The sequence below is a fragment of the Bacillus sp. COPE52 genome, from assembly GCF_003355115.1.
Classification (GTDB): Bacteria; Bacillota; Bacilli; order Bacillales; family Bacillaceae_G; genus Bacillus_A; species Bacillus_A toyonensis.
In genome coordinates this window covers 696,401-790,115 of the sequence record NZ_CP031292.1, presented here as the reverse complement: position 1 = coordinate 790,115, position 93,715 = coordinate 696,401, and the positions used below count along the sequence as shown (strand labels likewise).

Genomic DNA, 93,715 nt, shown 5'->3' with positions numbered 1-93,715 from the left:
GGATCAAACTCTCCAATAAAGTTAGTTTGTCTAGCATCTAAAAATAAAAATTGACGTTTCACGTTGTTTGTTTCGTTCAGTTTTCAAAGAACTTGTCCGCCGCTTCATAAGCGACTTCATCATATTAACATCTTCATTTTTCGATGTCAACAATGTTTCTTAATTTCTTTTTGTCGTTTTCTGCGTTTCCGCATCAGCGACGTTTATTAATATACCATCGTGATTTCGAAATAACAAGTACTTTTTATAAAAAAAATAAAAAAATCACCTATCCTACTTTCTTCTATGTAAGGACTCCTTATCCTCTCTACTGAAAACAGGTATTTTGATTGTATACCAATACACTCCGAGCAACCAAACTGTAGGTCACAATAACTTCTCAGATTTTCATTCTCTTCTATATTAAAGTTCATAATCATTTACTCCCTATAGAATAACGATATAAATTAGCCGTAAGAAACGAATCAATCCACATTAAAAAGCAATTCGAACGAACAATTTCCTCCCCCATCAAAAATTGCACTTTATACAAATAATACAATCTCACCAAAAACATTATCTTAAGATTGTTGTTAGAATTTTTTTACATTTAATTAATGAAAAATATCCATTTTTTGTTATATAGTAAGAAAGTGCCCACAAAACTATAAATACTAATGGAGGAATTATCTTATGGATAGGTTAACAAAATTTTCATTAAAAAACCGAGCTGCTATTATTATCATGGTTTTTCTCATTTCCATACTCGGTGTTTATTCCGGCTCTAAATTACCTATGGAATTTTTACCAAGCATCGATAACCCTGCAATAACTGTCACAACATTATCTCAAGGGCTCGATGCTGAAACGATGACTAAAGACGTAACTGATCCCCTTGAAAAACAGTTTCGTAATTTAGAACATATTGATGGCATCATTTCCTCCACACACGAAGGATTATCACGCATCGACATTGCATATACATCCAAGGCAAATATGAAAGATGCAGCACGCGAAGTCGAAAAAGCAATTAATACGATTAAATTACCTAAAGATGTAACTAAACCTGTAGTTAGCCAATTAAATACTTCTATGATTCCACTCGCTCAAATTACCATTCAGAAGCAAAATGGATTTTCAAAAGCTGACGAAAAACAAATCGAGAAAGAAATCGTACCACAACTCGAAAGCATTGATGGTGTTGCCAATGTCATGTTTTTCGGAAAATCAACTTCCGAATTATCCATCGTTCTTGATCCTAACAAACTAAAAGATAAAAACGTAACGTCAGAGCAAGTATTAAAAGTTGTACAGGGAAAAGAAACTTCCACTCCCACTGGAGCAATTACTGTTAATAAAGAAGAATACAATCTTCGTGTCATCGGGGAAGTAAAAAATATAAATGAGATTAAAAACATCACCGTAGCACCTCAAGTGAAATTGCAAGATATTGCTCAAATTGAACTGAAACAAAACTACGATACAATATCACACATAAACGGAGAAGAAGGAACTGGATTAATCATCATGAAAGAGCCGAGTAAAAACGCGGTTGCAATTGGAAAAGAGATTGATAAAAAAATTAAAGACATAAGTAAGCAATATAAAGATCAGTTTTCCATTAAACTTTTAGCCTCAACTCATGAACAAGTCGAAAATGCTGTTACTAGTATGGGAAAAGAAGTAATCCTTGGCGCAATCGCCGCTACTCTAATTATCTTAATCTTTTTGCGTAACTTCCGAACGACACTCATCGCTGTTGTCAGTATTCCATTATCTATTTTATTAACACTCTTATTACTACACCAATCTAACATCACACTTAACATTTTAACTCTCGGTGGCTTAGCAGTTGCAGTTGGACGTCTCGTCGATGATAGTATCGTTGTCATCGAAAATATTTTTCGCCGTTTACAAAAAGAACCTTTCTCTAAAGATATTATTATCGATGCAACGAAAGAGGTTGCCGTCGCAATCACTTCTTCTACTTTAACAACGGTCGCTGTTTTTTTACCTATCGGCCTCGTATCAGGAGTAATCGGAAAATTAATGTTACCTATGGTATTAGCAGTTGTATATTCTATCCTTTCTTCTTTAATCGTCGCATTAACAGTTGTTCCACTTATGGCTTTTTTACTACTCAAAAAAACAAAGCATCGCAAGCCGAGCTCTTCACCACGATATGTAGCTACATTAAAGTGGGCTCTTTCTCATAAATTTATTATTCTACTAACTTCATTTTTATTATTTGCGGGATCAATCGCTGCATATATATTACTACCAAAATCGAACATAAAGTCCGAAGATGATACAATGTTATCCGTTAATATGACGTTTCCAGCTGATTATAATTCTGAATCTCAAAAGCAAAAAGCCTTTGACTTCGAAAAGAAACTACTCTCTAATTCTGATGTAACAGATGTTATTTTACGAATGGGATCTAGCGCAGAAGATGCACAATGGGGGCAAACGACTAAAAATAATCTTGCCAGTATATTTGTAGTCTTCAAAAAGGGGTCTAATATCGACCAATATATTAAAGACTTAAAGAAAGATCATAAATCTTTTGAACCTGCCGAACTTGATTATATAAAAACGAGTTATTCAAGCTCTGGTGGGGGTAACAATTTACAATTTAACGTAACTGCTACTAACGAAACGAATCTAAAAAAAGCCGCTAACATCGTCGAAACAAAACTAAAGAGTATGGATGCTCTCTCTAAAGTAAAAACGAATTTAGAAGACTCTAAGAAAGAATGGCAAATTCATATTGATCAAACAAAAGCCGAACAATTAGGTTTAACCCCAGAATTAGCAGCACAACAAGTAGCATTCCTTATGAAGAAATCGCCTATTGGTGAAATTTCAATTAACAATGAAAAAACTACTATTATGATAGATCACAAAAAAGAAAATATTAATAAACAAACAGATATTTTAAACGCAAACATACTGTCACCTATTAACGGACCAATTCCTTTAAAGGACATTGCAACTATTTCAGAAAAACAACTTCAAACAGAAATTTTCCATAAAGACGGAAAAGAAACAATTCAAATTACTGCTGAAGCCTCAAGTGAAGATTTAAGTAAAGTAAGCGCAGAAGTAAACAATGCGATAACCAACTTAGATTTACCTAGTGGAGCAAAAGTAAATATCGCCGGCGCCACTGAATCTATGCAAGAGAACTTCACAGATTTATTCAAAATCATGGGGATTGCAATTGGGATTGTATATTTAATTATGGTTATCACCTTTGGGCAAGCGCGTGCTCCTTTTGCAATTTTATTCTCCTTACCATTAGCTGCTGTCGGTGGTATTTTAGGATTAATCATTTCAAGAACACCTGTCGATATAAATTCTTTAATTGGCGCATTAATGTTAATTGGGATTGTCGTCACAAATGCAATTGTATTAATAGAAAGAGTGCAACAAAATCGAGAAAATGGCATGGAAACAAGGGACGCCTTACTAGAAGCTGGGTCCACGAGACTTCGTCCAATTATTATGACAGCTGTAACAACAATCGTTGCTATGCTCCCTCTCCTATTCGGTCAATCTCAAGCAGGGAGTATGGTATCAAAAAGTTTGGCAGTTGTTGTAATCGGCGGTTTGGCAGTCTCAACTGTTCTTACATTAGTAGTCGTTCCTGTTATGTACGAATTACTGGATAAAATCGGTAGAAAAAGACGTTCACGCAGAAAAATCAGTACATCTACAGAAACACCTGATATTTAAAGTAAAAAGGCGTTATCTTCACGAATGAAGATAACGCCTTTTCTTTACCTACCCATATAATCCATCCTTCTTTTGCGCATATCGCTCTATAGGTTGACCAAAGTCTACAATAAGATATTCGTTATTTGAAGGTCTTTTACTCCCCCCCCTTTATATCCATTTCTTCTATATTAAAATACAAAAAGAACCCCCTACTTATAAATAGAGAGTTCTTCTTTATAACTTATGCCGCTTTTACCTTCTTCGTCGTTTTACTTTTTCTTTTCGTTCCTGTAAAACGCTTATGCAATAAAGATGCTATCAAGCGTGAAATAACATTGAATAGTAATACCATAATAATTAATACAGCTGCAGATTTTGTCGCAATCAACTTCGCATCCGGGATAATCCCTTCAGAATTCAACTTCCAAATATGAACCGCTAACGTTTCAGCTGGTCTAAATGGATTTAAAGGATGCGCAGGACTTGAGAAGTCCGCTGCTGAATTTAAAATTGGAGATGTTAAACCCGCTGTGTAAATTAATGCCGCTGCTTCACCAAATATACGGCCAGCCGCTAAAATAACACCTGTAATAATTTGCGGTAATGACGACGGGATAATAATACGCGCGATCGTTTGCCACTTTGTCGCACCTAATCCAAGACTCGCCTCTTTTACATTATGAGGAACTTCTGAAATCGCATTTTCACACACACGCGTTAAACCTGGTAAGTTTAAAATAGTTAAAGCTAAAGCACCACCCATTACCGTGTATCCCCAGCCTGTCATTGTAACGAACACTAACAAACCGAATAAACCAACAACAATAGAAGGTAAAGACGCCATTGTTTCAATACATAAACGAACAAAACTTAAAAATCGACCTTGTTTTGCATACTCCGCTAAATATATTCCAGCACCTAATCCAAGAGGAATAGATATAATAAGCGTTATAACAAGCATATAGAAGGAATTGAATAACTGCGGACCAATCCCACCACCAGCTCTTGTATTGCTTGGTTCTCCAAACAAGAAATTAGGATCCCAAAATCCCCATCCCTTTTGTAAAATTTCAAACACTAAGAACACTAGCAAAGCTACAACTAAAGCCGCAACCGCATAAAAGATACCTGTCCAAACTTTATTTACCGTTCTTGCATTCATTATTATCGCTCACCTCTTTGACCAATCGCTCGAATTACTAAAATAAACAGGAATGAAATAACAAGCAAAATCATCGCTAATGTCCATAGCGCATTGTTCCAAGCTGTTCCGTTCAATGTATTCGTCATATCCATTGTCAGAATACCCGTTAACGTTGCTGTTGGACTATATATTCCTTCTGGTAATTTAATCGTGTTCCCGATTACCATTTGAACCGCTAACGCTTCACCAAAAGCACGCGCTAACCCTAAAACTATACCTGTTAAAATCCCCTGTTTTGCAGCAGGAACAATCACTCGACTAATCGCTTGCCATTTCGTTGATCCTAGACCATAAGAAGCTTCTAAATAATCAAATGGAACAGAGCGTATTGCATCAGAAGCGATACTAGCAATAGTAGGTAATATCATAATACTTAGGACAATAATACCCGCAATTAAACTAAAGCCCACTCCTCCAAACGAATCACGTAATAGTGGCACTAAAATCGTAACCCCTAATAATCCGTATACAACTGAAGGAATACCAACTAATAGTTCTAAAACAGGCTTCAATACTTTATTTCCGAACTTCGGCGAAATTAAATTCATGAATATAGCAAGAGCTATAGCAATTGGCGCACTAATAATAACTGCACCTATCGAAACCAATGTTGAACCTATAATAAAAATTACAGCTCCGAAGGTTCCTTCGTCAGCGTTCGGATTCCATTTTGTCGATGTTAATACCTCAGTAAATGAGATACCACTTTGCGTAAAAGATTGAATTCCTTTACCACAAATAAACGCAATAATAGCTAATGTAACTAAAACAATAAAAATACCACAAAACGTAACGAGTGATCTTCCTATATATTCACTCTTTACGTAATTTATTTGTTTTTTCCCCTTCATCACAGGACAGACCCCACTTCATAAATTGAAATGAACAGGACTGACCTTGCAGCCAGCCCCATAAATTTTATTACTTATTTAATTTAGACATCGGAATGTAACCCATATCTTCTACTTGCTTTTCGAAATCTTTACCTTTTACATAGTCAATGTAAGCTTTTGTTGCTTCTTTTGCCTCACCTTTTGTTACCATGTACTCGTAAGACCAGAATGGATATTTACCAGCAGCGATGTTCTCAACTTTTGGTTCAGATCCATCAATTTTAACCGTTTGTAGCGCACCTTTTTTCTCACCAACCATGTAAGACATTGCTAAGTAACTCACTGAACCTGGAGTAGAGTTAATCGCTTGCTCTACAGCACCATTAGAATCTTGTGTCGTACCAGTTCCATCATTAATTTTCGCGTCTTTCATCACTGTCTTTTCAAAAGTAGCACGTGTACCAGATGAAGCTGGACGGTTAATTACGTTGATTTTTTCGTCTTTCCCGCCAACCTCTTTCCAATTCGTTACTTTTCCAGTGAAGATATCTTGTACTTGTTGTACTGTTAAGTTATCAACTTTTACATCTTTATTTACGACAAGCGCGAATGCGATACCCGCAACTTTGTTATCTACTAATTCTTTTGCTTTATCAGCATCTTTTATTTTATCTCCAGATGGAACATCCGAATTACCAATTTGTACTGCACCAGATGCTACTTGGTTAATCCCTGTTCCACTACCGCCACCTTGAACTTGAATAGAAACTTTTGAATTTTTCTCCATGAATTTCTTTCCAGCTTCCTCTGCAAGAGGTTGAAGCGCTGTAGAACCTGCAGCTGCAATCGTACCTGACAATTCTTGTTTTGCATTATCGCTTCCTTTAGCATTATCTTTACTAGCTGTATCTTCTGCTTTCCCACATCCAACTAATGCTCCTGCTACCACTAAAGCTGCTAAAGAAAATTTAATACCCTTTTTCATAACCATGTCTTGTACCCCCATTTGGATTATCACTTTTCACATTCGTCTACTTTTTTCGAACACAAATTCATTGTAGGACAACAATATTATGTGAGTGTTAAGCAATTTTTAATTTTAAGTAAATGGCGATAATAATCCTAAAAAGCTAGGAATCCCAACATTTGTAGTTAAAGAACCCAACAAAATCCACACTAAACGAGCTGTAATGTAAATTTATTCTTAATAATGTAAACTCAATGTAAATGTTTTTCTTTCTTTTCACCTTTTAGTTAAAAATATATTTACAAATCCACTATATTTTTAACTTTTACAATCTCATTTTATTTACATTAAACAGAATTTCAGTATTTTTTTTTAGTACAACTAAATAAATTGGAACAATTCTAAAAATAATTGAATATTTTTAAAGTACTAATTGACAGCATCATTCAATGTAGTCTACTATATTAGTAGCAAAAAGTTTACCTAAGGAAACTTTTTAAACTTAAACTAACAATATAGAGATGAGGTAACTTTTATGGTATCGGCTAATACAAGACCACTTTCTGCATTTAAAACAGGAGAGTTTGTACAAATTGAGAAGATACAATTAGAAGGAACTATGAAACGACGTTTATTAGATCTAGGGTTTATCCCTGGGGCAACGATTAAAGTATTACAGCGCAGTCCACTTGGAGATCCGGTCGCTTATCAAGTAAGCAATACAACTATTGCACTGCGGAAAGAAGAAAGCTCCCTTATTTTCGGGGTATTAATAGGAGATGATTTCAGATGAGCAACCACCGTATTGCTTTAGCTGGCAACCCGAATACCGGGAAAAGTACATTATTTAATACTTTAACAGGCTTAAAACAACATACTGGAAACTGGACGGGAAAAACTGTTTTAAAGGCCGAAGGGGAATATGAACATAACGGAAATAAATATACATTAATAGATTTACCTGGAACTTACTCACTATATTCAAACTCTGCGGATGAAGAAGTGGCGAGAGATTATATTATCTTTGAAAAGCCAGAAGTCACTGTAGTTGTTATAGACGCAACTGCTATGGAGAGAAATTTAAATTTAGCACTCCAAGTGATGGAAATGACGAGCAACGTAGTTATTTGTATTAACTTAATTGATGAAGCTGAGAAAAAAGGCATCGTTATTGATGAAAAGAAATTAGCAACATCACTCGGTGTACCGGTAGTAAAGATTTCAGCTCGAAACCGAATTGGTATCGGGCATTTACTAAATGTCATCGCTAAAGTAGCAAATAAAAAAATAATTCCAGCACCAATTAAAATTACTTACAGCGAAAAAATCGAAAATATGATTCAGGAATTAGAACCACAAATTTATAAAGTGTTCGGTGATGCGTATCCAGCACGCTGGATTGCGTTACGTATATTAGATGGGGATAAAAATTTCTTAACTACACTTCAAAAACACCATAATGAACCACTTGTAAGGGAGGTCGTAATAAATGGAATCTCACTCAGCCAGTAAAGCTCTTCCATTGGACTATATTATTCAACATGCACAAACACTATCAAAAGAAGATATACGAGATGATATTGTCGGAGATATTTACCGAACATCTGCAAGCATATGTAAAGAATCTGTTCAATATACAAATACTGATAAATTGTATCGTTCCGAAAAACTAGATAAAATTTTCACATCTCCCATCTGGGGATTTCCAATTATGCTCGGTATTTTATCTATCATTTTTTATCTTACAATTGCAGGCGCTAACGTACCATCTGATATGATTGCTGAGTTCTTTGGATGGGTAGAAGGATATTTAACATCTTGGTTCCAAGCAATGCATTCACCTGAATGGTTACATGGTATTTTAATACTTGGTTTATTCCGTGGTATCGGTGCTGTTATTAGCGTTATGTTACCACCTATGGCAATCTTTTTCCCTATGTTCGCACTATTAGAAAACTACGGATACTTACCACGTGTTGCGTTTAATATGGATCGTTTATTTAAGCGATCTGGTGCTCATGGTAAACAATCTTTAACAATGGCAATGGGATTCGGTTGTAATGCAGCTGCTATTATGTCAACGCGTATTATCGAATCGCCACGTGAACGTATGCTTGCTATCTTAACAAACAACTTCGTTCCATGTAACGGTCGCTGGCCTACGTTAATTTTAATGGCTTCACTATTTATGGCTGCTGGTTATACAGGTAGTATGCAAACATTTGTTACCGCTGGCGTTGTAGTTGGAATGGTTGTAATTGGTGTTATTATGACGTTAACCGTTTCTTGGGTACTATCGAAAACAGCTTTAAAAGGTGTTCCAACTCACTACACACTTGAGTTACCACCGTACCGTAAGCCAAAAATTTGGAATACAATTGTACGTGCAACACTCGATAAATCCATCTATGTTTTAAAACGAGCTATAGTTGTAGCTGCTCCTGCCGCTGCATTAACTTGGTTACTCGCTAATATTTTCATCGGTGACACAAGCCTGCTTATGTATTTTGTAAACTTCCTAGATCCATTCGCTAAAATGTTAGGACTTGACGGCTTTATTCTAGCTGCATTCATTCTTGGACTACCAGCTAACGAAATTGTTATTCCGATTTTATTAATGTCTTACTTATCAACTGGATCTTTAACTGAAATAGATGATTTTAATCAGATTAAAAATCTATTCTTAGAAAACGGTTGGACTTGGTTAACAGCGTTAAACACAATGTTGTTCTCCCTTCTTCATTTCCCGTGCGGAACAACACTAGTTAACATATATAAAGAAACAAAAAGTGCAAAATGGACATTCTTATCGTTTGCAATCCCTACCGTTATCGCCATTGTTGTTACATTCCTCTCTACACAATTGGTACATTGGTTAGGGCTTGTATAAAGTGAAACTTTACTCAGTAGGGGCCTGTACACGCCCTCACTAATCAGGCGTGCACGGGTAGTTGACTTCCTATCTAACATCTTGTTCCCACCGAATTTTTTAGGTAAAAGTCTTACTGCCCATTAACGCGGGAGAAAAACAAAGCATGTATAGAAGGTATCCCCCTCCACATATGCTTTGCGCGAAAGAAACCTGAAAATCATTCAGGTTTCTTTTTTTCTTTCCACGGCTGCGCCCCATACGTTGTGAGTTTTTTATGGATGAAGTATATGGTTCCCGGAAGAACCGCCATTAATATCGTGCAACTAATTCCTAATCCAGTAAACAACTTTCATCACCTTATTTCACTCTCTTCGGTAAAGCTGAGCCTGAATGTTCAATTATCGGATGAACATGAACAGTAATTTCAGCATCACTAAAATAATTCTGACCTTGATCCCAATTCTTACTTATTTTTTTCCACTCTTTATAATTATGTCTCTTATACACTTCCCCTAATTCTAATACATCTACCTTATATTTTTTTTGAACAAGCTTAATCGATTTTTGGATGCGTTTCTCCATTTCCTCCGAAATATCCTTCTCTAAACGCTTTTCATTCAAAACTTTTTTATGATCACTAAAGTGCAACTCCGCCAATGTGCCTTCCAGATATATGTGAATATCAAACTTTGGTTTTGTAGCATTCGTTGTAGATACTTTAATTTTCCGACGCAGCTTATGAATTTCATATGTAATAAGTTGATCCTTTTTACGAATGGTAAAAAAGCCTCCAATTTTTTTACCTATTATATAATTCATTCCTAATGTTTCTTCCCCACCCAAAATACCTACACACTTATTATCCTTCCCGCGAAACAACGCTGCCCCGTTCATTTGTACCCCTTGTTTTGTTAGTTCGAGAATAGGTAATACAAAACTCCGATTGGAAATCATCTTTTCCTGGACTTCACCAATTCTTGCAGCCTCAATCATTTGGGCATTTTTCGGAGGATGTTCAGCTAACATATCGATATACTGCGCTGGCAAATTTTCAGGCTTGGCACTCTGCTTTAAAATAGCTTCTGCATTTTTCTTAGAAACGAACAAACGAATATTCCTTCTCATTTCATGATCGCGAATATATACATCTAACGTATTTTGCAAAACATATGGATTCGCTAGTAAATCTTTAGAAAAAATAATCACTTGTATATGCGGAAAGAATAATGAACGACTAATTTTTTTGGCGATAATTCGGATTTGCTCAAAGACACTATCTGCTTTCGCACTAACATTAATATAATTTTCGCCATCTCCATCACCTTGTCCACCTTGTTGCGACAATTTACTGGGGAGTACCATCTGATACGTCCCTTTCATAATTGGATTTGCTTTCTTTGCCTTTACAATATCGTAAGCTGCACCTACTACAAATCCTCTTTCTTCTATTTCTTCTAACTCAGAGCACCCACTTATAGATCCAGCTAAAACCATAACCATTATTATTTTAAGAAGGTGTTTCATTTTTACCATTCCTTCTTTTTATTTTATATACAATAAAAACTAACAAAGGCGCTAACACGACAAACCCCATATCTATCCAAGCTAGATAAGTCCCATAACTTGACAATTCCTTCAAATTACTAGGTATCATATTCACCATAAAAATAATCGGGGCACTTACAAAAATGAAAATATGCTTCTTCACTTTCGGAAACATAGCACAAAATAATAAAGATGCGACGTCATAATACATTGCTGTAGTATTATAAATAGTAATAATCCAAGTAGTAAAAAAAATTGCATCAAATCTTTCTAAAAACCCTCCGCCAATTTCAATTTCTTTTCCTAGTTCAATTGTTGGATATGTCAATCCACGTGTTGTCATATATGTAAAAACACTAATACAAGTTACATAAATTAAAATGTATGACAATACGTTCACCATCACCGCTTTTGCAACTGCCATTGGCGCTTTTTTCGCTGTTTTATCGTTCAACAACACAGCATAAAACAGAGCTACCTCAAACCCGATGAATGTAAAAATAGAATTTTTAACTCCTACAGCATATTGACTGACATTCGTTTGAAAAGCCGGTAGTAAATTATCTATTTCCATTAAGTTCACATTCAATAAAGAAAGAAGCACTATCGCAATTAAAACAATTGGCAAGAATAGAACATTTAACCTTAATAAAGCCGCTCTCGATCCAGCTACTCCATAAATAACAACTAATAAGAAGAAGAAAGACAATAGCTGTATTGGTGTATCACTAAATAAATATGTTTGTGAAATAACCGCAATCATTCGCGATTCATATGCTGTCAAAGCTGCAAATGTTAATACTAAGATGCTACTAATTGTGTATGCAACAGGTTTCGTCAAATGCGCACTCGTATATTGAACAAAGTTTTGTTTTGGGAATAAAATAGCTACCCTCGTTACAAACCAACCTAAAACCGCACATATCAATCCACCCAAAAGTAAAATAATCCAACCGTCCGAAAATAAAGTTTGATCAGCAATATCTCTCGGCATAGACAATGCCCCTATACCAATAATGGTTGACGATACCGCAAACCCAATTTCCCGAGATCCAATCTCTTCATCGCCATACTCAAATGGTTTCAATTATTTTCGCTCCTTTGGACGTATTGTAGAATCTTTTGTTTGCAAATATTCCGGTCTCTCTTTCAACATCGATTTTGGCATACGAATAAGTTCTTCTTTCCAATCTTTATAAAATGCAGGAGCAATAGGCGTTGTATAAGGAATACCAACACTCTTTAAATTCGTAATATGAATCGCAAGTGAAATAAGAGCTAAAATGATTCCGTACAATCCAAAAGCAGTTGCTGCTAATACAAAAACAAAAAGTAAAATGCGAAACGTAATTGTAATGCTATATACAGGCAGTGAAAATGTAGCAATTGCAGTAACTGCAATAATAATAACTAAGAACGGGTTTACAATTCCTGCATTCACCGCCGCTTCCCCAATTACAAGACCGCCTACAATCCCAATTGTTTGTCCCATCGGTTTTGGCAATCTAATTCCCGCTTCTCGTATTAACTCCATCGTTAATGCCATCATTAATGTTTCAATATATGCCGGAAATGGTACCCCTTCTCTGGCTCCCGCAATAGAATAAGCTAGTTTAGATGGGATAAGCCCTTGATGATATGATACAAGTGCTACATACATAGCTGGTAGCAAAACTGCCATTATACCAGAAACCATCCGTAAAACTCTCAATAACGTTCCAATCACCCAGCGCTCATAATGATCTTCGACAGATTGAAAAATATCAACAAATACAAGTGGAGCTATAAGAGCAAACGGTGATCCATCCACCAAAATAGCCGCCTTTCCTTTCGCTAATGAAGCCACAATATTATCAGGCCTTTCCGTATTTAAAAACTGCGGAAAGGGTGACAAATTATTATCTTGAATTAATTGCTCAATCGTTCCCGTCTCAAAAATGACATCTGTCACTATGGATTGAAGACGCCGATCTAGTTCTTTTACAATATACGGGTTAATAATATCTTCTATATATACTAAGGTTACTTCTTTCTGCGATCGTTTCCCCATAATATAAGATTGAAACCGTAACTTCGGATCACGTAAACCACGGCGAATTAACATTTTATTTACATTAATATCTTCATTTAACCCAACTCTTGGTCCACGTATTAAATCTTCTGTCACTGGAGGCTCTAGACTTCTTTTCTCCCAAGCTCTACTGTTAACAACAATAGCCGTTTGAATATTATCAATTAATATAACTGTATCTCCCGCTAAAATCGCATTTATAATATCCGGAAATGTTGTTTTCATACCGACTTCTGCGATAGAAATAAAGCGATCCAATAACGTTTGAACAATAGCTGCTTCTTTTTGTATTTCTTCATATTGAAGCGTACGAACTACATATTTATAAACATTATCCTTATCTGTTAACCCACATAAAAAAATAACAGCGCAGCGCGTTAAACTGCCAGCAAGAGCAACTTCTCTAATTGTTAAATCATTAGGTGAACCTAACTCATCTCTTATTTTCTCCATAACTTCAAACAAGTTACCTTCTAACTCTAACAATTCCCCCACCTAACTTCCTTTTCAACAAGTTTTTAGTTAGATTCCGCTAATAGAAGAAAATATATACAAAAAAGAGCTATCTCTTTTCAAAGATAGCTCTCGTGCACAGGTTATTTTTCTACTATTATATTGTCTGTTTTTATAGATACTCTTTTCGTAATCCCACTCACTACAAACATCACAATCATATTCATTAATAATGCGATTATACCTACGTTTAAATCTTTTATATACTGCGGGAAACTCGGAAACATGGTAGCTATAGTAGAACCAGATAAAGTAATATATGCAACAACTAACAGACCAATCGCCATTCCTGCAATCGCCCCTTGCTTCGTAATAATTTGACGTGGAAACAAACTACATACAAGTGCAGGGAAAAGTTGCGTTACAATACTGTATCCCATTAAAAGGAGAGCTCCTATTGTTTCTCCTCCTTTAAATGTAAATAAAACTGCTATAAACGTTACTACAGGCACAAATAATTTTGCTACTTTAGCCACTTGTCTATCTGAAGCAGATGGGATCATCGTTCGGTAAATATTTTTCGCTAACAATGTAGACGCGGCCATAACAAGCATGGATGCTGGAACTAATGCCGTTAATACTCCAGCACTACCAATAATTCCAATAAACCAAGGATCAAAAGTTTGTAAAGCAAGACGGAATAATGAAAGATCTACATCTCCTCCCTTTAGTCCAGGAACTTGCAGGATAGCAGCAAACCCTGCAAAAAATACGAAAAGTAAAACTAAAGAGTACAATGGCATAATTGCCGCATTTTTACGAAATACTTTTTCATTTTTAGCAGAGAAAGCAGAAGCAAATGTATGAGGCCACATATAAAAACCTAGGGCCGTTAATATAATAGTAGAAACAAACCAAGAAATACTCATCCCTTCTTCAGGTAAAGATAAAAATCCTGGTTTCGCAGCTTCTACAGCTTCGAACATCGGCTGAAACCCTCCGTAATAATGATACGGTAAATATATACCTAAAAACATAACAATAAACAGGATCATAATGTCCTTCAAAGCGGCTGTCCAAGCTGATCCATGTATACCTGAAACCATTACATATATAGTTATAACAATAGCGCCAATCCATACTGCAACAACAGGTGATACCCTTCCATAAGAAGCTTCTGAAACGATAATACCCAATCCCTTCAACTGTAAAACAAGATATGGGATGATGGAAACAACACCAACAATTGAAACAATCAATCCAAGCGCTTTACTTCTATATTTCTTCGCAAAAAAATCTGGCTGTGAAACAAGGTTATGTTCTTTCGCATATTTCCAAATTGGCGGTAATAAGAAATACGATAAAATATAAGCTAGTGCGCCATAACCTAAAATATAAAAAGTAGGCGCTCCTTTACTATACGCCCATCCACTTCCTCCTAAAAATGTGAATGTCGTATAAATTTCGCCTGCCATAAGGAGAAATACGAAAATCGTTCCAAATCCTCTTCCTCCAACTGACCATTGCTCTAAATTCATATCTTTTCCACGCTGCGCCCGAATACCTAAAAATAGCGCTAGAAATAAGAATAAAATAATGATAAATAATGCTGTCATTCCATATCCCCCTTATTAGCAGGATCGAATACGTACACAATCCCCATACAAAGAGAGGTAATAAGCACCGATAATAATACCCAAAATAATAAAAATGGCATCCCTAGTACGTAAGGAGTGACCGAATTTGCAAATACTGGTCCAACTACTAAACAAAGAACGGGAATAAGTGCTAGCACGTGTATTTTCTTCATCTCATTCTCCTTTATTTATGAAATTCATAATGGATGATACAAACACTTCCACGCCAATCGGCAGTGCATCTTCGTCAATCGTAAAACGAGGATGGTGATGAGGATAAATAATTCCCTTCTCTTTATTTCCTGCTCCGATAAAAAAGAACGTCCCTGGTGCCTTTTGTAAAAATGCTGAAAAATCTTCTCCAGCCATCGTTGGTTGTAAACGAACAACCCTGTCTCGTCCATAAAGTTGCAATGCCGTGCGTTCAATAAGCTCTGTAACTTCATAATTATTTACAACTGGTCGGTATCCATATTCATAAGAAAATGTATATTTCGCTCCGTAAGATTCTGTAATATACTTTACAATCCGTTCAATCTTCCCCTCTGTTTCTTCTCTCAACTCATGTCTTAAACTCCGCACTGTTCCTTCAATTTCCGCTTGTTCTGGAATCACATTATGGGTTGTTCCGGCATGAAATTGCGTAACAGATACTACGAGAGAATCTAACGGATTCGTGAGGCGAGATACAATTTGCTGAAGTTGTGAAACAACTTGTGTACCGATTGCAATACTATCAATAGTTTCATGAGGGATTCCAGCATGCCCACCCTTGCCCTCAATCGTAATTTTAAAAACATCCGGCGCAGCCATTGCCGCACCATAAATTACACCTATTTTACCAACCTCTAACGACGCCCACAGGTGAGCACCAATAATATAATCCACACCTTCCATTACCCCTGCTGCAACCATTTCCTCTGCGCCACCAGGAAAATTTTCTTCTGCATGTTGGAATAGAAAACGAATCTCCCCTTTAACCTTCTCTCTTTCCTCTACTAACTTATGTACCACACCAAGTAATATCGCCATATGTCCATCATGACCACATGCATGCATCACACCTTGATATGTCGAAATAAAATCAAAATCATTTTCTTCATGAATAGGAAGAGCATCCATATCAGCCCGGACCGCAATTGTTTTACCGGGCTGTTTACCTACTAACTTTGCCATCACACTATATTGAGTCGGTCGTGACACTTCTAAATATGGGATTTTTTGAAGTATGTCGAACACAAACTGCGATGTTTTCTCTTCTTGAAAAGATAACTCTGGATACTTATGAAAATGCCTTCTCCACTCAACCAACTGATTTTTTGACAAAACAAGTTCCTTTGCAACATCCATTACTCTTCTCTCCTTCTTCACCAAGTTAAATGTTATTATAACGCGAATTATTAACTTTTAAAAGAATATTCCGAATTTTCCGTGTTATAGACTTAAAAATAAAAAGCCATCTAAAAGATGACTTTTTCCTTATTACAAAATAGTAATTGCTTGTTTTCCCATTTGCTCCCAAGCTTTCTCAAATTCCGCTCGTGGAACAGCCAAACGTGGATTGTTTTTAAGAGGATCATTTACATATACAAAGTTTTGATCATATCCAATTACTACTGCACTATGCTCATAATATGTAATTTTTACTTCACCTGAACTCGTATTCCATGTTTCAAAACTACTTTCAGCTAGTGGCTTAAACGTTGTATTAATAATGACCCATACTGGAGATCCAGAACTAATTACTTTATATATATCTTGCATGTCTCTACCTGTTAAATTAATTACTTTTTCAGGAACATATTTTTCTGCTAAATTAAAGATTGGTTGATTATATACACCATATCCAGGTTCAGCCTTCGTATAAATGTTTCCAACGAACCCCTCATAAGGATTTCCACGCAAACCATTTTGTTCAAATGGAACACGATGGATTTCGCTAGCAAGCTGCATCTTATCTACTTGTACACCTTTATATTGCAGTAACATAGCCAAACTTGTCACTTCACATCCACGAGGTAATTCTGGTAATTGTTTTATAAATGGAACATCTTCAATCATAGCTGATTCTTTCATTTCAGATAGAAAATCTAAGCGTAGCACTTGCGCCTTTTGTATAATTTTATCTTTCCCTATAAAAAACGCGGCCGCAAGTATAATCCCAAAAACAAAAAGATATTTTAACTTTTTCATTATAAACAAAACTCCATTAATTATTATTTTACAGACACAACTCTTATCATTGTACCCTTCTTCTAACTAGTTTGCTAGAAAGATTCTGTGAATTATTATTCACATTTATATCGTTATAAAATTCTAATTATTTTTAATAAAAAGAAAAAACAATATACTTTTTCGGAACATTTTGCTAAAATCGAAATTATTAACATAGTGAAGATATCACCTTGTTAATAAACATTCTTAGAGTATTTAGTCATAGTTCGTTTTTTACATACTCCATTCATTTCATAACAAATAAATTGAGCATGTGTCACATCCCCCGCTAATGATTAAACACTCAGAATGAAAACCAGTTAATACATACAAGAAAATAACGGGGTGAGGGGCATATGAATCAACAAGTAGAACAAACAAATTTAAAACGTACAATGAAAAGTAGACACTTATTTATGATCGCACTTGGTGGCGTTATTGGAACTGGACTATTTATGGGATCTGGTCAAATCGTCCATAACGCTGGACCTGGTGGTGCAATTCTTGCATTTTTAGTCGGTGGATTTGTTATGTATTTAACGATGTTATGTCTTGGTGAATTATCCGTTGCTATGCCAGAAGCAGGTTCGTTCCAAAGCTATGCAAGCAAATTTATTTCACCTGGTTTTGGATTTGTTGTCGGTTGGATGTATTGGTTAAATTGGGCTGTTACAGTTGGAGTAGAGTTAACAACTGTAAGTATTTTAATGAAACGATGGTTTCCAGACGTTTCTTCGTGGATTTGGTGCGTTACATTTGCAGCAGCACTTTTTCTTGTGAACGCTCTATCAGCAAAGGCATATGCAGAAACAGAATTTTGGTTCGCAAGTGTAAAAGTTGCAACAATTGTTATTTTTGTCGTACTTGGTGGTGCAGTTATGTTTGGTCTACTAGACTTTAACGGAAAACCCGCTCCAATGCTTCACAATTTCACTGAAAATGGCGGGCTATTTCCAAATGGTGCATTAGCTGTTCTTCTTACGATGATTACAGTAAATTACTCCTTCCAAGGAACAGAATTAATCGGAATTGCTTCAGGAGAAAGTGAAAATCCTGAAAAAACAATTCCAAAAGCAATTAAAAACACAATTTGGCGAACTCTATTCTTCTTCGTCCTAGCAATATCAGTTGTTGTAGGGTTACTCCCATGGCAAGAGGCTAATCTAGTCGAAAGTCCATTTGTACTTGTATTTGATGTAGCTGGTGTTCCATATGCAGCAGACATTATGAACTTTGTTATTATTACAGCCGTATTATCCGTAGCTAATTCTGGTTTATACGCAAATTCTCGTATGCTTTGGGCGATGGCAAAACAAGGAATGGCAAGTCCAGCTTTTACGAAGTTAACTAAAAAAGGGGTACCACTGAATGCACTCATTTTCAGTCTTATTTTTGCAAGCCTTTCTTTATTAACAAGCGTGTTTGCGGCAGATACTGTCTTTCTAGTTTTAACATCTATTGCAGCAATGGCGGCCGTTGTCGTTTGGATGTCAATCGCGGCTTCACAGTTTTTCTTCCGTAGAAATTTCTTGAAAAATGGCGGCGACATAAATGACTTAAAATATCGTACACCGCTCTATCCAGTAGTTCCAATCGTAGCGTTCTCACTCAACTTTATTACATTTGTTAGTTTAGCTTTCATTCCAGATCAGAGAATTGCTCTTTATTGCGGAATTCCATTTATGATTATTTGCTACATTTTATATCAAGTTAAATATAAAAAAGTTGTCACATTTGAACAGAAAAAAAGTATAACTCAGGAAATAAACTAAATATACAAAATATTCAGCTATCTTTCTTATAATAAGATAGCTTTTTTCTATTTATTGGATATCTTGGTATAACTTTATTTATCTTAAAATTTTCACAATCACGTTTTTCTCTGGAAAATAGTTTACAATATAATCAAGTTACAAATGATATTCACCTTAAAAAGTGTGCATTTGTGTCTATTTTTTAACAATATCTCAAAAACTATTGCCTTCTATAAATTAATAGGTTTATATTGTTTTATTGGCATAGTTTCAATCCAAGGAGAAAGGAGATTTTCAATCGTGCAACTAAAGAAAGCATTTTGGAAGTTGGCTTCGCTTCTTCCGTTATCATTACTTCTGTTCCTCGGTGGCTGTGATAAGAAACTCGCAGTATTAAATCCGCAAGGACCTGTTGCAAAAGCACAGTATGATTTAATTGTTTGGTCATTCTTGCTTATGTCATTAATTATCGCAATTGTATTCATCCTGTTTACAGTCATCTTGATTCGTTATCGTGAAAAACCAGAGAATATGGACTACGAGCCACCTGAACAACACGGTAACACATTATTAGAAATTATTTGGACGCTTGTTCCTGTTATTATCGTTATCGCATTATCGATCCCAACAGTAAAAGCAACTTATGCTTCGGAAGAGGTTCCGGAAGAGTCCAAACATATTAAACCAGTTGAAATTTATGTTACATCTGCAAACTGGAAATGGTTATTCAGTTACCCAGAGGAAAAAATTGAAACCGTTAACTATTTAAACATCCCAGCTGGTGTACCAATTCAATTCAAACTGACTTCTGTCGGCCCAATGAATGCTTTCTGGGTACCAGAACTTGGTGGTATGAAGTACACAATGGATGGCATGATTATGGATCTTTATTTACAAGCTGATAAGCCAGGTTCTTACCTAGGCCGTAGCGCGAACTTCTCTGGTGAAGGATTCACTCACATGGAGTTCGAAGTTGAAGCAAAAACAAAAGAAAAGTATGACAAGTGGGTAAAAGAAGTACAACAAACTGCTCCTAAACTAACAGAAGATAAGTACAACGAAATTGTTAAACCTGGTGTAGTTGGTCGTATGACATTCTCTAGTCATCACTTAAGTTATGTAGATCCAAAATCACTTGAATATTGTGATTACAACTACTACAAAAACAAAAAATAATAGCTATTATTCCAACAGATTGGAGTGAACACAGTGAAGCTTGATGAATTCTTTGTCACAGGTGACCCGATTATTTACGGTGCAGACGCTTCTATCGTTCTTGTGACATTAGCAATCATTTTCGTACTAACAAAGTATAAAAAATGGAAGTGGCTTTGGGATGAATGGTTGACAACTGTTGACCATAAAAAAATCGGAGCCATGTATATTATTTCTGCGGTTATCATGTTATTCCGTGGTGGTATGGATGGTTTAATGATCCGTGCACAATTAACATTCCCAGAAACAACTTATTTAAACGCTGAACACTATAACGGAATCTTTACAACACACGGTACAGTTATGATTCTTTTCATGGCGATGCCATTCGTTATGGGATTAATGAACCTTGTAGTACCATTACAAATTGGTGCTCGTGACGTTGCATATCCGTTCTTAAATGCTTTAAGTTTCTGGTTATTCTTTGTCGGAGCAATGTTATTTAACATCGCTTTCGTAATCGGTGGTTCTCCAGACGCTGGGTGGACTTCTTACTTCCCAATGGCAGGTACAGAGTTTACTTCTGGTGTAGGAAATAACTACTACGCAATTGCATTACAGATTTCAGGTCTCGGTACGCTAATGACCGGTATTAACTTCCTTGTTACTATCTTAAAAATGCGTACACCTGGTATGTCTTTAATGAGAATGCCAATGTTTACTTGGTCAATCTTAATTACAACAATTATCATTATTTTCGCTTTCCCAGTATTAACAGTTGCTCTTGCATTAATGACATTTGACCGTCTATTCGATGCTCACTTCTTTACGATGGCGAGCGGCGGTATGCCGATGTTATGGGCCAACCTGTTCTGGGTATGGGGTCACCCTGAAGTATATATCGTTATTTTACCGGCATTCGGTATTTTCTCTGAAATCATTAGTACATTCTCACGTAAACGTCTATTCGGTTACAGTGCGATGGTATACTCAATGGTTGCAATTTCTTTACTAAGTTTCGTCGTATGGCTTCATCACTTCTTCACGATGGGTGCAGGTCCAGCGGTTAACTCATTCTTCTCGATTTCGACAATGGCGATTTCGATTCCAACCGGGGTTAAGATCTTTAACTGGTTGTTTACACTGTATAAAGGACGTATTCGTTTTACAGTTCCAATGCTTTGGTCATTGGCATTTATTCCAAACTTCGTAGTCGGTGGGGTTACAGGGGTTATGCTTGGAATGGCAGCAGCTGATTATCAATACCATAACAGCTACTTCCTAATTGCTCACTTCCACTACGTATTAATCGCAGGTACAGTATTCGCTATGCTTGCTGGATTCACATTCTGGTATCCAAAAATGACTGGTCATATGTTAAATGAACGCCTAGGTAAATGGACATTCTGGATCTTTATGAGCGGATTCAACATCTGTTTCTTCCCAATGTACTTCTTAGGTTTAGACGGTATGACTCGTCGTATGTACACTTACTCTGAAAGTCTTGGATGGGGATGGCTAAACCAAATCGCATCTGTTGGTGCGGTAATGATGGGTATCGGCTTCCTACTTCTTTGCTACAACGTAATTTGGAGTGCACGTCACGGTGAACGTGACACAACTGGAGATCCATGGGATGGTCGTACACTTGAATGGGCAACTCAATCTCCTGTACAACATTACAACTTCGCGAAGCTTCCTGAAATTAAAGAAGCTGATGCTTTCTGGTACATGAAAAAACGCGGAGAAACAGTTACACCAGCAGCAGAAGATTTAAAACCAATTCACATGCCAAGTAACTCTGGTGTGCCTATTATTGCGTCTTTATTCTTCGGTCTTGCAGGTTTCGCATTAGTATTTAGCTGGTTCTGGCTTGCAGCAATCGGCGGCGTTGGTATTTTAGCTTGCTTAATCTATCGTTCATTCGATTACGACGATGGTTACTACGTAAGTGTTGATGAAATTAAAGAAACAGAACATATAGCATGAGAGGTGAAATGACATGGCGGCTTTAGATAAAAGCTTACCTTTGGAATATCAATCCGAACAAAGCAGATTGAATATCCTAGGATTCTGGATTTTTCTTGGGGCTGAAATTATGCTGTTCGCAACACTTTTCGCCTCTTATCTAGTCCTTGCTGGTCGTACGGCAGATGGCCCAACTCCAGCACAACTGTTTGAACTTAAAACGCTTTTAATTCAAACATTACTACTTTTAACAAGTAGTTTCACATGTGGTATCGTAATTCACGAAATGCGTAAGCACAACCAAAAAGCAATGCTTGGATGGTTCATCCTTACATTACTTTTAGGTGCAGGCTTCCTATTCTTCGAGATTGAAGAATTCATTTTATACGTTGGTGAAGGCGCAACAATTCAAACAAGTGCTTTCCTATCTGCATTCTTCGTTCTTCTTGGAACGCATGGTGCCCACGTAACAGGCGGTATCATTTGGGCAATTTGTGTTATTATCCAAATTTTAAAACGAGGTTTAACACCAGTTACAGCTCGTAAAGTATTCATTATCAGCTTATACTGGCATTTCCTTGATCTTGTTTGGGTCTTTATTTACACACTAGTTTACTTGAACGGGATGGTGGCGTAAATGGGTCAAAATAACAACCAAGCAAACGGGCATGCGCATAGCGGATTCCCTTGGTCACACGTTTTCGGATTTATTTTATCGCTTGCACTAACGTTTCTAGCGTTATACGTGGCACTTTACACAACATTACCACTTTCAACAGTCTTAACAACTATTATCATAATGGCTGTTGCGCAAGCTTTATTACAATTAATTATGTTCATGCATTTAAAAGAAGGAGAAGGAAGAGTTCAAATTCTTACAATGATATACAGTTTCTTCGTTGCAACTGCAACAGTTGGTTTAACTGTATGGATCTTCTTCTCAATGTAATGTACATGAAAAAGACTGCTGAGATTCCTCAGCAGTCTTTTTTTATTCCCCTCCTCTATTACATCCACATTACAGCATTAACAGCAGAATCATGAAAAATATACTTATTATGACAAATGTTAAGAAAACTCTTTCTTTATGAAATCGAATCCATATGCGTTGATTTTCTACCTATTATATGGCTAAATAGGTACTATATTTATTTGAAGGGAGAGAACGCAATGGAACATCATACTTCTGTTCTATCACTTATGGTTGTAGTTGCAATCGCGTTTTTCGTTCCCCTTTTGTTACAACGCTTTAAATTAAAAGCACTTCCTGTCGTTGTTGCAGAGATCATCGCGGGAATCTTTGTAGGTAAAAGTGGGTTTAATATTATTGAGCCAGATATGTGGCTCCAAGTTTTATCAACACTAGGATTTATCTTCCTCATGTTTTTAAGCGGGTTAGAAATTGACTTTTCTATTTTTAAACAAAAAGGGAAAAAAAGTACGAAAAACGAACCGAACACATTCCAAGCAGCAAGCATTATTTTCTTGTTTATTTTCATCTTATCTTATGCCTTATCATTACTATTCGTATGGCTAGGATTTGTAGATAATGCAATGTTCATGACTTTAATTATTTCAACTATTTCTTTAGGTGTTGTCGTACCAACATTAAAAGAGAATAACTTAGGAAAAACCGCAATCGGACAAATCATTTTATTAGTCGCTGTTATTGCAGACTTAGTTACAATGATTTTACTCGCTGTATTTGTCGGATTAAATTCTGAAAGCGGCCAAAGCATGTGGCTCCTACTCCTTCTATTCGGAGCAGGTATTATCATTTACTTTATTGCAAAACGCTTCAAAAACATCCCATACTTAGATAGCTTAAAAGCTGGTAGTGTACAAATTGATACTCGAGCTGTTTTTGCACTTATCTTAATTTTAGTAGGGTTATCTGAATCTGTTGGTGCAGAAAATATTTTAGGTGCCTTCTTAGCAGGTGTACTCGTATCGTTATTATCACCAAATGAAGATATGGTTGAAAAACTTGATTCCATCGGATACGGTTTCTTTATTCCTATTTTCTTCGTAATGGTTGGTGTAAATCTAGAAGTCTGGTCTATTTTTAAAGAACCTTCTAGTATGCTAATGATCCCAATTTTAATTGTAGGACTCTTTATTTCAAAACTTTTACCATCACTCGTCCTACGTAAATGGTATCCGCGTAATATCGTACTCGGAAGTGCCATCTTATTAACATCAACACTTTCCTTAGTTATTGCGGCGGCACAAATTGGTGAAAAACTAGGAATCATCAGCCCAAGTTTATCCGCTTCTCTTATTTTAAGTGCAGTTATTACTTGCATTTTTGCACCTATATTATTTAAAAAGATGTTCCCAAAAGTGGAAACACCAAAACCGAAAGTATCTATTATTGGCGCGAGCAGAATTACTCTTCCATTATCACTTGATTTAAAACGAGAAGACTATGATGTAACGCTATATATGATGCACCAAAATAAAATAAATGATGAGGAAGCGAAATCACATGACTTCCCTATCGTGAAATTAGATGATATTACAATTGAATCATTAACTGAACGAACAGCATTTGATGCAGATCGCGTTGTCGTTGCAACAAGCGATGATGAACAAAACTTATTATTAGCAGAACATGCGAAAGAACTAGGTGTTGAACATGTCATTGCAAGTGTAGAAGATCCACTTCTACAAGAAAAAGCAACACAAGAACATATCGCTGTATTCTCGACTATTAACTCTACACGTATTTTATTACGTGCTCTTATCGATAAACCGAGTCTCGTTCGTTTAATTACAACAGCGAACGAAACAGTACGTGAAGTTGAACTACGTAGCAATAAATATAACGGCATCGAGCTTCGCCGCCTTCCATTTTTAGGTGATGTACTTGTCATCCAAATTTACCGAGGTAATAAAGCATTAATACCGCATGGTGATACGAGGTTACAACATGGTGACACACTGCTTGTAACAGGTTCAAAAGAACATATTAATACACTAAAAAACATATTAGAATAGAAAATGCCCCTCACATAATTGAGGGGCATTTTTTTCCATTCTATATGGTAAAATGTTACTATCACATATTATGGGGATGGATCACATTATGTCTATTGTAACTTTAGCTCTATTATTATTAGCGGAAGTACTCGTTGCTATTATTCTCATCGGTGTTAGCATTGAAATTTGTAGTTACGGCTGGAAAAAATCAACTGGCGTCAAATATACTTGTCTCTTGCTTTCGCTCCTTCTCGGAACCGCTAGCATACTCGGACTTTTCGCTGCACCTGCCTATTTCTTTATACAACTAACAGAAAAAGGCTTATAAGGAAGGATGTTAATATAATTACCGTGAAATGTATTGATGCATCTGAAACTTGCGTATTACGTCAAAAATTTTTACACCCGAATCAAACAGTAACAGATTGTAAATACTCTTCCGACTACGAAGCAGATACCTTTCACTTAGGTGCTTTTCTAAGCGATGAACCGATTAGTATCGCTTCCTTCTCAAAAAAATATACCTTGACTTACCAACAGGTATTCATTATCGACTACGTGGAATGGCAACATTACCTAACTTTCGAAACAAACACGCTGGAAGCTCTTTAATTCAAAAAGCGTAACAAGTCTTGCAAGAGCGTAAAGCAAATATTTTATGGTGTAATGGCCGAATTACTGTAACTGACTATTACAAGCGCTTAGGCTTCTAGGAACATGGTGTAATCTTTGAAATTGAACCGATTGGCCTTCATAAAGTATTGTATATAAAAAGATATAAGAAAAGTTTTCCGCAATACGGGAAAGCTTTTCTTATATTTCAATCTTCACTTTTTATTTTTTTCATATATATGTATACAAACAAACTAGGAACTAAAAAACAAGCAAACATAATAAGTCCTGTCATACTAATTTCCTTTATCGAAATATCTGGTGTTACAATGATACAAATAGCTAAAATCCCAATAATAATACCTACCGGAATGAATAATAGTTTCATAAAATAGCTGCGTGATACTCCGCCCGTATGCTCATACACTTGCACCGAATTTTTTAAATTTAAAAAGTTAATACCTATTATCCCACACATAAATACCATTAATAAATCCGAAATACTTTCATATCCTGCACCTTGCAAAACATAGCGATAAAAAACAATACCTAGTATGACGATATTTTGTAAGATGAAAACGAGTCTAATATGTTTTAGCCCCTCAATCATTAAACGTTCATCTTTCACGATTCTCATCCCCTCACTCCTCTTCCTCCCAAAATAAATCATTTAATGTTTTATCTACCGCATAACAAATTTTCAAACATAAATCTAAAGACGGGTTGTATTTCCCCTTTTCAATTAAACTAATCGTTTGCCTTGTAACGCCTACTTTTTCTGCTAATTTTTGCTGTGTTAAATCTAACTGAACACGCGCGACTTTTATTTTACTTACAGCCATTCATGTTCCTCCTCTACCTTAATTGTAACATATATATTCCATTAAGTAATTTATATTTTGCGTAATTAATTTAATTTTCACTTTCCCCCACTATTTGCGGGTAATAAACCCCTCACTAATTATAGTTTCACTTTATTATACACAAAAAAGGAGCCTCTCATAAGAAGCCCCTCTTCTATATCTATATTATAAGAATAAATGACATCCAAATAAAATTGTAAATAAGTATAGTAACGGATGTACTTCCATCCCTTTCCCTTTCACAATCTTTAAGACCGGATACACTAAAAATCCGATTGCAATTCCATTCGCAATACTAGACGTTAACGGAATACCTACGAAAATTAAAAATGCTGGTAATGCATCTTCAAACTCATTCCAATTAATATCACGAATACTTTGTGCCATTAAACTACCGACAATAATTAATGAAGGAGCTGTAATAGCAGCTACACTTGATAAAGATGCAATTACAGGACTGAAAAATGCCGTTATAATTGTTAGTCCAACAACTACAATACCTGTTAATCCCGTTTTACCACCCGCAGCAATACCAGCTGACGATTCAATTGTCGCTGCTGTTGGGCTTGTACCAAAGATAGAACCTGTCGTTCCGCCAATCGCATCTGCAATAAACGCTTTACCAAAACGTTTCTCTGTATTATCTGTAATTAAACCTGCTTGTTTAATTAAACCGAGTAATGCACCTGTCGTATCAAATAAAAGTACAAGTAAAAATGAAAATACAACACCATATAATCCATACTGAATTACATCTGAAAAGGCATTGATTGGATTTGAAACGATAATACCCTCTGGTAAATGAGGCATCGCTACAATTTTATCCTCAAACTTCAGTTGCCCCGTAAAGAAGGCGATAATTCCTGTCACAATCATACTAATAAATAATGCACCACTCACACGTAATACCATTAATACCGCAGCTAAAATTAAACCAATTAAAGTTAAAATAACGGCTGGAGAATGAAAATCACCAATCGTAACTAAATTAGATGGATGATCCACGATAATTCCAGATAGACGTAATCCAATAAAAGCAATAAATAGTCCAATTCCACCTGCAATTGCATGCTTTAAACTATCAGGAATTGCGACAATTAACTTTTGCCTAAATGAAGTGAAAGATAATAAAAGAAAAATAATACCTGTTACAAATACTGCCGAAAACGCAATGACATATGTAATCCCCTCGGCCTGTTGAACAACAGAATAAGCAAAATATGCATTCATCCCCATAGCTGGAGCAATAACAATTGGATAGTTAGCTAAAAACGCCATACATAGCGTCCCAATAACTGTCGCAATAATAGTTGCTGTAAAAGCTTGATCAAATGGTACACCTGCATCAGATAATATTTTCGGATTGATGACAAGAATATACGCAAATGTAAAAAAAGTTGTGATGCCAGCTAAAAGCTCTTGCTTCACAGAAGTGTTATATTTTTGTAATTGAAACATGCTTATGTACCCTTCCTACATCTGAATTATTATCACACATTCTTTTCTTACTAGTATGTGAGAAAATATAATACTTAATCTTAACAATCAATAAAAAGAAGAGTCAATATATTCTCTAATAGTGAGAATTTTAAGTTTAAGTCTGACAACTTCAGATGTAGTACAGTTCTTTTCTGATTATTTTTGTAGCATAACAGATAGAAATGTTTTATAATTTGAAATAGTTAAATATTTAGGTAGCTCATTCTACAAGGGGGATTCTTCTTATGCAGCACACAAACAAATCTGGAACTTTAAATCGAGGTTTAAAAGAACGACATATTACTTTAATGTCACTCGGTTCAGCTATTGGAGTTGGGCTATTTTTAGGATCTGCTTCTGCTATTAAACTAGCTGGTCCTTCCATCTTACTAGGTTATATGATCGCTGGACTCGTTATTTTTTTCATTATGCGAGCGCTCGGAGAAATGGCAATTGAACAACCGGTTGCCGGTTCTTTTAGTAAATACGCTAATGATTATATCGGCCCACTTGCTGGCTATATTACTGGTTGGAACTACTGGTTCTTATGGGTTGTTACTTGTATGGCTGAAATTACGGCGGCTGGAATTTACATGCAGTACTGGTTCCCAGATATCCCGCGCTGGACTTGGGCACTACTCGCTCTATTATTAATGAGCGCTTTCAACTTCTTATCAGTAAAAGTATTTGGAGAACTTGAGTTTTGGTTTGCCCTCATTAAAATTGTCACAATTATCTGTATGATAGTAGTTGGAGCTGGCATTATTTTATTCGGATTCGGAAATGGTGGTATCGCTACTGGTATTTCAAATCTTTGGTCACATGGTGGCTGGTTCCCAAATGGATTTTCCGGATTACTACTTTCCTTACAAATGGTATTATTCGCTTATTTAGGCGTTGAACTAATTGGTGTTACAGCTGGTGAAGCTCAAAATCCGAAAAAAACACTCGCAAAAGCTATCGATAACGTATTTTGGAGAATCCTAATCTTTTACGTCGGGGCATTATTCGTTATGATGGCAATTTATCCATGGAACGAACTTGGTGAGAAAGGAAGTCCATTCGTATTAACATTCCAACAAATCGGCATTGCAAAAGCAGCAGGTATTATTAACTTTGTTGTATTAACAGCTGCACTTTCTTCTTGTAACGGTGGTTTATTTAGTACAGGGCGTATGCTATTTACATTGGCACAACAAAAGAAAGCTCCTGAAAGATTCGGTCGTTTAAATAAAAATGGGATTCCAAGTCAAGGAATTGTAGCAACGGCTATCGTTTTACTTGTTGGTGTTATATTAAACTACCTTGTGCCTGCAAAGGTGTTTACATGGTTAACTAGTATTTCAACTTTCGGGGCAATTTGGACCTGGGGAATTATATTAGTCGCTCAAATTAAATTCCGTAAAGGATTATCAACTGAGAAAAAAGACAAGCTAACGTATAAAATGCCTTTACATCCATTAAGCTCTTACTTCTCACTTGGCTTCCTTGCACTTGTACTATGTATAATGGCGTATTCAGAAGATACACGAATTGCATTAATCGTTGGCCCAATTTGGCTTATTGGCTTAGCTATCGTGTATTACATGAAAGGGTTTCATAAGATTGATGAAACACCTAATTCAAAGATTAGTTAAACAAGTTATCCCTTCCTTATTAATTGGAAGGGATTTTTTATTGTGTACATAAATATTTCTCAACAAAATTCACGGTATTTTTACAATTTTTTAATATTTTTTACGTTTTCTGTCTTTATTTTTTCAGAAAAATAAATTACATTATTAAAGCACATATATTTATTATTAGGGGGATTCTTCTATGAAGAATAAAAAATGGATTACATTTTCTTTAGCAACAGCAATTACACTTAGTATGGGGAGTTCGTTCATACCGTCTACTTATGCCGAAAGCTCTGTAGACCCAGCTCCTGAAATCGCTGCAAAGGTTGTAAATCAAAACAATGGGAAGAAAGTATTATTTGATAATACGCACGGTCAAACTGCAGGGACAGCTGACTGGGTTATTGATGGCGGCTTTTCTGATTTCGGAAACGGCATTGCCCAAAATGGATATCATGTAAAAGAACTTCGTAAATCAACACCTATTACATACGAAGACTTAAAAAATTACAACGTGTTTATCGTTCCAGAGGCAAATATTCCTTACAAAAAATCTGAACAAGATGCAATGTTACAATATGTAAAAAATGGCGGCAGTATCTTCTTCATTGCCGATCATTATAATGCAGATCGTAATAAAAATCGCTGGGACTCTTCTGAAGTATTTAATGGATATAGACGCGGTGCTTGGGAAAATCCCGCAAAAGGAATGTCTAACGAAGAAGCAAACTCACAAGCTATGCAAGGAGTAGAAAGTTCTGATTGGCTATCTAATAATTTTGGTATTCGCTTCCGTTACAATGCACTTGGTGATGTTTCAGCTAAAAACATTGTTTCGCCTGAACAATCATTCGGAATTACACAAGGTGTTTCATCGGTAGCAATGCATGCTGGTTCTACTCTAGCAATTACAAATCCAAAACTAGCAAAAGGACTTATTTATCTTCCAGAAAACCCATCAAAATGGAATAACGCTGTTGATAGTGGTGTTTATAACGGCGGTGGCGTTGCAGAGGGTCCATATGCTGCAATCGCAAAAGTAGGACTTGGAAAAGCTGCCTTTATCGGTGACTCTTCTCCTGTTGAAGATGCTACGCCAAAATACGTTCGTGAAGATTCTGGCCAAACAAAGAAAACTTACGATGGTTATAAAGAAGAAAACGATGCTGTTTTACTAGAAAATATCGTAAATTGGCTATCGAAACAAGAGACATTTACAAGCTTAGATCAAGTAAACGGTTTACAACTTGATTCACCTACTGCTTTACAAACATTTGAACAACCAAGCTTATCAACAGAGCCACAACCAGAACCTTGGAGTGCACCAAACGCTGGTTACCAATGGTTTAATACAAATACATTTAAACCTGGTTCATACGGATATAACGGCGCCGTAACAGCAAACGATTATGTGATTACACGCCCTAGCATTCTACCAAACAATGAAGTGTTCCAAATAAAGATTCAGGTAAACAACTTATTACCTAATACAACTTATAATAACTATTCTTTAGGTATCTTCACGACTGGCGGAACACAAGTAGCAAAAGTCCAAAATACAAACGGCACTTGGCCATCTACTTTCGGATATAGTAGCGCCTTCTCATTCACAACAAACAGCTTTGGTTCTGCTGAAAAAATTGTGAACGTACAACTTGATTCAAATACAACTGGACAAGCAACACTTCGTCTACGCCAAAATACAACTGCTAAATATAATGAAGCTGTAACGATTAATAAGAAGTAAAAGAAAAGGCAATCCACATGCGGATTGCCTTCTTCTCATTTCTCTTCTTTTGAGAAAAACATTCTGGAAATGACGATACCTATACTACCTACAATTAAGAATAACACTGCCCTGATCATCATTGAAACTTCTGGTAAGTCTAGAAGGAATAACTTTCCTATCGTTACTACTAAAACAACTAAGCCAGCATACAATATTTCATTCATATTTTTATTCCGTCCAAGCCAAACTGCAAATAATGCATATACCATCCATAATAACGATACTGATACGCTTATTATACTTCCATCTGTAGAAAGAACTTCGCCAACACTAGTAATTGTAATAAATACAATGACCATGAACCAATAGAGAGCTATAGAATAAACATATTTTCCAAAACTCGTTAATACATCTTTCGCTCGTTTCATGCAGTAATAAAATGTACCTATTAAAATAATATGAGCAACAAACCCAGCTGAAACAAAATGATCAAACGGGCTAAAAATCGTCTGTACCATTCCAATCGCATAAATAGTGGCACTTACATACAGTTTAATTTGTTGTTTTGCTTTAATAGAAGTAACCATACCGAGAAAACCTTGTAACAATAATACAATTGCTGCATTCACTAAACTGTACTCGTATAAAATCGCTAAACTAAATGACCCCATTGCAAAACCAAATAAGAGATTTGCAAATATAGACTGTTTATTCTTCCTATATTCAAGTACAAACATAACAGTATGCACGAGTGCACTTATGACCAATCCCCACGTAGTAAAATCAGGTATTTTTGCAATAGATAAAATAAAGAAAACGGCATTTGTACTAAATATCGCTACTCTTGCTTCTTGTATAAACTCTCTCTCTGAAAACATATGCCAAAATAACAGCAAATGAATTACACCATATACAATCGTTAACTGTATTTGCAAATTCTCTACTAATATCGACATAACAGCAAAGAAGACAAACAGGACAATGGCAGCAACAACATAAGAAATCATATATAAGTACTTATAACGATTTTTCAACGCATACCATAATAAACTAAGTGTTAATATCGTCTCATATCCAAAGAAAATATAAGGATTCGGAGTCGTACTATTTAACAAGAACGGAACGAAGAAAGCTCCGACCGCTACGAAGATAGTAAGGTATTCCGATTGATACTTTTTCGCTAAATAAATCCCTAAAATAACCCATACAATATTACAGATAAACGCAATACTTGCTGGAATAAATCCATATAAATAATGTGCCGCAAACGTCGTTAAAACAATACCTGTAATACTTCCTCCAGCTAATACTAACCCTAACGCTTGCCGCTCTCGTTTAATTTGAATATCCCCTATATAATACAAACCGATAGATAAGGCGATACCAAACACAATTCGTATCGCTGGTGTTAATAAACCAGCATCTACCCCTGCTTTAAATAACCAAATAACCCCAAGTAGCATAATACCGACAAATATACGTGGCAACCATGTTTGGCAAAACTTAATAATATTGAATGGTTCCGGTTTAAAAGCAGATATATTTACTTGTTTTTCCTCAAATTTTTGCACGGGCTCTTTGATCTTTACTACATCTTCTTGTAATTTTTCATCTATTATCGTTTCGATATATACTTTCTTTTCCTTACTAACACGTTGCTGAGCGTTTTCTACTTCTATTTCCCTTTGTTTTGCTTTCAACTCAAAAAGTGCCTCTTGCATCGTTTCAATTGCAGTTTCGAGTGCTTCTATTTTCTTATTCAAATCTTCCTTCATATACTCCCCCCTCACCATTCATTCGAAACCTATATATTACCAATTATCTTTATCATACTCTTAGTCTATTCATTTTTAAAACTATTTTTCCAAAAAAAGAAAGGTGTTTTCCCATTATGGAAAACACCCTTTCACTTATTTGTCCTTATTTATCATGATACTAACGATTACACCAATACACACACCTACAAGAGCTGGAATGATCCATCCTACACCTTCTGTATAAAACGGAATATACTTCAATATTGGCGTCCACTGATTCGTCATCACATTTTTATTTAAAATATCGATTGCACTAAATACCGCTACAATCAAAATTGTAACAGGATATATGCACACATACTTCCCAATATATTTATGGAATAACCCTAAAATAATAAGCGTTAATGCAATTGGATAAATAAATCCAAGAATCGGTACTGAAACTTTTAAAATTTGTGTTAACCCTAAATTAGCTAAAACCATACTAATAAAGCTCAATATAAACGCCCAAACTTTATACGATACTTTCGGAAATACACTTGTAAAAAACTGACTACAAGATGTAACAAGTCCAATTGAAACACATAAACACGCAATAGTAAAAATAAGGCCTAACAAAACTACTCCGCCTTGTCCAAATAACGTCGTCATCACTTGTGCTAACACATTCGCCCCATTATTAAACGTACCTAACGAACCGCTAATTGAACCCACATATCCGAGGATGACATAAATAATAGATAATAAAAGACCTGCTTCAATACCAGCAATACTCATATATTTCGCTAAGCCTTGATCATCTTCAATACCTTTTGCACGTAAAGCATTTGCAATAACAATACCAAAGATTAAAGCCGCTAGCGCATCCATCGTTAAATATCCATCTAAAAATCCTTGGAACATAGGAGCTTGTCCGTAATTTCCAGTAACCTCTTTCACACTACCAACTGGTGTAAACATAGTTTTTATAAAAATAAGTGCAATCATACATAATAATAAAGGCGTTAAAACCTTCCCAAATAAGCCCATTAATTTAGATGGCGATAAACTTAACCAGTAAACAAAGCTAAAGAAAGCAATCGTATAAACTAGTAAAACTACACTACCTGATTCTGGGAATAACTGACCTGGTCCCATTTCAAATGCTAAACTTCCTGCACGTGGTATACCAAGACCAGGTCCAATAAATAAGTACACAATACACGGAAAAATAATTGCAAATGAAGAATGTACTCTACCCGCTAACGTTTGAAAGCTGCCTGCTTTTGCAACAGCAATAACACCTAATATCGGAAGACCTGTTGCTGATATAATAAAACCTAACAGCGCAATCCACACGTGTTCTCCTGCTTCATATCCAAGGAAAGGTGGAAAGATAAGATTCCCCGCTCCAAAAAACATAGAGAATAGCATAAGACTAATAAGTAAAATTTCTTTTTTCTGTAACAATTTCATTTCTTTCTCCTTCTTCAATTTCATCTCTTGTGAAATCAATTCCATACATGAAAAAACGCGGTAATCCGCTTCCTTACAAAGAAAACATAGTCCATAGTCTATCACAAAAGAAATGCCCATTCTATAGCTATTTCCCTTTTCCAATTTCTTCTGAAAAATCAACCTTTCCCCGCATTAACGGGCAGTAAGACTCCCCCCTAATAATTAAGCTAATAACCGGATATCCAGTGGGAATCAAACTGTCCATAAAGGCCCGATTCGTTCAACTAATAATCATATTGGAATAAAATCTTCCAATATGATTAAAGTTACACTTCATTGACTTATAATAGTTAATAAAGTAAAATATTAAATATACAAAATTATTAACCTTGTTTTTGTTTGTGTCAGGAGGAAAATAACATGGAATCAGCGATACAACTAGAAAAAAAACAGCAAAGAAAAAAGAAACATCCTCCAGGTTTATACTTACTCTTCTTTACAGAAATGTGGGAAAGATTTAGTTACTATGGATTACGAGGATTATTAACATTATATTTAACGACAGCTTTAGTAAGCGGTGGTCTTGGGTTTAGTCCCGCATGGGCACTCTCCATTTACGGATTTTATACTGGAGCCTGTTATTTCACACCAATGATTGGTGGATACTTAACAGACCGTTTTCTAGGTAGAAGAAAAGCCATCACAATTGGTGGTATAACGATGGCAATCGGTAACCTTACACTATTTGCCTTGCAAAACCAATTAGGCCTATACCTCGGATTAGCGCTTATTATTATCGGTAATGGATTCTTCAAACCGAATATCTCTACACTGGTTGGAGAATTATACGAAGAGAATGATCCAAAACGTGATAGTGCATTTACCATTTTCTACATGGGTATTAACGTCGGGTCATTTTTAGCTCCACTCGTTTGCGGATTTTTATCAGAAAATTTATTCAAAACAACAGTGGATGGCGTTGTTCATTTCGGATTCCGTTACGGTTTCTTAGCCGCTTCAATCGGAATGATCATTGGACAAATTTTATTTACAACACTATCAAATCGCTTCCTTGGTGATATCGGTAAAAAACCAACTCGCGATTTGCAAACAGCTGCTGGACAACCATCAGTAGGAGATACACCGTTAACAAAAAAAGAAAAACAACGTACCGCAGTTATCGTCATTTTAACGTGCTTCGTTGTCTTCTTCTGGGCTGGTTTTGAACAAGCTGGTAGTTCATTAACATTATATACAAACAAATTTGTAGACCGCTCTGTGTTCGGATGGGAAGTTCCAACATCTTGGTTCCAATCGGTCAATCCATTATTTATTATTTTACTTGCTCCAGTCATTTCAGCATTATGGGCAAAACTTGCAACTCGCAAGCGCGGGGATTTAAAAATCCCAACCAAAATGGGACTTGGTATGATCTTACTCGGTATCGGTTATATCATACTTGTTATCGCTACATTAAAAACAGGTAGTGACGAACATAACATTACGGAAAAAGCAAACTTACTATTTATCGTCTTTACGTATCTTTTCCATACGTTAGGTGAGCTATTCTTATCACCTGTCGGACTATCAATGGTTAGTTCTCTCGCTCCAGTAAAACTTGCTTCTTTACTAATGGGTGTATGGCTAGCAAGTTCAGGTATCGCCAACATTTTAGGCGGACAACTTGCAAGCTTCACAACTTCACTTGGATATGCTGAAGTGTTTACTGTTATCGGCGCTGTAGCCATTGTTTTAGGTTGTGTTTTATTATTAATCTCTAAAAAACTAGTAAAATGGATGGATTAAAAAAAGATGAGGAATTTCTCCTCATCTTTTTTATGCCTTCTTACCTTTTTCTATTGCTTGCTCATACAACTCTTTATGTTCTTTATATTCACTTGGTACGAAACTCTTATAGAAGAATGAGAACCAGCTGTCTCCCTTTTTAAATCCTTCTTCTCGAATTTCCGTTGCTTTTTTATTCGATTTAAATCCTTCAGTAAACCATTTTTTTAATGAGTCATTCTTTTCATACTTGGCAGGAATCTTCAAATCATAGTTTTCAAACGCATACTTATATCCAGCCTTTTCTACTGCCTTTTTTGTAGACTTATAGCCTTTTTCATACGCTGTTTCATATGACTTCACGTATACATCTTTCTCACTATTTCCAGGATTCTTTTCAGCTAGTTCCTTACCAGCCTTTTCCCCTAGTTCAGCTTGCTCTTTTTCAATTTTTTCTGTTCTCTCTTTATTTCCCACTTGGAAACCTTCTGCAAAGATTGGCTTAAACTCTGGAGTAATTTGACTATCGTCCACCGTCTCTTGTGCTAAGCCCTGTTCTTTTCCTTTTTCAAAATGCGTTTTCTTCTGCTCTTCTAAAGACCAAGTAGTAGTATAAGCAGTTGTAAATGCTTGTTTATATGTATCTGATTTTCCAGCTAAATGTACTTGAACATCATTTTTCCCTGCTTTAAAATCAGTCTCTCCATTTTTTTCACCTTCAAGTTGACCTTTCTCCATATCAACTTGGCGCTTTGCTTCCTCTTGCTTACGTGCCTCTTCTGCTTTTCTTTGTTCCTCAGCTACACGTTGTCTCTCTTCTTCAGCTTTACGCTGTGCTTCTACAGCACGTTGTGTTTCAGCTTCAGCATTGCGCTGTGCTTCTGCTTGTCTTTCAGCTTCTACAGCACCATTATTATTTGGGCTAGGAGCTGGACTCGTTACACCACTACTAGAAGCTGGTTTATTGTGATAATGATATTCCCCGTACTGTAATCCCCATTTTTCACAGTTTGTACGACACGTATGTCCACCATTCGCATCTGTACGTCCTGGATGCGCATAAGCTGAAATTGGAGCTACCAATAACGCTACACTTGTTGTTAAAAGAAGTTTCTTCACCTGTTGTCTCACTCTTGTTCCTCCCAAAATCTAGAATTCTAACTTTATTATACATAAATAGAAGGATTTTTAAATGCAAACTAAAATATTCTATTATTTCTCAACAATAGTAAAAAAGAAGGTCAACCCTTTAAAGAGTTGACCTTCTTTTTTATTTCTTCGCCTTTGTTCCTACTAAATCACCAGCTACAACATAACGCTTAGAATTATCTTTTACAGATACACATGTAATAAGCGTTATCTCATCTTTCCCATGATCTTCTACAACTTCCCATTTATCCGGAGTTACTTCAGATACACCAGTAACAGCGTACTCATATTCATTTTCATTATCATATAAATAAATTTTATCGCCTTTTTTCAAAGATGCTATATCACTAAATAAAACACCTTTTTTAGACATGTTATGCCCTGCTAGTGCGTAATTCCCTTTTCCCATTACTTGATTTTCTTTTACTGTCGCTGCACCTGATAACAGGTTTTTCTCAGTAGAAGATTTTAAAACAGGAATTTCTAATGAAACACTTGGAATCGAAATACGACCGATTACTTGTTTTTTATCTAACGATGCATTCGCTACTTCTGCCAAGTCTGGTTGATTAATTTTTGACGCATCTACAAATTCTGTCTCATGCTTTTCATAATCCATCTTTTGAACAGCTTGCACATTTTCAGTCTGTTTCTTTTCAGCCTTATATCCATCATAAAATGGCTTTCCAATTAAAAACCCACCTACAACAAATAGAAGGATTGCTACTATACTATAAATTCTTTGCTTATTCATATACAATTCCTTTCCCTTACAAAATCTTACTCTATATAAAATGATAAAATAATATTGCTATATGTACAAGTATAAGCTGAAAAGAAACCTTCTTGCCGATGCAAGAAGGTTTCTTTTTAAGCAATTTTATTTCGATATAAAGACACGTGAAAAATCGTCATCTGAATAAAGAAGATACTAAATGCAATATATATCGGATATGCAGGAACATATAGAATAATAATTGGAGAAAGAGTTAAAAGCCCAACCGCACAAGGCAACACATACCATAATGACATAAATGTAGTACGACAAGCCTTTTCTGTAATTGCCTTTTCACGCTCATCTTCTTGAGGAAATAATAGTGGAAACATCCAATACGAGAGCTCTTTATATTTTTTCTTTTGAATTTTATAAATAACCGTCGATACAATACCAAATGTTAAAAGTAATCCGAGCGGTATTAAACTTATTGAAACTTCAAATGGTACTCTCTTCGTTTGAATAAAATTAGCGACTTCAATAGTAAAATAATACAACTCAATAAAAGCCCAACCTGCTAATACCATTAAAAGTACATTTAGCATATAAGAAAATACAAGTCTATTCATTCTCTTTCCCCTCCTTATTTAAAACAAACACATCTTCCATCTTTAACTGGAACACATCACAAATCGTAAGTGCCAATAACAACGAAGGAACGTAATCCCCTTTTTCAATTGCAGCAATTGTTTGTCTCGTCACTCCAACCTTTTCTGCTAATACACTTTGCGAAAAATTGAAGCGAGCCCTTAATTCTTTCACTCTATTTAAAATGGTCAATTTTACCACCTCTCACCATTATTGTATGCTATCCTTAACAAAATGTAAACTCAACTTAACATTATTTTTACAAAAAAATCCAACTTTACGTATTGTAAAGTTGGATTACGTGTTAGTTTAAAATTGTAACTTTAACATTTTTTCTGCCCCAATTACTAGATGAAGCTTTATCAGGCATTAAAACATCGATTTTGTGACCTTTAATTGCGCCACCAGTGTCTGCTGCAATTGCTTGTCCATAACCTTCAACATATACAGTAGAACCTAATGGAATAACACTTGGATCTACAGCAATTAATTTCATTCCTGGGTTTGCAGTTAGATTATAGCCTCCCCATGCAGAATAAACTTGTTGTCCTGGCGCATAGCCATTTTCAGCTGGATCTGCTGTATAAGCTGTTGCATGTACATATATTTCTCTTCCACCAGCAGTTGGCTTCGAAGGTTGTGCAGGTTCTACCTTCGAATTATTATTCGCAACAGGTTCAGCTGGTTTATTAGCTTTCTCTTGCTTTTGTTTTTCAGCAATTTCTGCTTGTGCTTTCACTAAAGCTTCTTGCTCAGCCTTTGCAGCCGCTTCTGCTTTCGCACGCTCTTCTGCTGCAATTCTTGCTGCTTCTTGCTCACGGGCAATCGTTTCTTGTACTGCCTTCATATTTGACTCAATTTTAGCTTTTTCTTCTGCTGCTAAATTAAGTTGGCTTGCAATCTGGTTATATTTAGCTTGAACTGCTTGTAAGTTATCTTGACGCTTTTTCAAGTTATCTTGCAAATCAGCTTGCGCTTTTGCTAATTTTTGTTTGTCTACTACTAAAGATGCTTCTTTTTCGTCAATTGTTTTCTTATCTTCTTCAATTTGACGAAGATCTTGTTCTTGTAGACGTAAAATTTCTTTATCAGCTTCTAAAATAGTAGAAACTGCATTCATACGTTGTAAGAAATCTGCAAAGTTTTTTGACTCTACAACAACTTCTACTACTAAACTTGTATTTGAACTGTTTTGAACAGAAACCATACGTTTTCTCATAATATCCTTACGAGCAAGGACTTTATCCTCTAAAACGACAATTTCATTCTTTTTTTGCTCAATCTGCTTATGCGTTTCATCGATTTTACGTTGAATAGCAGCTTGATCCTCTTTATTTTTTGCAATTGTATTATTTAAGTTATGTAGTTCGTTTTCAATACCTTGAATCTCTTTACTAACAGCTTGCTTCTCTTGCTCTTTCTTCTGCATATCTGCATCGTTTTGCTGCAATTGCTGTTGCATGTTGTTAAGTTTCTCGTCGTTTGACTCTGCTTTTACAGCGACTGTACTAGAAAGAACGATAATTCCTGCTAATACTAGACTACTGATTCGCTTAAAATAGTTCATAATCCGACTCCCTTCTTATACAGTTATACATGATTTATTTTACAGTTTGTTTACAATACTATTAAATACAGTTTATTTTTCATGACAAAAAATAGGGAATTATAAATAAAATGTAATAGATTCTTAAATATTTAACAATTCCTATATTTAAAAATTATAAAAGATGCTAAAATCCAAATATAGAGAAAATATAACTTCCAAAGGCGGTTGAAACAAATACATGTTTACTCAAAAGAAATCACTCCAACATAAAATTGATCAATTAGAAGATCGTATAAAAGAATTAGAGGCTGAATTAAAACAAAAAGACATTGAAAAACAAAATATGATTTCTTCTATCCATGACCGTGTGCAAAACGTCATTCAAGAGCATCAACTTGTAAATAACCAGCACCATACACTCCAAAATTTAATTCAGCAATTAAACTCGTGTTTTGAAAATGTTTCAACACGTACAACAAATTCTAATGAATTAAATAGTGAAATGTTACAAAAAGAACAAAGCTTAATTCAGTCTATTGAAGAGATTATTGACTGCTCTAATGAAGGAAAAGAATCTGTTCACCGTTTACTTATTGTAATTAATAAATTAGGTGAACAATCTCAGCGCACATCTAACAGTATGAATCATTTAAGTGAACGCTCAAAAGAAATCGAGCAAATTGTAGAAGTCATTCAAAACATTGCAGCACAAACAAATTTACTTGCGCTAAACGCAAGTATTGAAGCTGCGCGTGCTGGAGAGCACGGTAAAGGTTTCGCAGTTGTTGCCAATGAAGTAAGAAAACTAGCAGAAAGTACGGCAGAGAGTACAAAAAATATCGGCAACTTAACGAAAAAAATTCAAGAAGAAATTGAAAAAGCATACGAAAATACAAAAGATAATTTACATTTAGTTGATGAAGGTGTAGAAATGAGTGCCGATACAAACGCTAGAATCGAAAATATTTTAATTATGATTCAAACGTTACAAAATGGTGCTACAAACGTTATTCAAGCAATTGAAAACCAAAAATCTTGTAATGATGATATATTAAGAGAATTTGCAAACACACAACAAATGTTCCAAAAATTAAATACTACTATTATGAACCATATTCATGATGCTGAAAAAGTCGATGTTCAATTGACTAATGGTCTTCAAGAAACAGTATCTTCTCATTAACAATAAGAACCCCTTATATCGCTATAAGGGGTTTTTATTATATTTCGAATATTTATTTCTTCTCAATCTTCATCTATATCTTTGTTATAATGGAAAAGTTGTTTCTTTAAATTAATTTACAAGGAGGATGTTATGGAACAATTTTACTACATTTTAAAATACTTAATTCTTGGTCTGTTCCAAGGACTAACAGAACCAATTCCGATTTCTTCAAGTGGTCACCTCGTTTTAGCACAACATTTGCTAGGACTAAAAATAGAAGGATTTAGCTTTGAACTACTTGTTAATTCAGCTTCATTACTAGCTGTATTACTTATTTATAGAAATGATTTAATTCGTCTAACAAAGAATGGTCTATCTTATATATTTACAAGAGCAGAAGATGCAAAATCAGATTTCTTCTTCATTATTTACCTTGTAATTGCAACTATTCCAGCAGGTGTAATTGGCGTTTTATTTAAAGATTATATCGACCAGTACTTAAAAGGCGTGAAAATGGTTGGGATTTCCCTTCTTATTACCGCTGTCGGTCTTTGGATTATTAGAAACTTACGCGGGCGTAAAAATGATGGTGACCTTTCTATGAAAGATGCAATCATTATCGGATTAGCTCAAGCTTGTGCACTTATCCCTGGAATTAGCCGATCTGGCGCTACAATTGTAGCAGCGATGTTACTCGGTATGAAGCAAGAGACCGCTCTTCGCTTCTCATTCTTACTATATATTCCTGTTAGCTTAGGTGGGTTATTGCTAAGTATTACAGATATTGCTAAAGATCCTAATTTAGACACATTATTCGTACCATATATCGTTGCGTTTATAGCAACATTTATCATGACATATATTTCATTAAAATGGTTTATGAACATTATGGCAAAAGGAAATTTAAAATATTTCTCTTTCTATTGTATTATCGTAGGGGTACTTACTATCATTTTCTTATAAAGTAAACTTACAAATTTAAAGCGAGTCATTCTACTACACTAAGATGGCTCGCTTTTTTATACTTCTATTAAGTTGAAGTGCCTTATTTACTTTAAATTTTCAGAATAGTATATTATTAATTATGTTCCTACTAATAAAAATCCGTCTTCTTTACTACTATTATAAAAGAGGTGTTCCTATGTTTATTGTTACTAAACTAATTCATATTAAATATGGCTATGAGAATGATTTACTATATTCACTTAAACAATATTATCCATCAACTGGAACAAATGGTTTTATTAACATAGAATTTTCACATATGCATCGTACAGATGATGGAGCAAAATATATGGTCCGTATGTTATGGAAAACACAACAAGATTACCATGCGTGGCTTTCTCAAAGAAACGAAAATGAAACTTGGAAGCACAAAATGCAAAACTATATCCTTTCTTCCACATCCAATGCTACTTATATGCATTAAACTTCACTCGATATTCCTAAGGAGCTTTTCCTAATATAAAATGATAAAACCCTCTTACCTTTTCTCATCCAGTAAGAGGGCTTCCCTTATTTATAAACTTTCTTTTCTTGACAATACAAACGAATAACATGTTTATTTTGTTGAAATACATCATGCGTTAGGCGGATAATAATAAAATTTCGTTTTGTTTGATCATCATGAACAAAAACCTGTTCTCCCTCTTGAAAACGCCACACACTTTCAAAAGTTGTAATATGATCCCCACTTACAGAAAAAAGCTCATATCGCATATCTTGTACCCTCTCTCAACTTATAATAATCACAATATCCTTATATTAAATTTAGTATAACTTAATTCCATTAAAATTTATAATTTTTTCTATTTCAAAATATTTTAATTTTGTTTTAAGGTTCTTTTAACGTTATAATGATAAACGAATTTTCATTGAAAGGAGCCTCATTTTGACTGCATATTTATTTCCAGTAAAAACAGCATTTATTTTATTTCCTTTTTTAGCAATGTTTCTCTTAATACCTTTTTTAATATTTAACTACCGAAAGTATGGTTATTTAAATAAATGGCGTTCATTTATTTTGTACTCATTATTACTTTACTTATTAAATGCCTATTTTCTTGTGATTTTGCCGTTACCACAAACATATGATACTTGTAGCCTACAACCGGCTAATACACAGCACATGCAACTATCACCATTTTATTTCATACAAGAAATTAGTAATCATACTTCGGCAATTTTAACGAAACCAGCTACTTATTTCTATCTATTAAAAGAATCTGCGTTCTTACAAGTAGCATTTAACGTTCTATTAACCGTTCCATTCGGTGTTTATTTACGTTATTATTTCCGACGTAGTTTCTTACAAACAGTTTGTATTTCTTTTTGTCTTTCACTATTTTTCGAACTGACACAGGTAACTGGACTATACGGTATATACAATTGTGCATATCGCTTATTCGATATCGATGATCTATTTTTAAACACATTAGGCGGCGTAATTGGTTTTATCATTGCACCAATATTTACGTACTTCCTTCCGAAAACAAGCGAATTAGATAGTCATATTGATTTAGAAACGAAACCAGTTGGATTCGTTCGTCGTCTTATCGCTATGCAAATTGATTGGCTGTTCTTATCTATCGTCGTTCCTGTCATTAAAAATAAAGGAAACTCTCTATTTATTTCTAATATCCAATCTTACACAAATGTATACGAACTCCTTTTCATTACATGTTCAATCTTTATTTACTTTATTATCATTCCATACTTTACAAATGGAAGAACGATAGGAAAAGCGTTGCTTCGTATTTACATTAAAGGAAAATCAGATCGTATTACGATGAAGGAACTATTCATCCGTTACGGTATATTCTATTTCGTTTTAGGTGGAATCAACTATATTCTTTCTAGTAGCTCTATCTTAAATTTTACAGAGCCTTTAGTATTACTAGTTATACTGTTATTCCAATTCGTAATTAACGGCATATTTATTATTCATGTTTTCTTACATGTATTTAGCCGTGATAAGTTACTATTCTACGAGCATATTAGTCAAACAAGAAATGCGATTATACTAAAAAAAGCTGACAAGTAATATTTTGTCAGCTTTTTTTCATAATCGTAAATAACTTTTCTGTATAAGGGTTTAAAAACATTCCTGTTTCATCTAGCGACTTCCTCATTTTTAGAAACGAATGCAATTCTGGATATATGTTTTGTAACTTTTCGTATGTTAACGTATGCATTTTCCCCCAATGTGGACGACCTTCATATTTCAGAAAAATTTTCTCCACTTCACCAAAATAAGCGGCATACTTCATGCCTTTATACATATGAACGGCGATATATGCCGAGTCCCTTCCATACGCTGGACTAAGCCATATATCATCACCTTTCACGTAGCGACATTCAATCGGGAAGTGCACCTTATACTTTTTCTTTTCAATAAGACTTGAAATTTCTTCTACAACAGCTCTCATATGCTTTGAAGGGACACTGTACTCCATTTCATAAAATGGAACCGTACGTGATGTAGCGAACACTTCATAGCTTGGGCCAATTATTTTTGTGTTTGGTGCAGCCTTAGCTGATAATCGACTTACTCCTTTACTTATGGAAGGAAACCATTTGCACCCTTTAGATAACAAAGAGAACATCCTATTTTCAAGTAACTCCACCTTTAGTTTATGCCATTTTAAATCAGTTCCTTTACTCGTTGTTTCATTTGTAAACTTCACCTGTACTTCATTTGAATAAGGAAAAACAAAAAACTCAAAATGACGATTCTTCTTATATTCTTCTAGCTTGTTCATTACAGTAGATAGTGACTGTTTTTCGCTTTCATAAACGAGCGAATATGATGGGATAATCTTTAATTTTATCTTTACGATGATACCTAGCATTCCAAGCGATAACTGAAATGCTTTCCAATATTCGACGTTCTCGGTTTCTGAACAAACTATACTCTCACCTGTTGATAAAACTGTCGTAATCTCTATAACTTGTGTTGATAAACTCCCAAAGTTAACACCCGTCCCATGCGTCCCCGTACTAATTGCTCCTGCAATAGATTGTGAATCAATATCCCCTAAATTTTCTTGTGCATAACCTTTTTCTTCAAGTAACTTCCCTAGGTCATGTAGCTTTGTTCCTGCCCATACTTCGGCAACCATCTTCTCCGCATCAATATTCACAATGCCCTTCAATTCATCTAAAGAAACTAAAATTTCTTCTGTTTGCACGAGAGGCGTAAACGAATGCCCTGAACCGACAACACGAATTTTCTTCCCTTTTTTTTGTGCAAGTTCTACAACTTCTACTACATCTTGTATAGTTTCTGGATACATCGTATAATGCGGCGTTCCTTCTACATTCCCTGTCCAATTTCTCCATTTTTTCCCCTCTATAGAAAGCATTGGCCATCCCCCCGATATGTTGAATACTCCCCAATAATCTTCCCTTGTTTCACACGATACAGAATTGGAAAACGCTCACATAATTCTCCAGCTTTACTATGACGAAACAATATAGAATCTCCTATATTCACTCGCTCCTCACCGTTATAATGAACGGGAGTTTGTACTTCACCAGCACCTTCTAAATCTAATAGTTTTGCACCATCTGGTCTCCAAACCTCAGGCTCTTTATCTTTACCAACTGCGCCTGAAGCAATATATCCACCACCTAGGCAAGTATAGATAAACGGAGCTGGTTTACGTACAACTGGTAAAGCAAATCCGACAGCTGGATGAAATTGTACTTCTTTATAATAGTCAAACAGTCTAGGGGCATAAAAAGCAGAACCTACTGTAATCTCTGAAACTGAGTTATCTTGCTCAGTTGTTTTTATACTTCCTGTTCCACCCCCATTTACAAACCTAAGTTCAATACCAAGGTTTTGTATTTCTTTCACGATACGTCCTCTTCTTTCTTTAACTTCTAACACTGATTTCTTCTTTAAATAAGAAATTACTTTACTTTTTATCCATTGATTCGGTATATAATCTCCGACCCCAGCAATTTGAGCTTCATATCCCATTACACCATCTAGTATTAAAAATGATGAGTCCTTCACTTTTTCTACTATTTCCAGAGCGCTCCGCACATCTTTTACCGGGGATCTTTTTACACCAAAATGAAATTGAAAAAAACGGTTACTCATATCAATATCCAAACAAACACGAAAACACCCTTTAGACTTCTCAGCAATTTTTTCTAAATAAACAATATGGTCTTCACAGTCCACCATACAAGTTATAATAAGCCCTTTCTTTGTTAGCAAACTAATTTCATATAAAGCCCTGTCATCATAAGCTGGATATCCTAATAATAAATCATTAAATCCTTGTTCAATTAAAAACAAAGCCTCTCTAGGTGAAAAACACATAATACCTTGAAATCGGTTGTTTGCAGCTAAAATCCGTTTCATAATTGGAACGGATCGTAATGATTTACTCGCTATTCGAATCTTTTTATCGCCACTTAGTTCAATAACCGATTGAATATTTCTTTCTAAAGCTACTTCATCTAAAAATGCACACGGTAATGGAACTTCTTTAAAAATTCCTCGATCCACATTTTTCGCTCCTCTTCTATATATGTCTTATACATATTGGAAAGAAAGAGTGATTTTCCTGTTTGCAAATAAAAAAAGTTTCTTCTTTACGAAGAAACTTTTTTGACTACTTCATAGAAATAGTAGCCTCTACTGGATAATGATCAGAGTAATCATTATACGTATATTTTTTAAACCATGATGTAACAGTCCATTGTGGAGATTTCGGCTGTAACACTTTATTTTCTATATGCGATGGGTTTGCATGATCTTTACTTGCAATAATATAATCTAAATACTCGGCAGGGCTATCGGGGAAATTGTATTTCGCAATACTGTTTGTCGTCGCATCCCAAGTCGCTGTATGTCCAGTATAAGATGGAATAGAAGCATGTAATGTTTTAAACATAGATGCATACTCTGAATTACTATTATTCTCAGCGTTTATTTTATTTACGTTCATATCTCCACCAATTAACACATACTCGTTATTTGGTATATTTTTATTTTTAATAAAATCTTGAATTTCTTGTAGCTGTTTTGTACGTACAGATGCAGGTGAAGTTTTTCCACACATACTATCTTCAGCTTGTAAATGAGTCCCAATTACATGAACAAAACTATCATTTTTCTTAATTTTCGTGTATACAAATCCTTTATTTGATAAATTATCTGGTCCGCAGCCTTTTTCGAATACATATTGAATTTTTTCAACGATTGGCCATTTACTCACAATCGCAACGCCCCCATCTTCAGGAGTCGAAGATGAATAGTTCCCTAATGTTTTATCCCATTCGTTTCCACTACTACGACCTAATACCGCCGTTTGATTTGGATATTCTCTCTTCAAATTTCCTAACAAACGATCTGAGGCGCTATTATCAAACACTTCATTTAATATAACAACGTCCTGATTCTTTATATAATCTGCCGCTCCAATTAAATCAGCACGCTCACTTTGTCCCCAATTCGGATATAAGTTTGTTGATAGCATGTACACGTTATGCGTCATTACTTTTAATGTATTATTTTGATTTGTAGGCGTTTCTGCTTGAGCTGAAGATCCGCTATATAAAGCTCCTAAACCAATTCCAAAGCTAAGTACACCTTTTAGCAATTTACTTTTCATGTTTCATACCTCCATGTGTGTAGTGATAAAAAGGCCAAATACTCTATTCTGAGATTTGACCTTTTTTAAATACTTAACGATTTCCGTACGTATCAAACCAAAGCTGGATGTATCCAGCAGTAACACGTTGTGCATCCATTAAACGCTTACCTGTCATTGGTGTAACTTCAGCGCGCCATTTATCTGCATAATCTTGCGATACAGCAGCTCTCACGAACCAATCTTTCGTATTATCATTTACAATGCCAGCGTAATCCTGTTTCGCAACTACTGCCGCTCCATGAATCCAATCTTCTGGATTTGTACCTTTCCAGTTCCAATATCCATTTCCATCCGTTACTTTGTAATTATCTTTTATCGTATCTACAAAGTTTTCATATTTAGAATGGAACCCTTGTGGATACGAAAGATTTGTAAAGTTTGCCGCATGCATCGGTTGGTTTACATCCCCTAAATAATGAAGTGATAATCCTAAATAGAAGAATGCTTGTTTCATATCTTTATTTTTGTATGACTCACCAGCTAATTTAAAATATTTAGCTCCAGTTTCCTTCGCCTGCTTTGCATATGGAATATACGTTTTCCCGTTATCAGGGTCATAGAAGTGTGAAGCAAATGTGCTATTATCATAATAAGGATTTTCATAGTCAGCAGCATAGATACCATTCTCTAACTCCGTACGCCATTCATTTAATAGTGCAACTCGCTCTTGTTTTACAAGTGTTGTATTACGAGACATAATATCCATTGCACGGTTTACAATCCATAAATGAGAGTTTACGCCTTCTTTATGTTTATCTTCAGCAGACCAGCGCGGAATAACGCCTACTCTCTGTCCTCCATCGTTTTCATGAGCAAACGCAACACTTTGTAACGGTGCTACTAACGTAATAGCTGCTGCTAAAGCAAGAACTTTCTTTTTCATCTGAAATCCTCCATTTTATAATTGAATTATTGTAAACATTTTGCTAGGATCCTATGATGTCGTCTGGTTAACCTATGACTAGAATATCCCACCTTTCATAAAATTTCTATCAATAAATTAAAATATGCAAATGTTCATATCATTATAACTTTATACATAGTGAATATAATGAATGAATGCACTTACATTGTAATAAAGTATTGTTAAGCTACTGCAAATACTTGTCTAAACTAATGTAAAAAAAGAGTAAAGCAATTACATGCTTTACTCTTTTTTTCTATTCGATAATATACTTGGTAGTTGCACATTAACCGCCAACTTATGAATAAATCCAAACACTAATCCAATCCCGATAAATATGTATAGTATCGTAAATATCTTTCCAAAATCAGTTTGAGGACTAAAATCTTTATCGCCTACAGTTGTCAGTGTCACAACACTAAAATATAAAGCATCAAGGATACGTAATCCCTCCACTGTGCTATAAAAGATTGTACCCGATATTAAAGTCAAAATTGTTAATACGAATAAAACTTGAAATTCTTTATCCTTCCACGCTCGCAAACAGGCTCTTAGCATACGTTTCAATGTTAAAAAAAATGAAAGCATTCAACTTTCCCTCCCAACCAAAAGTACATTTAGTCAAAGGAAAGTCTATCACCTTTCCGTATAGAAAAAAAGTAGCCCTCTTCTATTTCTAGAAAAGGACTACTTTTTTCAATTCTTTATTATTTGGGTGAAACAAGAATTTTCACTTGTGTTTTATCTTTTACAAGTGCTTCAAATCCTTCTTCAACAACTTGATCCACTGTAATTTTTTTCGTAATTAATTTCTCTGCTTGAATTTGACCAGAGCTAATTAATTTAATAACAGATGGGAAGATGTGACGGTATCCAAGAATACCGATAACTTCTTTTTCTTTTAATACAAGGTTGTTCGGAGTAATTGTTGCATCTTTTTCCCATACGCTAACAATTACCGTTTGTCCTTCGAAACTTGTACTTTCAATTGCTTGACGTAGTACAACTTCAACACCTGTTACTTCGAAGCTAACATTTACACCTAAACCGTTTGTTAAGTTACGAATTTCTGCTAATACATCTTGAGTTGCTGGATTTAATACGTAATCCGCACCTGCTAATTTTGCTAACTCTTGACGTTCTTTAGAAAGTTCAACTGCGATAACAGGAGTTGCTCCTGCTGCTTTAGCTGCCTGGATAACAAGAAGTCCAATTGGACCACAACCAAATACTGCTACAGCTTCCCCTTCTTTTAATTTACTTTGACGTACTGCATGAACTGCTACTGCTGCTGGTTCTACAAGTGCACCTTGTTCATACGTCATTTCATCTGGAATATGATGAACCATATCTTCTGGTACTACTGTATATTCAGAGAAACCACCACCGTCTCCACCAAGACCGTGGAAAACAAGCTGTTCACAAACATTGTAATGTCCATGTTTACAAGCTTCACATTTACCACAAGAATAAATTGGTTCTACAACAACGCGGTCTCCCACTTTATGAGATGTAACACCTTCACCAATTTCAACTACCTCACCACTAAATTCATGACCTAAAATAACCGGTGCTTTTGCATGTGTTAATGGGTGCTCTTCTGTCGGAATAAAAATTGGCCCTGCTAAATATTCATGCAAGTCTGTCCCGCAAATACCACACCATTTAACTTTAATTTTTACTGCTCCTGGTCGTACAGTTGGTTCTGGTACTTCTTCTACTCTTACATCACGTTGATTATGCCAAAGTAATGCTTTCATTTTAAACATCCCTCTCTATGTATATACTTAACCTGGTGAAGTTTACAAATCTATTATAATACTTCTATCCATATATTTCAAAAAAACAATCTCATTTCCACTAAATTTTAACAAATAACGTTCAATATTTTGTCACTTTGTACTTTTTTCCACATCTGTTAATTCAATTTCATTGCAGTTGAAATTAGCAGTATGCCATAATAGCATAGGAGAGGTGAATATCGCTTGAAATATTTTATTTACTTTATTGTTATCGTAGCTTTTTTAGATACATTTTCACAATTACCTATTATGAGTACGTTCGCTCAAAGCCTTGGAGGAACTCCTCTTATTATTGGGCTAGTTGTCGGTATGTATTCATTTGCTAATATGATTGGTAATATTATTGCTGGAGCTGCTGTCGATAAATTTGGTGCAAAAAAAATACTTTATATAAGCATGGGATTTACGAGTTTCATAGTCTTGTTATATACCGTTGTTCAAAGTGGTGAACAACTATTAGTTGTGCGCTTTATGCACGGTTTTAGTGACGGATTTTTAATTCCTGCTGCCTTTACATTTTTATCAAAACAAACAAATTCAGCAAAGCAAGGTAAGGCAATGGCTCTATCTGGTGCTGCTGTTGGAACAGCGGCAATCGTAGGACCTGCTTTCAGCGGTATTATGAAAGCGACAGCTGGAATAGAATGGGTTTTCATTACTATTTCTATTTTAATGGTTCTTGGTACAATCGTATCTCTATTCTTCTTACCAAATAACGTGTCAAGAAAAGATACATCAAGAACACAAATGATGTACAAAGAAGACATGTTTGAACTATTGAAATCAGAACCGTTATTACAGGCATATATTGGTGCTTTCACTCTAATGTTTTCACAAGGAATTGTCACATATATGTTACCAGTAAAAGTTGAGGCATTAGCGCTTAAAGCATCTACAACAGGCATGATGTTAAGTGTATTTGGTATTACTGCTATCCTCTTCTTCTTGCTTCCAACAAATCGTATTTTCGATCGATTTAATCGTTCGAAACTAATGCTAATCGGAATTGCAGTTATGGCATTCGCATTATCTTTACTCGGATTATTTGCTACAAAAGGTATGCTCTTTATCGTAATGATGATTTATGGAATTGGATTCGCAATCCTCTTTCCGTCTATTAACGCTTTACTCGTTGAAAATACTACAGACGATAATCGCGGAAAGGCATTCGGATTATTTTATGCCTTCTTCTCATTAGGAGTTGTTGCTGGTTCCTTTACAGTTGGAGCAATCGGGGCATCACCTAGTGTCAGCTTCGTTATCGGAACTGCATTCTTATTAACGTTTGCCGGTATGATTTACGTAAGAAGCAAAGTAAAAAAGACAATGATGGGTTAATTCCATCATTGTCTTTTTTTAAAATGCATATTGATATAACCCATAATATAACGGCAAAGTTGGAATCACACCAATTAATTTGAATATAAAAGGTAGCGGTTCATCCTTCTCTTCATATAAACGTAAAACAAAAACGGCACTCAAAGTCCAAATAATGCTAAACACGAAGATGCATTTCCAAACGATTGAGGTTAATATTTCTACATCGAAGACAAAACCAAATAGCCCTATCCACGTAATAATGGATACTACAAAATCAAACTTTTGAATTGGTGTTTGAAACATCCCTCTTATTAATGAAGTAATAGCTAATATCACTACAATTATTAAATAAATTTTCCACAACATAATGATAAGCTCCTGTTCAATTTTTCACTTTCAATAAACCATACTTAATAAATAAGCTGGCATTATATTTTTCATAGAAATAATACAACGGATAACAAAATAAGAAGAAAATAAGTACGGTTGGTACATTGTCTATAATAGAAAAATATTTTCCTAGCAATTCTTTAGTGCTCTCACCAATCATAATAAACAGTGGGATTATACAAATTGCCGCTAATATTAAACATGGCGTTATCCTTATTTCTTTCAGCTTCACCTTACAATGTGGACACCTTAATGAAAAAAGATGTGGGATGTCGATAATATGTTGTGCAGTAATATTTCCTTCACACTGTGGGCATACAATTGTTTCTTTCATTTATAACTTCTCCTTTCTACTCACAAAAAAAAGCTCTATCGAATAGAGCTCTTTTTTCGCCTAATATACATTACTTTTGCTTATAACCAAGTAATACTGTAAATAAACTTATGTATAAAAGCAATACTACATTCTCCCTAAAAAAAAGAAACTGAATAAATACCGACGATACTTCGACAATTTCCTCGGAAATATTTCCTTTCCCCATATAATTTGATACACTACATATGAACAGACACTTGTATTACATAAACTAAAATAATAACTTACTGTACAAATTAAAAAGCACATTCTTCATATGAAGAATGTGCTTTTATTTTATTAACGCTTAATCCAAACCGCACCTGCAGACTTATCCTCTGCTTGTCCAACAACTTGGAATTTAAGACCAAGATTTGGCACTTTTCGTCCTGCATCAGCAATTTGCTTGTTACTGTATACTTTTGAATCATCAAATGTTGTAACACCTTGTAATCCAGCATAATTAAACTGTCCACGTGTTAATGAATTTACACTCCATGCTGGTGTTTGATCAAATGAAAATGCAGCGTCTGCAATTTGCATGCCTGTATTACCGTACGCTGATTTCCCGTTCAAATTACCAACAAACGCTTCTGGATGAGAGTCTACAACCCCAAGGAAGCCTTCACCTGGATGCACCCCAACCCAGTTATCTTTGAAACTATCATCTGCATACCAAACGACAAGACCTGTATTGTATACCGGACCTCTTCCTGCTTTTAATCCATTATCTGATCCAGCGTAGTTTCTCCACTCTAAATAATAATAATGAGCTTTCTTCTCTGTCCCATCAGAAACAACGAATCCATTTAACTGCATTTTTGACTGTCCTTCTGCATCATCAGAGAATACACCTTGTCCGTCAACAGTTACACTTACATTATCCATCGCGAAACCTTTATATGTTACAGCTGGATCTGTAATGTAGTCGAATTGTAGTTTCACTTTCTTCCCTTTAAATTGACTTAAATCGTATGATTTATCAATCCATTTCCCATCTGTTGTATCTTTATCTCCTTGTACTACTTTTTCTCCAAGTCTATCAATTAATGTTTTTGTTCCATCTTCTGTTACTGCATGTACTTCAACAAAATCGCACTCTGCTTCTAACTCATAATTTGCTTTATAATCGAATTTTGCATGTGTTCCTTTTGTTAAATCAAAGAATGGTGTCTCTAGTGTTGTGTGCATATCATCTCCTCTTGTACTATAATATGCATGCTTTCCAAACTCAGGTTTAATCGTTTCAACACTCTTACCTGGCAAATTAACACGTACAACACCTGGACGATTTGATTTCGTAACACTTTGATCAATATATGTAGGAATTCCTACACCGCGCTTAATTTTATCGTAATCTACTTCTAAAATTTTTGCCCAGTTGCCACCCATATTCTTTTGTAAGAAGTCTTTATTTTGTGGTGAAAAACTAGTCGGCTCTGTTCCTGCAATTTTTCCTGTCCAACTGCCTCCACTCATTAATGACCAAGCTTCAACAGGTGACCCAGCTCCAGTATATTTCGTATCATATTCATCCGGTAAACCAAGGTCATGTCCAAATTCATGTGCAAACACACCTACAGCGCCATCTTCTGGTTCAATTGTGTAATCATGCGCTGCTACTTTTCCACCAAAGTAATCTACCTTTGATTTTGTCCCTTCAATCGCTACTGGATCTGTAGCTAATTTTGAACGATGTGACCAAATTGCATCATCACCTAATTTACCGCCACCAGCTTCTTGACCAACACCAGAATGAATTACCATTAAATGATCAATTACACCATCAGGTTCATTTTGATTCCCATCGCCATTTGTATCATATCTATCGAATTGATCAAACTGAGATAAGTCTAACCCTTTCTCAGCAGCTGCATGTAAAGCTTCCTTCACTAAATCACGTGCACCTTTTGGACCTTTATTATCGTGACCACTACTACCATCAGCTCCATAATCAGATGCTTTTCCTGGAACAGTTAGCCACTCCGTTACATATCCGTCTGTCGTATAGCTACCGCCAGACTGCTCTTCATAATATTGTTTAAATGTTTTTACTTTCGAACCATCAAATAATGTATAAGGCTCATTACCAAACAACATCTTTTGATAATGTTCTCTACTAAAGTCTTTCGAATACATATAACCTGGTGTTTGATCAATATTATTATGTTTATAATCACTAAATTCAACGAGTAGCACTAATACTTTATCAGATCGAACAGATCCCTTATATGGAGCTTGCTTTGCCTTGGAAGTTGGAACTTGTCCATTCAATTGCTTTTTATTTGGTTCCGGCTTTTGCTCAGGGCTAACATTTTTTTCAGCCTTCTTTACGTTCTCCTTTTCTTCCATCTTTTTCTCTTTTACCTTTTTCACGAAATCAGATGCTTCTTTTGCCGTATCCTCTGGAAGAATTTCTTTATTCGCTTGATCTCCTTGCTTCTTTTCAATATACTGCTCGACAGCTTTTTTCGTTTCTTCTTTAGAAGATGCTGGATTAATTGTTCCTCTTTCTTTCAGCGCTTCCGCTAAACGATCTTCTTGAATTAAATTGTAATCAATTGGTGTTGTAGACACATTATCTTTTTCTTTCGCTGGCGTTTCTGCGTATGCTAACGGAGCACTCATTACAGATGTACATCCGATAATTGCCGCAATTGCTAACGTTGATAGTACTTTAAATGGAGCTTTTCTTTTCATCCTCTGTCTCTCCTTTTATAAAACTTAAAATTCAGATAAATAAGTGCGTTTAAATCGAAATCCCGGCTTTCTGCCCTCCCTATATAAAAAGGCATAATTCTATAAACGTTAAGCTTTCTGTTATAGAATCATGCCCTCCAGTTTTCTGGTCAGACCCTCTATCTTTTTATCCCACTATTTGCTAGGCAGTAAGACTCCCACCTCAAAATTCAGCGAACCCGAGGAAGTTAATTGGGAGCTAACTGCCCGTAAAAGCCCAATTGGCGAGGGCTAATAATCCGGTGGGGGATGAACAACCCCCATCACTGATTAAAGTGTTACTTTATATCGAAATATAAAAAATAAAGAGTGATTTGTATATATTAAATAGCTTATATTAAAAATTTAAAAGACAATATGCAAAATTGCATGAAAATTCCTTCAAATAAAAAAGAACCCTAGTCAATTAAACTAGGATTCTCGATTTCATATTATTTCTCTTGTGTTTTTTCCCAATCAGCTAGGAATTTCTCAATCCCTTGATCTGTTAATGGGTGCTTCACTAATGAAGCAATTACGTTTGCTGGGATTGTTGCAATATGTGCACCATTTAGTGCTGCGTCAGTTACGTGAACGCTGTGACGTACAGATGCTGCAATGATTTCTGTTTCAATGCCGTGAATTGCAAAGATTTCTGCGATTTGGCGAATTAAGTCCATACCGTTATGACCGATATCATCTAGGCGACCTAAGAATGGTGAAACGTATGTCGCACCAGCGCGAGCTGCAAGTAATGCTTGAACTGCTGAGAATACTAATGTAACGTTTGTACGAATTCCTAAATCTGAAAATGCTTTTACTGCTTTTAAACCTTCCGTTGTCATCGGTACTTTTACAACAACGTTTGGAGCAATCTTCGCTAATTCTTTTCCTTCTTCAATCATTTTATCAGCTTCTAAGCTAATTACTTCTGCACTTACAGGTCCTTCTATAAAACTGCAAATTTCACGAATACGCTCATGGAAATCTACGCCTTCTTTTGCTACAAGTGATGGGTTTGTCGTTACTCCAGCTACTACGCCTAATGCATTTGCCTCTTTAATTTCGTTAATGTTTGCTGTATCAATAAAGAATTTCATTTGTTATTCTTCCTTCCTAATTTTCATTTTATATTTATTTATTTTTTTTAATAAGCTCTAATTCAATCGGAATAGATTTGTCCACTTTTTTACCTTGTGTTATTTCTTTTGCTGTTTGCATCGCCTTCTCTCCGATTAATTCCGGTTTTTGAGCGACTGTTGCAGCCATACGCCCATCGTTAACCGCTTTCACAGCATCGTCTGTTGCATCAAATCCAACAACTACTACATCCGTTTTCCCAGCAGATTTTAATGCCTCAAGTGCCCCTAATGCCATTTCATCGTTATGAGCAAATACCGCTTTAATATCGCTATTCGCTTGCAAAATATTTTCCATAACAGATAAACCTTTTGCACGATCGAAATCAGCTGCTTGTTTTGCTACTACTTTTAAAGACTTATCAGCTACGTTATGGAATCCTTTCCCACGCTCACGAGCAGCAGAGGATCCAGGGATTCCTTCTAACTCAGCAACGTTCGCTCCCCCGCCAACTAATTCACGAATGTAATCACTAGCCATTTGACCACCTTCGATATTATTAGAAGCAATGTGCGAAACAACTTTACCTGAATTCGCAACGCGGTCTACTGTAATAACAGGAACATTCGCTGCATTTGCCGCACTGACTGCTGAAGCAACAGCATCTGAATCGGTTGGATTAATAACAACTACGTCCACACCTTTTTGAATTAAATCTTCAACATCGTTCGTTTGCTTTGCTGCATCGTTTTGTGCATCAACAGCAATCAATTCAATGCCACTATCTTTCGCTTTCTTTTCTGCACCTTTTTTCAAAGTCACGAAAAATGGATTGTTTAAAGTTGAAACAGAGAATCCAACTTTAATAGTTTTATTTCGACCTTTATCGCTAGAATCCTTTGCCCATTCTGGTGGTTCCATTGAACAACCAGCAGTAATGACCATAATACATGCAACGAGTATAAGTAACCATTTCTTCATGAACTGTCCCTCCATTACGCTTCTTTTCGACGATCAATTAATACAGCTAGTAAGATTACAAGTCCTTTTACAACTTGTTGGAAGAAAGAAGATACACCTAATAAATTTAAACCGTTATTTAGTACACCGATAATAAGTACACCGATGAATGTACCAACAATCCATCCTCTTCCTCCAGAAAGACTTGTCCCTCCTAATACAACTGCTGCAATTGCATCTAATTCGTAAGAAGTACCCGCAGTCGGCTGTGCAGAATCTAATCGTGATGTTAAGACAATACCTGCAAGCGCGGCCAAGATTCCGGAAAGACCGTAAATCATTACTTTAATTCTCGTAACATTAATACCTGATAGTGCTGCTGCTTCTTCATTTCCACCAATTGCAAATGTACGGCGACCAAATGTCGTTTTCTTCAAAATGAAGTACAGCACTGCGAAAGCGATCATCATTGTAACAGCTGGTACCGGAATACCAAGAAAATAACCGCGGCCAAACATTTGGAACATTAAATGATCACCAAGACCAGTGATCGGACGTCCGTCCATATAAACAAGCGTCAACCCACGAAAAATAGTCATTGTTGCTAAAGTCGCAATAAATGGAGCTACTTTTCCTTTCGCAATGATGATACCGTTTACAATTCCCATTACAAGACCAGCAAGTAGCCCAACTGCCATTGCAAGGAACGGGTCCATGCCACTTGCCATCATTCCAGCAACAAGTGCACTTGATAATGCTAAAATAGAACCTACCGATAAGTCAATACCCCCTGTTAAAATTACAAAGGTCATTCCGAATGCAATAAGCGCATTAATCGATACTTGACGCAGTATATTAAATAAATTTGGAATTTCAATAAATGCTGGATTTAAAGCTGTAATTACGACAATAATTAATACTAAACCGATTAAAGAACCGAGTTGTTGTAATACATTCCCCTTCTTAGCCATCCTTACTCTCCCCCTGTAGCTAGTGCCATTATAGACTCTTGTGATGCCTCATCTTTCCCTAAAATACCGCCGACTTTTCCTTCATGAATAACAAGAACTCGATCGCTCATCCCTAAAACTTCGGGAAGCTCAGATGATACCATAATAACGGCATCTCCTTGTTCAGTCAGCTTATTCATAATAGAGTAAATTTCTTTTTTCGCTCCAACATCCACACCTCTTGTTGGCTCATCTAAAATGAGTAACTGCGGATGAATACCTAACCATTTCGCAATTACAATCTTTTGCTGATTTCCACCAGAAAGAGATTTCACCGCTTGCTCTCCACTAGATGCTTTCACATTAAGAAGTTTCATCATGTCCTCTGTAAACTGTTGTTCTAGTTCGTTACTAAGGACACTTCCCTTTGAAAGACTTTCTAAATTCGGTAACGCTAAATTTTCTCGAATTGAGAAATCTAACACTAATCCTTCAGACTTTCTATCCTCTGTAATGAAAGCAATTCTTTGTCTAATTGCATCTATCGGACTATCAATCTTTACTTCTTGTCCGTTTATAAAAATTTGTCCAGAGTCTAAAGGTTCATATCCAAATATCGCTTTCATAATATCTGTGCGACCAGCTCCCATCAAGCCAGCTACACCAAGAATTTCACCTTTTCTAACTTGAAACGAAACATTTTCAAATTTCCCCTTTTTCGTTCCGTTACGCATTTCAAAAATTACTTCACCAATTTGACTATTTCGCTCTGGGTAACGTTCACCAATGCTGCGCCCCACCATCATACTCACTACTTCATCAAATGACGTTTCCGGAATTAATCTTTTCCCTACATATTCTCCATCACGCAAAATTGTAATAGCATCACATATTGAGAATATTTCTTCCATGCGGTGTGAAATGTAAACGAATGAAACCCCTTCTTTACGTAACTTATTTATAACTGTAAAGAGCGTTTCAATTTCACGATCCGTCAGTGCCGCAGTTGGTTCATCCATAATAATAACGCTTGCGCTTGTCATCAATGCTTTCGCAATTTCAATAATTTGCTGTTGTCCAACTGATAGTTCTCCTGCTAACATAGCACCTTTTACATGTAATCCTAGCTCCGCCAATTGCTGCTGCGCAATCGCGTTCATTTGACGAGTACGTAAAATACCTGTTTTCCCATACATTAACTCTTTACCGAGAAACATATTTTCAGCTACTGTTAAATTTGGCAATATGTTCAGTTCTTGATGTATAAATGCAATGCCGTACTCTTCCGCTTCTTTCGCATTTTTAAAAGTGCGTTCTTGCCCATCAATCGTGACTGTTCCACCATCTTTTGTATATACACCTGTTAAAATCTTCATGAGCGTCGATTTACCCGCTCCATTTTCCCCCATCAATGCATGGACTTCTCCTGCTTCAATCATAAACTGTGCATTCTTCAAAACAGGATTTCCACTGAACGCCTTTGAAATGTTTTTCATTTCAATACGCATTCTCATCACTTCCCTTTATTAAAAAATCACGCCTGCATGTAAAATTACATTGGCATAAGGCGTAGCCTCTCCTGTACGGATAATTGCCTTCGCTTTTTTTGTATTTTCTTTAAATTGTTCATGTGATACATATTCAAATGCTGGTTCTTTTAATTGCAGCTCAATCTCTTTATTTACTTCCGCATTATTGATAATGACTTCTTCTGCTAACGTCACTTTTTCAATTGCCATATCATCAGCTACAACTTGTAATACATCTAAAAAACTCGGCTTTCCAAGTTCAACAGCTAAATCAATTCGCTTTACTCCATCAGGAATCGGTAATCCACAATCAGCAATTACAAGCGTATCTGTATGTCCGAGTGAAGCCAGGACTGCCGCAATCTCACTGTTTAATACACCGTGCTTTTTCATCCGACAATCACCTGCACTTCACGTACTCTATCTCTCGTCGGCATACCGCCTTGTGCCCCAAGTTTTGTTACAGAAAGGCCTCCAGCAATATTCGCAAAACGAATTGCTTTTTGAAGCGTTTCTCCTTCAGAAAGTGCAACTGCTAACGCACCATTAAATGTATCACCAGCTCCAGTCGTATCCACTACATCAACAGCAATGCTAGGAATATGTAGAATCTCCGTACCATTATGGAAACGAACACCGTTAGAACCTTCTGTCATCAATAGTTTATTTGGATATTTCGCCAGTAAATCTTCAATTGGTGATGTAAAATCATCTAATACAATGCGGCACTCATGTTCATTTGGCGTAATATACGTTGCCTTTTCTAATATGTCTTCTGATAACACTTGTGCTGGCGCTGGATTCAACATAACTGGAATTTTATGTTCTTCGCAAATAGATAGAACATACTTTACTGTTTCAAGCGGAATCTCTAATTGTAGAACAACCATATCAGCTTTTACGAGAAGATCTTTTGAACGATCTACAACCGATTCATTCACAAGAGCATTGGCTCCTTGTACGACAACAATACTGTTATCCTCTTCTGCTAAAACGATATGAGCAATTCCTGTCGTTCCATCTGTAACCGGTACCACATAGTCGATAAAAACACGCTCGTTCTCTAAATTTTTTCTAACTACTGTTCCGTAATCATCATTTCCTACTGCTCCAACCATTGCTACATTGGCACCTAATCTAGCTGCAGCAACTGCTTGGTTCGCCCCTTTCCCTCCTGGGATCGTATGAAATGCTTCACCAATTACTGTTTCTCCTGCTTTCGGCCGTTTCTTTGAAACAGCCACTAAGTCCATTGAAATACTACCTACTACTGCAATATTTGGCATCTGTTTCATCTCCTTACTTCGTTGTATTTCTTTCTATAATTTTAATCGGTAAACGATAGTGTTTCTCTTCCAATGCATTTCCTTCCATTTGCTCTAACAACAACTCTGTTGCAATTTTCCCCATCTCATATATTGGCTGTGCAACAGTTGTAATAGATGGGTACATCATTTCTGTTAAAGAAATTCCATCGAATCCGATAATTTGTAAATCGTCAGGAATAGCCATTCCTTTTTGAAGTGCAGCCTTTACAATACCAATTGCAATTAAATCATTCCCAGCAACAATACCATCAATATGCGGGTATTCTTCTAATAATTCCATTGCTACACGCGCACTATTTGCTGGGTCAAATGTACTCTCTGCAATCATATATGAAAGATTATTTTGCGTAATGATATCTACAAAACCTTCAAAACGCTCATTTGCTGTACTTACATCACGTGGTCCACGAATATGTGCAATATGTTTGCATCCTTTATCTATTAACAACCTTGTCGCATCCTGACTTCCTGCATAGTTATCAGCATATACAGTAGGAATACGCTCATTAAACATACGGTCAATCGCAACGACTGGAACTGATAAATTCATGTAATTTATACTATTTTGTGGATTCGTTGCTACAATAAATCCATCTACATTATTTTGTCTAAGTACATCAATGTATTGTTTCTCTTTTTCTAAACTTTCATCAGAGTTACAAAGGACAACTGTGTAACCTTGTTTATGTGCTACATCTTCTACGGCACGTGCAACTTCTGGAAAGAATGGATTCACGATATTTGGAACTACTAACCCAATTAAACGAGATTTTTTATTATATAAAGAACGCGCTACTGTACTAGGTTTATAATCTAGCATTTCAATTGCTCGTTCTACTTTCTTTAACGTATCCTCATGAACATATCCATTTTTATTTAACACTCTGGAAACGGTCGCAACAGATACTCCCGCTAATTTCGCAACGTCTTTAATCGTACTCATTCTCTTTTCTCCTCATTTCATGTAACCGTTTACAGAAAATAATATAACGCATTTATAAAAATACGTCAATCATTTCTCACAAAAAAGCTTTTAAGGTTATACTCAAAAAAGCATCGCCTAATGGCGATGCTTTTTCATTACGTATATGATACAGTTTTTTCTTGTTCTTCTACAGCAGGCTTTTCAGCATCTTTTTTACGATCCGACAGTTTAATTTTCTGTAAGAAAATCGTAAAAATAGCGCCTACTACGATAAATACTAATCCTGTTAAGAATACAGTATGAAGTGAGTCTACTAAAGAATTTTTCAAAATTGGTACGATACTGTTAGCAAATGCTTCTGGCATTTGTTTTAATGCCTCTGGACTAAATAGCATCGAATATAAACCTTGTGGGTCTGTATGAATCATATCTTTAAATTTTGTTACCATTTGTCCCGCTTCTTTCGGGAATGTATCTAATACAGGTACTAACTTATTTGTTAATGTTGTACCTGACGTGTTATTCATAATTGATCCTAAAATTGTAATACCGAATGTCCCACCGATTTGACGGAAAAACTGACTTGATGATGTTACGACACCAAGGTCTTTTTTCGGGAAGCTTTCTTGTAACGCTAATGTTAATGTCGGCATTACAAGACCCATGCCTAAACCGATAACCATCATATAAGAAGTTGCAGTCAGTTTAGTTGTGTGCATATCCATCGTTGTTAATAACCAGAAACCACCAGCCATAATAAGCATTCCTGCGATAATTTGTGGTTTTACACCGACTTTTAATACAAGTTGCCCACCAATAATACTCATAACAATCATTGTAATCATCATCGGTGTCATAATCGTTCCCGACTCAGCAGCACTTACTCCTACAATACCTTGCATGAAGAATGGTACGAACATAATCGCACCGAACATTCCGATACTCATAAAGAATCCAATCGCATTAAGTATTGTAAACGTACGGTTTTTAAAGAAATGCATCGGTAAAATTGGTTCTTCAGCTTTCGTTTCAACGATAACGAAACTAATGATACCAATTACAGCTAGTGCAAATAAACCGATAATTTGCCAAGAATCCCATGCGTAATCTTTTCCGCCAAACGTTAACGCAAGTAATAAACTTACAACACCGAGAATCATCGTAAAGATTCCAGCGATATCAATTTTAATTGGTCCCGTTTGTTTATGTGATTTTAATCCCATTGCGATAAAGACTGTTGCTAAAATACCAACTGGTAAATTAATGTAGAATACCCATCTCCAGTTCACTGCGTCTACAATCCAACCACCAACTTGTGGTCCAATTACAGAAGCAAGACCGTATAACGCACCAAAAATACCTTGCCATTTCGCACGTTCTTTTCCCGTGAACATGTCTCCAATAATAATCATAGCCATCGGCATCATAATACCGCCACCAAGACCTTGAATACCACGGAAAATAATTAATTCTGTCATACCATTTGCCATACCACATAACGCTGAACCAATCATAAAAATAACTAGCCCTGTTATATATACGTTACGACGCCCAAGTAAATCCGCTAATTTACCTGCAATTGGTACGACTGTCGTTGATGTTAACATATAAGCTGTTGTTAACCATGTCATTAAGCTTAGTCCGCCAAGTTCACCAACGATACGCGGCATCGCTGTACCAACGATTGTTCCGTCTAACGCAGCAAATAGCATCGCAATTACTAAACCAATTAACAACAACTTTCTATTTGTATTGCCTTGTTGCTCCATGTAATCTCCTCAATTCCTCTTATTTATTCTCTTTTTTCTCTTGTGTCCCGCAAATAATGGTTTCTAACTTTTCAAAGAGGCGCAACAAATCTTCTCGTTCTTGTAATTCTAATTGTGAAAAGTATTTTGCGATATGCTCATTACGAGCTGCCATCGCCTCTTTTACTGTATTTTTCCCCTTTTTCGTTAGCTCAATGACAACAACACGGCGATCATTATCATCGTGATAACGCTCTACTAACTCATGATCAATTAAACGGTCGATCATTACTGTAATCGCGCTCGGTTTTACGTACATTTTCTCCGCCAATTGTGTCGCTCTTGAAGCTCCGTAATGATCTAAAATCTTTAAAATATAAAATTGCGGTGGTGTAAGTCCTGATGCTTGCATTTGTTCCAATAGCTCTGTTTGCATTTTCTTTCCTATAGCGAATGTAAGAGCTTGAATCTTATCAATATGAGTCATATCATTTGGCATGTTATCCACCTCTTATTTAAACAATAAAATATTTAACGTATTTAAATATTAATCCCGCGAACAAAATCCGTCAATACCTTTTATTCATAAAAACGTTTACATTTTTGTCACAAAGTTGTATAATTTTCGTCGAAGTTAATATTGACAGTCACGGAGAATCGGAGTATACGGCTATGAATCATAAAAAAGGGAACTTTTTTATATTTCATGGCCTTTTTATATTCTCTCTGTCTTAAACGCTTCCAATTAATTAGGGGAGGATTTTCATTTTATGTTTTTCACACAATTATTTAAACCTGCGCCCCATGCAGAACGCTTACCAGCTGATCGCATTGATAGCGAATACCGTAAATTACGTTTACAAGTATTTTTAGGTATCTTCATCGGTTATGCAGGTTACTACTTTGTTCGAAAAAACTTTTCACTAGCAATGCCATACTTAATTGAACAAGGCTTTAGTAAAGGGGAACTTGGGGTTATCCTTTCAGCAGTATCTATCGCTTACGGATTAAGTAAATTTCTTATGGGTATCGTATCCGACCGTTGTAATCCTCGCTACTTTTTAGCAGCTGGGCTATTTTTATCAGGTATCATTAATATTATTTTCGGCTCATTTTCTTTCATTACAACGAGCATTATACTTATGTTTGTACTTCAGTTTTTAAATGGATGGGTACAAGGGATGGGATGGCCTCCTTGTGGTCGTACGATGGTTCACTGGTTCTCTATTAGTGAACGTGGTACAAAAATGTCTATTTGGAACGTCGCTCATAACGTCGGCGGCGCACTTATGCCTTCTCTCGTTACATTAGGCTTATACTTCTTTGCAAATGACTGGAAAAGTATATTTTACTTCCCAGGTATTCTTTCAATTTTAGTTGGTATTTATGTATTGATTACGATGAGAGATACACCCCAATCTTGTGGATTACCGTCTATTGAGGAACATACTGGCGAATATCCATCAGGTGAAAAAGTGAAAGATCGCGAACGCGAACTTTCGGTAAAAGAAATTTTATTTAAATACGTACTAAACAATAAATTTTTATGGTACATCGCTATCGCGAACGTTTTCGTATATTTCGTACGTTACGGCGTTGTAGACTGGGCTCCTACTTATTTAGTAGAGGAAAAAAGCTTTACTCATAGTAGCTCACGTACAGCTTACGCTCTATATGAATGGGCTGGTATTCCAGGTACACTTCTTTGCGGATGGATGAGTGATAAACTATTTAAAGGACGCCGCGCACCTGCTGGTATTTTATTTATGGTCGGTGTATTCATTGCCGTTCTTGTTTACTGGCTAAATCCTGCTGGTCACCCAATCATTGATAGTATCGCACTTGTTTCCATTGGATTTTTAATTTACGGACCTGTTATGCTAATTGGTCTTCACGCACTTGACTTAGCACCAAAGAAAGCTGCTGGAACTGCAGCAGGCCTAACTGGTTTCTTTGGTTACCTAGGCGGAGCTACTTTTGCTAGCGCAGCTATGGGCTTTATTGTAGATGCATTCGGATGGGATGGCGGATTCATTTTATTACTTGTATCTTGCGTACTTGCAATGTTCTTCCTTGCCCTTACTTTAAATACAGGATCTGCAAAGTCAAAACAAGCTTAAACAAAATATAAATATGTAAACAAACATAAAAATAGCTCTTAGCGTTTATTCTATACGCTAAGAGCTATTCTTTATTTACAGCACTTTTCTTACTAGCTATAACAATCAATTCCTTCCCTACTATAAAATTAAAAAATTTGATGAAATACCTTTATTAATACAGCTAACGTAACAGATGCAGCAAATCCCCCTAAACAAATTAAGCTTACCCCTTGACTATATGATAAATTTTGAAATGATTTCATACCTTCCATCCTCCCTATCTCCCCTTTGATACTTTTATTTTACCAATGGGAAAATTTTCATAACATCGATTTTCCTAACAACAAACTTACAAATTTGTAAGTTAACATCTTTTCAACTTATATATCTAGTATTTCCACAAAAGGATGTCATTTATACATAAAAAAAGACCTCGGGTATCCCAAAGTCTTAGTTACGTGCTATTTCATTTTATTTTATAATCATTACTGGACATTTCACTCGTTTTGCTATTTTATGACTTACGCTACCAAGCATCATTTCTTGTAATGTATTTAATCCTCTGCTCCCAGCAATAACAAGATCTATATCCCCTGTATTTACATATTGAACGAGCGTATCACCAGGATCACCATGCAGAATCGTAAATTTATAAGAAATCTTCTCTTCCTTTAATAATCCTTCAATCTCTTTTAATTTATCTTTCCGACTAGCTGATATTGTTTCAAAATCTGTTTGTCCGTGTATAATATCTGATTTTGCTGTTCTATTATCTACGACATATACAATTTCAACATTTGCTTCTTCACTACATTTCGCAATATGTATTGCATGCTCCGCTGCCCGAAGTGCATGTTCAGAACCATCACATGCTAATATAATTTGTTTGTACATATGCTGAATCCCCTTTTCGTTATCCTACTCGTATTATATAATAAAGCCCCCTAAAAAGGAGGCTTTTAACTAGCAATTCTTTTATTATAAGTTGCTAAATTTGCAACAAGTTTTGAGCTACGTTCATTTAATCCCGTTATACTTACTTTCACACCACTTTGTTCATACTTCATGATAACTTTATCAATTGCGGCCACTGCTGAATCATCCCATACGTGTGCATGAGTAAAGTTCATTTCAATTTCTTTTACATCTTCATCAAATGAAAAAGCATTTATAAAATCTGCCGTAGATGCGAAGAATAGTTGGCCATGAATTTCGTATATTTTCTTATTTTCAATATATAAATGTTTCACGTGAATCTTTGCCATGTTGAATGCAAATAAAACAGCACTAATTACTGTCCCGATGATCACGCCTAATCCTAGATTGTGGGTGATAAGAACAACGACAACCGTTACGATCATGACGAACGCATTTCCTTTTGGCACTTTATGAATCGTCGCTACAGAGTTCCAATCAAATGTTCCAATTGAAACCATAATCATAACTGCAACTAAAGCTGCCATCGGAATACGAACAACATAATCACCTAAAACAAATAGTAATACGATTAAAAATCCGCCCGCTATAAATGTTGATAAACGCCCTCGTCCACCTGACTTAATGTTAATAACAGATTGGCCAATCATTGCACATCCTGCCATTCCTCCGAAAAATCCAGCAACAATGTTCGCAATCCCTTGTCCACGTGCCTCTTTATGTTTATTACTTTCCGTATGCGTCATATCATCTAAAACTGAAGCTGTTAATAATGATTCTAGTAAACCGATAATTGCAAGCATAACTGCATAAGGTAAAATAATCCCTAATGTCTCAAGTGTAAAAGGCACGTCAGGAATACTAAAGAACGGTAATTCTTTCGGCAGGCTTCCCATATCTCCTACTGTTTTCAACTGTAATCCGCTTATAAGTGCAATACTCGTCACAATAATAATTGAAATAAGCGTAGACGGCACAGCCGTTGTAATACGTGGAAATAAATATATAATTGCAAGTCCTAATACAACGAGTGCATACATTTGCCAAGTTGTATTTTTAAAATGTGGCAATTGCGCTGTAAAAACTAAAATTCCAAGTGAATTTAAAAAACCACTCATAACAGATTTCGGAACAAACTTCATAAATGAGCTCAGTTTGAACACGCCAAAAATAATTTGGACAATACCTGTTAATATTGTTGTAGCAAATAAATATTGCAAACCATGATCTTTAACGAGCGTTACCATTAATAATGCCATTGCACCTGTTGCAGCTGAAATCATTCCAGTTCTTCCGCCAACAAATGAAATGGTAACTGCAATACAAAAGGCGGCGTATAGTCCAACTGTCGGATCCACGCCTGCAATAACAGAGAAGGCTATCGCTTCAGGGATTAATGCTAAAGCAACGACAATTCCTGATAACACGTCCCCTCTCACATTAGAAAACCAGTCATTTTTTATCGTTTGAAACAAAATACCACTCCTCTACTCCTTTATCATTTGATTTTCTCCATAAGAAAATCTAGCCGACTGCACGAAGGCTATTATATAACGAGGAAAGGATATTGCGCTATGTAAAAGTTTCCTAAAAAAAGACGCTATCTTCATAGCGTCTTTTCTCGTTTCATTAATGTCCACCGTGACCTTGACCACTTTCCTGAACAATTTCTAATCTCTCATCTAATATTCCTTGTGTTTCAAATGAAATATTACTCGTACTACCTAAAAGGAAGCCATGGTTATACGGTCCCAGTGTTGGGTCATCTTTAAACTTCGGCTGAATACTAGCAAGGAAGTCATAAACTGGTTGTGAAGCTTTACCTTCCCCCAGCAAGACAACAGGTGCGTGTTTACCCATATGTGAAAAAGGTGCTCCTGCAATTGCTAAGTCTGGTGTTTCGCTTGAAACAAATGACAAACCGTGACCTGGTTTTGTGAATCCCCAGCCGAATTTTGTTTTTTCATCTTTAAACTTCGCAAATGCGATAGAATTTTCTACTGGTGTCTCTCCACTAATACGCGTTACTTTCCCATATTTACTTAACTCTCGTTCTACTTCTTTTGACACGATTTTCTCTGGTCCTAACACATATATATTCGCTTTATCTTTTCTCATCTTTAACGCCTCAATTGTCGCTTCTGGCACTTTATTCTTTTCTGTATAGAGTAGTGGCTCTGGCATATGAGAAATCCAGTTTACAGCTGGTGTTGTATACAAACGTCCTTCTTCTTCAGACGAACCGACAATAACGCTATTTGGATAGCTTCCTGTTATATCGGCATATTCTTTATCAACAGCTTTAGCAAATATAGCTGGATCCGTTTCTTTTATTTGCTTTACTTTATATTCTTTTAATTGCTCAAGGATAGATGCACCTACATCCCCCATCACCATAATTTGTGTTCCATCTTTCGTTCCGAGCGGATTTAATCGTTTTATTTCTTTTAACGTCATTTCAGGTACCTTTTCTTTTTCTATAAATAAAATCGGCCCATTATTCGGATGGTGAATAAGATCCGCACTCGCAATACCTAATTGCCACTCATTTACTGGTACTAAAATAATAGCGCCTGGCTGATTCTCTTGATGCGTTGCTGGCCATATCGTTTGCGAAGTTAGTACTGCCATTTGCAATGGATCATTTGTATTTAATCTCGTTATATTTTTTAAACTTGTTGTTAATAAATCATTAGATGCCCCTTTATTCATTTCTTTCGGCGCAGTTACCTCTTGATTCATTTTCATCTCTTTTTGCTCTGTTTTCTTCTCTTTTGTAGATTCATGGTTTTTATGGTCTGTATTCGTTTGTCCGCATGCAGCAAGACCAACTGCTGTAATTATTGTTATCCCAAAAACTCGGGTCACTTTTTTCACTATACCGCCTCCGTATCAATCGTTTTCGAGCCAATATCATTACCTAAATTAGAATTTCACCTTTACAATAACAAGCAATTCTGAAGAAATTATGCAGATGCATGATAATCTGCACCATTTCTTCATGATTTTGACTTACAATTTAAGTAATAACTAAAAATGCGGAGGTACTCTATGGTCGATATACTACTCGTAGACGATGAACCGAGAATGCTTGAATTATTAACGCTTTATCTTACTCCAATCGGATATAACTGCGTATGTGCGACGTCAGGAGAAGAAGCTATTTTACATATAGAAAACCGAAACTTTAAATTTGTTTTACTCGATATTATGATGCCAAAGATGGACGGATGGGACACGTGCAAAAAAATCCGCTCATTTAGTAACGTTCCTATTATTATGGTTACCGCTCGTGATCAAACAGTAGATGTCGTCCAAGGATTAAAACTCGGAGCGGATGATTACGTAACGAAACCTTTCCATGAAGAGGAACTTTTCGCAAGAATTGAAGCTGTTTTAAGGCGCACAAATGAACATAAACAAATCCAATATCACGGCATTCTATGGGATGAGACGAAGCACTTTGCTTCTGTATATAATGAAGAACTTCTTCTCACACCAATCGAATTCTCTTTACTCGGATTATTTTTACGCCATGTAAATTATGTATTAAGCCGTGATCAGCTCATTGAACGAATTTGGGGATTAAACACAAATACCGAAGATCGCACAGTCGATTCACATATTCGTAATTTGCGTGATAAATTGCGAAAAGCAAATTTCCCTATTGATCATCATTTAAAAACTGTGTACGGGGTAGGTTACAGGTGGGTTGATACCGAATATTTAGGAGCGAAACGATGAAGCGAATTTCTATTCAATTCGGATTTTATTTTTTAATTGTTACACTTTTAATCGAAAGCGTCCTCTTTGTTTTGCTCTATTATAGTCTTGTAAACAATAGAGTGAATGAAGAAATGACTGCTCTATTAAAACGAGGAAATAGTCATCGAGATGTACTTGAAAAATATTATGATAAACAAACAATCTCTCACGTTGCATTAATGGAGTCTGAAGCTGAAACTACTGTTGTTATTACAAATGCAAATAAAGCAGTACTAGCTAAATCTAACGAAATAAACACGACTATAAAAAATCATATTAGTGGAATGCAAACTCGAACCGACCATAACGGAGCTATTATAGAAAATCATTGGAAAACATCTAATTATATTTGTACAGTTAGCCCCATTGTAGTAGGTGGAAAACATGAGGGCTATGTGTACATGTTTCTTGGAACTGAATCAATTGAAGAGATGGTTAATAGGCTAACAAAACAATTCATTATTGCCGGTATCATCACATTTCTACTAACAGTCATCACCATTTTTCTATTATCCCGTTTATTAACAAAGCCATTGTTACACATGAAACATGCCACTGAAAAAATGAGTAAAGGTGATTTATCCGTTTCATTAACGACTACTCGAAATGATGAAATTGGTGAACTCGCACAATCTATTCAAACGCTCGCAAATGATTTACATTATATGAAAACGGAAAGAAGTGAATTTCTAGCAAGTGTTGCTCACGAATTACGTACACCTTTAACATACGTAAGAGGTTACGCTGACATTGCCTTAAAAGACAGCACACCTCCTGAACAACGTTTACGATATTTATCTATTATAAAAGATGAGTCTGATTATATTACGAACTTAGTTCAAGATTTATTTTCACTCGCTCAAATGGAACAACATAACTTTTCTATTCATGTAAACGAGGTACAATTACACACCTTCCTTACTCGCATAGCCGAAAAAGTAAATGCAATGTATAAAGAAAGACACATTAAAGTTTCTTTCACTTGTCCTCCTACACTGTTAGTCAACTTAGATGAACAGCGATTTGAACAAGTTATAATAAACATTTTAAATAACGCTTATAGACATTCAAAAGAGCATTCTCATATCAACATTTCTGTTACAGAAGAATATAAGCATATTTCCATCAACATTGAGGACGACGGTGAAGGTATTCCCCCTGAAGACCTCCCTCACATTTTCGACCGCTTTTATCGTGTTGATAAAGCAAGAACACGAGCTACAGGCGGAACCGGTTTAGGGCTTTCTATCGTGAAGGAAATCGTAGAACTACACGGCGGGAATATTACAGTCACAAGTGAAGTTGATCATGGATCTTGTTTTACAATTTCATTGCCATCTATAAAGAAACACGACTACTATGAGTAGTCGTGTTTCTTTATCCTTTAAGATTTCACTTTATAATATAGATTTACAAATTGCCCAAAACGTTTCGTATCCGTTAAAGTTAAATTGATTTCCGGGTTCTTGTCTTGAAATAACGGAACTCCAGAACCTAATATATGCGGTGTGATCGTGACAACATATTCATCAATTAGATTATTCTTAAAGAACTCTCTTAATAAACTCCCTCCACCAACCATCCATATTTTAGATCCTTCCTGCTCTTTCAAACTTTTCGTAAACTCTACTACATCTTCATTTACAAACTCCACATGTTCGTTTGAGCCTTTTTCCGAGTTAGAAAAAACATAACATTTTTTATCTACATACGGGAATGTTTCCGTATGCTCTACTACATAATCGTACGTTCTTTTTCCCATAATTATTGTATCAATCGTTTCGTACATTTCTGTATAACCGTTGTCTCCCTCTCCTTCCGTTTCCATTAACCACTGTAAATCATCATCTTCTTTCGCAATAAATCCATCTAAGCTCGCCGCAATAAATAAAACAATTTCACGTGACATATTTTTTCCTCCTTACGTTTCATCTTGATAAAATTATGATGTAAGCAATATACTAACAGTAAAACATGACAATTAATGTCATATTAAAAAGAAACAGGTGGTATATTTGTCAAAAGCTAAACGCTTATTAGATATTCTTATATTTGCTTCTGCGAAAAAAACATTTACAGCGCAAGAAATAGCTGATGAATTTAATATTTCCGTTCGTACTGTTCATAGATACATTTTAGATTTAAGTGATATGGGGTTACCTATTTATGCTGAACAAGGTCGTAACGGAGGATATAAAGTATTAACGAATAGGGTCATTCCGCCTATTTTATTTACCGAAGAAGAAGCCGTATCCATCTTTTTTGCTTTTCAATCTTTAAGCTACTATCGAGACTTGCCTTTCAATACAGAAATCAATTCTGTTACTCATAAACTGTATAGCTCTCTTCAAAACGATGCGAAAGCGAAAGTTGATAAAATCCGCTCTTATATCGCCTTTTGGAATCCTAAGAGAACAATTGATACACCACTTTTAAGAGAAGTGTTAACAGCGGCTATTGAAAATAAAAATTTACACTTTCAATACGAATCTAAATCAGGGATAAAAACAAAACACGTTCACCCTATCGGTGTATATGCTCACGATGGTTTATGGTATTTGCCATCCTATGACTTTAGCAGGCAGAAAGTATTACTGTATCGTGTTGATCGTATTCTTTCTATACTATACACGGAAGAAAACGAAGATACTTTTATGAATTTAGAAGAATGGTTTGCCTCTAACTCTAACGTAATAAACATTCCTACTCAGTTACATGTTTTACTCACAACCGAAGGCGTACGTCAATGTAAAAGCGTTCCTTACCTTGAAGAGTTCGTTGAAGTAAACGAAGATGGGACAGGATATATACACTCAACAATTGATAAAGGTGAAATCCATTTTATTACGCCTTTATTTTATAGACTGGGAAAAGATGCACGAGTTTTAGAACCGAGAGAATTGATAGATGGTTTACGTATACGTGCGAAAGAAATTTTAAATATGTATGAAGACTAAAAAGCTGCTAAATATAAGCAGCTTTTTAGTCTAGTTATTCCTATTGTTTTATTATTGACGAATATCGAACCACCAACGATTTTTCGCATTCATATTCTCCGTCCCACTAAACCCACTGTAACGGAAAGCATCAAGGAAGATTGAATCTAGCTTATCCTCATCTACAAAATAACCTAAGTTAACTTTTACCGTTTGTCCTGGTCGGATACTGCCAATATTGTAAAAACTTTTTCCCAATATTTTTCACTTTTGTTGTTAAGTAAACAAATTTAGGATTAACTAATTTTGATTCTACTAGTTTATCAATTGAATCTTTACCATTTCCGAGTTTATATTCATCCCGTCTGTATGGTAGCAATTCTCCTATCTGATTTAAAGCCTTATTCTTGCTTAGTATTTCTAAGCCAAGTTCATTAAAGTTTTCTTGTTTAAAATCTTTGATTGAATCGAAGACTTCAACTTTTTCTATCACATATTCAATTTGGCTGTTATCCATGATTATAGTTACTGGAGCCTTTTGCCCTATATGAAATAGTCGTTTGCTATCTTTTTTCAAAGGAATCACCTTAGTTTTTTTAGGTTCATCTGCTTTGCTAAAACGATTTTCATCATATTCTACTATATGTGATGCCTTTTCTTTTGACGTAGGCTCAAGTGAAATGCTCCCTAACACTTCCATCATTTGTTCTTCGTTTATATCGGATCCAATATAACTCTCTAACATAATCCCTTCTTTCTCAAAAAAGAGAAAGACCTTTCTGTCAAACATTACATTGTTGTTTCCTGTTTCTTTATGGACAATTACTGCTTTCCTACCATTTATCTCTTTTTCTTCGTAACTTTTCGAATACAGAGTTTGAAAATCTGTATTTTCCCCTACCCTCCGAAGAGCGAATGAAAATCCCCCCATTGCGTAGTTATCTTTAAATGAATATTTCATAGCACTGTCATCAATTGCTTCCATATTTTCTGGCAATTTACCAATCTTCAACTTATACCACTTATCACTCTTTTTCGAATCCTTATTTGTTACTGAAACATTTACTTCGTAATTTTGTTTTTGGACAATCATATTATAAACTTTCACTGCCCCAAAAACGGTTGTCGGCATGCCAATCAATAAGCAAGCAGCAGCGATTAACATACGATGTTTTTTACGCTTTTTCTGCGGTTGTCCATCTTTCAGCTGCATTTCCTCCATAAACAATTTCTTTTTGCGCGTATATGTATGTGAAAATTCATGCTGTTCTTCGAGTTTATCAAAATCATCTAAAGCAATTTTTTCAGCAAGTTCATATATTTCTTTGGAGTTCTTTGAATTCGTCATGTTGTATACCTCCTATCATATTTTGAACTCGTTTTCGAGCGCGTTCAAACTGCTTACGGACATTTGCCTCCGTTATCCCCATTACACTTGAAATTTCTTGATACGTTAAGTTATAGAAGACTTTGTACTTAAACACCTGTCTGTTCGATTCATTTAACTCTTTTAGCAATGTATCAATTTGAACCTCGGACATTAGACGTTTTTCCCACTCTTCAATATTTTCATCTACTGCTTCTATTGATTCTCTTTCATATTCTTCTAAAAATGTTTCATGTCGTTTATTTTTCCGGTAACTATCAATCGCCTTATTTTTCGCGACCCTCAAAGTGTAGCGTTTAAGCTCTTGAGTGTTCAAGCTATGGAGCTTTTCCAAGTTCTTATAAAGAGTAATAAACGTCTCTTGAACTGCATCTTCAGCCTGCTGAAGATTATTTAAAATAGAATACGCTACATAATAAACTTTTTGTTCGTACAACTCGTATAGCTCTTCCATCTTTTCATAATCGTTGTTTGTAACTTTCATATAATTCCTCCTCTCATTCTATATAACGAATGAGCGATATACTTTGTGACACTGCAAAATCTTTTTATAGATAAAATTTAATAATAGAATAAACAAAAGCCCAATTTCTCTATTGTAACTGAGAAATTGGGCTTTTGTTTATTGGAATTTTCCTGACTGTTCCATTTTATGTTTCACTTGATTAGTTCAATCGTTTCCGTAACCTTTATACTATCTTTTACAGATTGAACAATCGTACAATTTTTCACTGCAAGCTGTAACGCCTTGTCCAACTGCTCTTCTGTAATGTTTTCTGCTTTAATTTTATAATGTAAATGAACACTTTCAACTGGTTTTGATAATGCTTCACTTCTACCAATTTCAGTCTCAATTGTAAACGTATCATATGTAATACGTTTCTTTTCTAAAATTGTTCGAAAGACAATTGCACTACACCCTGCGATAGAAGAAACGAGTAATTGTAACGGTGAATACCCATTTTCTTTTCCAATCGCTAATTGACCGTACGATAAATCTGCTTCTATATCATCGTGTTTGATTGTTAGTTTCATTTGTTTTTTCCATCTCCACTTTCATCGGTTTCTTCCGTTTCTTACTCATATAATAATATATGTAGCAGAAAATGATAAATGGAATACCACAATATAACGCCATTCTTTGTTCAGGAATAAACGCTAAACTAATAACAACGATGCTATTTGTAATTAAAGCTAAAATTGGAACAATCGGGTATAGTGGTGTTCTATACTTTAAGTCCTCTAATTTCCCTCCGCCTTTTATATACTGACTTCTAAAACGAAGTTGCGATAGCGCAATAATGATCCAACTTGAAACAGCCGATAAACCAGCTATCGATAATAAGTACATGTACACTGTATCTTCTGCAAGGAAACTTGTGAATAGAGATAATCCAGCTACCGCAATCGTTACGACTAGCGCTGTAATTGGAATACCACGTTTATTTACTTTCTTGAAAGAAGTTGGTGCCATTCCTTCATTTGCAAGTGACCATAATATACGCGTTGCTGCATATAATCCTGAATTCGCTACAGATAATAAAGCAGTAATAATAACGAAGTTCATAATATCAGCTGCATACGGAATACCGATTTTATCAAATACAACTACGAATGGACTTTCAATTACGCCTGCTTCTTTCCAAGAAATTAATCCTACTAAAATCGTCATTGTTAAAATGAAGAATAACATAATGCGCCATACTGTATTACGAATTGCGCGTGGAATTGTTTTTTCTGGATCTTTACTTTCTCCTGCTGCAATCCCGATTAACTCTGTTCCTTGGAATGAGAAGTTAACCGTAATCATTGTAAGTAATACGGCAGCTAGTCCATTCGGGAATAACCCGCCATCGCTTACGAAGTTAGAGAAAAGAGGTGCCGCTTCTTTTCCGTCGTATGGTAAAAATCCTAGTAATGCACTACCACCAAGTAGAACGAATGCAATAATTGTAACTACTTTAATACTAGAGAACCAAAACTCTAATTCAGCGTAACTTTTCGCTGAGATAGCGTTTGAAGCATATAAAATAACTCCGAATACGAGACACCATACCCAAACATCAACAGTTGGAAACCATCTTTTCATCATTAAACCGATCGATGTTAATTCCAGTCCTACTGTTACTGCCCAGCCAAGCCAATATAGCCAGCCGATCATAAAGCCTGTTCCTGGTCCAATAAACTTCGTCGCATACTTTTGGAAAGACCCTGAAACTGGCATTGCTACCGTTAGTTCTCCAAGACAAAGCATTGTTAAATACATAATAAATCCGCCCACTAAATATGAAAGGATGGCCCCCCCTGGTCCAGCCTGATTAATAGTGTAACCTGAACCTAGAAAAAAACCAGTTCCGATTACACCACCAAGTGCGATCATAAATAAATGTCTACTCTTCATCGTACGATGTAATTTCTCATTTGTTGGTTGCTGCATCTTAATCCTCCCCCTACAAGTACCCCTATCTCTTTTTAAAATTTTCTGATAATAAAAATATACACGAAAGCGATTACAATTTCTATATAAAATTAACACTTTTCTGATAAAATAATATAAAAAATCGAATTATTGCAAGATTTAGATACTATTTAGAGGAAAATAAGGAGAAACAAGGAAAAAACCCTTACATATATTGTAAGAGTTAACGAAGCTCTAATCTTCTCGATAAAATTGATAAACTATAATTCACTATAAAATACATACAAGCCACTACTATAAAAGTCGGAATCATATAATTTACATTTTGCCCGCTAATAATTTGAGCATTATGCATAAGCTCTGGCAATGATATAACAACTGCGAGCGACGTATCTTTTAGCAATGAAATAAACTGACTAACAAGCGGGGGGACCATTCTTCTTAATGCTTGCGGCAAAATAATATGCCAAAGCGCTTGCACATACGTTAACCCTGAAGACCTTGCAGCCTCAATCTGCCCTTTTTCGATAGATAATAGACCGCTTCGAACAATTTCAGATATCATTGCCGCTTCAAATATTGTTAAAGCAACAATTGTAGCTGTTATAATTTCTAACTTCAATCCCGCTTCTGGAAGTGCAAAATACGTAAAAAATATAATTAAAAGTAGCGGTAAATTTCGAATCACTTCCACGATAACTCCTAATATTTGTGAAACGACAGGTATTTTCGTATAGCGCAATATTCCTATTACACTACCAATAATAAAGCTAAGTACAATTGCTACGAGCGCTACCTCTAACGTTATAAGTAATCCTTTTAACAAAAAGAGGATATGATCACCTGTTATTGCTCCTTTAAAATCCATTTATACCGCCTCCTTTGCCAAGCGTTTTTCTAAATAACGCACTAGCATACTGAGCGGAATTGTTAATATTAAATAAAACATCCCGACAAATATATACACATCGAACGTAACAAATGTCTTCGTTGAAATTAAATCTCCTTGATACATTAAATCAGCACCAGCAATAATTCCAAGTATTGAGGAGTTTTTAACTAAATTGAGAAATTGGTTTCCTAAAGGGGGGATTACAATTTTCATAGCTTGGGGTAAGACGATATAATACATTCCTTGCACATACGTTAATCCTGAAGAACGCGCAGCCTCCATTTGCCCTTTTGCCACTGATAAAATGCCAGCGCGAATTACTTCCGCAATAAACGCTGCAGTATATACGGTAAGCGTAAGTGTTCCTGCTACAAAACCATTTAAAGTAATTCCTATTACAGGTAAAGCGAAATAAAATATAAATGCAATTAATACGAGTGGAATATTTCTTACAAACTCTACAAAAGCGGACCCCACCCAATTTAAAATACGAATCGGTGCAATACGCATTACCGCCAAAATTACCCCTAAAATAAAACTACCTATTAATGCGATTACACTAGACATAACCGTATATTTAAATCCTTCTAAATACATATCAATGTTATTCGTTAATATAGAAAAATCAGGCACATATTCTCCCCTCTTTCTTTACAAGAAGAGGATGAGTACTCTCATCCTCTCACTCTTACTATTTATCACGAGAAATAAAGTTTCACTTTACTTCTCTTGTTTTTGACCGATCCATTTTTCATATAATTTGTCGTACTCTCCACTCGTCTTCATATCTTTTAGTAAGTTATTAATCTCTTTCGTTAAATCATCTGCACCTTTTTGTATTGCAATTCCGTACGGTTCATCCGTAAAAATTTTCCCTACAACTTCATAATTCGAATCTTGTTTTGCCATTCCGTAAAGAATCGCATTATCTGTCGTTAAAACATCGCCTTTACCTGCTTTTAACGCTGTAAATGCCTCACTATAATTTTCAAATTCTAATACAGTCGCTTCTGGTGACTTTTGACGAATGTTATTTGTAGATGTTGAGCCTTTTACCGCTAACACTTTAACGCCTTGTTTTATATCATCAATGCTCTTAATATTACTTCCTTTTTTCACAAGTAACGATTGTCCCGCTTTAAAATATACATCTGAAAAATCTACTTCTTTTTTGCGTTCTTCCGTAATTGTCATTGTCGCAATAATTGCATCAATATCACCATTCTTCAACATTGGAATACGTGTTTTAGACGTTACCTCTTTCAGCTCTAGTTTCTTTTCATCACCAAGAATTTTTTTCGCAAGTGCCTTTGCGACATCAACATCAAATCCTTCTACTTGCCCTGTTGAAGGATTTTTCAATCCAAATAAATTCGTATCATTCTTCACTCCAACTACTAATTTTCCACGCTTCTTAATTTGTTCAATGGCCCCGCCTTGCTTCGTATTCGTTTCTTTCACATCATCTTTTTTACTTCCGCACCCAGCGACAACGAGTACGAATAAACATGAAAATACAATTAAAGTAAACAACTTTTTCATTTTAAGCATGAAATTCCTCCTTTAATGATTTAACACTCGGCTTAAAAATAGACGAGCTCTTTCTTGTTCAGGATTCGCAAAAAATTGTACTGGTGTTGTATCTTCGATAATTTGACCATCATCCATAAATAAAATCCGATCTGCTACCTCACGTGCAAATCCCATTTCATGCGTGACGACGACCATCGTCATTCCTTCTTTAGCTAGCGTTTTCATAACGTCAAGCACTTCTCCAATCATCTCCGGATCAAGAGCAGACGTAGGCTCATCAAATAGCATAATTTCAGGCTGCATCGCAAGTCCCCTAGCAATCGCTACCCTTTGCTGTTGACCTCCGGATAATTGATGCGGGTATACATTAGCCTTTTCCGGGATTCCTACTTTCTCTAAATAAAACATCGCTGTTTTCTCAGCTTCCTCTTTTGAAACTTTATTTACTTTAATAGGCGCTAGTGTAATATTTTGAAGAACCGTTTTATGTGGATATAAATAAAAATGTTGAAAGACCATCCCGATATCTCGGCGTAATTCATTCATATCCGTTTTCTTATTGTGTACCTCTGTATTTTGTACAATTAATTCTCCATCTGTAATTGTCTCTAATTGATTTATACACCGAAGCAATGTACTTTTCCCTGACCCTGAAGGTCCAACAACTACTACCACTTCACCCTTTTGTACTTGCAGATTAATATCTTTTAAAACTTGAAAGTCACCATAATATTTATTTACATTACGAAACTCAATCACCATACTCCCCCCCTTCCTCTAACAAAGCATGTACATTCTTTTTATATTCAAAAATAGGCAAAAAAATAACTTTCAGCTTCATTTTGTCCATAAAAAAAGAGCAAAGGTCGTTCCCTTTGCTCCTTCGTTCCTATCCTATTAAGATACTTCTTCTTTTTTATCTTTCCCATATTCATGCTCCCAGAAATCAGCATTTTTAATTCCTAATTCCTGCGGATCAAATACTGGATCTTTCCCTTCTTTTTTCTGCTTTTCATAGTCTTTTAAGGCGATCAATGCTGGTTTTTGTAGTAGTAAAATCGCGATAATGTTAACCCATGCCATAATTCCTACACCGATGTCACCTAAAGCCCACGCTGTTGCAGCTGTTTTTACACAACCATAGAATACGACTCCTAAGAATACAAACTTTAGTACGATGGACATCCAAGGACGGTCTTTATCACGATTTAAGTATGCAATATTCGTTTCTGCAATGTAGTAATACGCCATAATTGTTGTAAATGCAAAGAATAATAGCGAGATTGCGACGAAACCGTTTCCAAATCCAGGGAAAACAGATTCTACTGCTGCCTGTGTATAACCAGGACCCGGCTGTGCACCGTTTAATTTATTGACGATAAAGTTTTTTCCGCTTGCATCAAATACGTTATACATGCCTGTAATAATCATCATAAATGCTGTTGCTGAACAGACGAATAATGTATCAATGTAAACGGAAAATGCTTGTACTAACCCTTGTTTAGCTGGGTGTGATACTTCAGCAGCTGCCGCCGCATGTGCCCCAGTTCCTTGCCCTGCTTCATTGGAATAAATACCACGTTTTACTCCCCAAGAGATTGCTAAACCAATAATCCCACCAAAAGCTGCTTCTAATGCAAATGCACTTTTTAAAATTAACATGAAAGCATCTGGTAACTTTTCAATATTCATAGCTACAATTACACAAGCTACTAAAATATAACCAAGCGCCATAAACGGCACTACAACTTGTGCTACGTTAACAATCCGCTTAACTCCACCAAAAATAATAAGCGCTAATGCCGCTACTAATACCGCTCCAGATACAGAAGTATTAATACCGAAAGCTGTTTCCAAACTTACAGCAATACTATTCGCCTGAACACCCGGTAACAGCATCCCCGTTGCAAGAATTGTTGCTGCAACGAATACTAATGCATACCATTTAACTCCTAGCCCTTTTTCAATGTAATAAGCTGGACCACCACGGAATTGTCCTTGATGCTTCGTCTTATATATTTGTGCAAGTGTTGATTCTACATAAGCAGAACCTGCTCCTAGAAAAGCTACCGCCCACATCCAAAAGACAGCTCCTGGACCACCAAATGCAACAGCCGTTGCAACACCCGCAATATTTCCTGTTCCAACGCGCCCTGATAATGAAAGTGCTAACGCCTGGAACGAAGAAACACCAGCATCCGATTTTTCTCCTTGAAATGTAAGCTTCACCATTTCTCCTACATGCCTTACTTGTAAAAACCTCGTTCGAATGGAAAAATATAAACCTGCTCCTAAACATAAATAAACAAGTGCTGGACTCCAAACAATATTATTGATCCAACTTACGATAGCTTCCAACATTCCCCCTCCTCATTTATAAAGAATATTCAGAATATACATAAAATTATACGTGCATACCGAATCTATAACAATATTATTTTAATAAAATAAACATATTTTTGTATAAAAAAACAAAGTATATATTTATTTTATATACTTTGTTTTCACATGAATGTATTATATATTCACAATCGCTTCTCTTTTTATAATTCTTTCATAGAGTTGTTCAGCTAATTCTCTGAAATGATCTGGCATATCTTTCCCTTTAAATTTCTTTTGGAGCGTGCCATACAAACCTATATCACGTAAACGTAAAAATAACGGTAACGATTCATACCAACTATCCGCCAGCCTGTGCTCATATTCGTACCCTTTTCTTAACACTTGTAACTGTTTACGAGCGAATGTCGTCTTTTCTTCCACTGTCCACGGTGTAAAAAGAACAGAGTAATAAAGAACCATTGCCAAATCATGAATGAAGTAATTATAGGCCGCATCATCAAAATCAAAGATTGTTAACTCTTTTCCATCATAGTGAAAATTGCCTGGATGAATATCACCATGCATAAGGCCGAATGTTTCTCTTTCAATTGGAAGAGCATTTATTTCCTCCATTAATACAGCTGCAATTTCTTTCACGTTCTCATCTTCTAATTCATTAACAATACTACTTTCATCCTCTTCCCACGTATCACGGTAGTCAGTTTTAGGGTAATTCATTGTAAGGCGGTGCAATTGTCCAATCGCTTTTCCCCACACTTCAAAGTAAGCATTTCCCCAATATGGCGATCCTTCTCCTTTTACTTGCTCACCTTTTGCGTATGTAAATAAGGAAGCAAAAAAGAAAGTTCCATCCTCTACTACAATTTCTTCTACAAGATTTTGAGATGTTGAGTAAAGAGGTCCCGCTACCTTTGCACCGTTCTCCGCAACATATCGTAAAAAATCTAGTTCAGCCTCTACCTCTTTTTTAGAACGATGGGAAGAATGCGTTAAACGTAATACGTAATCTTCATCACTATCACCCTTCGCCTTAAAAATGTAATTTTCAAAATCTCCAAGTGGCTTTTCTTCCACCGTTACATGAAACAAACTTGCAGCTCTTGTTAAAATCTCCTTTGTAAAAACTCGTTCTACAGCTATTTCCATATGTATCCCTCCTATATATCTTCTTAATTCGACATAAATGTTAGAAGTACTGCTATGAATGTGAAAAGTACCGTTATGCCCACTATAAAAATGCAATCTCTACACATAAAGAAATCTAAAAACAAAAAAGGTTGATTCACTAAATCAACCTTTACACTATTAAAAATACTATTTCTCAATTCTTCATCAATTCATTCTTATATATAACATTTATCTTTATTTCTCTTCACCGTTTGTCTGCATTGAATTGAAGGTCCAATTTAATTTCAATGAATCTCCTTGAAATACATTTTGTTCTTCCTCATTATCTACAAATGTGAACATTACATAGAAAGTATCATCATCACCAGGAGCAAGTCCATTTCCTTCCCGGTCTACAACACCTTTTTGTACAAGATCAGGAATACTTCCATTTTGCGTAGCTACCTTTAACTCAGATAATGTAGTAGACCAAATTGGAACCTCATTTTTATCCAAATTCCATAAGAAATCAACACGGATATGATCACCAAAATCAGCATTTCCATTATCTCCTTTAGCATCAATAACACTATAATCTGTAAGAAGTTTCACGTCTCCTATCGCTAAGGTTCCTTTGTTAACTAATTGAAAACCGCGCTCCATTTCATCACCCGGTTTAATATTGTCGACATTAATAACAACTTCAGGATTAACACTCAAATCTAAAGTACCCGCTGCAAACGCGTTTTGTGATACTTCTTTATCACTAAAATACGCATATGTTCCCCCACCAATTAAAGATAGACCAAGTGCTGCAGTTACAACACCCATACCAAGTTTTTTCTTAATACTCATTTCACAAGCCCCCCTATTTTAAAGTTCAAACAACAACCTTATTTTCATCCCACAAACAATATTAATTAAGCAACTACCTTGCCCCATAACGAAAGCAAACTAGCTTTAAACTATTTTCTTCATGTACTCAAATAGCTATTTTTTAAATAACCGGTAATGTTACAGTGAATCATTACCGGTTCGTTGTTAGCAAAAACCATTTTTTCTGTGTTCATTGCTTTATCGTTTAGTTTCCCTTAGAAGTGTATCCCCTTATTTTTTTGGCTCTAAACCAATCGAGCGTAAGATTTTCTCTAACGTCACTGGCCCTACATTTTCTTTCGGTTTCTGATTTTCTTTAGCATCTGGACCCTTTTTCAAGAAGTTTTTCTCAATAAAACGAATATCTGTTTCATCTACAACACCATCTTGATTTATATCTCCATCTTTTACAGATACTTTTCCTTTTCCATACGATAAAGCTGCTATTCTAGCATCTTGAATATCTACCATTTTATCGCCGTTTACATCACCTGCAAGGTTATCATCCATATCAGCTCTAAAGTTTTGTCCCACTAATTCTCCGTCTTGCATTTTCCCTATTTTGGTTGTCAGTTTACTATTTAAATGACCTGGCATTTCTACGAAAATATCGTATTCCTTATCGCTTACAGGAACATTATGAATTTCAAATTGTCCATTATCGCTAACCGTTCCTGTATATTTCTTTCCATCCTTGCCAACTGCGTACACTTTTACTCCTAATTTTGTATAATCATTCTTACCTAAATATCCCTCTCCATGTAAAAATGCTTCTGGCCCAATATATCCTGTAATCATTGAATGCTTCGAAATAATAGAGAAGGATTTATCCTTAAACACAGGAATTTCAATACCTTCTGATGTACCAGCTTTTGTGTAAGAGAATTTATCTACTCCAAATGCAGTTACATCATTAAAATATTCATCGCTTGTCATTTCAAATGTAACATCTAAAAATGGTGTATCTCCATCTAGTCCTTTAAATTCTTTTCCTTCCAATGACGCGCCAACTTTCACCTTGTTTTCCCAAGTTTCTTCTGTATTTATAGCCGGATCTTCTACTTTCAAGTTTAATCCATGTTGTTTTGCATATTCCGTAAGTGCTGAATTTGGTTTCACATCTATAAATTTAAATAGCTGCTTGTTATAAGGAATTTCAAATGTACCTGTCATAAGTTGCCTTACATTATTGAGGCTCAAAGTTAACGTAATTTTTTCGCCCAATTTTATTTTATCTTTGTCATAGCTTGGAACAGCATATTCTGTCCCTTCTTTTATAAAGACGTAATCTTTAAATCCCGTTGCCATATTCCCTGCAGTTGCGAGGTCATATCCAAATAATTTTAAATTTAACGGCTCATTTATTTCCTCTGGAAGTACTCCAAATTTAAAATCACCATTTGCTTGAATTGTATTCAACCAACCTGATGGGAAGGCTGAGTTTTGATAATATACAATTTGATTCGCTTTTTGATCATACTGCAAGCCTTTTGCTTTTAATGCATCTACTGTAGAATCATAAATATTACCATGCACCCATAATGCACGCTGGCCGTCTTCTTCTTTAAACATAGAATCATTGACTTCGTGTATACCAGGTTGTACATCCATAAATTTCATTTCAGGTATAACATTATCAATAATAATGTTATCGCCTTTTGTATACGATTTACCTTCTTTATCATATCCAACAAAGTTCAATTCGTAATCTCCATCAGGCAACATAACAGGTTTATCCCCAATTGGATGAGCTGGATCTCCTGTGAATGGAAGTACATACCCTCCCATACCAGAAAACATCATATATTCAACATTCGGTGTTAGACTACTTGCATTAAGTGTACCAACGACTCCTAATGCCTTCCCTGTCTTTCGGTCCTTCACAACTGCATCAATGGTTTCAAGAGGACTATTTAATTTAAATGTCAAAGGCGAACTTGGTCTTTCCATAAATGGATGGAATTTAGATGCATCTGTTGCCATTGCATCTCTCAGTAAATCTACAGACGCAATCCCTTTTTCTGTGAATTTAACTGCAAATGGTACTTGATATACTTCTTTTTCATTGTTTTTATTTGAAATATGAATATATCCCTCATATCTACCAAATTCAGCGTTTTCTGGAATCATAATTTCAGGGCTAATTTCCTCTGATGTACCAGAAGCTAATTTGATAGAATCTTTTACGTTTAGCTTCACACCATTCTTCGCTGCATCTTGCACACCTACACTTGTAGGTGAAAACTCTACTTCCAATTTAAACTCTTTCCCATCAGTTTTACTGCTGTTCTTAATTAAGACTTTTCGACTATCTTTAATAGGTCCATTTTCAAGTTGATTTTTATACCCAAATGCAATAGAGCCTGTTTTTTCTTCAATTTCTACTTCTTCATCATCTACAACGTTTGATGTTTTATCGACAACCTCGATAGATGTATCTGCATGAACTGCACGATATGCATCAATTCGTCCTGAGCCCACCTCAAATACAGAACGCTCTTCTTTTAAGTCAACTGCGGTATTCATAAGTGCCTCTTTTACTTCAAATGGATTATAGTTTGGATGTTCTTGTAAAATGAGTGCCGCTACCCCTGCAGTATGAGGAGTTGCCATAGATGTACCTGACATACGCCCATACGCTACCGGATAATTTTCTCCATCTTTTGGATCATTAATATATTCAGGAACAGTTGAGAAAATAGACACACCTGGCGCTACAATATCCGGCTTAATATCATCCGTCTTAGTTGCAGGACCGCGGGAGCTGAAATCAGCTAAGTGATCTCCCTCTGTTTTTATATTACTAAGTTCTCCAAATGCTAACGACACATCTCCTTGTACAGCTTTTGCTTGCAATTTCTCACCATCTACTTTTGTTAAGCGGAACGATGGAATAGATGAAGTACTTTCTCCAAGATAACTTGTAATTTCCCCATCTACATTGTTGTATACAATTACCGCCTTTGCGCCTGCTTCCTTAGCGTTTTTAATTTTTTCATCAAATGTAAGCTCACCGCGTTGAATAAGAGCTAACTTTCCTTTTACATCTTTCCCTGTAAAATCATCTGTTTTCCCAAGTCCTGCATATACAACCGATAAGGATTGACCTTTCAAATCTTCAATCTTATCAGTAAAGCTTTTTCCAAGTAGCATCATCTTATCCACATGTAAATCACCTGCATCGACGGAGAACGTCGGGATAGTCATTGCAGCGTCACTGGCTCCAACTGTAATCGGAAGTGCTGCTGCACTAGGTGATCCAATGGTACCTTCTTCCGGACCACTATTACCAGCTGCTACTACTGTAACAACACCAGCCAACATCGCATTGTTCACTGCGACAGAAGTAGGATATAAAGGATCATTAATAGACGCACCTAATGATAAATTGATAACATCCATATCGTCTTTTACTGCTTTATCAATTGCAGCAAGAATACCGCTTGTTTGTCCGCTTCCATACGGACCTAATACGCGATATGAATATAAGTCTACATCTGGAGCGACTCCCGTAACCGCGTAATCAACATTATTCTTTTTGTCTGCAGCGATTGTCCCAGCTACATGAGTTCCATGGGATGTATAATATGCACTTCCATCATAAATTTCAGGATATCCCCCAGAATTTTGCCAATCCTTATACGTTGTCTCCATTGGATCAGCATCATTATTAACAAAATCCCATCCTTTTATTGAGTTCGGATCTATTTTACTTGGATCTTCACCTTGTTTTGCACGATATCCTTTATATGCATCTTTCAAATCCGGGTGGTTGTAATCAATACCTGTGTCCAGTACACCCACCTTAATTCCTTTACCTGTTATTTTTTCAGCATGCAGCTTGTCCACACCAATTTGTGGTACGCTATCTGCCATTTTTGGTTCAACAGCCGCCTTAGCTGTTTCTTTCGGTAAATCAATTTTAACCTCATGATCTTCCCATACGCGCTTAACAATACCAGTGCGAACTAAGTCTTCAATCATATTCGCAGGCAACGAAATCGCCACACCATTAAAAGCACTCTTATATTCTCTTGTTATTTTGGCAGATTTAAAATTCTTCCCTTTATCTTTATTCTTTTGAAGCTGTTCAAGCTCTGCTTTAAATCCTTTATGGGATGCCTCTACCTTTTGTTCCGCATTTGAAAGAGCTAACTTTTTCCCTTTAGCCGCTTGTTTTAACACCTCAATCTTACTAGGTGCTTGCTTAAATTCTATAATCACATTCACATTATTAGGACTTGCTGTATTGATACCTGGTGAAATAACAAAACCCGGTTTTGTATCTAACGTTTTCAAAGCATTACGTTGTTCCTTTGTAAGACCTTTCAAGATAGCATTTACATCATCAATTCCAGTTAAATTAGATGTATTTACCTCTTCAGCTAATACGTTATATGGAATTCCTTGGGACAATAACATTCCAACTGTTAGTGTTCCAATAAGAACCTTTCCAAATTTCCCTCGTTTCATATTGCATCTCCCCACTATTAAAATTATTTTTCTAACCAAATTGATTCTTAAGCTCCCATTTAGCATTGAAAATTCTATTAATCTTAAACTTTTATTTTGCATCATTAAGAATTTTCAACACTACTACCATCCCTATATAGCTAATCACTTACTTTACTCTCTATAAAAGCCCCCCATCATTTATTTTCAATAAAAAATTTTCATAAAATGAATTATTAATAGGATTAAAATATAATTCTATATTTATTATTTCACGTTCTGACTTTTCTGAAAATTGAACAAAAGGAGTATCTTTTTTCTAATGATTCTATACCTACATAGTACAAAAGAACTATCTTGCTCTTTATTCTTTGTAATAAAGAATAAATAAACATGATAGTTCTTTTAAACATTTCCTATTTAATCCAACGGAACCAATTGATTTCGAACAGCATAAATCACCGCTTGCGATCGACTTTTCACATTTAGTTTTTTAAAAATTTTATTGATGTGAATTTTAACTGTTTTATCACTAATATATAGAGCTTCAGCGATTTCTTTATTACTAAGTCCCTTTACTAATTCAAAAAGAATTTCCTTTTCACGTTCCGTCAGTTCATTTTCATTTGATTCTAATTTCATTTTTTGCTGATGATATGTAATTAATTTTTTAGTCATACGCGGATGAATAACTGAATCCCCTCGATATAACATCCGAATTGCTGCTACTACCTGCTCCGATGATGAATCTTTCAATAAATAACCATCAGCACCAGCCTGGAGTGCATCCATTAAATATTCATCATGCTCATACATTGTAAACACAAGTACTCGGCAATTCGGATAATTTTTTTTCACCAACTCTGTAGCTTCAATCCCATTTTTCCCCGGAAGATTAATATCCATCAAAATACAATCTGGTCTGCATTCTTCTACTTTTCCCAATACTCCGTCCCCAGAGCTAGCTTCTCCAACCACTTTCATATCAGATTCATCCTCTAGTATGTTCCGAATTGCGTCTCGTAAAAAAGCATGATCATCCACTACTAATATTTTAATCATTTTACGCACCCCTTGTTTGTGAATCTGGAATTAATAGTGTAATTTTTGTCCCTTTCCCTACAGAACTATCAATCTGTAAAGTAGCCCCTAATTGTTCAGCTTGTTCATTCATATGTAATATACCATAATGTGGTTCATTCTTCGTTTTAACCATAGACTCAAATAGTGAAAAGCCAATCCCATTATCCTTAACCCTTAAAAGCACGTGCTCACTTTGATAGCTAAGTAAAACATCAGTCTTGTCTGCTTGTGCATGTTTTACAATGTTTTGCAAACTCTCTTGTAATGTATCAAAAATAACCCTTTCTTTTGAAAAGCTAAGCGCACGTGCATGACCTCTTTCATGATATGTAATATCTAGTTCATATTCTTGTTTTAAAGATTTTATTTTACTTGCTATCGCCTGCTTTAGCCCTAATTGTTGTGTCGGATATGGTTTTAAAGCATAAATAGAATAGCGAACTTCTCCTAAGCTTCCTCTTAAATCTTTTATACTTTTCTCTACTATTTGCTGCATATCTTTTGGTTTATCACGGTATTTTTTCTGCGCGGATTCTAGTTGGAATATCACCCCGGCTAATGTTTGCGCAATACCATCGTGAATTTCACGGGCGATTCTATTTCTTTCTTCTAAGATCATTCTTTTTTCCTGTTCAGAAATCAATATCCTTGTTTTAACAACGTTAGCTAATTGGTTAGAAAATGTAGCTAACGACTGTACATCTTCCGGAAAGAAACCCGCATTTCTACTTTTCCCTGCAACAAACATTCCGACTAATTCATCATTTACTATAAGAGGAAAATATACAAGTGAGCGTATAACATTATCAAATATTTCATCTCCAGGAGCCGTACCAATTTTCCAATCATTAAATACAAGATTTTTAGAAAGTTCCTCAAACGCCCCATACTTTTCTGAATCATCAGATACATCTAGGCGGACTTTCCCATCTTTTAATAGAATATTCCAGTTCCCATCATCTTTTGTCCATATTACATATGCTTGTATGCCAAAAAAACCTTTAAGTGCTTGTTTAATATGTTTCAAGTTTCCTCCGGTTAATCCTCGACTAATTTCGGTCGTAATAAGAAATAACTCATATAATCGTTCCTTCTCCATCCTTATCCGTACAGAAAAAGAACTAATAACGGAAGTTGCTACAAGTGGAAAAAAGAAAAACAGTACTGTAATCTCATTTACTTCCACACTATATGTACTAATTAATACGTGCATCAGTGCCGCATAAGAAAAACCAAAAGTTTCGCAAAGAAATACCGTTACAGTTTTTTTATACCACTGATAGATTGAATATGGCTGCGGAAGGAGTATCATTAACAAATCGTAAAAACGATTGTTGAAAAAACAAAAAAACACGCAAAATAATAACAAAGATATTAAATTTCCATACAGAACTGATATATCTATTTTGTTAATTAATAAGGACATACATTTGTTTGAAAACCATTCGGCCAAGATTAAACTAAGTGCATGCTGAGTACTATTAAATAACATTCTTTGTATCGGTGAACGACGGTGCAGGTGAATAATTAGCGTAACGAGTACAATAGAAATAATAGTTATATGGATTCCAAACTGCCAACTCATAGCGTAAATTATCGGAAAGGTAAGCGAGCTAGTCCCTCTCCAAAATCGTACAGGAAAATACTCTGCAATCCCCATAAATATTAATAACAATATTAGTATTGTTGGATGAGAAGGGATTTTAATTTCAAGTAAAGATATAGTTATAGTAATCAAACCAAGAAAAGAAATAAAATAAAGATAAGAACTAGCAATCTTTTCTCTCATAAAGATAGAATTTACAGCTTTCAAAACAACCCCTTCTTTCTTTATAGAACTTTATTTTCTCTATTATCCAATAAAAAACCGGCACTGGCAAAATGGAAGAACCTCCACTAGCCAATCACCGGCTGTGTACTGCACCTAAAAAGGCAAGACACAATACTAATAGTATAAATTGCCTTTCATAAATTTCCTATTCATCGAATGATGTAATTATTTATACCGCTAGGCTTATCCTCTATAGTACAAAAGATTTATATCAACACCGCTAATCTAATATATACTTTCTTTCCATCCCCTACTTCTCATTTTCTTTAGTTTAAAAGATGACGTAACGTAACTTTCAAGCTACTTATTTTCAAATAATACAAGCATAAATTTCTCACAAAAAGCAAAAATTAACAGAAGCGACTTTATTCTAAAAGAGGTGGAAATTATGACAGAGCAAAAAGAACAACAAAAGAGTGAAAATCAAAAGCATATGTTTCCATCGCTTCCGGAAAATATTAATTACATTGAAAATAAACTCTGTCATTCAGATGATATAAAAAAATTAGATATCCCTTTTCAAAACGGAAAAGGAACGATTATATATATCGAATCTTTAGCAGATCCAAATTTAATTCATCAATTAGCTCTTGAGCCATTATTAACGCGGTCGGATTTATCTTTAGATAAAGCTTTTTCCACATTAAATATGAAAAAAGAAACGAATTTAAATTATGGGGTGCAGCTTTTATTACAAGGAAAATCATTATATTTTCATGAACATGTCGATAGTTTTTGTATTTTCGAAACAGCTCTATCTTTAAAAAGAGATATAACAGAGCCGGATAATGAAGGCATTGTACGTGGACCACATACCGGTTTTGTAGAAGATTTAGCAACCAATTTAGCTTCTATTCGTAAACTCATAAAAAGCCCAAATGTCGTCGTTAAATATTTCACACTTGGTGAAGAAATGCACACGAAAGTAGCAATTGCTTATATTCAAAATATAGCTAATGACGATCTCGTTGCAGAAGTAAAAAGAAGATTGGAAATGATTAAGACAGACGCACTCATGCCACCAGGCTACATACAGGAATTTATAGAAGATACATCTTTCTCACCCTTTCCGCAGCAATTAAATACAGAACGCCCAGATAGAACCGCCGCTAATTTAATGGAAGGACGAGTTGCTATTTTATCTGACGGAGACCCAACAGCGCTCATCGTACCTGTTACGTTATTCGCTTTCTATCAATCACCTGATGATTATAATAATCGCTGGATTGTCGGTTCTTTCGTCCGAATGATTCGCTTAGTGAGTTTTTTAATTGCCTTTCTCTTACCAGCTATATATATCGCAACAGTTGCTTTTCATCCTGATGTGTTGCCACTCGAACTCGTTTATACAATTAAAGCTTCATTAGAAAAAGTACCACTTCCCCCCATTTTTGAGGCTCTCTTAATGGAGTTAATTTTCGAGTTATTACGGGAAGCTGGTATTCGTCTGCCGAGCCGCGTTGGACAAACAATCGGTATTGTAGGTGGTTTAGTCATTGGTGATGCGAT

81 protein-coding genes and 2 pseudogenes (1 of these 83 only partly in view) are annotated in these 93,715 nt (G+C 35.6%); 25 read left to right on the top strand and 58 right to left on the bottom strand.

From position 1 onward, the window contains the following. Nucleotides 1–672 precede the first annotated feature (672 nt). Nucleotides 673–3,717, top strand: coding sequence for an efflux RND transporter permease subunit (locus DPQ31_RS03805; RefSeq protein ID WP_199631859.1), 3,045 nt, complete (start codon nt 673–675; stop codon nt 3,715–3,717). 223 nt (nt 3,718–3,940) lie between these two features. On the opposite strand, the gene pstA is transcribed toward DPQ31_RS03805, so the two are convergent. The 3 genes from pstA to DPQ31_RS03790 all read right to left on the bottom strand — a co-directional run bounded on the left by pstA (nt 3,941) and on the right by DPQ31_RS03790 (nt 6,727). After that, nucleotides 3,941–4,861: a phosphate ABC transporter permease PstA gene (pstA, locus tag DPQ31_RS03800; RefSeq protein ID WP_199631858.1), complete on the bottom strand. Its 921-nt coding sequence runs from the start codon at nt 4,859–4,861 to the stop codon at nt 3,941–3,943. A 2-nt stretch (nt 4,862–4,863) separates the two neighbouring features. Next, complete coding sequence (gene pstC / locus DPQ31_RS03795; protein WP_000676684.1) at nt 4,864–5,754, bottom strand: phosphate ABC transporter permease subunit PstC; 891 nt, start codon at nt 5,752–5,754, stop codon at nt 4,864–4,866. Nucleotides 5,755–5,824: 70 nt separating this feature from the next. Next, complete coding sequence (locus DPQ31_RS03790; RefSeq protein WP_000245100.1) at nt 5,825–6,727, bottom strand: phosphate ABC transporter substrate-binding protein PstS family protein; 903 nt, start codon at nt 6,725–6,727, stop codon at nt 5,825–5,827. Nucleotides 6,728–7,238: 511 nt separating this feature from the next. Here DPQ31_RS03790 and DPQ31_RS03785 point away from each other — a divergent pair. From DPQ31_RS03785 to DPQ31_RS03775, 3 genes are read left to right on the top strand one after another with little or no spacing between them, the layout of a single operon-like run. Continuing rightward, the gene (locus DPQ31_RS03785; RefSeq protein ID WP_000252995.1) at nt 7,239–7,496 is read left to right on the top strand and encodes a FeoA family protein; all 258 of its coding nucleotides are present in this window, start codon (nt 7,239–7,241) and stop codon (nt 7,494–7,496) included. Further along, the gene (locus tag DPQ31_RS03780; protein WP_098911616.1) at nt 7,493–8,215 is read left to right on the top strand and encodes a FeoB small GTPase domain-containing protein; all 723 of its coding nucleotides are present in this window, start codon (nt 7,493–7,495) and stop codon (nt 8,213–8,215) included. The genes DPQ31_RS03785 and DPQ31_RS03780 overlap by 4 nt, the downstream gene beginning before the upstream one ends. Continuing rightward, complete coding sequence (locus DPQ31_RS03775; RefSeq protein WP_000443614.1) at nt 8,193–9,593, top strand: nucleoside recognition domain-containing protein; 1,401 nt, start codon at nt 8,193–8,195, stop codon at nt 9,591–9,593. Before DPQ31_RS03780 ends, DPQ31_RS03775 begins: the two co-directional genes overlap by 23 nt. A 339-nt stretch (nt 9,594–9,932) precedes the next feature. On the opposite strand, the gene DPQ31_RS03770 is transcribed toward DPQ31_RS03775, so the two are convergent. The 7 genes from DPQ31_RS03770 to DPQ31_RS03740 form a co-directional block, all read right to left on the bottom strand. After that, nucleotides 9,933–11,099 carry a Ger(x)C family spore germination protein gene (locus DPQ31_RS03770; RefSeq protein ID WP_141520726.1) on the bottom strand — a complete coding sequence of 389 codons (1,167 nt, stop codon included), beginning with the start codon at nt 11,097–11,099 and terminating at the stop codon, nt 9,933–9,935. Beyond that, nucleotides 11,083–12,207 (bottom strand): spore germination protein GerLB, encoded by a 1,125-nt coding sequence (gene gerLB / locus DPQ31_RS03765; RefSeq protein ID WP_000801988.1) that lies wholly within the window; start codon nt 12,205–12,207, stop codon nt 11,083–11,085. The genes DPQ31_RS03770 and gerLB overlap by 17 nt, the downstream gene beginning before the upstream one ends. Next, on the bottom strand, nt 12,208–13,686 hold the full coding sequence (gene gerLA, locus DPQ31_RS03760; protein ID WP_098643559.1) for a spore germination protein GerLA: 1,479 nt from the start codon (nt 13,684–13,686) through the stop codon (nt 12,208–12,210). A 101-nt stretch (nt 13,687–13,787) separates the two neighbouring features. Further along, complete coding sequence (locus tag DPQ31_RS03755; RefSeq protein WP_000125694.1) at nt 13,788–15,260, bottom strand: sodium:solute symporter family protein; 1,473 nt, start codon at nt 15,258–15,260, stop codon at nt 13,788–13,790. Beyond that, nucleotides 15,257–15,454 (bottom strand): DUF3311 domain-containing protein, encoded by a 198-nt coding sequence (locus DPQ31_RS03750; protein ID WP_000719865.1) that lies wholly within the window; start codon nt 15,452–15,454, stop codon nt 15,257–15,259. The genes DPQ31_RS03755 and DPQ31_RS03750 overlap by 4 nt, the downstream gene beginning before the upstream one ends. A 1-nt stretch (nt 15,455) precedes the next feature. Then, complete coding sequence (locus tag DPQ31_RS03745) at nt 15,456–16,631, bottom strand: amidohydrolase (protein ID WP_173781592.1); 1,176 nt, start codon at nt 16,629–16,631, stop codon at nt 15,456–15,458. Nucleotides 16,632–16,763: 132 nt separating this feature from the next. Continuing rightward, a complete protein-coding gene (locus DPQ31_RS03740) occupies nt 16,764–17,474 on the bottom strand; it encodes a C39 family peptidase (RefSeq protein ID WP_000734486.1) in 711 nt (236 codons plus the stop codon). 377 nt (nt 17,475–17,851) lie between these two features. Between DPQ31_RS03740 and DPQ31_RS03735 the strand changes: the two genes are divergently transcribed. The 8 genes and pseudogenes from DPQ31_RS03735 (at nt 17,852) to DPQ31_RS03700 (ending at nt 26,067) form a co-directional block, all read left to right on the top strand. Next, a complete protein-coding gene (locus DPQ31_RS03735; RefSeq protein ID WP_070174243.1) occupies nt 17,852–19,267 on the top strand; it encodes an amino acid permease in 1,416 nt (471 codons plus the stop codon). Nucleotides 19,268–19,549: 282 nt separating this feature from the next. Then, the gene (locus tag DPQ31_RS03730; RefSeq protein ID WP_001176160.1) at nt 19,550–20,425 is read left to right on the top strand and encodes a cytochrome aa3 quinol oxidase subunit II; all 876 of its coding nucleotides are present in this window, start codon (nt 19,550–19,552) and stop codon (nt 20,423–20,425) included. A 33-nt stretch (nt 20,426–20,458) separates the two neighbouring features. Further along, a complete protein-coding gene (qoxB, locus tag DPQ31_RS03725; protein ID WP_208731560.1) occupies nt 20,459–22,393 on the top strand; it encodes a cytochrome aa3 quinol oxidase subunit I in 1,935 nt (644 codons plus the stop codon). 13 nt (nt 22,394–22,406) lie between these two features. Continuing rightward, nucleotides 22,407–23,009 carry a cytochrome aa3 quinol oxidase subunit III gene (gene qoxC, locus DPQ31_RS03720; protein WP_000729311.1) on the top strand — a complete coding sequence of 201 codons (603 nt, stop codon included), beginning with the start codon at nt 22,407–22,409 and terminating at the stop codon, nt 23,007–23,009. After that, entirely contained in the window at nt 23,010–23,321 is a 312-nt protein-coding gene (gene qoxD / locus DPQ31_RS03715) for a cytochrome aa3 quinol oxidase subunit IV (RefSeq protein ID WP_000531386.1), read from the top strand. A gap of 221 nt (nt 23,322–23,542) precedes the next feature. Next, on the top strand, nt 23,543–25,372 hold the full coding sequence (locus tag DPQ31_RS03710) for a monovalent cation:proton antiporter family protein (protein ID WP_097959054.1): 1,830 nt from the start codon (nt 23,543–23,545) through the stop codon (nt 25,370–25,372). 52 nt (nt 25,373–25,424) lie between these two features. Further along, a complete protein-coding gene (locus DPQ31_RS03705; RefSeq protein ID WP_000926990.1) occupies nt 25,425–25,682 on the top strand; it encodes a DUF4022 family protein in 258 nt (85 codons plus the stop codon). 14 nt (nt 25,683–25,696) lie between these two features. Further along, nucleotides 25,697–26,067: pseudogene (locus tag DPQ31_RS03700) on the top strand (GNAT family N-acetyltransferase). A 107-nt stretch (nt 26,068–26,174) separates the two neighbouring features. On the opposite strand, the gene DPQ31_RS03695 reads toward DPQ31_RS03700, so the two are convergent. From DPQ31_RS03695 to DPQ31_RS03685, 3 genes are all read right to left on the bottom strand, one after another. After that, on the bottom strand, nt 26,175–26,603 hold the full coding sequence (locus DPQ31_RS03695; protein ID WP_087969048.1) for a hypothetical protein: 429 nt from the start codon (nt 26,601–26,603) through the stop codon (nt 26,175–26,177). A 4-nt stretch (nt 26,604–26,607) separates the two neighbouring features. Further along, complete coding sequence (locus DPQ31_RS03690) at nt 26,608–26,808, bottom strand: helix-turn-helix transcriptional regulator (RefSeq protein WP_000301176.1); 201 nt, start codon at nt 26,806–26,808, stop codon at nt 26,608–26,610. A gap of 186 nt (nt 26,809–26,994) precedes the next feature. Continuing rightward, the gene (locus DPQ31_RS03685; protein WP_087949404.1) at nt 26,995–28,287 is read right to left on the bottom strand and encodes an NCS2 family permease; all 1,293 of its coding nucleotides are present in this window, start codon (nt 28,285–28,287) and stop codon (nt 26,995–26,997) included. Nucleotides 28,288–28,553: 266 nt separating this feature from the next. Between DPQ31_RS03685 and DPQ31_RS03680 the strand changes: the two genes are divergently transcribed. Continuing rightward, nucleotides 28,554–29,945, top strand: a complete 1,392-nt coding sequence (locus DPQ31_RS03680; RefSeq protein WP_001164886.1) for an amino acid permease — start codon at nt 28,554–28,556, stop codon at nt 29,943–29,945. A 181-nt stretch (nt 29,946–30,126) separates the two neighbouring features. Next, nucleotides 30,127–31,674 carry a DNA-binding protein gene (locus tag DPQ31_RS03675; protein ID WP_208731559.1) on the top strand — a complete coding sequence of 516 codons (1,548 nt, stop codon included), beginning with the start codon at nt 30,127–30,129 and terminating at the stop codon, nt 31,672–31,674. A gap of 35 nt (nt 31,675–31,709) precedes the next feature. Here the strand turns inward: DPQ31_RS03675 and DPQ31_RS03670 are convergent, their stop codons facing one another. Together DPQ31_RS03670 and brnQ1 are read right to left on the bottom strand one after the other, a co-directional pair. Next, nucleotides 31,710–33,431, bottom strand: a complete 1,722-nt coding sequence (locus DPQ31_RS03670; protein WP_208731558.1) for a DUF2339 domain-containing protein — start codon at nt 33,429–33,431, stop codon at nt 31,710–31,712. Nucleotides 33,432–33,566: 135 nt separating this feature from the next. Then, nucleotides 33,567–34,868, bottom strand: a complete 1,302-nt coding sequence (brnQ1, locus tag DPQ31_RS03665) for a branched-chain amino acid transport system II carrier protein BrnQ1 (RefSeq protein WP_395933676.1) — start codon at nt 34,866–34,868, stop codon at nt 33,567–33,569. 402 nt (nt 34,869–35,270) lie between these two features. On the opposite strand from brnQ1, the gene DPQ31_RS03660 reads away from it, so the two are divergent. Then, a complete protein-coding gene (locus DPQ31_RS03660) occupies nt 35,271–36,656 on the top strand; it encodes a peptide MFS transporter (protein ID WP_000443137.1) in 1,386 nt (461 codons plus the stop codon). Nucleotides 36,657–36,686: 30 nt separating this feature from the next. On the opposite strand, the gene DPQ31_RS03655 is transcribed toward DPQ31_RS03660, so the two are convergent. From DPQ31_RS03655 to DPQ31_RS03635, 5 genes are all read right to left on the bottom strand, one after another. Beyond that, nucleotides 36,687–37,766: a YHYH domain-containing protein gene (locus DPQ31_RS03655; protein ID WP_208731556.1), complete on the bottom strand. Its 1,080-nt coding sequence runs from the start codon at nt 37,764–37,766 to the stop codon at nt 36,687–36,689. A gap of 139 nt (nt 37,767–37,905) precedes the next feature. After that, nucleotides 37,906–38,538, bottom strand: coding sequence for a class A sortase (locus tag DPQ31_RS03650; protein ID WP_001041710.1), 633 nt, complete (start codon nt 38,536–38,538; stop codon nt 37,906–37,908). A gap of 116 nt (nt 38,539–38,654) precedes the next feature. Then, nucleotides 38,655–39,128 carry a DUF2178 domain-containing protein gene (locus tag DPQ31_RS03645; RefSeq protein ID WP_097959051.1) on the bottom strand — a complete coding sequence of 158 codons (474 nt, stop codon included), beginning with the start codon at nt 39,126–39,128 and terminating at the stop codon, nt 38,655–38,657. After that, nucleotides 39,121–39,339 (bottom strand): helix-turn-helix transcriptional regulator, encoded by a 219-nt coding sequence (locus DPQ31_RS03640; RefSeq protein ID WP_141559842.1) that lies wholly within the window; start codon nt 39,337–39,339, stop codon nt 39,121–39,123. The genes DPQ31_RS03645 and DPQ31_RS03640 overlap by 8 nt, the downstream gene beginning before the upstream one ends. A gap of 112 nt (nt 39,340–39,451) precedes the next feature. Next, the gene (locus DPQ31_RS03635) at nt 39,452–40,714 is read right to left on the bottom strand and encodes a 3D domain-containing protein (RefSeq protein WP_097959050.1); all 1,263 of its coding nucleotides are present in this window, start codon (nt 40,712–40,714) and stop codon (nt 39,452–39,454) included. 220 nt (nt 40,715–40,934) lie between these two features. Between DPQ31_RS03635 and DPQ31_RS03630 the strand changes: the two genes are divergently transcribed. From DPQ31_RS03630 to DPQ31_RS03620, 3 genes are all read left to right on the top strand, one after another. Further along, the gene (locus DPQ31_RS03630) at nt 40,935–41,879 is read left to right on the top strand and encodes a methyl-accepting chemotaxis protein (protein ID WP_000495004.1); all 945 of its coding nucleotides are present in this window, start codon (nt 40,935–40,937) and stop codon (nt 41,877–41,879) included. Between the two features lie 132 nt (nt 41,880–42,011). Next, the gene (locus DPQ31_RS03625; RefSeq protein WP_000434781.1) at nt 42,012–42,824 is read left to right on the top strand and encodes an undecaprenyl-diphosphate phosphatase; all 813 of its coding nucleotides are present in this window, start codon (nt 42,012–42,014) and stop codon (nt 42,822–42,824) included. Between the two features lie 178 nt (nt 42,825–43,002). Then, entirely contained in the window at nt 43,003–43,290 is a 288-nt protein-coding gene (locus tag DPQ31_RS03620; protein WP_000471244.1) for an antibiotic biosynthesis monooxygenase, read from the top strand. Nucleotides 43,291–43,376: 86 nt separating this feature from the next. Here the strand turns inward: DPQ31_RS03620 and DPQ31_RS03615 are convergent, their stop codons facing one another. Next, a complete protein-coding gene (locus DPQ31_RS03615) occupies nt 43,377–43,580 on the bottom strand; it encodes a hypothetical protein (protein WP_001268335.1) in 204 nt (67 codons plus the stop codon). 172 nt (nt 43,581–43,752) lie between these two features. Between DPQ31_RS03615 and DPQ31_RS03610 the strand changes: the two genes are divergently transcribed. Next, complete coding sequence (locus DPQ31_RS03610) at nt 43,753–44,904, top strand: VanZ family protein (RefSeq protein WP_000128033.1); 1,152 nt, start codon at nt 43,753–43,755, stop codon at nt 44,902–44,904. A 7-nt stretch (nt 44,905–44,911) separates the two neighbouring features. Here DPQ31_RS03610 and DPQ31_RS03605 read toward each other — a convergent pair whose 3' ends face one another. From DPQ31_RS03605 to bdhA, 6 genes are all read right to left on the bottom strand, one after another. After that, nucleotides 44,912–46,225 (bottom strand): D-arabinono-1,4-lactone oxidase, encoded by a 1,314-nt coding sequence (locus tag DPQ31_RS03605; RefSeq protein ID WP_000948669.1) that lies wholly within the window; start codon nt 46,223–46,225, stop codon nt 44,912–44,914. Then, complete coding sequence (locus DPQ31_RS03600; RefSeq protein ID WP_208731555.1) at nt 46,213–47,385, bottom strand: amino acid deaminase/aldolase; 1,173 nt, start codon at nt 47,383–47,385, stop codon at nt 46,213–46,215. The genes DPQ31_RS03605 and DPQ31_RS03600 overlap by 13 nt, the downstream gene beginning before the upstream one ends. 106 nt (nt 47,386–47,491) lie before the next feature. Beyond that, a complete protein-coding gene (gene sph, locus DPQ31_RS03595; protein ID WP_208731554.1) occupies nt 47,492–48,493 on the bottom strand; it encodes a sphingomyelinase C in 1,002 nt (333 codons plus the stop codon). A 73-nt stretch (nt 48,494–48,566) separates the two neighbouring features. Further along, nucleotides 48,567–49,418, bottom strand: a complete 852-nt coding sequence (cerA, locus tag DPQ31_RS03590; protein ID WP_000731003.1) for a phospholipase CerA — start codon at nt 49,416–49,418, stop codon at nt 48,567–48,569. 264 nt (nt 49,419–49,682) lie between these two features. Further along, nucleotides 49,683–50,027 carry a potassium channel family protein gene (locus DPQ31_RS03585; protein ID WP_000947913.1) on the bottom strand — a complete coding sequence of 115 codons (345 nt, stop codon included), beginning with the start codon at nt 50,025–50,027 and terminating at the stop codon, nt 49,683–49,685. A 119-nt stretch (nt 50,028–50,146) separates the two neighbouring features. Beyond that, on the bottom strand, nt 50,147–51,199 hold the full coding sequence (bdhA, locus tag DPQ31_RS03580) for a (R,R)-butanediol dehydrogenase (protein ID WP_208731553.1): 1,053 nt from the start codon (nt 51,197–51,199) through the stop codon (nt 50,147–50,149). 225 nt (nt 51,200–51,424) lie between these two features. Between bdhA and DPQ31_RS03575 the strand changes: the two genes are divergently transcribed. After that, nucleotides 51,425–52,579, top strand: coding sequence for an MFS transporter (locus DPQ31_RS03575; protein ID WP_208731552.1), 1,155 nt, complete (start codon nt 51,425–51,427; stop codon nt 52,577–52,579). An 18-nt stretch (nt 52,580–52,597) separates the two neighbouring features. Here the strand turns inward: DPQ31_RS03575 and DPQ31_RS03570 are convergent, their stop codons facing one another. From DPQ31_RS03570 to DPQ31_RS03515, 12 genes are all read right to left on the bottom strand, one after another. Then, entirely contained in the window at nt 52,598–52,927 is a 330-nt protein-coding gene (locus DPQ31_RS03570) for a hypothetical protein (RefSeq protein WP_208731551.1), read from the bottom strand. 16 nt (nt 52,928–52,943) lie between these two features. Further along, on the bottom strand, nt 52,944–53,285 hold the full coding sequence (locus DPQ31_RS03565) for a hypothetical protein (RefSeq protein ID WP_000665294.1): 342 nt from the start codon (nt 53,283–53,285) through the stop codon (nt 52,944–52,946). Nucleotides 53,286–53,606: 321 nt separating this feature from the next. Then, a complete protein-coding gene (gene inhA2, locus DPQ31_RS03560; protein WP_016107545.1) occupies nt 53,607–56,006 on the bottom strand; it encodes a M6 family metalloprotease immune inhibitor InhA2 in 2,400 nt (799 codons plus the stop codon). A 470-nt stretch (nt 56,007–56,476) separates the two neighbouring features. Continuing rightward, on the bottom strand, nt 56,477–57,124 hold the full coding sequence (gene fsa, locus DPQ31_RS03555; protein ID WP_000667666.1) for a fructose-6-phosphate aldolase: 648 nt from the start codon (nt 57,122–57,124) through the stop codon (nt 56,477–56,479). 34 nt (nt 57,125–57,158) lie between these two features. Further along, the gene (rbsB, locus tag DPQ31_RS03550; RefSeq protein WP_000758982.1) at nt 57,159–58,085 is read right to left on the bottom strand and encodes a ribose ABC transporter substrate-binding protein RbsB; all 927 of its coding nucleotides are present in this window, start codon (nt 58,083–58,085) and stop codon (nt 57,159–57,161) included. Nucleotides 58,086–58,099: 14 nt separating this feature from the next. Further along, on the bottom strand, nt 58,100–59,035 hold the full coding sequence (gene rbsC, locus DPQ31_RS03545; RefSeq protein WP_001074641.1) for an ABC transporter permease subunit: 936 nt from the start codon (nt 59,033–59,035) through the stop codon (nt 58,100–58,102). Between the two features lie 2 nt (nt 59,036–59,037). Continuing rightward, entirely contained in the window at nt 59,038–60,522 is a 1,485-nt protein-coding gene (rbsA, locus tag DPQ31_RS03540) for a ribose ABC transporter ATP-binding protein RbsA (RefSeq protein WP_016107544.1), read from the bottom strand. Nucleotides 60,523–60,540: 18 nt separating this feature from the next. After that, a complete protein-coding gene (gene rbsD, locus DPQ31_RS03535; RefSeq protein WP_000716145.1) occupies nt 60,541–60,936 on the bottom strand; it encodes a D-ribose pyranase in 396 nt (131 codons plus the stop codon). Next, on the bottom strand, nt 60,933–61,829 hold the full coding sequence (rbsK, locus tag DPQ31_RS03530) for a ribokinase (RefSeq protein WP_001132871.1): 897 nt from the start codon (nt 61,827–61,829) through the stop codon (nt 60,933–60,935). The genes rbsD and rbsK overlap by 4 nt, the downstream gene beginning before the upstream one ends. A gap of 13 nt (nt 61,830–61,842) precedes the next feature. After that, nucleotides 61,843–62,814, bottom strand: coding sequence for a ribose operon transcriptional repressor RbsR (rbsR, locus tag DPQ31_RS03525; RefSeq protein ID WP_098911607.1), 972 nt, complete (start codon nt 62,812–62,814; stop codon nt 61,843–61,845). A gap of 137 nt (nt 62,815–62,951) precedes the next feature. Further along, nucleotides 62,952–64,565 (bottom strand): MDR family MFS transporter, encoded by a 1,614-nt coding sequence (locus tag DPQ31_RS03520; protein ID WP_098711020.1) that lies wholly within the window; start codon nt 64,563–64,565, stop codon nt 62,952–62,954. 19 nt (nt 64,566–64,584) lie between these two features. Next, nucleotides 64,585–65,043: a MarR family winged helix-turn-helix transcriptional regulator gene (locus DPQ31_RS03515; protein WP_001132370.1), complete on the bottom strand. Its 459-nt coding sequence runs from the start codon at nt 65,041–65,043 to the stop codon at nt 64,585–64,587. A 271-nt stretch (nt 65,044–65,314) separates the two neighbouring features. Here DPQ31_RS03515 and glpT point away from each other — a divergent pair, with 271 nt between their 5' ends. Continuing rightward, on the top strand, nt 65,315–66,664 hold the full coding sequence (gene glpT / locus DPQ31_RS03510; RefSeq protein WP_000466380.1) for a glycerol-3-phosphate transporter: 1,350 nt from the start codon (nt 65,315–65,317) through the stop codon (nt 66,662–66,664). Nucleotides 66,665–66,792: 128 nt separating this feature from the next. On the opposite strand, the gene DPQ31_RS03505 is transcribed toward glpT, so the two are convergent. From DPQ31_RS03505 to DPQ31_RS03490, 4 genes are all read right to left on the bottom strand, one after another. Beyond that, nucleotides 66,793–66,909, bottom strand: coding sequence for a DUF4027 family protein (locus DPQ31_RS03505; RefSeq protein ID WP_000834733.1), 117 nt, complete (start codon nt 66,907–66,909; stop codon nt 66,793–66,795). A gap of 208 nt (nt 66,910–67,117) precedes the next feature. Beyond that, nucleotides 67,118–67,540 (bottom strand): universal stress protein, encoded by a 423-nt coding sequence (locus tag DPQ31_RS03500; protein WP_000277986.1) that lies wholly within the window; start codon nt 67,538–67,540, stop codon nt 67,118–67,120. Between the two features lie 65 nt (nt 67,541–67,605). Continuing rightward, nucleotides 67,606–69,057: a SulP family inorganic anion transporter gene (locus tag DPQ31_RS03495; RefSeq protein ID WP_208731550.1), complete on the bottom strand. Its 1,452-nt coding sequence runs from the start codon at nt 69,055–69,057 to the stop codon at nt 67,606–67,608. 154 nt (nt 69,058–69,211) lie between these two features. Beyond that, nucleotides 69,212–70,459, bottom strand: a complete 1,248-nt coding sequence (locus DPQ31_RS03490) for a cell wall-binding repeat-containing protein (protein WP_098911605.1) — start codon at nt 70,457–70,459, stop codon at nt 69,212–69,214. A gap of 174 nt (nt 70,460–70,633) precedes the next feature. On the opposite strand from DPQ31_RS03490, the gene DPQ31_RS03485 reads away from it, so the two are divergent. Both DPQ31_RS03485 and DPQ31_RS03480 read left to right on the top strand, forming a co-directional pair. Continuing rightward, a complete protein-coding gene (locus DPQ31_RS03485; protein ID WP_098911604.1) occupies nt 70,634–71,326 on the top strand; it encodes a response regulator transcription factor in 693 nt (230 codons plus the stop codon). Then, nucleotides 71,323–72,714, top strand: a complete 1,392-nt coding sequence (locus DPQ31_RS03480) for a sensor histidine kinase (RefSeq protein ID WP_087969029.1) — start codon at nt 71,323–71,325, stop codon at nt 72,712–72,714. The genes DPQ31_RS03485 and DPQ31_RS03480 overlap by 4 nt, the downstream gene beginning before the upstream one ends. Before the next feature lie 17 nt (nt 72,715–72,731). Here DPQ31_RS03480 and DPQ31_RS03475 read toward each other — a convergent pair whose 3' ends face one another. Next, nucleotides 72,732–73,256 carry a dihydrofolate reductase family protein gene (locus tag DPQ31_RS03475; protein WP_098911603.1) on the bottom strand — a complete coding sequence of 175 codons (525 nt, stop codon included), beginning with the start codon at nt 73,254–73,256 and terminating at the stop codon, nt 72,732–72,734. 106 nt (nt 73,257–73,362) lie between these two features. Here DPQ31_RS03475 and DPQ31_RS03470 point away from each other — a divergent pair, with 106 nt between their 5' ends. Next, nucleotides 73,363–74,304, top strand: a complete 942-nt coding sequence (locus tag DPQ31_RS03470; RefSeq protein ID WP_097959039.1) for a helix-turn-helix transcriptional regulator — start codon at nt 73,363–73,365, stop codon at nt 74,302–74,304. Between the two features lie 51 nt (nt 74,305–74,355). Here DPQ31_RS03470 and DPQ31_RS03465 read toward each other — a convergent pair. From DPQ31_RS03465 to DPQ31_RS03400, 14 genes and pseudogenes are all read right to left on the bottom strand, one after another. Continuing rightward, nucleotides 74,356–75,631 (bottom strand): annotated as a pseudogene (locus DPQ31_RS03465) (DUF4367 domain-containing protein). Further along, entirely contained in the window at nt 75,597–76,154 is a 558-nt protein-coding gene (locus DPQ31_RS03460; protein ID WP_208731549.1) for an RNA polymerase sigma factor, read from the bottom strand. The pseudogene DPQ31_RS03465 and the gene DPQ31_RS03460 overlap by 35 nt, the downstream one beginning before the upstream one ends. A 173-nt stretch (nt 76,155–76,327) precedes the next feature. Beyond that, the gene (locus tag DPQ31_RS03455; RefSeq protein WP_000778838.1) at nt 76,328–76,705 is read right to left on the bottom strand and encodes an OsmC family protein; all 378 of its coding nucleotides are present in this window, start codon (nt 76,703–76,705) and stop codon (nt 76,328–76,330) included. Further along, entirely contained in the window at nt 76,680–78,107 is a 1,428-nt protein-coding gene (locus DPQ31_RS03450) for an amino acid permease (RefSeq protein ID WP_001187119.1), read from the bottom strand. Before DPQ31_RS03450 ends, DPQ31_RS03455 begins: the two co-directional genes overlap by 26 nt. A 205-nt stretch (nt 78,108–78,312) precedes the next feature. Continuing rightward, nucleotides 78,313–78,957, bottom strand: a complete 645-nt coding sequence (locus DPQ31_RS03445; RefSeq protein WP_000345979.1) for an amino acid ABC transporter permease — start codon at nt 78,955–78,957, stop codon at nt 78,313–78,315. After that, nucleotides 78,958–79,614 carry an amino acid ABC transporter permease gene (locus DPQ31_RS03440; protein ID WP_016107533.1) on the bottom strand — a complete coding sequence of 219 codons (657 nt, stop codon included), beginning with the start codon at nt 79,612–79,614 and terminating at the stop codon, nt 78,958–78,960. Between the two features lie 87 nt (nt 79,615–79,701). Continuing rightward, nucleotides 79,702–80,532, bottom strand: coding sequence for a glutamine ABC transporter substrate-binding protein GlnH (gene glnH, locus DPQ31_RS03435; protein WP_087949307.1), 831 nt, complete (start codon nt 80,530–80,532; stop codon nt 79,702–79,704). 12 nt (nt 80,533–80,544) lie between these two features. Further along, nucleotides 80,545–81,273 carry an amino acid ABC transporter ATP-binding protein gene (locus DPQ31_RS03430; RefSeq protein WP_167545147.1) on the bottom strand — a complete coding sequence of 243 codons (729 nt, stop codon included), beginning with the start codon at nt 81,271–81,273 and terminating at the stop codon, nt 80,545–80,547. Between the two features lie 138 nt (nt 81,274–81,411). Continuing rightward, the gene (locus DPQ31_RS03425; RefSeq protein WP_000387486.1) at nt 81,412–82,872 is read right to left on the bottom strand and encodes an alanine/glycine:cation symporter family protein; all 1,461 of its coding nucleotides are present in this window, start codon (nt 82,870–82,872) and stop codon (nt 81,412–81,414) included. Nucleotides 82,873–83,031: 159 nt separating this feature from the next. Further along, a complete protein-coding gene (locus DPQ31_RS03420; RefSeq protein WP_208731548.1) occupies nt 83,032–84,003 on the bottom strand; it encodes a phosphotransferase enzyme family protein in 972 nt (323 codons plus the stop codon). A gap of 216 nt (nt 84,004–84,219) precedes the next feature. Beyond that, complete coding sequence (locus tag DPQ31_RS03415) at nt 84,220–84,819, bottom strand: TasA family protein (RefSeq protein ID WP_208731547.1); 600 nt, start codon at nt 84,817–84,819, stop codon at nt 84,220–84,222. Between the two features lie 252 nt (nt 84,820–85,071). Beyond that, nucleotides 85,072–89,313 (bottom strand): S8 family serine peptidase, encoded by a 4,242-nt coding sequence (locus DPQ31_RS03410; protein ID WP_208731546.1) that lies wholly within the window; start codon nt 89,311–89,313, stop codon nt 85,072–85,074. 399 nt (nt 89,314–89,712) lie between these two features. After that, a complete protein-coding gene (locus DPQ31_RS03405; RefSeq protein WP_000590661.1) occupies nt 89,713–90,354 on the bottom strand; it encodes a response regulator in 642 nt (213 codons plus the stop codon). Between the two features lies 1 nt (nt 90,355). Further along, nucleotides 90,356–92,188: a GAF domain-containing sensor histidine kinase gene (locus DPQ31_RS03400; RefSeq protein ID WP_098711023.1), complete on the bottom strand. Its 1,833-nt coding sequence runs from the start codon at nt 92,186–92,188 to the stop codon at nt 90,356–90,358. A 406-nt stretch (nt 92,189–92,594) separates the two neighbouring features. On the opposite strand from DPQ31_RS03400, the gene gerKA reads away from it, so the two are divergent. Next, nucleotides 92,595–93,715: the 5' portion of a spore germination protein GerKA gene (gerKA, locus tag DPQ31_RS03395; RefSeq protein ID WP_087969018.1), read on the top strand. It continues 382 nt past the right edge of the window; the window shows 1,121 of its 1,503 coding nt (coding positions 1–1,121); it begins with the start codon at nt 92,595–92,597; the stop codon falls past the right edge of the window.

Bases quoted from the DNA above. Each gene is read 5' to 3' on its own strand.
- DPQ31_RS03805 (WP_199631859.1), top strand. From the start codon at position 673: ATGGATAGGTTAACAAAATTTTCATTAAAAAACCGAGCTGCTATTATT.
- pstA (WP_199631858.1), bottom strand. From the start codon at position 4,861: ATGAATGCAAGAACGGTAAATAAAGTTTGGACAGGTATCTTTTATGCG.
- pstC (WP_000676684.1), bottom strand. From the start codon at position 5,754: ATGAAGGGGAAAAAACAAATAAATTACGTAAAGAGTGAATATATAGGA.
- DPQ31_RS03790 (WP_000245100.1), bottom strand. From the start codon at position 6,727: ATGGTTATGAAAAAGGGTATTAAATTTTCTTTAGCAGCTTTAGTGGTA.
- DPQ31_RS03785 (WP_000252995.1), top strand. From the start codon at position 7,239: ATGGTATCGGCTAATACAAGACCACTTTCTGCATTTAAAACAGGAGAG.
- DPQ31_RS03780 (WP_098911616.1), top strand. From the start codon at position 7,493: ATGAGCAACCACCGTATTGCTTTAGCTGGCAACCCGAATACCGGGAAA.
- DPQ31_RS03775 (WP_000443614.1), top strand. From the start codon at position 8,193: ATGGAATCTCACTCAGCCAGTAAAGCTCTTCCATTGGACTATATTATT.
- DPQ31_RS03770 (WP_141520726.1), bottom strand. From the start codon at position 11,099: ATGAAACACCTTCTTAAAATAATAATGGTTATGGTTTTAGCTGGATCT.
- DPQ31_RS03755 (WP_000125694.1), bottom strand. From the start codon at position 15,260: ATGACAGCATTATTTATCATTATTTTATTCTTATTTCTAGCGCTATTT.
- DPQ31_RS03750 (WP_000719865.1), bottom strand. From the start codon at position 15,454: ATGAAGAAAATACACGTGCTAGCACTTATTCCCGTTCTTTGTTTAGTA.
- DPQ31_RS03745 (WP_173781592.1), bottom strand. From the start codon at position 16,631: ATGGATGTTGCAAAGGAACTTGTTTTGTCAAAAAATCAGTTGGTTGAG.
- DPQ31_RS03740 (WP_000734486.1), bottom strand. From the start codon at position 17,474: ATGAAAAAGTTAAAATATCTTTTTGTTTTTGGGATTATACTTGCGGCC.
- DPQ31_RS03735 (WP_070174243.1), top strand. From the start codon at position 17,852: ATGAATCAACAAGTAGAACAAACAAATTTAAAACGTACAATGAAAAGT.
- qoxC (WP_000729311.1), top strand. From the start codon at position 22,407: ATGGCGGCTTTAGATAAAAGCTTACCTTTGGAATATCAATCCGAACAA.
- qoxD (WP_000531386.1), top strand. From the start codon at position 23,010: ATGGGTCAAAATAACAACCAAGCAAACGGGCATGCGCATAGCGGATTC.
- DPQ31_RS03710 (WP_097959054.1), top strand. From the start codon at position 23,543: ATGGAACATCATACTTCTGTTCTATCACTTATGGTTGTAGTTGCAATC.
- DPQ31_RS03705 (WP_000926990.1), top strand. From the start codon at position 25,425: ATGTTACTATCACATATTATGGGGATGGATCACATTATGTCTATTGTA.
- DPQ31_RS03695 (WP_087969048.1), bottom strand. From the start codon at position 26,603: ATGAGAATCGTGAAAGATGAACGTTTAATGATTGAGGGGCTAAAACAT.
- DPQ31_RS03690 (WP_000301176.1), bottom strand. From the start codon at position 26,808: ATGGCTGTAAGTAAAATAAAAGTCGCGCGTGTTCAGTTAGATTTAACA.
- DPQ31_RS03685 (WP_087949404.1), bottom strand. From the start codon at position 28,287: ATGTTTCAATTACAAAAATATAACACTTCTGTGAAGCAAGAGCTTTTA.
- DPQ31_RS03680 (WP_001164886.1), top strand. From the start codon at position 28,554: ATGCAGCACACAAACAAATCTGGAACTTTAAATCGAGGTTTAAAAGAA.
- DPQ31_RS03675 (WP_208731559.1), top strand. From the start codon at position 30,127: ATGAAGAATAAAAAATGGATTACATTTTCTTTAGCAACAGCAATTACA.
- DPQ31_RS03670 (WP_208731558.1), bottom strand. From the start codon at position 33,431: ATGAAGGAAGATTTGAATAAGAAAATAGAAGCACTCGAAACTGCAATT.
- brnQ1 (WP_395933676.1), bottom strand. From the start codon at position 34,868: ATGAAATTGTTACAGAAAAAAGAAATTTTACTTATTAGTCTTATGCTA.
- DPQ31_RS03660 (WP_000443137.1), top strand. From the start codon at position 35,271: ATGGAATCAGCGATACAACTAGAAAAAAAACAGCAAAGAAAAAAGAAA.
- DPQ31_RS03650 (WP_001041710.1), bottom strand. From the start codon at position 38,538: ATGAATAAGCAAAGAATTTATAGTATAGTAGCAATCCTTCTATTTGTT.
- DPQ31_RS03645 (WP_097959051.1), bottom strand. From the start codon at position 39,128: ATGAATAGACTTGTATTTTCTTATATGCTAAATGTACTTTTAATGGTA.
- DPQ31_RS03635 (WP_097959050.1), bottom strand. From the start codon at position 40,714: ATGAACTATTTTAAGCGAATCAGTAGTCTAGTATTAGCAGGAATTATC.
- DPQ31_RS03630 (WP_000495004.1), top strand. From the start codon at position 40,935: ATGTTTACTCAAAAGAAATCACTCCAACATAAAATTGATCAATTAGAA.
- DPQ31_RS03625 (WP_000434781.1), top strand. From the start codon at position 42,012: ATGGAACAATTTTACTACATTTTAAAATACTTAATTCTTGGTCTGTTC.
- DPQ31_RS03620 (WP_000471244.1), top strand. From the start codon at position 43,003: ATGTTTATTGTTACTAAACTAATTCATATTAAATATGGCTATGAGAAT.
- DPQ31_RS03615 (WP_001268335.1), bottom strand. From the start codon at position 43,580: ATGCGATATGAGCTTTTTTCTGTAAGTGGGGATCATATTACAACTTTT.
- DPQ31_RS03605 (WP_000948669.1), bottom strand. From the start codon at position 46,225: ATGCTTTCTATAGAGGGGAAAAAATGGAGAAATTGGACAGGGAATGTA.
- sph (WP_208731554.1), bottom strand. From the start codon at position 48,493: ATGAAAAGTAAATTGCTAAAAGGTGTACTTAGCTTTGGAATTGGTTTA.
- cerA (WP_000731003.1), bottom strand. From the start codon at position 49,418: ATGAAAAAGAAAGTTCTTGCTTTAGCAGCAGCTATTACGTTAGTAGCA.
- DPQ31_RS03585 (WP_000947913.1), bottom strand. From the start codon at position 50,027: ATGCTTTCATTTTTTTTAACATTGAAACGTATGCTAAGAGCCTGTTTG.
- bdhA (WP_208731553.1), bottom strand. From the start codon at position 51,199: ATGAAAGCATTACTTTGGCATAATCAACGTGATGTAAGAGTAGAAGAA.
- DPQ31_RS03570 (WP_208731551.1), bottom strand. From the start codon at position 52,927: ATGTTGTGGAAAATTTATTTAATAATTGTAGTGATATTAGCTATTACT.
- DPQ31_RS03565 (WP_000665294.1), bottom strand. From the start codon at position 53,285: ATGAAAGAAACAATTGTATGCCCACAGTGTGAAGGAAATATTACTGCA.
- inhA2 (WP_016107545.1), bottom strand. From the start codon at position 56,006: ATGAAAAGAAAAGCTCCATTTAAAGTACTATCAACGTTAGCAATTGCG.
- fsa (WP_000667666.1), bottom strand. From the start codon at position 57,124: ATGAAATTCTTTATTGATACAGCAAACATTAACGAAATTAAAGAGGCA.
- rbsB (WP_000758982.1), bottom strand. From the start codon at position 58,085: ATGAAGAAATGGTTACTTATACTCGTTGCATGTATTATGGTCATTACT.
- rbsC (WP_001074641.1), bottom strand. From the start codon at position 59,035: ATGGCTAAGAAGGGGAATGTATTACAACAACTCGGTTCTTTAATCGGT.
- rbsA (WP_016107544.1), bottom strand. From the start codon at position 60,522: ATGCGTATTGAAATGAAAAACATTTCAAAGGCGTTCAGTGGAAATCCT.
- rbsD (WP_000716145.1), bottom strand. From the start codon at position 60,936: ATGAAAAAGCACGGTGTATTAAACAGTGAGATTGCGGCAGTCCTGGCT.
- rbsK (WP_001132871.1), bottom strand. From the start codon at position 61,829: ATGCCAAATATTGCAGTAGTAGGTAGTATTTCAATGGACTTAGTGGCT.
- rbsR (WP_098911607.1), bottom strand. From the start codon at position 62,814: ATGAGTACGATTAAAGACGTTGCGAAATTAGCGGGAGTATCTGTTGCG.
- DPQ31_RS03520 (WP_098711020.1), bottom strand. From the start codon at position 64,565: ATGGAGCAACAAGGCAATACAAATAGAAAGTTGTTGTTAATTGGTTTA.
- DPQ31_RS03515 (WP_001132370.1), bottom strand. From the start codon at position 65,043: ATGCCAAATGATATGACTCATATTGATAAGATTCAAGCTCTTACATTC.
- glpT (WP_000466380.1), top strand. From the start codon at position 65,315: ATGTTTTTCACACAATTATTTAAACCTGCGCCCCATGCAGAACGCTTA.
- DPQ31_RS03505 (WP_000834733.1), bottom strand. From the start codon at position 66,909: ATGAAATCATTTCAAAATTTATCATATAGTCAAGGGGTAAGCTTAATT.
- DPQ31_RS03500 (WP_000277986.1), bottom strand. From the start codon at position 67,540: ATGTACAAACAAATTATATTAGCATGTGATGGTTCTGAACATGCACTT.
- DPQ31_RS03485 (WP_098911604.1), top strand. From the start codon at position 70,634: ATGGTCGATATACTACTCGTAGACGATGAACCGAGAATGCTTGAATTA.
- DPQ31_RS03480 (WP_087969029.1), top strand. From the start codon at position 71,323: ATGAAGCGAATTTCTATTCAATTCGGATTTTATTTTTTAATTGTTACA.
- DPQ31_RS03475 (WP_098911603.1), bottom strand. From the start codon at position 73,256: ATGTCACGTGAAATTGTTTTATTTATTGCGGCGAGCTTAGATGGATTT.
- DPQ31_RS03460 (WP_208731549.1), bottom strand. From the start codon at position 76,154: ATGAAAGTTACAAACAACGATTATGAAAAGATGGAAGAGCTATACGAG.
- DPQ31_RS03455 (WP_000778838.1), bottom strand. From the start codon at position 76,705: ATGAAACTAACAATCAAACACGATGATATAGAAGCAGATTTATCGTAC.
- DPQ31_RS03450 (WP_001187119.1), bottom strand. From the start codon at position 78,107: ATGCAGCAACCAACAAATGAGAAATTACATCGTACGATGAAGAGTAGA.
- DPQ31_RS03445 (WP_000345979.1), bottom strand. From the start codon at position 78,957: ATGGATTTTAAAGGAGCAATAACAGGTGATCATATCCTCTTTTTGTTA.
- glnH (WP_087949307.1), bottom strand. From the start codon at position 80,532: ATGCTTAAAATGAAAAAGTTGTTTACTTTAATTGTATTTTCATGTTTA.
- DPQ31_RS03420 (WP_208731548.1), bottom strand. From the start codon at position 84,003: ATGGAAATAGCTGTAGAACGAGTTTTTACAAAGGAGATTTTAACAAGA.
- DPQ31_RS03415 (WP_208731547.1), bottom strand. From the start codon at position 84,819: ATGAGTATTAAGAAAAAACTTGGTATGGGTGTTGTAACTGCAGCACTT.
- DPQ31_RS03410 (WP_208731546.1), bottom strand. From the start codon at position 89,313: ATGAAACGAGGGAAATTTGGAAAGGTTCTTATTGGAACACTAACAGTT.
- DPQ31_RS03405 (WP_000590661.1), bottom strand. From the start codon at position 90,354: ATGATTAAAATATTAGTAGTGGATGATCATGCTTTTTTACGAGACGCA.